This window comes from Allobosea massiliensis (genome assembly GCF_042655245.1).
GTDB lineage: Bacteria > Pseudomonadota > Alphaproteobacteria > Rhizobiales > Beijerinckiaceae > Allobosea > Allobosea massiliensis.
This window is the reverse complement of record NZ_JBHSLU010000127.1, coordinates 56,321-165,371: the sequence shown is the minus strand read 5'-3', so window position 1 is coordinate 165,371 and position 109,051 is coordinate 56,321. Positions and strand designations below refer to the sequence as shown.

Below are 109,051 nucleotides of genomic sequence, written 5' to 3'. Positions count from 1 at the left end.
GACACCATCGGCCGCATCATCGACCTCTTCCCGCCCACCGAGTGCGCCAACTACTTCAGCGCGGCAGGGTACGACGCAACCTGATGGGATTCCGCTCTAGCGGCTTCATTGTGACGAAAACGCGCAAAAGGGCGCGTCGACGCGCACGGAGCAGATGATGGTCTTCGATTTCCTGAGGTCTTCGGTGGCGGGCCTGTCACTCTCCCTCGCCGCCTTCGCTGGCGCTGCGCAGGCGGCGGACCTGCCGAGCAAGAAGCTCGCGCCCGTCGCGCCGATCCCGCCGAGCATCACCTGGATCGACGCCGCCGTCAGCGTGAAAGCAATGACGGATTACAACTTCCGCGGCATTTCGCAGACCGACCGCAAGCCCGCCATCCAGGGTGGCGTCGAGCTGCAGTTCTACAACAACCTGGTCTATGCTGGCGTCTATGCCTCGAATCTCGATTTGGTGACCCGTCCGGACGCCGAGATCGACTTCTACGCCGGCATCCGTCCGAAGTTCGGCGACCTGACCTTCGATATCGGCATCTGGCAGTATTACTATCCCGGTGAGAAGCAGTTCATCTTCCCCGCCGGCGTGTTCTGGACGCCGAAGAACACCGATTATACCGAGGTCTACGGCAAGGTCTCCTACACCTACAAGGACAGCCTGACCGTCGGCGCCAACGTCTTCTACGCCTGGGACTGGCTCGGCACCGGCGCCACCGGCACCTACGCCTCGATCACCGCGAAATACGCCCTGCCCTTCCTTGAGGGCCTCTCGGTCTCCGGCGAATTCGGCCATTACTGGCTCGGTCGCACCAACCAGGCGATCTGGTCAACGACACCGCCGACCAACCTGCCCGACTATCTCTACTGGAACGCGGGCGTCTCCTACACCTACAAGAACCTGACGGCCGACCTCCGCTACCACGACACCAACCTGTCGAAGCGCGAATGCTTCCTGAACACCTCCGACCCGCGCGGCATCATCAGCGGCTCGGCCAGCTCGAAATGGTGCGGCCCGGCCGTCGTCGGCACGCTCTCCTTCGACATCACGGCGAGCAGCCTCGGCATCTTCGCCCCGGCGAAGTAGCCCGCCTCACCTAGTCTCTTCGGATGGGCCGCTCGCGAGAGCGGCCCTTTTTCGTGCCCATCGCCCAAACTAGCGGGCCATCGAGGCCGCGATCCGGCGCATCATCTCGCCGACGGCATCGCATTCGGCGTCGCTGAGGACGGTCATCATCGCCTCGAGCCGCTCGACATGGATCGCCATGGCGCGCTCGGTCAGCGCCTGCCCGTCCGGCGTCAGCCAGAGCCGGCGCAGCCGACGGTCCGACTCGTCCGCTCGCCGCTCGATCAGCCCGCGCCGTTCCAGCTCCGGCAGGAGCATGCTCATCGCGCTGCGCCCGACCAGCAGCTTCTCCGCCAGCGCCTGCTGCGTCAGGCCCGGGACATGGGCGATGTTGGCCAGCACGTCGTAATGCGCGACCTGGATGCCGAGCGGCGCCAGCGCCTCGCCGAACACCTTCTTCCAGAGCTGGTGCACGCGCGCGACGGCCAGCCAGTTGCGGAAGCGCGGCAGATCCCAGGGCCGCACGGGAGCCACCGGCCCCGGCGCCGCAGCCTCTTGCTTTTTGTTCACCATTGAACATACTCGTTCAGCATTGAACAAATCGAGGTCAGCGTCATGTCGGACTTGCTCCTGCGTCTCATGCGACCTCTGGCCCGCATCAGTGAGTCCCTGGCGCCGGGCCCGACCGGGCGGGTTGCCTTCCGCCTCTTCTGCACGCCGCCTCGCCCCAAGCAGGGCCGCCATCGCGCGGCCGCGGTCAAGACCCCTGCGGCACGGCTCGACGGCGGAACCGTGTTTTCGGTGCCCTTCCCCTGCGGCTCGATCACCGCGCATCGGTTCGAGTCCGCCCCGCGGTCGGATGGCGATGCGGCTCCTTGCGTCCTTCTGCTCCATGGTTGGACCGGGCGGGCGACGGCGATGAGCGGCTTCGTGCAACCGCTGCTCGATGCGGGCTTCAGGGTCGTCGCCTTCGATCTGCCGGGCCATGGCGCCTCGACCGGCACGACGCTGGATCTGCCCACGGGCGTCGCGAGTCTGGCGGCGGTGGCGCGCGCCGTCGGCCCGGTCGAGGCGATCGTCGCCCATTCCTTCGGCGGCTCGATCGCGCTGGCGGCGCTCGCGGGAACGCTGCCGGCGCAGCCGCGCGTCACCGCCAAGCGGCTGGTGCTGATCGCGCCGCCCTCCTCCATGCAGGAGGTCGCGCGCTGGTTCGCCGATCGCATCGGGCTCGGCCCGCGTGGCCTGCGGGCGCTGGAGGCGCGGATCCATGCGGTCGCAGGCGTGCCGGTCACCGCCTTCGCCGGCGCCGCCCAGTTGCAGCGTTACGGCGGGCCGACGCTGCTGCTGCATTGCCGGGACGACCGCGAGGTCCCCCTCGCCCATGCCCAGGCGCTGGCGGATGCCGGCCCCTTCGTCCGGCTCGAGGCCCAGAGCGGTCTCGGACACCGGCGCATCCTGACGGCGCCGCGCATCGCGGCGCTGGTCGCGGAGTTCGTGGCAGGCCGTGCGGAACCTGCGCCGGCTCAGACCCAGCCCATCAATTCGCGGCGCACCACGGCCTCGATCGCGTCGACGCCTTCGGGCGAATCGTTCAGGCAGGGCAGGTAGGCGAATTGCTGCCCGCCATTGTGCAGGAAGATCTCGCGGTTCTCGACGTCGAGCTCCTCGAGCGTCTCCAGGCAATCCGCCGAGAAGCCCGGCGCCACGATCGCCATCGACTTCACGCCCGACGAGGCCAGGCTCTTCACCGTCTCGTCGGTATAGGGCTTCAGCCACTCGTCGGGCCCGAAGCGGGACTGGAAGGTCATGCGGAAGCGCTCGCGGCTGTAGCCGAGTTCCTCGCGCAGCAGCCGCCAGGTCTTGGCGCAGTGGCAGTGATAGGGGTCGCCCTTCAGCAGGTAGTCCTTCGGCATGCCGTGGAAGGAGCAGAGGATGACCTCGGGGTCGAAATCGAGCTTCGCCAGCGAGGCGCGCATCGAATCGGCCAAGGCTTTGATGTAGGCCGGGTCGTCATGATAGGGCGGCGCCACGCGCACCGCAGGCTGCCAGCGCATCGTCATCAGCGCGCGGAAGGCCTGGTCGCAGGCGGTCGCCGAGGTCGGCGCCGCATATTGCGGGTAGAGCGGCACCATCAGGATGCGGTCGCAGCCCTGCGCCAGCAGCGCCTCCAGCCGGCTCTTCACATCCGGCAGGCCGTAGCGCATCGCCCAGTCGAAGACGAGCCGCTCGCCATGCTCGGCCGTGAGCCGCGCCGCCAACTGCTCGGTCTGCGAGCGGGTGATCGTCTTCAGCGGCCCCTCGTCGCGCTCATTGTTCCAGACCGAGGCGTAATCCTTGCCCTTGCGGCTCGGCCGCGTCGTCAGGATCACGAGGTTGAGCAGCGGCCACCACAGCCAGCGCGAGGTCTCGATGACGCGCCGGTCCGAGAGGAATTCCTTGAGATAGGCCCGCATCGGCCAATAGGTCGTACCTTCGGGCGTGCCGAGATTCATCAGCAGCACCCCGATGCGCCCGGTGCGGACCGGCGGATGGTCGGGCGGGAGCATCACGGCCCTCATATCGGCGGCCGGCTTGGTCTGGACTGTCATGATGCGGATGTCCTTCAGGCACCGGCCAGGGACCGGAAACGCGGCTTGCGGCGAAGCCCCTGCCGCAGCCGTGATTTAGACGAGTTACCAGTTTCGTCCAGTGTCACGCAAAGGGGTGCGACATCGCATGACGCCACGGCGGAGGCGGCAGGGCCCGTGGTTCCGCTGGTCAGCATGGCGCAGGCTTTGCTACTCTGGAGCTGTTCTCAAGCAGAGGCTCCCTCGCATGACCAAGCTCACCCGCCGCAACGCGCTCGGCGTCCTTGCCGCACCGGCCGCGCTCGCCGCCACCGCCCCGGCCGCGATCGCCCAGACCCCGGCGCCGGCCTTCACCCTGTTGCTGGTCAACGACATCTACAAGATGAGCGACGACAAGGGTCGCGGCGGCTTCGCCCGGGCGGCGGGCATCGCCAGGGCCGAGCGCGCCAAGGGCGTGCCGGTGCTCTTCTGTCACGCCGGCGACTGCTACTCGCCCTCGCTGATGTCGGGCTTCGACCAGGGCGCCCACATCGTCGCGATGCAGAACAAGATGGGGCTCGACGTCTTCGTGCCGGGCAATCACGAATTCGACTTCGGCAAGGAGAACTATCTCAAGCTCACCGCCGCCCAGACCTATCCGACCTTCGCCGCAAATCTGCGCGACGCCGCCGGCCAGCCTCTGCCCGGCCACAAGGACTCGCAGATCTTCGAACTCGGCGGCTTCAAGGTCGGCGTCATCGGCACCACTTACGACCCCACGCCCCAGATCTCGAACACCGGCGACCTGAAGTTTTCCTCCACCATGGAGGCGCTCCGCCGCGAGGCGAAGGTGCTGAAGAGCCAGGGCGCCGACATCCTCGTCGCCGTCGTCCATGCCGATCGCGCCATGGACAACGAGATCGTGCGCTCGCGCGTCGTCGACATCCTGCTCACCGGCCACGACCACGATCTCGCCATCGCCTATGACGGCAAGGTCGTGATGGTGGAGTCCAACGAGGAGGGCAACTACGTCACAGCCATCGACATCGCCGTCAGCGTGCGCGGCGAAGGCGCGGCCCGCCAGGTCTCCTGGACGCCGACCTTCCGCGTCAACGATTCCCGCGCGGCCACGCCCGACCCCGAAGTCGCCGCGCTGGTGAAGGGCTACGAATCCGAGCTATCCAAAGAGCTCGACATCGACGTCGCCGTGCTCGCCGCCCCGCTCGATTCCCGCACCGGCGTCATCCGCACGCAAGAGGCGGCGATGGGCAACCTGATCGCCGACGCGATCCGCGCCGCCACCGGCGCCAAGCTCGCCATCACCAATGCCGGCGGCATCCGCGCCAACAAGCAGTACCCGGCCGGGCACAAGCTGACCCGCCGCGACGTGCTGAGCGAACTGCCCTTCGGCAACGCGACGGTGATGGTCGAGATCACCGGCAAGGACGTCAAGGACGCGCTCGAGAACGGCCTTCGCGACGCGCCGCAGGGGGCCGGCCGCTTCCCGGTCATCTCCGGCTTCAAATTCGAGGCCGACCTCAAGCAGCCGCAGGGCTCGCGCGTGCTCTCGATCACCGTCGATGGCCAGCCGATCGACCCGGCCGGCAAATACACCGTCGCCTCGAACAACTTCATGCTGGAGGGCGGCGACGGCTACACCGCGCTCGGGCGCGGCAGGACGCTGATCGGCCTCACCGACGGCAAGCTGATGGCCAATGAGGTCATGGTCTATCTGCGCAAGCTCGGGACGATCGATGCCAAGGTCGAGGGACGGGTCGTCTTGAAGTGAGCTGCCTTGCGGCGCTCGCCGCCTTCCGGTCGCAGACCGGAGCGGCGGGCTGGGGTGCGCTGCCGGTCTTCGCCCCTGGCGGAGCGGCGGAGCAGGCATGTGCTGCCGCCGATGCCGAGCGCGCGGCCGGCCATGTCGTGGCGCCGGCACCGGAGCGCGTCTTCGCGGCGCTGTCTCTGACGCCGCTGGAGAGCGTCCGCGTCGTCATCCTGGGCCAGGATCCCTATCCGACGCCGGGCCACGCCAATGGCCTCGCCTTCTCCTATGTCGGCCCGCCGCCGCTGCCGCGCTCGCTGGTCAACATCTTCCGCGAACGCCAGGCCGACCTCGGACTCCCGCCGGCGCTCGATGGCGACCTGACACCCTGGGCCCGCCAGGGCGTGTTGCTGCTGAACACGGCGCTCACCGTGCGCGAGGGCGCCTCGAAGGCGGGCTCCCATCTGCTGCTCGGCTGGGGCGCGGTAACCGACGCGATCATCGCCGCCGTCTCCGCCGCGCGGCCCTCCGTCGTCTTCATCCTCTGGGGCAAGCCGGCCCAGACCAAGCGCGCGCTCATCGACGAGGGCCGCCACCATGTCCTGGAAAGCCCGCACCCCTCTCCGCTCTCGGCCAGCCGCGGCTTCTTCGGCTCCCGGCCCTTCTCCCGCGCCAATGCCTGGCTGGAGCGTCAGGGCGAGACACCGATCCGCTGGTAGACGGTCCTTCCGACGGCGGAACAACCGCGCGATCGGCGACGTTGCACCCGGGACGGCAGGGGATGTCGCACCTTCGGGAGGACGTCATGCGTCTGGATATCAAGGAATATGTCGCGATCGGCCTGATCGCGGTGATGATGCTCTCGCCGCTCGCGGCGGCGATGTTCGCCGCCGACGAGCCGGAATTGCAGCACAAGGCCCGCACCGATCTGATCCAGCCGGACCCCACCAAGCCGCCGACAGGCGCGCCGCCGCCGCCCGCGCCCCAGCAGTGAGCGGAGCAGCCCGGCGTCAGCCGACGGGCCGCTCGTCCGCGATCACCTTGCCGTCATTCGGCAGCGAGCCCAGCGGCAGGATTTCGACGGCGCCCCTGAGCTTCGTCACCTGTTGCAGGGTCGATGACATGGCATCGATCAGGCCCGCCGGCTGGGCGTAGATCTCCGCCTTCAGCGTCATCGTGTCGGCCTCGTTCGCACGCCCGACGACGAGGCGCAGCTTGTGCACCTCGCTGTGCCGCCGCGCGATCTCGGCGATCTGCTCGGGGCGCACGAACATGCCCTTGATCTTGGCGGTCTGGTCGGCGCGACCCATCCAGCCCTTGATCCGGGCATTGGTCCGTCCGCAGGCGCTTGTTCCCGGCATGAGCGCCGTGAGGTCGCCGACCGCGAGGCGGATTTGCGGGTGATGCGGGTCGAGATTGGTGACGACGATCTCCCCAACCTCTCCTTCCGCCACAGGATTGCCCGTGCCCGGCCGGACGATCTCGACGATCAGGTTCTCGTTCAGCACCATCCCCTCGCGGGCCGACGTCTCATAGGCGATGATGCCGACATCCGCGGTCGCGTAGAGCTGGTAGGCGTCGATCCCGCGCTCGCGCACCCAGGCCTGCAGCGAGGGCGGGAAGGCCGCGCCCGACACGACCGCGCGCTTGATGCAGGAGATGTCGATGCCGCGGCTCTCGGCGGCCTCGACCAGGATCTTCAGAAAGTCGGGTGTGCCGGCGTAAGCCGTCGGCCGGTAGGCGGCGATCACCTCCATCTGCTGCTCGGTGTTGCCCGGTCCGGCCGGGATGACGGCGCAGCCCAGGGCGCGCGCGCCGGAATCCATGATGAAGCCGCCCGGCGTCAAATGATAGCCGAAGGTGTTGAGCACGATGTCGCCGGGCCGGAAGCCGGCGGCGAAGAGTCCGCGTGCCGCGCCCCATGGATCGATCCCCGCCCCCTCCGGCTCGAAGATCGGCCCGGGCGAGGTGAACAGCCGGCCGAAGCCGCCCGGCGCTGCCGGCACGAAGCCGCCGAAGGGCCAGGCCTCCTTCTGCAGCGCCGGCAACTCCGCCTTGCGCAGCACCGGCAGCGTCGAGAGCGCGTTCCGGTCCGTGATCGCGCCGGGGTCGATGGGGCCGAGATGCCGCGCATAGGCGGGCGCCTGCAGCGCCGCCGCCAGCACGGCGGGCAGCCGCGCGAACAGATCCGCCTCGCGGGCGTCGGGAGAGCGGGTTTCGAGAGCGTCGTGATGCTCGGTCATCGGCTTCGTCCTCGGGACATCTCGCAACCTTCATCCAGGGTCATCCCGGACAAGCCGCGCAGCGGCGCCGATCCAGGATGACGGCGCAAGTGCCATCCCGGTTCGGCAGGCCTCACGACAGCCACCGCTTGCGGCGCTTGTAGCTCTTCACCTCGCGGAAGGACTTCTTGTCGCCCTCGGAAACGCCGAGATAGAACTCCTTCACATCCTCGTTCTCGCGCAGCATTTTTGCCTCGCCGTCCATGACGATGCGACCCGTCTCCATGATGTAGCCATAGGTCGCATAGCGCAGGGCCATGTTGGTGTTCTGCTCGGCGACGAGGAAGGAGACGCCCTCCTCCGTGTTGAGGCGGCGCACGATCTCGAAGATCTCCTCGACGATCTGCGGCGCCAGCCCCATCGAGGGCTCGTCGAGCAGGATCATCTTGGGCTTCGACATCATCGCCCGGCCGACCGCGCACATCTGCTGCTCGCCGCCCGAGGTGTAGCCGGCCTGCGAATTGCGCCGCTGCTTCAGCCGGGGGAACAGCTCGTAGATCTTCTCGAGGTCGCGCTTGATTGCGGCGTTGCCGTCCCGGCGGGTGAAGGCGCCGGTCAGCAGGTTTTCCTCGATCGAGAGATGGCCGAAGCAGTGGCGCCCCTCCATCACCTGAATGCAGCCGCGCCGCACCAGCTCGTTCGGCGACATCCTGTCGACGCGCTCGCCCTCGAAGGTGATCGAGCCCTTGGTGACCTCGCCGCGCTCGGCCTTGAGCAGGTTCGAGATCGCCTTCAGCGTCGTCGTCTTGCCGGCGCCATTGGCGCCGAGGATCGCGACGATGCCCTGGCGCGGCACCTGCAGCGACACCCCCTTCAGCACGAGGATGACGTGGTCGTAGATGACCTCGATGTTGTTCAGCGACAGGATCGTGTCGGCTGCGGGGGCCGCGGCGGTCGGCTGGGCGAGGGTGGCGGTGGACATGTCGGTCTCCCGGCGGCGGCCAGAATGCTGGCCTGGACAAGCCCCGCCCCATCCCGGCCCGAAACCGGCATGACGGCGAGGAGGCGGCGGCCGGATCGCTCCGGCCGCCGCTTCAGCTCACGACGACTTCTCGCAGGACTCCGTCCGCTTCGGCCAGTTGCCGGCCTTTTCGGTGTAGTCCTTGGCCGCGGCCTCGATCAGCGGCCGGACCTCTTCCTTCATCGGCTCGAGCCAGTCGCCCTTCTTGGTCCATTTCGTGCCGTCCCACTCGGCCACATAGGCCTTGCTGTGGCCGGAATGGTCGGTGCAGGAGATCGTGGTCGGCGTGGCGAAGCCTTCCATGCCGATCTCCTTCAGACGCGCCTCGGTGATGTTCAGCGCTTCGAGGCCACGGCGCATGTCCTCGCCGTTGATGACCTTCTTGCCGGTGATGCGCTGCGCGTTGCGGATGCCCTCGACCAGCAGCATCGAGTTGTAGACGCCGCGGTTGTAGAGGTTCTCGCCGACCTTCTCCTTCGGCGCGAGGCTCTTGCCCTTGTCGACGACGTACTTCTGGATGTCCTGGATCACCGGAAAGTTGGTGCCGGCCGCATTCAGGTTGAGCGACTTGTAGCCCTTCGCCTCCGGCCCGCCGGCGCGCGCGTCGTCGTCACCGCCCGCCCACCAGACGCCGACCAGCTTGTTGATCGGGAAGTTGTTCTTGATCGCCTCCTTCACCGCGGTCGGGTTCATCGCGCCCCAGCCCTGGTTGTAGAGGTAGTCCGGCCGGTCACGCCGGATCGAGAGCCAGAGCGAGCCCTGGTTCTGCATGTCGGCGGCGGCGACCGGGTAGAGCTTGACCTCGAAGCCGTACTTCTTGGCGAGGTTCTCGAGCACCGGGATCGGCTCCTTGCCGAAGGGCGCGTCGAGATGGATCAGGCCGAGCTTCTTGCCCTTGAGCTTGTCCATGCCGCCGAGTTCGGCCGCCATATGCTTCACCATCAGCGAAGCACCGTCCCAATAGGTGAAGGGCGGGATGAAGACCCAGGGGAAAGAGTTGCCGTCGGCCGAGGCCGAGAGGCCATAGGCCATCGAGAGGATCGGGATCTTGTCGATATGGGCGCGCGGGATCGCCGCCAGTGTCGCGCCCGTCGACCAGGGCGAATAGACGACCGTGTTCTTCGCCTTCGCCTGCTCGTAGCACTCGATCGACTTCTTGGTGTCGTAGCCGGTCTCGCACTCCTCATAGACGATTCTGACGCCGTTCACGCCGCCGTCGCGCTCGTTGATCATCGTCATGTAGTCGCGCATGCCGTCGCCGATCGGGATGCCCGAGCCGGCGAAGGGCCCGGTGCGATAGGCGTTGTTGGAGACGTAGATCGTCTCCTGCGCGGCGGCAGGAGCCGCGAAGCCGGCGGCGGCCAGCAAGGCGCCGATCGCCGCGCCCTTCATCAGATGCTGTGTCTTCATCGGTCGTCCTCCGTTCGTTTCCCTCCGGCGGTGGCGTCGAGACCCCGCCGGTCGTCTTTGCGCCCGCATCCTTGAAGGCCGATGCGGGTCGTCGTCCGGTCCGATCCCTCAATAGGGGAACGGCCATGTCCGCAGTTTCTGCTTCCCGATCTGCCAGAGCCGCGCGAGCCCGTGCGGCTCGACGATCAGGAAGAGGATGATCAGCCCGCCGATCAGCATGAAGGTGACGTGCTCGGCGGTGGCGCCCGCCATGGGCACGCCCAACGCCGGCAGGCCGAACTTCATCGCCGTCGGCAGGATCGAGAGGAAGGCGGCGCCGAAGAAGGAGCCGATCAACGAGCCCAGCCCGCCGATGATGACCATGAACAGGATGTTGAAGGACAGGCGGATCGAGAACGCGTCCGCCGCTTCGCCGCCGCCATACCAGAGGAAGATCATCATCGCGCCGGCGACGCCGGCATAGAAGGACGAGACTGCGAAGGCGAGCAGTTTGGCGTTGAGCAGCTTGATGCCCATCAGCTCGGCCGCGATGTCCATGTCGCGCACCGCCATCCAGGAGCGGCCGATCCGGCCATGCACGAGATTGGAGGCGAACCAGGTCAGCACCACGACGAGGCCGAGGCAGACGAAATAGCGCGTCTCCGGCGCGGCCAGCGCGCCCGTGACCGGCACGCCGAAAACCAGGCGCTGCGGCACCTCGATCGCGCCCGAGGCGTTGTAGTTGTAGAGCCAGGGCACCCGCACGAAGGCCCATTGCAGGAAGAACTGCGCGGCAAGCGTCGCCACCGCGAGATAGAAGCCCTTGATCCGCAGCGAGGGCAGCCCGAACAGCACCCCGATCGCCGCCGAGAACAGGCCCGAGACCAGGATCAGGACGATGATGTTCACGTCCGGGAAATACGTCGTCAGCTTGTAGCAGGCATAGGCGCCCACACCCATGAAGGCGGCCGTGCCCAGCGAGATCAGCCCGGTATAGCCGGTGAGGATGTTCAGGCCGATCGCCGCCATTGAGAAGACGAGGAAGGGGATCATCACCGAGGTGATGAAGAAGTCGTCCCCGAAATAAGGGATCACGACGAAGGCGATGGCGAGAATGATCGCCAGGCCGATCCGGTCCTGCCGGATCGGGAACACGGCCATGTCGGCCTGGTAGGTGGATTTGAACTGGCCGGCCTCGCGGTAGAACATGTCCCGGCCCTCAAATCCGCTCGATGATCTTGTCGCCGAACAGGCCCTGCGGCCGGAACAGCAGGAAGCCCAGCGCGATGAAATAGGCGAGCCAGCTCTCGATGCCGCCGCCGATCAGCGGGCCCCAGTAGAACTCGCCCAGCTTCTCGCCGATGCCGATGATCAGCCCGCCGATGATCGCGCCGGGGATCGAGGTGAAGCCGCCGAGGATTAGCACCGGCAGCGCCTTCAGCGCCACGATCTCGAGCGCGAAGGACACGTCCGAGCGCGCGCCCCACATGATGCCGGTGATCAGCGCGACGATGCCGGCCGTGAACCAGACGATGACCCAGATCTGGTTCAGCGAGATGCCGACCGAGAGCGCCGCCTTGTGGCTGTCGGCGACCGCCCGCAGCGCCCGGCCGATGCGGGTGTACTGGAAGAACAGCGCCAGCACCGCGATCATGACAGAGGCGATGATCGCCGCCGCGATGTCGATCTTCTGCAGGGACACAAAGCCGCCGAGGATCTTCAGATCGACAGAGCCGCGCGGCAGGTAGAGCTGCTCGGTGATCATCTGCTTGGGATTGCCGCCGAAGACGGACTCACCCAGCCCGATCAGGAAATACGTGATCCCGAAGGTCGCCATGAACAGGATGATATCGGGCTGGTTCACCAGCGGCCGCAGCACCACGCGCTCGATCGCCACCGCCAGCACGAACATCACGCCCAGCGTCAGGATCACGGCCAGGAAGGCCGGCACGCCCATCTCGTAGAGCCCGACCAGCGTCAGCGCCGAGAACACCACCATGATGCCCTGGGCGAAGTTGAAGACGCCGGACGCCTTGAAGATCAGCACGAAGCCGAGCGCGATCAGCGCGTAGAGCACGCCGGAGACCAGCCCCTCCCAGACGGTCTGGACCAGCAGGTCGGGCGCCGAGACCATCTGCTGGAAGGGGTCGATGAAGATCTTGTAGAGCGTGCCCGAACCATCGAGGCGCGCACCCAGAATGGCGGCCGCGACGATCGCGGCCAGGATCAGGGCGGCCTTGACCCAGCCATTGGCGAGAAGGTTCGGCGCGGGCCGTGCGGCGACGTCGCTCATGAGTTCGACCCCTTGCCCCTTGGACCAACCGCGCCGTCATCCCGGACAAGCCACGAAGTGGCACCGATCCGGGATCCATTCCAGAGCCTCTCCGGAAGTGCTCCGGAATGGACCCCGGGTCTGCGCTTCGCTCCGCCCGGGATGACGGCGCGGGTGGACAGACGTGGCTGAGCGATACCCATCAATGCGCCACTCCCAGATAGGCATCGATCACCTTCTGGTCGGCCTTGACCTCGGCCGGCGTGCCGTCGGCGATCTTGCGGCCGTATTCGAGGACGACGACGCGGTCGGACAGGTCCATGACCACGCCCATATCGTGTTCGATCAGGGCGATCGTCGTGCCGAACTGCTGGTTCACGTCGAGGATGAAGCGGCACATATCCTCCTTCTCCTCGAGGTTCATGCCCGCCATCGGCTCGTCCAGCAGCAGCAGGTCGGGCTCCATCGCCAGCGCCCGGCCGAGCTCGACGCGCTTCTGCAGGCCGTAGGGCAACTTGCCGACCGGCAGCTTGCGGATGTGCTCGATCTGCAGGAAGTCGATGATGTCCTCGACGACCTTGCGATGCTCGATCTCCTCGCTCATCGCCGGCCCGTGCCGCAGCGCCTGCCAGAAGAAGCCGCGCTTCATCTTCAGCGTGCGCCCGGTCATGATGTTGTCGAGCGTCGACATGCCCTTGAACAGGGCGACGTTCTGGAAGGTGCGTGCGATGCCGGCCGCGGCCGCGCGATGCGGCCGCATCTTGTGGCGGCGCTCGCCCTTGAAGGTGATCTGCCCTTCCTGCGGCTGATAGAACCCGTTGATGCAGTTGAGCATCGAGGTCTTGCCGGCGCCGTTGGGGCCAATGATCGCGCGCACTTCGCCCTTGCGGATGTCGAAGGAGACATCCGTGATCGCCTTCACCCCGCCGAAGCGCAACGACACGTTCTCGACCGAGAGCAGCACCTCGCGCACGGGCGCACCCGTCATGGTCATCGGTTCCGCATTCATGCCGCGGCCCTCGCCGGTGCTGGCCGATCAGTGGCGGTCGAGGGATAGATCGTCGCGTCGCGCACCTTGACCCGGGCCGAGATCACGCCCTTGCGGCCATCCTCGAAGGTGACTTCGGTGGAGATGTCCGCCTCCTGCGAGCCGTCATAGAGCGCGTTGACGAGCGGTGCGTAGCGATCGGCGATGAAGCCGCGCCGGACCTTCTGCGTCCGCGTCAGCTCGCCATCGTCGGCGTCGAGCTCCTTGTGCAGGATCAGGAAGCGCTTGATCTGCGCGCCGCCCATCAGCGGCTCGGCCGCGAGCGAGCGGTTCACCTCGTCCACATGGCTCGCGATCATGTCATAGACCAGATCGTGCCCGGCGAGCTCCTGATAGGAGGCGTAGACGACGTTGTTGCGTTCGGCCCAGTTGCCCACCGCCGTGAGGTCGATGTTCACCGCCACGGTGGCGTAGTCGCGGTCCTGCCCGAAGGCGACCGCCTCCTTGATGTTGGGGAAGAACTTCAGCTTGTTCTCGATGTATTTCGGCGGGAACAGCTCGCCGGTCCGGAGCTTGCCGACATCCTTGGCCCGGTCGATGATCTTGAGATGGCCTTCCTCGTCGAAGAAGCCGGCATCGCCGGAGCGGACATAGCCGTCCGCCGTCATCGTCTCGGCGGTCTTCTCGGGGTCCTTGTAGTAGCCGCCGAAGATCGAGGGCGAGCGGTAGAGCACCTCGCCATTGTCGTCGATCCGGATCTCGACCAGCGGCGCCGGCCGCCCGACCGTGTCGGCGCGGATCTCGCCATTGGGCTGCATGGTGATGTAGACGCCGGCTTCCGTCTGTCCGTAGAGCTGCTTCAGGTTGACGCCGATCGAGCGGTAGAAGCGGAACAGCTCCGGGCCGATCGCCTCGCCGGCCGTGTAGCCGACCTTGATCCGCGTCAGGCCGAAACGGTTGCGCAGGGGGCCGTAGACCAGCACGTCGCCGAGCCCGTAGAGCAGCCGCGCGCCCAGCGGCACGCTCTCGCCGTTCAGGATCTTCTCGCCATGCTCCTTGGCCACGCCGAGGAAGTAGTGGAACATCTTCCGCTTCAGCGCGCCGGCATCCTCCATCCGCACCATGGTCAGGGTCAGCATCGTCTCGAAGACGCGCGGCGGCGCGAAGGCATAGGTGGTGCCGACCTCGCGGCGGTCTTCGATCACCGTCTCCGGCCCTTCCGGGCAGTTGACGCAGAAGCCGGCGACGATCGCCTGTGCATAGGAGAAAATGTGGTCGCCGACCCAGGCGATCGGCAGATAGGCGATGATCTCGTCGCTCTCGTTCAGCCCGTCGAACTGGCAGCCGATCTCGGCCGCCGCGATCACGTTGGTATGGCTGAGCATCACGCCCTTGGGGCGCCCGGTCGTGCCGGAGGTGTAGAGGATGATGCCGAGATCGGCGCCCGAGCCGGCCTGCATCTCGCGCTCGAGTGCCGGCGCCGCCTCTGCGCTGTTGGCGAGGTCCTTCAGCCCGCTGGCGATCACCTCGTCGATCGGATGCAGCGTGCTGTGGTCGTAGTCGCGCAAGCCACGCGGCTCGTCATAGAGCATATGCCTCAGGCTCGGCAGGCGCTCGGCGATGGAGAGGATCTTGTCGACCTGCTCCTGGTCCTGCACCACGGCGAACACCGCCTCGGCATGGTCCAGCACATAGGCCATCTCGTCGGCGACGCTGTCGGCGTAGACCGGCACCGGCACGGCGCCCAGCCATTGCGCCGCCGCCATCGCCCAATAGAGCCGCGGCCGATTGTAGCCGACGATCGCGACCTTCTCGCCGCGCTTCAGCCCGAGCGCCTGCAGGCCCCGCGCGAAGCCGCGGACCTGCTCGGTGACCTCGGCCCAGGTCCAGGATTGCCAGATGCCGAGGTCCTTGTGGCGGAACGCGACGCGCCCGCCCCGCTCGCGCGCATTGCGCAGCAGCAATTTCGGAAAGGTATCCGCCTGGCCGGCGCTCGCGCTTGCCATCGTCCGTCTCCACCCTGAGCAGGCCGGCGTACATTGCACCGGCCTTCGTTCGGGCCGCTTTCGGCCTCGTTGGATGCAAGCCTCGCAGCGGCGCATGCGCTTTGCAAGGGGAGGCTTGACAGACGGATCGCGTTTTGGTCGCTATTCTCTTGGGCGATTGTTTGCGCGAGTCGCATTCGACGGTCGAGCGTGCCGCCGATGGCCCCTAATGGGCGCCCTGATGCGCCACTTTCACTCCGGTTTCGACCCTCAAGAACGACAAAGCCGCGCCGGTGGGACCGGCGCGGACGCAATGACGGTATCGGTTCCCGCTCGGAGGCGGATCAGCGGATCGGCGGGGCGTATTGCAGGCCACCCTTGGTCCAGAGGTCGTTCTTGCCGCGGGCGATCTTCAGCACCGAGCCGGCACCGACATTGCGCTCGAACGCCTCGCCGTAATTCCCGACATGCCTGACGACCCGGTAGGCCCAGTCCGGCGTCAGGCCGATGGCCTCGCCGAACTTGCCCTCGACGCCGAGCAGGCGCCGGATCTCCGGATTGGTCGAGGACTTCTGCTGCTCGACATTGGCTTGGGTCACGCCGAGTTCCTCCGCGTTCAGCATGGCGAAATGCACCCATTTGACCAGGTTGAACCAGGGCATGTCGCTGCTGCGGACGACCGGGCCGAGCGGTTCTTTGGAGATGATCTCGGGCAGGACGACGGCCTCGTCGGGCTTCACCAGCTTCAGCCGCAGCGCATAGAGCGCCGAGGAATCGTCGGTCAGCGCATCACAGCGACCGGACTGGAAGGCCGTGATCGCCTCGTCGCCCTTGTCGAAGGTCACCGGCTCGTACTTGATCCCGTTCTTGCGGAAGTAATCGGCGACGTTGAGCTCCGTCGTCGTGCCCTGCTGCAGGCAGATCGAGGCGCCGTTGAGCTTGAGCGCGCTGTCGACGCCGAGCGTCTTCTTCACCAGGAAGGCCTGGCCGTCATAATAGTTCACGCCTGCGAAGCTCAAGCCGAGCGACGTGTCGCGCGCCATCGTCCAGGTGCTGGTGCGCGACAGAAGGTCGACCTCGCCGGACTGTAGCGCCGTGAAGCGGTCCTTCGACGAGAGCGGCGTGAACTTCACCTTCATGGGGTCGTCGAAGACGGCGGCGGCGATGCCGCGGCACAGGTCGACGTCGAGACCGGCCCACTGACCCTGCGCGTCCGGCAGACCGAAGCCAGCGAGGCCGGGGCTGACGCCGCAGATCAGATGGCCGCGATTCTTCACGGTCGTGAGCAGTGGGGTCTGGGCATTGGCGGCGGGCGCCAGGGCGGTGACCGCACAGGCGAGCAAGGCTGCGAGGGCGACTTTCATGGTGAGTCCTCTTCAGGGCAGTCGCTCTGCCCGGGCGGAAGATGACTCACCGCTCTCCCAACTTTGTGCCGTTGTCGGCGCGGATTCGGCAGCGCGCCGCCTGTTCCCGGGCCGCAGAACGACTTTGCTTTCAGGCAGGTTTCAGGCCGCTTACCCTTCGTAACGCGCCAGCCCCTCGACATCGCGGATGGTGATGCTGCCATGCCCGATCTCGAGCAGGCCGAGCGCGGCGAGGCGGGACAGACCCTGGTTGGCCACCTGTCGCGACATGCCGGCCAGCAGGCCGAGCTCCTCCTGGCTCACCTCGAGCGTGCGGTCCTCGTCGGGATAAAGCGTCGGGTTGAACAGCCACGCTAGGTTGCGCGCCAGCCGCCCGGTCGAATCGAGCGTCCGCTCCGTCTCCGCCAGCGCGATGAACTGGGCCAGGCGCTCGTTGAACTGGTGGACGAGGAAGCGGTTGAACGCGGCCGAATGCTCGAACAGCCAGAGGAAGGTCTGGCGCCGCATCAAGGCGAGCCTGGTCTCGCGCAGCGCCACCAGCTCGTAGCGCCGCAGCTCGCCCTTGATCACCGTGCCCTCGCCGAACCAGGCACCGGCCCGCATCCCGGCCAGGGTCGCGGCCTTCCCCGTCTTCGAGGTCGTCGACATCTTCACCAGCCCCTCGGCGACGCCGGTCCAGGCCTCCAGCCGGTCGCCGACATGGCAGATATGGGCGCCCTTGCCATAGCTGCGGAAGGAGATGCCGCGCCGTGCCTCCTCGAACTCCTCCTCGCGCAGATCGCGCGACCAGGCGGCGATGCGCTTCAGCTCGTCGGGCAGGATCACGGGGCCGGCTCTCCCTGGTGGCGGGCTGCGGTACTATGGGGCGGGCGAGCCGGTGAACTCAAGCGCCGCCCGCCCGCCTCAACAGGCGAACGCGCCGCGATTCGGCCGCCTTTCTGGGCGATCCGCTGCGAATGAGGCGGCTGGACGCTCCCGCCGGATTCACGCATCGTTAACCATGCTGCGCCAGCTTGCGCCCATTCCGAGGACATCGCCCGTGGCACGCCGACCCGCTTTCGCCGTCTTGCTCGCCATCGCCGCCTGGGCGGGCGCGGGCGCTCCGGCTTTGGCGCATCCGCATGTCTTCGTCACCGCCCGCGCCGAGATCCTCTACGCCCCCGACGGCGCGGTGCGCGCGCTCAAGCACATCTGGAGCTTCGACGAAGCGTATTCGGCCTATATCACGCAAGGCTTGGACAAGAACGGCGACGGCAAGCTGACGCCGGACGAACTCGCCGAACTCGCCAAGGTCAATGTCGAATCGCTGCCCGATGTCGGCTTCTTCACCACCGCCAAGGCCAATGGCAAGCCGCAGGAATTCGGAACGCCGACCGGCGCCGGTCTCGTCTTCGAGAACAAGATCCTGACGCTGACCTATACCCTGCCGCTGAAGACGCCGGCCCACGCCAACCGCTCCTTCGGCATCGAGATCGGTGACCCGACCTACTTCGTCGCCTTCGAGATCGTCGATGCGCCCGACGCCGTGATCACCCGCGACGCGCCGAAGGGCTGCATCGTGCGTGTCGCCCGCCCGCCCAAGCTCGATCCCGCGATCCAGCAGAAGCTGGCGCAGGAGGACATCACCGCCACACCCGACATGACCGGGCTTCAGGTCACGACCCGCGCCCTCGTCGCCTGCCCCTGACTGGCCGATGTCGCTCGACGCTCCGCGCCTTGCACTCATGCCCTGGCCCGCCCTGTCGCGGCGCCTCGTAACCATGGTGCTGGCGCTCGCGGTCGTCGCCGGAGGCCTCGCCCTGCTGGCCGCCCTGCTCGCGGCCTGGAGCCCCCCGCCGCCCCCGCCGCCGCGCAACCCCTTCGGCGTGCCCCTGCCACGCGAGGCCGCTCCCGCGACGACGGGGATCTTCGGCCTGATCCTGGCCTGGCAATCGGCCTTCTATCGCGAGCTGACGGCGGCGCTGAGCGCCGTGGCGAAGAGCCCCGCCGCCCTCTGGGGGCTGCTCGGCCTCGCCTTCGGCTACGGCGTCTTCCACGCCGCCGGCCCTGGCCACGGCAAGGCGGTCATTTCCGGCTATATCGTTGCCGACGACCGCAGCCTGCGGCGCGGTCTGGGGCTGAGCTTTTCCGCGGCGATTCTGCAGGCCCTGGTCGCGATTGCGCTGGTCGGCACCCTCACCATCGCTCTGCGGCAGACGGCGCAGACCATGGCCGTCGCGACCGACTGGGTGGAGCGCGCGAGCTACGCTCTCGTCGCCCTCGTCGGCACCTGGGTGCTCTGGCGCAAGGCGGGCGCGCTGCTGGCGCTCGGGCGCGGCGCACAGGCACATGATGCGGCCTGCGACCATGTCCACATGCCGACGCCGGACGAGATCGCCCGGCTGCGAAACTGGCGCGAGATGGCCGGCGTCGTGCTCGCGGCAGGGCTGCGCCCCTGCGCCGGGGCCCTCATCATCCTCGTCTTCGCCGCCTCGGCCGGGCTGTTCTGGGCCGGCATCGCCGCAACCTTCGCCATGGCACTCGGCACGGCCCTGACGACGGGTGCATTGGCCGCGCTCGCCGTCTTCTTCAAGTTCGCCGCGCTGAAATTCGCCGGCGGCGGGTCGTTGCGCGCTGCTCGGACCCTGGCGGTGCTGGAGTTGCTGGCCGCCGCCTTCGTCGCCGTCCTGGGGGCGGCGCTCTATCTCGGCCTGGCCGCGGGCGGCGCCGGCTGACGCGGCCCTCCGCGGGCGCGGCCCGCGCCCTGCGCCACCTGCACTTCACGCCCGGCGCCTTTGCCCTAGACTGCGCCTCGCCGGACCTCAGGCACGCCTTTTGCGTCGCGCGGTCCTCAACGAGAGGCCTGACCACTTGACCAATCCCTGCGACCTCAGCGCCGTCGAGGCGCGTGCCCTGATCGGCGCCAAGAAGCTCTCGGCGACCGAATTGCTCGAAAGCTGCATCGCCCGCATCGACGCCGTCGATCCCGCCGTCAACGCCATGGTCGCCCGCGACGATGAGCGCGCCCGCGCCGCGGCGAAATCCGCCGATGCCGCAACGATGCGCGGCGACGCCCTGCCCGCCCTCCACGGCCTTCCCCTCGGCGTGAAGGATCTCGAGAACGTCGCCGGCCTGCGCACCACCTATGGCAGCCAGCTCTATCGTGACCATGTTCCCGAGGAAGACCAGCTCATCGTCGCGAAGACCCGCGCGGCGGGCGCAATCGTGCTCGGCAAGACCAACACCCCGGAATGGGGCGCCGGCGCCAACACCCGCAACGCCGTCTACGGCGCCACCGGCAACCCCTTCGACCCGACGAAGTCCGCCGCCGGCTCCTCGGGCGGCTCGGGTGTCGCGCTCGCCACCGGCATGGTGCCGATCGCCACCGGTTCGGACACCGGCGGCTCGCTGCGCAACCCCGCCGCCTTCAACGGCATCGTCGGCTTCCGCCCGACGCCCGGGTTGGTGCCGAGCGAGAAGCGGCCGATCGGCTGGAATCCGCTGCCCGTGCTGGGGCCGATGGCGCGCACCGTTCCCGATCTCTGCCTGCTGCTCTCGACCATGGTCGGGGACGACGCCGCCGACCCGCTCGCCACCACCATTCACGGCCAGACGATCCGCCGGCCTGAGGATTTCGCCAGGCCCGCCATGATCGACCTCGCCTCGCTCAAGGTCGCGATCACGCCCGATTTCGGCTTCGCGCCGACCGAGAAGCACATCCGCAAGGTCTTCGCCGAGAAGGTTGGCGCCTTCTCCTCGCTCTTCGCCGCGACCGAGGAGGCGACGCCGGACTGTGCCGGCATGGACGAGACCTTCGAGGTGCTGCGCTCGCTCGCCTTCCTCGCCGGCATGTACGAAAAAGTCCGCGATACGCCCGAGATGGTCGGCCCCAATGTCCGCGTCAATGTCGAGGAAGGCCTGCGCTACGGCGCGCTCGACATCACCCGCGCGCTCAAGCAGCAGACCGCGATCTACCAGCGCTGGCAGGGCTTCTTCGAGGATTACGACGTCATCCTCTCGCCGGCTGTGACGCTGAGCCCGCGTCCCTGGGCGGAGCTCTACCCGGCCGAGATCGACGGCCAGCCGACCCGGACCTATTTCCACTGGCTGGCGCTGGCCTACGCCGTCACCACCGTCGGCCATCCGGCGATCTCGCTGCCGGTCGGGCTGGACGATGCGGGCATGCCCTTCGGGCTGCAGATCGTCGGTCCGCGTGGCGGCGACGCCAAGGTGCTGGCGGTGGCGGCCGCGCTCGAGGCGGCGCTCGCCGGCGACGCGCTGACGGCGCGCCCCGTGCCCGACATCGCGAAACTCACCGCCGCGCCGCGCATCGCCGACACGCCGGGCTTCCTCGGCTTCGACTGAGCCGTGGTCTTCATCTGAAAGGGCCTGCCCCGCTCAGGGGCAGGAACGTCCAAGACAGGCCTCGCCACGCCCGTGTCCGATGCCGCCACCGACCCATCGACCGAGGGGGATTTCCATGAAACGCCGCACATTTCTCAAGGGCGCCACCGCCCTGACGCTCGCCGGCCCCGCCGCTATCGGCCGCGCCGCGGCCCAGTCGGCCACCACGCTGAAATTCGTGCCCCAGGCCAATCTGACGGCGCTCGATCCGGTCTGGACGACGGCGACGGTGACCAGCAATCACGGCTACTATGTCTACGACACGCTCTACGGGCTCGATCTGGCCGGCAAGCCGCAGCCTCAGATGGTCGAGCGCCACGAGGTTGCGGCGGATGGCAAGAGCTGGCGTTTCACGCTGCGCGACGGGTTGTCCTTCCATGACGGCAGCCCGGTCAAGCCGGCGGATTGTCTCCAGAGCCTTAAGCGCTGGGTCCAGCGCGACCCCTACGGGCAGCTCTTGGCGAAGGTGATCGAGTCCTCGTCCGCGATCGACGACAAGACCTTCGAGATCAAGCTGACCCGCGCCTTCCCGATGATGCTGGACGTGCTCGCCAAGGCGGATTCTCCGCTCTTCGTCATGCCCGAGCGCCTGGCGACGACCGAGGCGACCAAGCAGATCACCGAGGTCATCGGCTCCGGCCCCTATCGCTTCCTGCCGGCTGAATATGTCTCGGGCAGCAAGGTCGCCTATGAGAAGTTCGAGGCCTACAAGCCGCGCGCCGAACCGCCCAGCCGCAATGCCGGCGGCAAGGTCGCCAATTTCAAGCGCATCGAATGGCAGATCCTGCCCGACCCGGCGACGGCGGCGAATGCCCTGATCAAGGGCGAGGTCGATTGGTGGGAGCGCCCGCTCAGCGATCTCCAGCCCATGCTGGCCCGCAGCGCCGACATCACCCGCGAGGTCACCGACGAGTCCGGCCGCGGCGCGATCATGCGGCTGAACCACCTGCAGCCGCCCTTCAACAATCCGAAGGTGCGTGCGGCCGTGCGCATGGCGGTGAACCAGGAAGACTATATGCGCGCCACCCAGGGCGACGACACCTCGATCTGGAAGACTTCGCGCAATCTCTGGTTCCGCGGCACGCCGTACTACGACGGCGAGCTGGAAGACCTGATGCCGCAAAGCGTCGAGAAGGCGAAGGCGGCGTTGAAGGAGTCCGGGTACAATGGCGAGAAGGTCGTCATCATCAGCCCGACCGACTTTCCCGATATCGGCCCGCTCGGCGACGTCACCTACGAGCTGCTCAAGAGCCTCGGCATGAATGTCGAGTTCGTCGCCAGCGACTGGGGGACGGTGATCCAGCGCCGCAACAGCCGCGAGCCGGTCGAGAAGGGTGGCTGGAGCATCTTCCACACCACCGGCTCGGCGATGGGCTGGAGCAATCCGGCCCTGTCCTATCTCGTCCGCGGCCAGGGCGCGAAGGGCTGGTTCGGCTGGTATGACAGCGCCAAGGCGGAGGCGCTGGCGGAAGAATGGCTCTACGCGCCCGACGAGGCAGGCCAGAAAAAGGCTGCCGCCGCGCTGGGCCGCCTCGCGCTTGAGGATACCGCCACGATCCCGCTCGGCGTCTTCATGATCCGCACCGCCTACCGCAAGAGCCTGACCGGCATGCAGAAGGGTTCGGCGCCGTATCCCTGGGGTCTGAAGCGGGTGTGACGGGCGCCTGCGTAAAGCGTCATTCCCGGGCTTGACCCGGGAATCTCATGACCAGATCGCGCTGGTTGACGAGATGGTCGGGTCAAGCCCGACCATGACGCCGTTCCAGGTCAGCCCTTCGCCGCGACCGCCGCCGACCAGGGCGAGATCACGTCGCTGATGCCCTGCGCGCCGTCCGCATCGACGCGGATGAGGTTGGGGCAGGCGAAGTTGATCGGCAGGACGCCGTGCTCGACCACGACCGTCGGGCCCGCCACCTCCAGCGCGGCGAGAACCTCCGCCGGCAGCCGCAGATCGGCGCTGGTCTGGTCGGGACCCGAGACGTCGATGCGCGGCCAGTGTGCGGCGTCCTCCAGCCCCATACCGAAATCCACCGTCCAGGCCAGCATCTGATAGACGCTGGCGAGAATCCGCCGCCCGCCCGAGGCGCCGCCGGCGAAGCGCGGGCCATCGCCCGATTTCGGCGTCACGATCACCGGGCACATGTTGCAGAGCGGCCGGGCGCCGGGCGCGATCGCATTGGCGCTGCCGGGGCGCGGATCGAACCACATCATGCCGTTGTTCATCAGCACGCCGGTATCGGGCAGCACGACGCGGCTGCCCATCGAGGAGAGCAGCGTCGTCGTCACCGTGACCAGCGTACCCTCGCCATCGACCACCGTGAGATGGGTCGTGCAGGTGTCGCCCGGCTCCGTCGCCGCCTTCGCCGCACCCAGCCCTTCGAGCCGGCTGGCATAGGCCTCGCGCATGACCCGCGACAGGCTGGCGAACCAGCCCGCGTCGGGCCCCCCGGGACCGGGCTGCGTCGCGTCCATGCCCTTAACCACCGCTTCCAGCGTCGGCGCGGCCGTCAGCCCGCCGGCGGTGTGGACGAGATGGGTACCGCGCCAGTCGATCGTCGGCGCGTCGCGCACGATCGCCTCGCAGCCGGCGAGATCCTGAGCATCGACGACCCCGCCCAGCGCCTTGATGTCGGCGACGAGCCGGCCGGCGATCTCGCCCGTGTAGAAATCATCCAGCCCCGCCGACGCCAGGCGCTCCAGCGTCGCGGCCAGTTGGCCGAGCGTGAAGAAGCCGGGCTTGCCCTGATAGGGCGGCACCGGCGGCAGGCCGTTCGGCAGATAGATCCGCGCGCTCTCCGCGTAGAGCCGCAGCACCGACGCCGAGGAGGCGACCTTGAGCGTCGTGTACCAGTCCTGCGCCAGCCCGCGCTTGGCCAGCGTGATCGCCGGCGCCAGCAGCTCGGCGACCGGCATCGCCGTGCCGAAGCTCTCCTTGAGCTTGGCGTAGCCGGCGACGGAGGACGGGATCACGAAGGAGAGCGGGCCATGGATGTTCACGTCGCCCACCACCTCGGGCCAGGTGAACAGGTCTTTCTTCATCGCCCCCGTCAGCGGATAGGCGGACGGATCGGCGCGGCGCGGCGCCACGGGGCCGAAATCGACGACCTTCGCCTTGGTCTCACCGGCCTGGAGCACGACCGCGAAGCCGATGCCGCCGAGCCCGCTGTTCCAGGGTTCGACCGCGGCGAGCGCGAAACAGGCCGCGACCGCCGCATCCGCCGCATTGCCGCCGGCCTCGAGGATCGCGGCGCCGGCCTCGGCCGCCTCGCGGTTCTGCGAGACGACGACGCCGTTGCGCCCGCTCGCCATCGGCTTGGCGAGCGTCCAGTTCTGCGTGCGGTAGGGCACCTCTGCGGCAACGGTCATCTGTGAATTCCCCTCGAAGGCCAAGCTGCGCCCGCCAATCCGGCCGGCGCGCGGCGGGAGCTTAGGCCAGAGGCGCTGGCGCCGCCCCGTGCGCCGATCGTGCGGGCGCCATGCCGGCAGGGCATGCCGGCGAGGCATGCCGGATAAAGCAGGTCAGGCCGCCTTGCCGTGGACGAGTTCGGCATAGCGCGCCGGATCGGTCGCGCCCTCGGTGTTGACGACGAAGACGCGCGAGGTCGCGTCGAGCCTTAGCTGCGCCCGCATCGCCGGATCGCCCGCCACGCGGATCAGCCCGGCGAGCCCCGCCCCACCGCTCTCCCCGGCCACGATGACCGGATCGCCGCCCACCGGCCGCGCCAGGCGGTTCATCACCGCCACCGCATCCTCGTCCTCGACGGTCATGAAGGCGTCCGCCACCCGCGACAGGATGCGCCAGGCGACGAGCGAGGGCTCGTAGCAGTCGAGCATCGCCATCACCGTCGGTTCGCCGACCTCCGCCTTCACTGGGCCACCCGCCTGCGCGCTCGCGAACATGCACGCCGCCCGCGCCGGATCGACCGCCACGAAGACCGGCCGCTTCTCGCCCAGCACCAGCGCGAAATGCGCCGCCACCGCCGCCGCGATTCCGCCCACGCCGACCTGCACGAAGACATGCGTCGGCGGCTCTTTCATCTGCCGCAGCGCCTCGGCGACGAGCGCCGTATAGCCCTGCATGACCAGCCCCGGGATCCGCTCATAGCCCGGCCAAGAGGTGTCGGAGACCACCGTCCAGCCCTTCTCGGCCGAGACGCGCGCGGCTTCCGCCACCGAATCATCATAGGTGCCCTCGGCCCGGATCATCGTCGCGCCGAAGCGGGCAATCGCCGCGATGCGCTCCTCGCTGACACCGGAATGGACGAAGATCGCCGCCCTCGCGCCGACGAGCTGGGCGCCCTGTGCGACCGAGCGGCCGTGATTGCCGTCGGTGGCGCAGGAGAAGGTCAGCGAGGCAGCGACCTCCTTCACCGCCGACGACTGCAGCTCGGCGATGTCGATGGGGCGGCCGAGCCGGCGCGCGGCCTCCTCCAGCACAAGCTTCACCACGACATAGGAACCGCCCAGCGCCTTGAAGCTGCCGAGCCCGAGCCGGTGCCCCTCGTCCTTGACCTGGATCGCGCCGACGCCGAGCTGCGCCGCCAGGCCGGGCAGGTCGTGTAGCGGCGTCACCGCGTAATTTTCCCGGAGGCGGATCTGGGCCTCGACCGCGGCTGCGCCGGCCGCGCCGAGGGTTTCCGCATCCTCCGGCAGGAGCGGCTGGCCATTATCGGGATGGGAGTTGAGCAGGAACATCGGGATCTCTGGGGCGGTGACGCAAGGCAGTGCGGCGCCATCCTGCATCCCCATGCCGGGCCGGTCCATTGGCGGATGCGCGGCCCTGCACTAGATTCGCCCGACATCACCAGACCAGGCGTCCCCATGACCATTCATCAGCGCGGCCTTCCCGTTTCGATCGATCCCGACAAGCTCGACCGGCTGGCCCAGGCCGCCGTGCGCGTCGGGCTCAATCTTCAGGAGGGCCAGGACCTGTTCCTGACCGCCCCGGTCGCGGCGCTGCCACTGGTGCGCAAGATCGCCGAGCATGCCTACAAGGCCGGCGCCGGGCTGGTGACGCCGATCCTCTCCGACGAGGAGGTGACGCTGGCACGCTACCGCCATGCCCATGATGCGAGCTTCGACCGCGCCGCCGGCTGGCTGCACGAGGGCGTCGCCAAGGCCTTCGCCAACAACACGGCGCGTCTCGCCATCGTCGGCGACGACCCAATGCTGCTCTCGGAGCAGGACCCGGCCAAGGTCTCGCGCGCCAGCAAGGCCAACTCGGTCGCCTATCAGCCGGCGCTGGAGAAGATCGCCGGCTTCGACATCAACTGGAACATCCTGGCCTATCCGACGGCCGCCTGGGCCCGGCGCGTCTTCCCCGGCGACGCCGAGGAGGTCGCCGTCGGCAAGCTCGCGGATGCGATCTTCGCCGCCTCGCGCGTCGAGAGCGGGGACCCCGTCGCCGCCTGGGCCGCGCATAACGCGACGCTGCGCAGCCGCACGCAATGGCTCAACGGCCAGCGCTTCCAGTCCCTGCATTTCACCGGGCCCGGCACCGATCTGACCGTCGGCCTCGCCGACGGGCACGAATGGCAGGGCGGCGCCTCGACCGCGAAGAACGGGGTGACCTGCAACCCCAACATCCCGACCGAGGAGGTCTTCACCACGCCGCATGCGCTGCGGGTGGAGGGCTATGTCTCCTCGACCAAGCCGCTCTCCTATCAGGGCTCGCTGATCGACGAGATTCAGGTGCGCTTCGAGGGCGGCCGCATCGTCGAGTCGAAGGCGAGCCGCGGTGCCGATGTGCTCGCCAAGGTGCTCGACACCGACGAAGGCGCGCGCCGGCTCGGCGAGGTGGCGCTGGTGCCGCATTCCTCGCCGATCTCGAAGAGCGGCATCCTGTTCCTGAACACGCTCTTCGACGAGAACGCCTCCTGCCACATCGCGCTCGGCCAGTGCTATTCGAAATGCTTCGTCGACGGCGGCAAGCTGACCCCCCAGCAGGTCGCGGCCCAGGGCGGCAACAAGAGCTTCATCCATATCGACTGGATGATCGGCTCGGACCGCGTCGACATCGACGGCGTCCACGCCGACGGCCGCCGCGTGCCGGTCTTCCGCAAGGGCGAATGGGCCTGAGGCGGATCGAGCGTCAGCCGATCCGCCGTTGCGGGTCGTTCTCGAGCCGGATCGGTGTGCCGTGCGGCGTCGCCTCCGCGGCCCGCACCCAGGAGGCGGCGAGCGCATCGACGCCGTCATGCGAGGCCAGCCCCTTCGCGATGAGAAGATGCTCCAGCGCATCGCACCAGCGCTCGTAATAGTCAGAGCCATCGCGGCACCCGCCTGCCGCGATCGCCTCGCGGATCTCGGCACCCAGCGCCTGCGCCCATTCCTCCGCCGTGAAGACGCCGCGCTCCTGCAGCTGCACGACGAGCGCGAAGACCATCGCCTGCCAGGGCTCGGCGAAGACCGGGCCACCGCCGTCGCGCGGGATCGGCGTGTCGCCGGCGAGCATCGCGAGGTCACGCGGGTTCAAGATAGCTCTCCCAGGCCTCGATTGAGACGGTCGATGTCGGATCGGCATCGGGGCCCCAGAGCTCCGGGCCGGTGAAAACGACGGTGTAGAGCCATTGCGCCGTCTCCGGCAGCCCCTGCGCGCCGGTGTCGGGAAAGACATGGCAGCCGGTGATCCGCTCGATCACGCCCCGCTTGCCGCGGGCATAGCGCGGCAGGCGGGTGTGGTGCTGCGGGTGCATCACCCGCGTCCGCACCGCATCGCCCACCGCGAAGCGGGCTGGTGCTTCCGCCTCGCGCTCATAGGGGAAGCCGCGGCGCAGCACGGCCGCGACCTCATCGCCCTTCAAGACGCGCTTGGGCGTCTTCGCCGGGGCGAGCGGCTGGCCCTGCTCCAGCTCCTCGGGCGTGACGAAGCCCTTTTCGACCAGGATCCTGTGCAGCCCGGCCAGCCAGATCTCGTAATAGGAGGAGGAGAGATATTGCGCCGGTGGCAGGCTCTCGCGCGCCGCCCGGATGCCGTCGATCGTCCAGCCGCCCATGGCGCCGGCCGCGACATTGATCGCGAGCACGCGCTTCTCCCACTCGGCGTGGAAGATCGGCTCGTTCGGCTCGGGCTGGACGGGGCCGAAGCCCATCTGCCCGCCGAGATCCTGAGCGCCGTTCATGACGCATCTCCCCTGTCGGCATCCTCCACGCGCGGCAGCCCGGTGCCGATCATCGAATCGCGGTTGACGATGGAGGCGAGCTTGTCCTCGGACCAGCCTTCCGTTCCGGCGGGGCGCATCGGGATGACGAGGAAGCGCGTCTCGGCGGTCGAATCCCAGACGCGGATGCGCTGGCCCTCCGGCAGGGTCAGGCCGAAATCGGCGAGCGTCCCGCGCGGATCGATCACCGCCTTGGCGCGATAGGGCGGGGATTTGTACCAGACCGGCGGCAGGCCGAGCAGCGGCCATGGATAGCAGGAGCACAGCGTACAGACGATCAGGTTGTGCTCTTCCGGCGTGTTGAAGCAGGCGACGGTGTGCTCGCCGCCGCGCCCGCCGAAGCCGAGTTCGGCGACGGCGGCCGTGCCATCCGCCTTCAGCCGCGCCGCGAAATCCGGATCGACCCAGGCGCGTGCGACGACGCGAGCACCGTTGCGCGGGCCGATCTTGGTCTCATAGGTGTCGATGATGGCGTCGAGCGCGGCCGGATCGACGTAGCCCTTGCCGACCATCAGCGATTCCAGCGCCTTCACCCGCGCCTCGATCGGCGTGAAGTGGTTGTCGTGATCGTGGTCGTGATGGTGGTGGCCGCTCATCGGCATCTCCCCTTCAGGCCAGCGCCGCGTTCACGCAATCCGCACCCGCGCCGCACGCTCGAAACGCGTCGCGAAGGCGATCAGCGACTTGTCGGAGCCCTTCGGCCCGAGCAGCGACAGGCCGAGCGGAGCGCCCTCGCGCCGCGCCACCGGCACGCTCACCTGCGGGAAGCCGGAGAGGCCGCCGAGGCAGAGCAGGCGCAGCGCCCGGTTGCGGAAATCGTCGAGCTGGTCTTCCGGCGCGCTGACCAGCGGGGCGATGTCCGGCACCGTCGGCAGGATCAGCACGCCGTCCTGGCCGAGCAGCTTGGACAGCCGGGTCCGGAAGGCCTTGCGCACGGCCTCGCCCTTGGCGTGGTCGGCATCGGAGATCGCCTTCGAGAAGGCGAAGCGCTCGGCGACGCCGGGCCCCAGCGGCATGGCGAGGCGCTCGATCAGCGCGCCGTCGGCGGCCCAGGCCTCGCGGCCCTGGAGCCAGCGGAAGGCCCAGTAGAGCGAATCGAGATCGCGCACCGCCTTCACCGTCTCGGGCTCGCCGAGCTGCGGGACGATGCGCTGGACGACGTTGCGCAGGATCGTCTCCGCCTCCGGCACCGCCTGGGCGAAGAGATCGTCGGCGAGCAGCAGGCGCGGGGTCAGCGGCAGAGAGACCTTGTCCACGCCGAGCAGCACCTCCCCGACGCGGGCGAAGACCTCGCCGTCGCGGGCGAACCAGCCGGCGGTGTCGAAGGAGTCCGCCAGCGGCCAGGTCCGCTTCAGGGAGATCCGGCCATGGCTCGGACGGATGCCGAACAGGCCGCAATAGCTCGCCGGCGCCCTCACCGAGCCGCCCGTGTCGGAGCCGAGCCCGATATCGGCGAGCCGCCCCGCGACCGCGGCCGCCGACCCCGAGGAGGAGCCGCCGGTGATGCGCTCCGGCGCCGCCGGGTTGATGGGGGAGCCGAAATGCGCGTTCTTGCCGTTGAGCGAGAAGGCGAGTTCGTCGGTATGGGTCTTGCCGACGAAGCGGGCGCCGGCCTCGAGCAGCGCCTTCACCACCGGCGCGGTCTTGGCCTTGATGCCGGACTGCGCCAGCACCAGCGGCGAGCCCGCACCGGTCGGGTAGCCCTTGACGTCGTAGAGGTCCTTCACCGCCAGCGTCAGGCCTGCGAGCGGCCCGGTCGGCGCGTGTTTCACGGGCGCCTGCGGATAGGGAACGAAGCAGCGGAACGGATCGTCGAAGAGCATCGTGGTCACCCCCTAGCAGCCCCTGGCATCGCCGTCGGAGCGGGGATCATGCGCCGCTTCGACATGGCCCTTCGGATGCTTCACCAGCATGCCCGCATGGCCGAACTGGTCGGAATAGGCTTCCGAATACTCCTCGACCGGATGGCCGGCGCCGGTCAGGCGGGCGAGCAGCATCGGGTCGAAACGGCTTTCGAGCTTGAGCGAGATCGAACCCGCGCCCCAGGTCCGGCCGAAGAGCCAGCGCGGCGCATCGACCGCCGCCGCTGCGCCAGCGCCGAAGCGGTAGCGCGTCAGGATCTGCGCCTGGAACTGCGGCTGGCCGTCCCCGCCCATCGAGCCGTAGGCATTGATCCGCCCGTCGTCGAAGCGGGCGAAGGCGGGGTTCAGCGTGTGGAACGGCTTGCGGCCCGGCTGCAGCGGGTTCACCGCCTTGGCGTCGAGCGAGAAGGAGACGCCGCGGTTCTGCCAGTTGATGCCGGTGCGGGGCAGGATGCAGCCCGAGCCGTACTCCCAGTAGATCGACTGGATGTAGGAGACGGCCAGCCCCGAGCCGTCGATCGCGCCCATCCAGACGGTGTCGCCATCGCCGGTTTTGAACGGCCAGGCCGCGGCACGGCGCTTGTCGATCGCCGCCGCCTCGCGGGCGAAGACCGCCTCGGTCAGCACATTCGCCGGATCGACCGTGGCGAAGGCGGGGTCGGTGACGATGCGGTCGCGGATGGCGAAGGCGCGCTTGGTCGCTTCGACCAGCCCGTGATGATAGTCGAAGCCGTCGGGCCGCGTGACGCCGAGCTGCTCGAAGATGCCGAGGATCAGGAGCGAGGCGACACCCTGCGTCGGCGGCGGGCAGTTGTAGACGGTCAGCCCCGGCAGCCGGACCGAGAGCGGCGCGACGAAGCGGGCCTTGTAGGCCTCCAGGTCGGCGCGGGTGACGGGGGCGCCGATGCGCTCGAGATCGCCGGCGATCTCACGGCCGACATCGCCGCGATAGAAATCCGAGAGCCCCGCCGAGGCGAGCTGGCGGAAGGTCTCGCCCAGCGCCTCGGGCTTGCGCCGCGCCCCGGCCTTGGGCTGCTCGCCACCCGGCCAGAAGAACTCGCTGAAGCCGATCGCCTCCTTCACGGCCTCGACCTGCTGCGGCCAGGTCCGCAGTTCGGAGGCAGAGATCTCGTAGCCTTCGCTGCAATGGCGGATCGCGTCCGCCAGCAGATCCTTCAGCGGCATCTTGCCGCCGAGGCTCTTCGACAGCGAGAGCGCCGCCTCCCAGCCGCCGATCGCGCCCGCGACCGTGACGGCGGAATCGGGCCCGCGCGGGGGAATGACGTCATGGCCCTTGTCGCGATAGCGCGCGATGGTGGCGAGCGCGCCGGCCGGGCCGCAGGCCTCGACCGCATGGACCTTGCCGCCCGGCTCATGGATCAGCCAGAAGCCGTCGCCGCCGATCGCGTTCATATGCGGGTAGACGACGGCAATCGTGGCGGCCATGGCGACCATCGCCTCGATGGCGTTGCCGCCCTCGGCGAGAATGGCGCGGCCGGCTTCGGAGGCGAGGTGATGGGGCGCGGCGGCGGCGGCCGAACCGAAGACAGGCGTATCGATCATCAGGGTCTTTTCAAGCTCGGCGGGACGGACCATCTCGGGCGGAGGGCGCGATTTTGTTGCATGCTGGAGCCGGCTTCGCTAGAGCTTGCGCCCGAAAACCGGCGCCTGCCCTGCGCCAGGACCGCTGATCGAGGACCGAACGACATGGCCGCAAGGCGCACCAACTGGCGCAACCTGATCATGGTGGTGTCGCTCGGCATCCTGATCGCGGTCGAGCTGTTCGGCGTGGCGCTCGCTTCGGGCTGGGCGCTGGCAGGCCTGTTCGAACTCGGTGCCATCGTCAGCTATGTGCTGATGGCGCTGTTCTCGCTGCTGGCCGGCTATGCCATGGTCAATCTGATGCGCCGCGTGCTGAAGATCGAGCGGCTGACCGAGGGCGGCTGAAGCCGCGTCAACCACAGGCGGTCAGCCTCACCGGGTCCGCCTCGGGCGGCACGAGTTCCGCCATCGCCCGGCAGCGTCCCGCGATGCAGACCTGCCAGTCCGCCGTCGCGCCGGATCGACGCATCACGACCTCCCGCTGTGGCGGCAGTTGCGGCGTCCAGCGCCAAAAGCCGTCGACCAGCCTCGCGTCCGGTGGCGCCTCCATCCCGGCGCCCGAGCCCTGGATCCGCGCCTCGACCAGCGTCACGCCGTCGGGACCGGCGCGCCAGACCTCCTCCCACAGCGTCTTCTGGACCGAATGCCGCCAGGACAGGGTGATCTCGCTCGTCCCGAGCGAGACCGCAACGGCTCCCGCCGCGAGGCAGAGGCTCATCGCGACGTCATCAGGCCGCGGCAGCGCGCTCGGCCGTCCGAGCGCGCCAGAGATGCACGCCGATCAGCAGGGCAGCGAGTCCGAAGCCGATCTCGTCGGTCACTGGCAGCGCCAGCACCAGCGCGGCGGCGGCGGCGGCGGCGAGAGCCCGCTCCCACAGCGCCATGTCGCGCTTCAGATAGCCGATCGTCGCCGCGCCCCACAGCGTGACGGCGAGCAAGGCCTTGCCGATGATGTAGGCGGCACCGAGCGCATAGGAAAAGCCGGTGACGCCCTGCACGGGCTGCAGCATCAGGGCCGGATCATAGACCGCCATGAAGGGGATGACGAAGCCCGCCATCGCGATCTTCACGGCCTGGAACGAGATCTTGAACCCCGATTCCTTGGCGATCGGCGCGGCCGCGAAGGCCGCGAGCGCCACCGGCGGCGTCAGATCCGCCATGATGCCGAAATAGAACACGAACATGTGGCTGACGATCAGCGGCACGCCGAGCTTCAGCAGGATCGGCGCGGCGATCGACGAGGTGATGATGTAGTTCGGGATCGTCGGGATGCCCATGCCGAGGATCAGGCTGACGACCATGGTCAGCACAAGCGCCAGGAACAGCGATTTCTCGCCGACCGCCACCACGGCATTGCCGAAGATCGTGCCGACGCCGGTCAGCGTCATCGTGCCGATCACCAGACCGACCACCGCGCAGGCGATGCCGACGGGGATGGCCTGGCGCGCGCCGTCGGCCAGCGCCTCGCGGCAGGCCGCGACCGTCTCCGCGCCGCCGCGGGTGGCGAGGCTGGCCAGGACGAGCAGCAGCACGACCCCGACCATCACCAGGATGCCGTACCAGAAGAAGAAGGCGCAGAGCAGCCCGAGGCCGACCCAAAACAGCACGCGCAGCGCGATCGAGCCGATCCCCAGCGCGAGCGAGCCGCCGAGGATCAGCACCACGGTCAGCGCGAGCCCGACCGAACCCGAGAAGAGCGGCGTGTAGCCGGAGAACAGCAGATAGACCAGCACCGCCAGCGGGGCGATCAGATACCATTTCGTCGCCAGCGCCTTGCCGGCACTGGGAAGCTCCTCCCGCGGCAGGCCGACGAGGCCGCGCTTGCCGGCCTCGAGATGCACGGCGAGGAAGGCGGCCGTATAGTAGAGGATCGCGGGCACGATCGCGGCCTGGACGATGTCGGCATAGGGCACATCGATGGTCTCGGCCATGATGAAGGCGACCGCCCCCATCACCGGCGGCATGATCTGGCCGCCCATCGAGGCTGTGGCCTCGACGCCGCCGGCGAAGGCAGGGCGGTAGCCGAAGCGCTTCATCAGCGGAATCGTGAACTGGCCCGTCGAGACGACATTGGCGACGCCGGAGCCCGAGATCGTGCCCATCAGGCCCGAGGAGAACACCGCGACCTTGGCCGGACCGCCGCGGGCGCTGCCGAACAGCCCCATGGCGATATCGGTGAAGAGCTGGATCATGCCTGCGCGTTCCAGGAAGGAGCCGAACAGGATGAACAGGAAGATGAAGGTGGCGGAGACACCCGTCGGCGTGGCGTAGATACCCTCCGTGCCGAAGGACATGTGCTCGATCACCTGCTCCAGCGAATAGCCGCGGTGGTTGAGCGGCGCGGGCAGCCATTGGCCGAACAGGCAATAGGCGAGGAAGAGGCCGGAGACGATCGGCAGGGCCGGTCCCATGAAGCGCCAGCAGATGACGAAGAGAACGGCGATGGCCGCGATGCCGACGACGAGATCGGCAGGCGTGACCTCACCCGCGCGCGCCACCAGCTCCTCGTAGAGCACCCAGTGATAGAGGCCGATGGCGAAGCCGATGCCGGCCAGCGCCCAGGCCGAGAGAACGGCAAGCCGGCCATGGCTCTTGTGCTGGGCGAGCAGGCCGCCCGCGACGAGGCAGAGAAAGCCGACATGCAGCGCCCGGAGGATCTGGTTCGGCAGCGAGCCGCCGAAGCGGGCCAGCAGCTCGACGACGACCAGCATCGGCAGGAAGGCCAGCAGCATGTCCAGCCAGGGCCGTGACCGGACGGCCTGGATCAGGATCGCGACCAGCCAGGCTGCCATGGTGAGGCGCAGCACATCGACCAGGCTCACCCCTGCGAGGCGATGATCGAGCGGGACGTTGAAGGCCGTGGCGATCTGGAACAGCGAGAAGGCGACGGCGATCCAGAACAGCAGGCGCCCCTGCCAGCCGGGGCCGAAGCCGGGCGGCAGACCATGTTCGGGATCGACCGGCACGGCCGGCGTCTGTGCATGGATGCCGCCGATATCCGGCACGGCCAGAGGCTGCGTCTCGTCTTTGCTCATCGTCGTCATCCGCTCAGAGAAAAGGCGGGGCCAGACATGCCGGCCCCGCCCATTATTCGACTGCAGGCGCGGCTCAGGAGCCGACCTTCAGGCCCTTTTCCTTGAAGTAGCGCGCCGCACCCGGATGCAGCGGGATCGGCATGCCCTCGAGCGCACCCTCGAGCTTGATCGAGCGCGCGGCGGCATGGGCGGCCCCGAGATCGCCAAGGTTCTCGTAGATCGCCTTGGTCATCTCGTAGACGGTCTCTTCCTTCATGCCCTCATGGGTCACGAGGTAGTTCATCACCGCCGCGGCGGGCACGGCGGCTGTCTGGCCGGTATAGGTGTTGGCCGGAATATTCGCCTTGACGAAAGGCGCACCGGCCTTGTCGACCACAGCGGCCGGAACCTCGACCACCGTGATTTCGACCGAGGTGGCGAGGTCGCGCAGCGAGGCGACACCGAGCCCGGCCGACTGCAGCGTGGCGTCGAGCTGGCGGTTCTTCATCAGCTCGACGGACTCGGCGAAGGGCAGATATTCGACCTTGGCGAGGTCCTTGTAGCTCATGCCGGCCGCGGCGAGGATCGCGCGGGCGTTGAGTTCGGTGCCGGATTTCGGCGCGCCGACCGAGAGGCGCTTGCCCTTCAGATCGGCGAGGGTCTTGATGCCACTGTCCTTGGAGGCGACGATCTGGACATAGTTCGGATAGATCGCGGTGACGCCGCGCAGCTTCTTGAGCGGGGACTTGAAGCCCGCCTCCTCGTCGCCCTTCCAGGCGGCGGCGAGCGAGTCGCCGAGCGTGAAGGCGATTTCGCCCTTTGCCTGTTGCAGCAGCTGCAGATTCTCGACCGAGGCCTTGGTGGCCTGAACGGTCGGGCGGACATTCTTGATCTTGTCGCCATAGATCTTCGAGAGCGCGACGCCGAGCGGGTAATAGACGCCCGAGGTGCCACCGGTCAGGACGTTGATAAAGTCCTGGGCGCGCGCACCGGCGGGCGCGAGCGCAATGAGGGCGGCGGTGGCAAGGCCAGCGAGTCGCCGGCGGGACATGATCCGTTGCATACTAACCTCCCGATCGATTGCCGGCCGGATGCCGGTCTCGTCCTCTTGTAGATCAGCCGCACGGCAAATTGAAAGGCGGGACGCTTTGCCCAACGGCTCTTTGCCGTCGATGGGCGATGTTTTCGCCATGATTGGCCGGCATTCGCAAAGGGCCACAGGCCGCGGTTGCCCTTGCGGCCGGGACCGGTTAGCCCCACCTGCATCCATCGTTCCTCCAGCCCTGCGAGCCCACCCGCCATGCCCGAGAGCGCCCGCCCGCCCCGCCCCGACCGCCGCATGCTGTTGGCCGGAGCCAGTGCGACCGCGGCACTCGCCGCGCTCGGCTTTGCGCCGGAAGCGTTGGCCCAGCAGGGGCTGCGGCTGGGCGAGGCGGAAAGCTTCGGCTTCGACGCGCTCAAACAGCGCGCCCGCGAGATGGCGGCGAAGCCTTATCAGGCGCCGCCGAGCCCGCGGCCCGACGTGCTGGAACGGATCGACTACGACGCCCATGGCAAGATCCGCTTCAAGCCGGAGATGGCCCTCTGGGCGAACGGTCCCTCCGCCTGGCCGGTGACCTTCTTCCATCTCGGCCGCTACTTCCAGAAGCCGGTCCGGATGCATGTCGTCGAGGGCGGCCGCGCCCGCGAGATCGTCTATGACGAGAGCTATTTCGAGATGCCGGCGGATTCGCCGGCGCGCGAACTGCCGCGCGGGGCGGGCTTTGCCGGCTTCCGCTTCCAGGAGAGCCGCACCGGTCATCCCGGCCGCAAGGGCGAGAAGCTGGAGTGGCAGAAGAACGACTGGGTCGCCTTTCTCGGCGCCTCCTATTTCCGCGCCATCGGCGAGCTCTACCAGTACGGCCTGTCGGCGCGGGGCCTCGCCATCGACCCCGCCGTGGCGGGCAAGGCCGAGGAATTCCCCGACTTCACCCATATCTGGCTTGAGACGCCGCAGCCTGGCGCCGAATTCGTCGTCGTCTATGCCCTGCTGTCCGGCCCCAGTGTGGCGGGCGCCTATCGCTTCCGGATGCATCGCGGCAAGGGCGTGACGATGGAGATCGAGAGCGAGATCCATCTGCGCAAGGATGTCGAGCGGCTCGGCATCGCGCCGCTGACCTCGATGTACTGGTACTCCGAGAAGGCCAAGACGACCGCCGTCGACTGGCGCCCGGAGGTCCATGATTCCGACGGCCTCGCGCTCTGGACCGGCGCAGGCGAGCGGGCGCTGCGCCCGCTGAACAACCCGCCGCGCACGATGGCCTCGTCCTTCATGGACGACAACCCGCGCGGCTTCGGGCTGGTGCAGCGCGACCGCGAGGTCGGGCATTATCTCGACGGCGTCTTCTACGAGCGCCGTCCGAGCCTCTGGGTCGAGACGCAAGGGAACTGGGGCAAGGGCGCGGTCCAGCTCATCGAGATCCCGACCGACGACGAGATCCACGACAACATCGTCGCCATGTGGGTGCCGGCCGGTCCCGCCAAGGCGGGCGCCACCTACGCGTTGCGCTACAAGCTGCACTGGCTCGCCGACGAACCCTTCCAGGGCGATCTCGGTCGCGTCGTCGCCACGCGGCTCGGCAATGGCGGCCAGCCCGGCACGACCCGCCCGAAGGGCGTGCGCAAGTTCATGGTCGAGTTCAAGGGGCCGGCGCTGGAGGCCATCCCCTTCGGCGTGAAGCCCGAGGTCGTGCTCTCGGCCTCGCGCGGCAGCTATTCCTACATCTTCGCCGAGGCCGTGCCCAATGATGTCCCCGGCCACTGGCGCGCCCAGTTCGACCTGACGGTCGAAGGCCAGGACCCGGTCGAAATGCGCTGCTTCCTGAAGGCCGGCGACAAGGTGCTCACCGAGACCTGGCTGTATCAGTATCTGCCGTTCTGAGGCGGCAGCCGCTGAGACCGCCTGCGATCGGCCGGGCCGACGACCAACCTTGCCTCTGCTGTGTTGTAACAGTATATCATCGCACATGGCTGACCGGCACGCCCATCCTGTTACCCACGCCGTCCCGCAGGCTCCGGGCTGGTCGCTGCTGCGACTCTCGGCGCTGGGGCGCATGGGTCTGGCGGCCGGCGTCGTCGCCCTATTGTGGATCGCGACCTTCGCGGTGATCGCGTGACGCGGGGAACCGCCGCCATGTCTGCCATCCGCCTGACCGATCTGACGCTGGGCTATGACCGGCATCCGGCCGTGCATCATCTCTCGGGCGAGATCGCCACGGGCAGCCTGACGGCCATCGTCGGCCCCAACGGTGCCGGCAAGTCGACCCTGCTCAAGGGCATTGCCGGGGCGTTATCTCCGCTGGGCGGCGACATCGCCCTGGCTCGCGGCCGGCGCCTGGCCTATCTGCCGCAGCAGGCGGAGCTCGACCGCTCCTTCCCGATCCATGTCTACGATCTCGTCGCGATGGGGCTGTGGAACCGGGCCGGCATCTTCGGACGCATCGGGGGCGGAGCCGCCGCCAAGATCGAGGCGGCGATCGCCGCCGTCGGGCTCGCCGGCTTCGAGCGCCGGCCGATCGGTGCGCTTTCCGGCGGCCAGATGCAGCGCGCCCTCTTCGCGCGGCTGCTGCTGCAGGACGCCGACATCATTCTGCTCGACGAGCCCTTCACCGCCATCGACGCCCGCACCACCGCCGATCTGCTGGCGCTGGTGCAGCGCTGGCATGGCGAAAGCCGGACCGTCGTCGCGGTCCTCCACGACATCGAGACGGTGCGCCGCGCCTTTCCGCAAACGCTGCTGCTGGCGCGGGAGAGCGTCGCCTGGGGCGCAACCGCCGAGGTTCTGACCGCCGCCAACCTGCTGAAGGCGCGCCGCATGGTCGAGGCCTTCGACAGCCACGCGGAACCGTGCGAGCGCGACGCGGCGTGAGCCCGGTTCACGTCCGTCACTTCTGAGAGATTCCCTGCCGGGTCATCCCGGGCGGCCGAAGGGAGACCCGGGATCCATTCCGGAACCTCTCCGGCATGCGCTCCGGAATGGGTCCCGGGTCTGCGCTTCGCTCCGCCCGGGACGACGGCGCGCTTGAACGGACCACAGGTTTGCATGCTCTACGACCTCTTCATCGGCCCCTTCGCCGAATTCGACTTCATGCGCCGGGCGCTGGTCGGCGTCGTCGCACTGTCGGTCTCGGGCGGTGCCATCGGGGTCTTCCTGATGCTGCGCCGGATGAGCCTGACCGGCGACGCCATGGCCCATGCCATCCTGCCCGGTGCCGCGATCGGCTATCTCGTCGCCGGCTTCTCGCTGCCGGCGATGACGCTGGGCGGGCTCGCGGCCGGCTTTGCGGTGGCGCTCGCGGCGGGAGCCGTAGCCCGCGTCACGGTGATCAAGGAGGACGCCTCGCTCGCCGCCTTCTACCTGATCTCGCTGGCGCTCGGCGTCACAATCGTCTCTCTGCGCGGCTCGGCGGTCGACCTCTTCCATGTCCTCTTCGGCAATGTGCTGGCGCTCGACGACGACGTGCTGATCCTGCTTTCGGGGGTGGCGACGGTCTCCCTGATGACTCTCGCGGCGCTCTATCGCCCGCTGGTGATGGAATGCGTCGATCCCGGCTTCCTGCGCTCGGTCAGCCGCTCCGGCGGCCTCGTCCATCTCACCTTCCTCGGCCTCGTCGTGCTCAATCTGGTGGCCGGCTTCCATGCGCTGGGCACATTGCTGGCGGTCGGGCTGATGATGCTGCCCGCGGCGGCCGCCCGGTTCTGGACCGCCGACATCACGCGGCTGATCCTGCTCGCCAGCGGCTTCGGCATGGTCGCGGGCTATGCCGGGCTGGTGCTGTCCTACTCGGCGGGCAGCAATCTGCCGGCAGGGCCGGCAATCATCCTCGCGGCGGGCGCGCTCTATCTCGGCTCGCTCCTGCTCGGCACGCAGGGCGGGCTCGCCCGTCGGCTCTTGCCGCGCCGGCACCTTCAGGCGTAGTGATGTTATAGTGTTGCATCATTCACTGGAGGCACTCATGCCGAACCGTCGCGCCCTGCTCGGCGCCTTCGCCGCCGGGCTCATCCTCGCCCAGGCGTCGCTGGCCGCCACCGCCCAGGAGAAGCTGCCCGTCGTCGCGAGCTTCTCGATCCTGGGCGACTTCGTGAAGGAGGTCGGCGGCGATCGCATCGCACTGACCACGCTCGTCGGCCCCAATGGCGACGCCCATGTCTATTCGCCGACGCCGGCCGATGCGAAGGCGATGGCCGGGGCCAAGCTCGTCGTCGTCAACGGGCTGAAATTCGAGGGCTGGATCACCCGGCTGATCAAGTCGTCCGGCACCAAGGCGACGATCGCGACCGCGACCACCGGCATCACGCCGCTGCAGAACGAAGCCGACGATCACGACCACGGCAAGAAGGACAAGCACGGCCACAACCATGCCGGCCAGGACGATCCGCACGCCTGGCAGAGCGTCGCCAACGCCAAGATCTACGTCGCCAACATCCGCGATGCCCTGGTGAAGGCCGATCCGGCCGGCCAGGCGAACTACGAGGCCAATGCGACGCGCTATCTCGCCCAGCTCGATGCGGTCGAGGCCGAGGTCAAGGCGGCGATCGCACGCATTCCGGCCGATCGCCGCAAGGCGATCACCTCGCACGACGCCTTCGGCTATTTCGTGAAGGCTTACGGCATCGAGTTCATCGCGCCGCAGGGCGTCTCGACCGAGGCCGAGGCCTCGGCCAAGGATGTCGGCCGCATCATCCGGCAGATCAAGGCGGAGAAGATCCCGGCCGTCTTCCTCGAAAACGTCACCAATCCACGCCTCGTCGAGCGGATCGCCAAGGAGAGCGGCGCCAGGGTCGGCGGCCAGATCTTCTCCGACGCGCTGTCGGATGCGGCCGGTCCGGCCGGGACTTACATCGCGATGATGAAACACAATATAAGCCAGATCGAAAAGGCGCTCGCCGCCGGCCCGGCCTGAGAGGCATCTGGACCCCGACCGCGACGTCATCCCGGACAAGCCGCGCAGCGGCGCCGAGCCGGGATCCATTCCTGACCCGTTCGGGAATGGATCCCGGCTCTCCGCTTCGCTTCGGCCGGGATGACCCGCGAGGATGTCGGATCCGACGGTGTCACTGGACCGCCTCGTTGAAGCAGGATCGACCATGTCCGAGAAAATTCCCGTCACGGTGCTCACCGGCTATCTGGGCGCCGGCAAGACCACGCTTCTGAACCGCATCCTCACCGAGGACCACGGCAAGAAATTCGCCGTCATCGTCAACGAGTTCGGCGAGGCCGGCATCGATGGCGACCTCGTCGTCGGCGCCGACGAGGAAGTCTTCGAGATGAACAACGGCTGCATCTGCTGCACCGTGCGCGGCGACCTGATCCGCATTCTCGACGGGCTGATGAAGCGCAAGGGCAAGTTCGACGCGATCATCGTCGAGACGACGGGCCTCGCCGATCCTGCCCCCGTCGCCCAGACCTTCTTCGTCGACCAGGATGTCGGCGACGCCACCAAGCTCGATGCGGTGATCACCGTGACCGACGCGAAATGGCTCAAGGAGCGGCTCAAGGACGCGCCGGAGGCCAAGAACCAGATCGCCTTCGCCGATGTGATCGTGCTCAACAAGACCGATCTCGTGACGCCCGAAGAGCTCGCCTCGGTCGAGGCCGCGATCCGCGCCATCAACCCCTATGCCAAGCTGCACAAGACCGAGCGCTGCGCGCTGCCGATCGACCAGCTGCTCGACCGCAACGCCTTCGATCTCGACCGCATCCTCGACATCGAGCCGGATTTCCTCGAATCCGGCCATCACCACCATCATTCGGACGAGGTCCGCTCGATGTCCTTCACGATCCCCGGCGATGTCGATCCCGAGAAGTTCATGCCCTGGATCAACGATGTCAGCCAGGCGCAGGGGCCCAATATCCTGCGCTCCAAGGGCATCCTCGCCTTCAAGGGCGAGCCGCGCCGCTTCGTCTTCCAGGGCGTGCACATGATCCTGGACGGCGATCTCCAGCGCGACTGGAAGGCCGGCGAAACGCGCGAAAGCCGTCTCGTCTTCATCGGCCGCGACCTGAACGAGAACGAGCTGCGCAAAGGCTTCGAGGCCTGCGCGGCGTGAGCCGTCCGCAGTCGGAGCGCTCTCCCGTCATTGCGAGGAGCGCAGCGACGAAGCAATCCAGAGCCGCGTGCGCTACGCCTCCTGGATTGCTTCGCTCCGCTCGCAATGACGGTTCAAGCCACGTCGAAAACGTTCTAAAGCCTCAGCCATGAACACGACCACCGCCCCCGTCTCGCTGCGCGAGCATGTCGTCCCCGTCGAGGCCGGAGCGCATGTCGTCGGCGCCCATTGGCTGGGATCGACGCTCGCCCTCGCCCTCGCCGATGGCCGCGTGCTGCGCTGGACGGACGGCGTGAGCGAAAATGTCGAGGCCCATGCCGGCGGCATCCTCTGCGCCTGTGGCGACGGCCAGCGGCTGATCACGGGCGGCGATGACGGACGGGTGGTCGCGCTGACGGCGGACGGAGGCCCTGCCGAGCTCGCCCGCGACGAGAAGCGGCGCTGGATCGATGCGGTGACGCTCTCACCCTCCGGCAGCCTCGCCTGGAATACCGGCCGCACTGTCCATGCCCGCGACGACAAGGGCCGCGTCACCTCGCTCGACCTGGCTTCGACCCCGCAGGGGCTGGTCTTCGCGCCCAAGGGCTATCGCCTCGCCATCGGCCAGATGAACGGCGTCTCGCTCTGGTATCCGGCGACGCAGACCAAGCCTGAGTTCCTCGACTGGAAGGGCTCGCATCTCGACGTCGTCTGGTCGCCGGACGGGCGCTTCGTCGTCTCCTCGATGCAGGAGAACGCGCTGCATGGCTGGCGCCTGGGCGAGAAGCCGAGCCATATGCGGATGACCGGCTATCCGGCCAAGCCGCGCTCGCTGTCCTGGTCGCATGACGGGCTCTGGCTGGCCTCGAGCGGAGCGGACGCCGCCATCGTCTGGCCCTTCCAGGGCGACGGCCCGCAGGGCAAGGCGCCGCGCGAATGCGGCGCCCGCCACGCCAAGGTCACCCGCGTCGCCTTCCACCCCAAGGCGCTGGTCCTCGCGGTCGGCTATGACGATGGCTGCATCCTGATGATCCGCCTGACCGACGCCTCGGAACTGCTGGTGCGCCCGGCCCTGCGCGGCAGCGGCATCACCGCCTTCGCCTGGGACAAGGGCGGCAAACGCCTCGCCTTCGGCACGGAAGACGGCGCGGCCGGCGTTCTGACCCTGCCCACGGCCTAGGCTGCGACGATGCGCTTCGGGCTCTTCGGCAAGGGTGGCCCCGACAAGAGCGAAGCGGCGGCACAGGCCAACCGCGTCAAGGCGCTGCTGCGGGAGATCGCGGACCTGCCGGAGGCTGCCGCGATCGCGGTCAACGAGATCCTCTGCGCCGACCCCGCCTGCCCCGGCACCGAGACGGTGATCCTGGTGATGAACCCGGGCGAGAAGACGAAAGCCTTCAAGCTGGCGATGGCGATGGCGGAGGTGACGCCCGAGGCGCTGCGGGAGGCGTTGTCGGGCGGCGCTTGATGCGTAAGCCCCCGCCTCCTGACACAAGGCTGGACGCCGCGCCCTAAACTCCGGCAGCCTTCTTCGCAGCCCCGGACCCCGCCTATGCCGCCCCGCCCGCCCAGGACGATCACCCTCTCGCGCGAAGAGGCGCGACGCCTCTGGCTGCGGGCGCAGCGGCTCGACAGCAGCCAGCCCTTCGGTGCGGGGGCGCAGGCCACGAAGGCGGCGGTCGAGCATCTGGGCTATGTCCAGATCGACACGATCAACGTCATCGAGCGCTGCCACCACCACATCCTGTTCAGCCGCATCCCCGCCTATGAGCGGGGGCATCTGGCGCAGGCCCAGTCGCTCGACAGAAGCGTCTTCGAATACTGGACCCACGCGCTCTCCTATGTGCCGGTGCGCGACATCCGCTTCTTTCTCGGGGCGATGAAGGCGCATCGCGCCGAGCCGCGGCGCTGGTCGGCCATCGGCGGGCGCGTCGAAGCGCGCCGGCTGCTCGCCCGCATCCGAAAGGACGGGCCGCTCACCATCCGCGACATCGACAACGATGTGCTGGTCGAGAAGGCGCATCTCTGGGCCAGCAAGAAGCCCTCCAAGGGGCTGTTGGAGCGCGCCTTCTACGATGGCGACCTGGTGATTTCGGCCCGCGCCGGCATGCTCAAGACCTATGAGCTAACAGACCGGCATTTTGGCTGGGACAGGCGCCCGACGCTGGCCTCGGAACGGCAGGTCACCGCCTACAGGCTCGACCGGGCGCTGCGCGCGCAAGGCGTCGTCAGCCTCGATTCGATCTGCCATCTCGATGCGCCCGCCAAGGCAGCGGTGGCGGAGCTGATCGAGGCCCGCGTGAAGCACCGCGAGCTGATGCCGGTCGAAATCGAAGACTCGACCGTGCCGCACTGGATGGCGCGCGAGGGGGAGGAACCGGCGGCGCCGCAGCCCGACCTCGTCCACATCCTCTCGCCCTTCGACCCGCTGATCATCCAGCGCAAACGGCTGAAGCTGTTCTTCGGCTATGCCCATGCTTTCGAGGCCTATCTGCCGAAGGAGAAGCGCGTCTTCGGCTATTTCGGCTTGCCCGTGCTGATCGGCGACAGGGTCGTGGCGGTGCTCGACCTCAAGACCGACCGCCAGGCGGGGCGGCTGCTGATCCAGCAATGGACCTGGCTGGAAGGGCAGGAAAGCCCTGAGCGCAAGGCGCTGATCGAGACCGAGCTGGACCGCTTCGAGCGGTTTCAGCTGGCGAGAGACGTGGCCGTCCCAGCGCCCGACGATGCCTGACCGTCATTGCGAGCGCAGCGAAGCAATACAGGGGCCGTCGAGCGAACCCGTCTGGATTGCTTCGCTGCGCTCGCAACGACGGAGAAGCCACCGTTCCGACACGCCCGCCGCAAATTCGTCCATTTCTGCAGCGCCTTTCGGCTGGCCGAACGGCAAGCAAGACGGAGCCGTCCGGTGTCCACGCATGATCTCGCGAAGGTGGCCGCCCTCACCCTGCCGGTGTGGTGAATGCGAGCGTTGGGCGCGCGCATCGGGACATACCGTCCCGCCTTGGCCGGCGCGACCCTGTTCCATCTCCTGCTCCTGGCGGCGCTCGGGTCGCTGTCGATCCGGCCGTTGCTCGAGGTGGCGCCTCAGGCCGAGACCCGCGTCGATGTCGAATTGCTGACGCCGAGCGAGTTTGCTGCGACGACGCGGCAAGGCCCCGCCGCGGCGCCGCGAAGCGGGCCGCCCTCCCAGCCTGAGGCCATCGAAGCGGCGCCACCCACCGAGCCGGGCGGCATGGTCAAGGCGAGCCGGATGATGGCGGCGGAGGCGCTCGCCCATCCCCTGAGCCGTCAGGCGCGGGAAACGCTGCCGCTTCTGGCGGCCGACGAGCGCGCCGAGCAGCTCTGCGGTCTGGAGGCGATGAGCCAGATCCATGCCTGGAAGAGCGATTTCGAGCCGGACCGGGTGACGGCCTATGCAAAGGGAGCGACGAAGCTGGTTGGCCGCGCCCTCATCGCCGATGGCGCGGCCTTCCGCAGCAAGCGCCGCTGGTACGATCTGAACTTCCGCTGCGAACTCAGCCCCGATCAGGCGGCGGTCGTCGCCTTCGCGTTTCGCGTCGGCGATCCCGTGCCCCGCAGCCAATGGGCGAAACTCGGCCTGCCTGAACGCTATTGAGGCCCGCTCACGCCCCCAGCAGATCGATCAGATGCGGGATCAGCGGCTCGTCGGCGGGCGGCATGGCCAGCTCCCGCAGCTTGGCCGGACGGACCCATTTCAGCGCCTGCGCCTCGCGCGAGGCGACCTGCCCCTCCCAGCGACGGCAGATATAGAGCGGCATCAGCAGGTGGAACTCGGGATAGGCGAAGCTGGCGAAGGTCAGCGGCGCCAGGCACTCCTCCTTGATCGTGATGCCGAGCTCCTCGGACAACTCGCGGATCAGAGCCGGCTCGGGCCGCTCGCCCGGCTCCAGCTTGCCGCCCGGAAACTCCCACATCCCGGCCAGCGCCTTGCCCTCGGGCCGCTGGGCCACCAGCACGCGGTTGTCGGAATCGATCAGGGCGCAGGCGACGACGAGGAGAAGCTTCACGGAGGGACTCAGTAGCCGGAGAGGATGAGGTGCAGGGGTTGCGTCTCCTTACCCGTCACGGTGACACTGTCATAGACCGAGCCGCCCTCGCGCGAGAGCGCATCCTCGTCGCCCCAGATCACCTGCGTCGTCACGAAATAGTCGCCCGGCGCGACCTTCTCGAAGACGAAGCGCCCGTTCGCCTCGGCCTTGGTGGTGCGGGTGTAGTCGCCATAGGCGGGGTCGGGGTTGTCGTCGCGGGGATAGTCGCGATGGGGCACGAATTTGCGCGTGCCGTAGAAATTGGCGAAGCGCTCGCGGGCATAGGCCGTGGCCGGGACGAGGCGGACCAGCTGCCCGGCCGCATTGACGACGACGCCGCTCGGCTTGGTGCGGAAGGCATGGCCGGTGATGACGGTCGTGCCGGTCTTCCTGATGAAGGCCGCCTCCTCGACGGAGAAGGCGACGGTCGCGGGCTTGCGCTCGACGCACCCCGACAACGCCAAGGCGAGAACGATCCCCAGCCCGATCCTCATGCCGCTCGCCCCCTCAGGCAGACTTGGCCGCACGCTGCGACGTCGTCACCAGGAAGACGCCGGCGAGGATGATGCAACCGCCGAGGATCTGCCGCAACTCCAGCGTTTCCCCGAGCACGACGATGCCGAGGATCGTCGCCACCGTCGGCACGAGATAGCCCGTCATCGCCGCCCGCGTCGGCCCGGCGGCGCGGATCAGCCGCATGAACACCGCCATCGGCACAGCCGTGGCGAGCAGGCCGAGCGCCAGCATGGCCGGGACATGATCGGCCATCGGGGCGAAGGTGGCAGGACCGGCGAAGACCAGCGTCAGCACGAGCGCGACGAGTCCGGAGACGACCTGCTGCCCGAGCGCCAGCCGCGCCGGATCGCCGGCCGAGGCGGGGATGGCGCGGGCATAGAGATTGCCGATGCTGTAGCCCAGCATGACGCCGACCATGGCGAGCACGCCGAGCGCCGTGCCGCCGCCCTCGATCAGGCGCGGGCCGATCAGCAGCGCGACCCCGGCCATGCCGAGCCCGATGCCGGCCAGCCGTCGCAGGCCCATCCGCTCCTCGGCGAAGAGGAAATGCGCGAAGATCGCCGTCACCAGCGGCCCGCCGGCCTGGATCATCGCGGCCGGGCCGCTGGCGAGTTGCACTAGCGCATAGGCGACGAGGACGTTCGGCACCCAGCCATTGGTCGTGCCGAGCACCAGCCAGTGCCGGATTTCGTCGCGCCGCGGGATCGGGCTCTGGCCGAGCCAGGCGACATAGGCGGCGAGCGCCGCCGCCCCGATCAGCCCGCGCCCCGCGGCGAGCGCGAGCGGCGAGATCGCGCCGCCCGTCAGCTTGATGAACAGGAAGCTCGAGCCCCAGAAGCAGGAGCAGACCAGCAGATGCCCGAGGACGAAGGCACGGCTGGGGCTGGGGCGGGCCTGCTCGATCATTCAGGACCGGTAGTCGCCGTTGATCTCGACATAGGCCTTGGTCAGGTCGCAGGTCCAGACCGTGGCCTTGCCGCGACCGAGGCCGAGATCGGCGGTAATGACGATGTGCTCGCCCTTCATATAGGCGGAGACGGCGGCCTCGTCATAGGACGGCGCGCGGGCCCCCTGCTGCGCGACCTTGATCTCGCCGAAGGAGATGTCGAGCCGGTCGCGGTCGGCCGGTTCGCCAGCCTTGCCGACGGCCATGACGACGCGGCCCCAATTGGCGTCCTCGCCAGCGATCGCGGTCTTGACCAGCGGCGAATTGGCGATCGAGAGCGCGACCCGCTTGGCCGAGCGCGAGGAGGCCGCGCCCGCGACGCGCACCTCGACGAATTTGCGCGCGCCCTCGCCGTCCTTGCAGACGAGATGGGCGAGTTCGAGCAGCAGCGAATTCAGCGCGCGCTTGAAGCCGGACAACCGGGCATCGCCGATCTCGGTGATCGCGGGAACGCCGCGCGCCGCCGCCTTGCCCGTGGCGAACAGCATCAGCGTGTCCGAGGTCGAGGTGTCGCTGTCGACGGTGACGGCGTTGAAGGAGCCCTTCACCCCCTTGGAGAGCAGCGCCTGCAGCACGGGCGCGGCGATCGGCGCATCCGTGAAGACGAAGGAGAGCATCGTCGCCATGTCGGGCGCGATCATGCCGGCGCCCTTGGCGATGCCGGCGAGAACGACCTCATGGCCGTCGATCTTCGCCTTGCGCGAGAGCGCCTTGGGGAAGGTGTCGGTCGTCATGATCGCCTTGGCCGCGTCGATCCAGGGGCCGTCCGCGACGCGCTTGGCGCAAGCTTCCAGCACGCCCTCGAACTTGCTGGCGTCGAGGGGCTCGCCGATCACGCCGGTCGAGGCGATGAAGACCTCTTGCGGCTTGCAGCCCGCGGCCTTGGCCGCGATCTTCGCCGTCAGCGCCACGGAATCGCGGCCTTTGAGGCCGGTAAAGGCGTTGGCATTGCCGGAGTTGACGACAATCGCCCGCGCCGAGCCCTGCTTCAGGTTCTCGCGGCACCAGTCGACCGGCGCGGAGGGGCATTTCGAGCGGGTGAAGACGCCGGCGACCTGCGTGCCCTCGTCGAGCAGGGCGAGCCAGACATCGGTGCGGCCCTTGTACTTGATGCCGGCTTCAGCGGTGGCGAAGCGCACGCCCGGGACCGGCGGAACCTTGGGCTGGCGCTTCGGCGCGAGCGGGGAAACGGGAACATCCTTGCCGGCCATGGTGGCGTCTCCTGTGCGGGAGGCCCGTGTGCCGCAGGGGCGCCGCGAAGGCAAGGTCGGCCCACAACCTGTTTCCTTGTCCATAGCGATATGCTATAGTTTCCGACATGCGGCGGATCGTCTACCAGACGAAGGCATTGAGGGCCTTGCGCGCCCTACCGATCGGGACGGCGGCGCGCATCCGAGGCAAGATCGAACAATATGCGGAGGCTCCCGCGAGTCTGGCTACGAATGTCCGAAAGCTTCAGGGGCGTGACGGCTATCGCCTGCGGATCGGCGATTATCGCGTCATCTTCGATGAGGACGGCGCCGTCCTCGACATCCTCGATATCGGCCATCGAAGCCGCATCTACGACTGAGGAGGACAGCATATGGATGAGGGATTCGAGGTCATCGTCCGACCCGGCGGAGAGCGGATGATCGTGGTTCCGGAAGCGACGTTCGAGCGGCTGCGCGACGCTGCCGAAATGGCCGAGGATGTGCTGGCCTATGACGAGGCCAAACGCCGTCTCGCCGCGGGCGAGGAGGAGTTCGTCCCCTCCGCCATGGTCGATCGCATTCTCGCGGGCGAGAACCTCGTGCGGGTCTGGCGAGAGCATCGCGGGCTGACCGTCAGCGCGCTGGCGGAGATGGCGGGCATCGCCCAGCCCTATCTCTCGCAGATCGAGACCGGGAAGCGCGAGGGCACGCTGCAGACGATGAAGAAGATCGCCGGGGCGCTGCGCGTGAAGCTCGACGATCTGGTCTGAGCGTGCCCCAGGCCATGAAAAAGGCCCGCGCGGCGGCGCGGGCCTGATTGGTCTCGATCAGAAGGCCGAAGCCGGCCTCAGGGCTTCTTCGGCTCGGCCGGCGTCGGGGTCGCGGGGGCGGCCGGCTGGTCGAGACGCTCGACCTTGGCCTTCTCGCGCAGCGCCAGGATGATGTCCTGCTGCGCCTTGCGCTCGAGATACTGGTCGATCTGCGGCTTCACCATCGCGAAATCGGGCAGCGGCTTGGTCCGCTTGTCCTCGAGCTTGATGACGTGCCAGCCGAACTGGCTCTTCACCGGCTCCGAGACCTGACCCTTGTTCAGCTTGAAGGCGGCCTCGGCGAATTCCGGCACCATCCGGTCCTTGGTGAACCAACCGAGGGAACCGCCCTCCTTGCCGGAGCCCGGATCCTTGGAGAGCTCGGCGGCGACCTTGGCGAAATCCTCGCCCTTCTTCAGCCGCTCGGCCACCGCCTTCGCCTGGGCCTCGTCCTCGACGAGGATATGGCGGGCATTGATCTCCTCTTCGGGAGCCATCGCCTTGGTGGTCTCGTCATAGAGCTTCTTGGCCGCCTCCGGCGTCGCGGCCTTCTTGCCCTCGGCGGTCAGGTACTGGTCGAGCAGCACCTTCTCGCGGAAATAGGCGAGGCGGGCGGCGAAATCCGGCCCTTCGGCCGTCTTGGCCGCGATCGCGGCGCGGGCGCCGAGCTTCAGATCGACGAGATAGTTGATGACCTCGTCGCGCTTGCGCTCCTCGGGGAGCTGCGCGAGGCGCTCGCCCAGATCCTCGGTGGCGAGTCCGATCTCGCGCTCGGTGATGGCGATACCGTCGACCTTGGCGACGACCTTGTCCGCCTGCGCGAAGACCGGCGTCGCGAGCAGCACGAGGCCGAGCGAAACCATGCCGAGACGAGACACCTTCATGGGAACTGCCTTCTTGCGGGGATGAGAGCGAACCTTGCGTTCGCCGGTGCACTGCCAGTTGAACGCGGCAAAGGCAAGGCACGAAAGGCGCCATCATCGTCGCTTCACGAAGCTTTGCTGCGGCACTCCCCCGGCTGCCGGAGCCTGGACTTGGAAGATCCCGCAGCCAACCCTACATCCGGGCGGTCCGCGCGGGTTCGTACCGCGCTGCGCGCCAACGGCGTGCGGCGCCGCAAGGCAATGCTGGACCCCGCCTTCGCGCGCGTCTAAACACGCCGTCGCATTGAGAATTCAGGTTCCGGCTGGACGCGGCGCAAGGCCGGCGCGGCGCCGGAGCCACACCACCGAAAGGCCGACCATGCTTGGCGCGCTCGCAAAGAAACTCTTCGGCTCGTCGAACGATCGGCGCGTCAAGGGCTACGGCTCCCGCGTGGCCGCGATCAACGCGCTGGAGAAGGAGGTCTCGGCGCTGAGCGACGAGGCGCTCCAGGCCCGGACCGCCGCCTTCCGCGAGCAGCTCGCCAAGGGCGCCAAGCTCGACGATCTGCTGGTTCCGGCCTTCGCGACCGTGCGCGAGGCGGCCAAACGCGTGCTCGGCCAGCGGCCCTACGACGTCCAGCTCATCGGCGGCATGGTGCTGCACGAGGGCGCCATCGCCGAGATGAAGACCGGCGAGGGCAAGACCTTGGTTGCCACCCTGCCGACCTATCTCAACGCGCTGGAAGGCAAGGGCGTCCACGTCGTCACCGTCAACGACTACCTGGCCCGCCGCGACGCGGAATGGATGGCGAAGCTCTACAACTTCCTCGGCCTCAGCGTCGGCATCATCGTCCACGGCATCGACGACGAGGAGCGCCAGCGCGCCTATGCCTGCGACATCACCTACGGCACCAACAACGAATTCGGCTTCGATTATCTCCGCGACAACATGAAGTATGACGTCGCGCAGATGAGCCAGCGCGGCCACCACTTCGCCATTGTCGACGAGGTCGACTCGATCCTGGTCGACGAGGCGCGCACGCCGCTGATCATCTCCGGCCCGCTCGACGACAAGTCGGACCTCTATGTCTCGATCGACAAGGTCCTGCCCGGTTTGGTGAAGGGCGATTACGAGGTCGACGAGAAGCAGCGCGCGGTCTCGCTGACGGAGGCCGGCAACGAGCATATCGAGGAGCTCCTGCGCGAGGCCGGGCTGCTCAAGGAGGGCGATCTCTACGACGCTCAGAACGTCACCCTCGTCCATCACGTCAACCAGGCGCTGCGCGCCCACACCCTGTTCACGCGCGACAAGGACTACATCGTCCGCGGCGACGAGGTTGTCATCATCGACGAGTTCACCGGCCGCATGATGCCGGGGCGGCGCTATTCGGAAGGCCTCCACCAGGCGCTCGAGGCCAAGGAGCGGGTCACCGTCCAGCCCGAGAACGCGACGCTGGCCTCGATCACCTTCCAGAACTATTTCCGGCTCTATTCCAAGCTCGCCGGCATGACCGGCACGGCCGCGACCGAGGCCGACGAGTTCTTCCAGATCTACAAGCTCGAGGTCGTCGAGATCCCGACCAACGTCCCGGTCGCGCGCAAGGACGAGGATGACGAGGTCTACCGCACCTTCGAGGAGAAGGTCCGCGGCGTGATCCGCGAGATCAAGGCGGCGCAGGAGGCCGGCCAGCCGCTGCTCGTCGGCACGACCTCGATCGAGCGCTCCGAGCTGATCGCCGAGATGCTGGAGAAGGACGGCTTCAAGCTGATCGATTTCACCGATCCCAAGGCGCTGGAGCCGATCTACGAGGCGGCCCGCCAGGGCAAGCCCTCGCGCGCCTTCGCCGTGCTGAACGCCCGCTTCCACGAGCAGGAGGCCTATATCGTCGCCCAGGCCGGCGTGCCGGGCGCCATCACCATCGCCACCAACATGGCCGGCCGCGGCACCGACATCCAGCTCGGCGGCAATGCCGAGATGCGGATCGCCCATGATCTCGCCGGCATGGAGGAAGGGCCCGAGCGCGAAGCGCAGGCCGCCCGCATCCGCGCCGAAGTGGCCGATTTCAAGCAGCGGGTCCTCAAGGCCGGCGGGCTCTACATCGTCGGCACCGAGCGGCATGAGAGCCGCCGCATCGACAACCAGCTGCGCGGCCGCGCCGGCCGCCAGGGCGACCCCGGCCGCTCCAAGTTCTTCCTGTCGCTGCAGGACGACCTGATGCGGATCTTCGGCTCGGACCGTATGGACGGCATGCTGACCAAGCTCGGCCTCAAGGAGGACGAGGCGATCGTCCATCCCTGGATCAACAAGGCGGTCGAGAAGGCGCAAGGAAAGGTCGAGGCGCGCAACTTCGACATCCGCAAGAACATCCTGAAATACGACGACGTCATGAACGACCAGCGCAAGGTCGTCTTCGAACAGCGCCGCGACTTCATGCGCCAGGCCAGCGTGCGCGAGACCATCGACGACATGCGCCAGGGCGTCGCCGACGATCTGGTGACGAGGCACATCCCCGAAGAGGCCTATCCCGAGCAGTGGGACACCGCCGCGCTCAAGGAGGGCGTGCTGCAGTTCCTCAATCTCGACCTGCCGATCGAGGAATGGGCCAAGGAGGAAGGCATCGCCGACGCCGAGCTGCGCGAGCGCATCCGCAAGATCGCCGACGAGGATTATGCCGCCCGCATTGCCCGCAACACCGACGAGGTCATGACCTATGTCGAGAAGCAGGTGCTGCTGCAGACGCTCGACACGCTCTGGCGCGAGCATCTGGTCACGCTCGACCATCTGCGCCAGGTCATCGGCTGGCGCGGCTATGCCCAGCGCGACCCGCTGAACGAGTACAAGCAGGAGGCCTTCGAGCTGTTCGACGGGCTGATCGGCCGCCTGCGCGAGCAGGTGACCGGCAATCTGATGCGCATCGAAGTCCGCTTCGAGCAGCCCGAGGACACCGCCCCGCCGGCGCAGGACACGCTGCCGCCGCCCTTCGGCGGCTACGGCCCGGGCGGGATGCAGTTCGCCGCGCTGGAGGCCGATACGGCCGTGCTCGAGCGCAACCCGGCCGACCCCGCGAGCTGGGGCAAGGTCGGCCGCAACGAGCCCTGCCCCTGCGGCTCGGGCAAGAAGTACAAGCACTGCCACGGGCAGTATATCTGAGGCGCCCGGTGCGCCTCTGCCGTCCTTTCCGGGGCGCGCTGCAGGCCCGAGCCAGCGTTTCGCTCAGCCCTCATCCTGAGGAGCGCTCGCAGAGCGCGTCTCGAAGGATGCTCCAGATCGTTCCGGAGCCTGCTGACGCATCCTTCGAGACGCCGCTGACGCGGCTCCTCAGGATAAGGGCCAAGGGCTTGAACGACCGTGCCCCGCCCTTCGTCGCATCCGCGCGGGCTGGACGGCGCCGCCCATCGCAGCGCACAATCGCGCGCAGCCAGCGAGCGAGCCCATGCCCGGATCGACCCAGAACCCCGTCCCGAAGACCAGCGCCGGGCGCTTCTTCGAGGATTTCCACCTCGGTGACGTGATCGTCCATGCGACGCCGCGCACGGTCACGGCCGGCGACGTCTCGCTCTACACCGCGCTCTACGGGCCGCGTTTCGCGGTGCAGTCCTCGAATGCCTTCGCCCAGGCGATCGGCTATCCCACGGCCCCGGTCGACGACCTCCTCGTTTTCCACATCGTCTTCGGCAAGACGGTTCCGGACGTCTCGGTGAATGCGGTCGCCAATCTCGGCTATGCCGACGGACGCTTCCTGAAGCCGGTCTTTCCGGGCGACACGCTCTCGACCACCTCGGAGGTGATCGGGCTGAAGCAGACCTCGGCCGGCGATGCCGGCATCGTCTATGTTCGCTCGATCGGCCGCAACCAGCATGGCGAGATCGTGCTGAGCTATGCGCGCTGGGTGCTGGTGCGCAAACGCACGCCCGGCACGCCGGCCCATGCCGAGCAGGTGCCGGAGCTACCCAAGGCGGTGCTGCCGGAGGAACTCGGCGAGGGCTGCCCGCCGCTCGATCTCTCGGCCTATGACGACGCGCTCGCCGGCAGCCGCTTCCGCTGGGGCGATTACGCGCCGGGCGAACGCATCGACCATGTCGACGGCATGACGGTGGAAGAAGCCGAGCACCAGATCGCGACCCGGCTCTACCAGAACACCGCCAAGGTCCATTTCGATGGCCACGGCGCCCGCTCCACCCGCTTCGGCAAGCGCCTGATCTATGGCGGCCATGTCATCAGCCTGGCCCGCGCGCTCTCCTTCAATGGGCTCGGCAACGCCTTCCACATCGCGGCGCTGAACGGCGGGCGCCATGTCGCGCCGCTCTTCGCCGGCGACACCGTCTTCGCCTGGAGCGAGGTGCTGGAAGTGGCTGAGCTGCCCGGCCGCGAGGATGTCGGCGCGCTGCGGCTGCGGCTGGTCGCGACCAAGAACCGCCCCTGCGCCGACCACCCGTTGAAGACGGGCGAGGGCTACGATCCCGACGTCATCCTCGATCTCGACTACTGGGCCCTGCTGCCGCGTTAGCGATTCTGTAACCGCTGACAGATTCTGTATTCTGTCACCACGCTGTCGTCATGCCGCATTGCAGCGGCGGAGTGGTTTCGATAGACAGCCAGACACTCTAGAATGATCCCAAATGGATAGGCCCGTCCCCGGGCGTTTCCCACGGAGAACGATCTTGGCCGAGATCAAACAGGCGGCGCGTCCGCTCTCGCCGCATCTGCAGATCTATCGCTGGTCCTGGACGATGGCGATGTCCATCGCCCATCGCGCCACCGGCGTCGCGCTCTATGCCGGCACGGTGCTCATCGCGGCCTGGCTCGTCGCCGCCGCCTCGGGCCCGGCCGCCTTCGACACCGCGCAGGCGATCGCGGGCTCCTGGTTCGGCCGCCTCGTCCTGTTCGGCTATTCCTTCGTGCTGCTGCACCACATGGCCGGCGGCGTGCGCCATTTCATCTGGGACATGGGCAAGGGCTACGACCCGCAGACCCGGATGAACCTGGCGAAATACAGCGTGGTCTTCTCGGGCGGGCTGACCCTGCTCGTCTGGATCGTCGCTTTGGCCGTGCGCTGAGGAGAGAGCCGATGCAGTCCCACTCCTCGCTCCGCACCCCGCTTTCGCGCGTCCGCGGCCTCGGCTCGGCCAAGTCCGGCACCGGCCATTTCTGGCTGCAGCGCATGACGGCGGTGTCGAACCTCGTCCTGACGCTGATCTTCCTCGGCATCGTGATTTCGCTCGCCGGCAAGCCCTATCCGGCGGCGCTCGCCATTCTGTCGCACCCGCTGGTGGCGATCCTGATGCTGCTTTTCGTCGTATCCGGTTGCGTGCACATGCGCATCGGCATGCAGGTCATCATCGAGGACTATGTCCATGGTGAGGGCGCCAAGATCGCGGCCGTAATGGCCAATACCTTCTTCGCGATCGCGATCGGCGCGGCTTGCGCCTATGCGGTGCTGAAGCTGTCCTTTGGAGGCTGATCCGATGGCGATCACCAAGTCCCGACAGGCCCCGGCCTATACCGGCCAGGCCTATCCGATCACCGACCACACCTTCGACGTTGTCGTGGTGGGCGCCGGCGGCGCCGGGCTGCGCGCCACCGTCGGCTGCTCGCAAGCCGGCCTGCGCACGGCCTGCATCTCCAAGGTGTTCCCGACCCGCTCGCACACCGTCGCGGCCCAGGGCGGCGTCGCCGCCTCGCTCGGCAATATGGGCAAGGACACCTGGCAGTGGCACATGTACGACACCGTCAAGGGGTCGGACTGGCTCGGCGACCAGGACGCGATCGAGTATCTCGTCCGCAACGCGCCGGCCGCCGTCTATGAGCTCGAGCATTGGGGCGTGCCCTTCTCGCGCACCGAGGACGGCAAGATCTACCAGCGCCCCTTCGGCGGCATGACCACCGAATTCGGCGAGGGTCCGCCGGCCCAGCGCACCTGCGCCGCCGCCGACCGCACCGGCCACGCCATGCTGCACACGCTCTATGGCCAGGCGCTGCGCTACAACACCGAGTTCTTCATCGAGTATTTCGCCATCGACCTCATCATGGATGAGGACGGGCATTGCCGCGGCGTGGTCGCGCTGAAGATGGACGACGGCACGATCCACCGCTTCCGCTCGCAGCAGACGATCCTGGCGACCGGCGGCTATGGCCGCGCCTATTTCTCCGCGACCTCGGCCCATACCTGCACCGGCGACGGCGGCGGCATGGTGCTGCGCGCCGGCCTGCCGCTGCAGGACATGGAGTTCGTGCAGTTCCACCCGACCGGCATCTACGGCGCCGGCTGCCTGATCACGGAGGGCGCCCGCGGCGAGGGCGGCTATCTCACCAATTCGGAAGGCGAGCGCTTCATGGAGCGCTATGCCCCCTCGGCTAAGGACCTCGCCTCGCGCGACGTCGTCTCCCGCTCGATGACGATGGAGATCCGCGGCGGCCGCGGCGTCGGCAAGAACAAGGACCACATCTACCTGCATCTCGACCATCTCGACCCGAAGATCCTGCACGAGCGCCTGCCCGGCATCTCCGAGAGCGCCAAGATCTTCGCCGGCGTCGACGTCACCCGCGAGCCGATCCCGGTGCTGCCGACGGTCCATTACAACATGGGCGGCATCCCGACGAACTTCCACGGCGAGGTGCTGACCAAGGTCGACGGCAATCCCGACACCGTGGTGCCCGGCCTGATGGCGATCGGCGAGGCGGCCTGCGTCTCGGTCCACGGCGCCAACCGCCTCGGCTCGAACTCGCTGATCGACCTCGTGGTGTTCGGCCGCGCCGCCGGCCTGCGCTGCGCCGACACGGTGACGGCGGGCGAGAAGCAGCCCGAACTGCCGAAGAACTCGGCCGATCTCGCGCTGTCGCGCCTCGACAAGTACCGCAACGCCGCAGGCGGCACGCCGACCGCCGACCTGCGCGGCCGGATGCAGCGCACGATGCAGGACAACTGCGCCGTCTACCGCACCGGCGAGACGCTGGAAGAGGGCCACAAGCTCATCCACGAGGTCTGGGCCGGCATCACCGACATCGGCACTAAGGACCGCTCGCTGATCTGGAACTCGGACCTGATCGAGACGCTGGAGTTCGACAACCTGATCACCCAGGCCGTCGTCACCATGGACTCGGCGCTGAACCGCCCCGAGAGCCGCGGCGCCCATGCCCGCGAGGACTATCCGAACCGCGACGACAAGGACTGGATGAAGCACACCCTGTCCTGGATCGACGACGAGAAGCGCACCGTCACGCTCGACGACCGCCCGGTCCACACCTACACGCTCTCGAACGACATCGAGTACATCAAGCCCAAGGCGCGGGTGTACTGAGGACGATTTGACAGATGGCCGAATTCAAACTCCCGCAGAACTCCCGCCTCGTCGAGGGTAAGACCTGGCCGAAGCCGGCCGGGGCCGCCAAGCTGACCGAGTTCAAGGTCTATCGCTGGAGCCCCGACGACACCGAGAATCCGCGCACCGACACCTATTTCGTCGACCGCGAGGATTGCGGGCCGATGGTTCTCGAGGCGCTGATCTGGATCAAGTCCAAGATCGACCCGACGCTGACCTTCCGCCGCTCCTGCCGCGAGGGCATCTGCGGCTCCTGCGCCATGAACATGGACGGCAAGAACGGGCTCGCCTGCACCACCGGCATCGACGAATGCGGCTCCAAGGGCCGTGTCGCGATCTACCCGCTGCCGCATATGCCGGTGATCAAGGACCTGGTGCCGGACCTGACCCAGTTCTATGCCCAGCACGCCTCGATCGAGCCCTGGCTGCAGACCACGACGCCGGCGCCCGAAAAAGAGTGGAAGCAGGGCCGCGAGGACCGCGAGAAGCTCGACGGCCTCTACGAGTGCATCCTCTGCGCCTGCTGCACGACGTCCTGCCCGAGCTACTGGTGGAACGGCGACCGCTACCTCGGCCCGGCAGCCCTGCTGCAGGCCTATCGCTGGCTGATCGACTCACGCGACGAGCAGACCGGCGAGCGCCTCGACAATCTCGAGGACCCCTTCCGGCTCTATCGCTGCCACACCATCATGAACTGCGCCAACGCCTGCCCGAAGGGTCTGAACCCGGCCAAGGCGATCGCGGAGGTCAAGAAGATGATGGTCGCGCGTCAGGTCTGAGCCGCCAAAAATCCGCGAGCGCGGCCGTCTGACGCGACGGACGTCGTCTCAATAAAAGGCACGCCCTTTCCGTCATGGTCGGGCTTGTCCCGACCATCCACGTCTTCGACAGTCGAGCCCTGTGAGAAAGACGTGGATGCTCGCCACAAGGGCGAGCATGACGGCGCGGCCCGACCTGTACACTCAGCCGATATACCGCCCCGGCGCGAACGGCGTCGGATCCACCGGCGGCGTCTCGCCGCAGACCAGCGCGGCGACGATCTCGCCGGTGATCGGCCCGGTCGAGAACCCCAGATGCTGGTTGCCGAAGGCGAGCCAGAGACCGGGATGGCGCGGCGCCTCGCCGATCATCGGCAGTGAATCCGGCAGGGTCGGCCGCGCGCCGCGCCAGGTGGTCGCGAAGCCGTCCTCCAGCGGAAACGCTTCCTGCGCGCTCACCGTGACCTGGTCGATCTGGCGGTGGTTATCGGGCGCATCGCGGCGGCTGAGATCGACGCCGCTGGTGACGCGATAGCCCTCCTCCATCGGCGCCATGAAATAGGCGGCGTCGACATCGTACACCGGCCGCGACAGCCGGGCTCCCGGCTCAGCCTTGAAATGCCGGTGATAGCCGCGCTCGACATCGAGCTTCGGGTCGATCCCGAGCGGCGCCAGCAGATCCATGCTCCAGGGCCCGAGCGCGACGACGGCGATGTCGGCCTCGAAGCCGCCCTGCGCCGTCGCCACCCGCCAGCCGGAAGCGCCGCGCTCCAGCCGCTGCGCGTCCGCCTTCTCGATGCGGCCGCTGCGCTGCCGGAAGAGCTCGGCATAGGCCTGCGTCACGGCGCCCGGCGAATCCACCGAGGCATTCTCCAGGCAGAGCAGCCCGGCATGGAAGATCGGCTTCAGCGCCGGTTCGACGCCCGAAATGCCCTGCCGGTCGAGCACCTGCGCGGCGATGCCATGGGCCTTCAGGAAGTCATGCTCGGCCTGCGCCGCCGCATGGCCGGCTTCCGTGCGCCAGAGCTTGAGCGTGCCGGTCTCGCGCAGGCGGTGCGACACCCCCGCCTCCGCCATCAGCGCGCGGTGCCGCTCCACCGTGCTGCCGGTGAGCGATTCCAGCGCGGCGATGCGGGCGGCCGCCTTCGAGGCCCGCGCCTCCCAGAGGAAGCGCAGCAGCCAGCCGGGGCGGGTGAGCGCGCGCGACCAGTCGAGGTTCAGCGCCGGATGGCGGTTGCCGAGATAGCTGGTGATCTTGCCGTAGAGGCCTGGATTGTTGAGCGGCACGATCGAGGAGCGCGCCAGCACGCCGGCATTGCCATAGGACGTCTCCTGGCCGGGCTCGCGCCGGTCGATCAGGGTGACCGCGAAGCCGCGCTTCTGGAGCGAGAGCGCGCAGGAGACGCCGACCATGCCGGCGCCGAGAACGAAGGCTGTACGGGTCACGCGGGGTCCGTTTCTGCGGCGAGCCAATGGTCGAGGAAGCCGTCGAGCCAGCGGCGGATCGCCGGATCGTGCTGATACCAGCCCTCGAGATGCAGATGGCGCAGCTGCGCGCCCGGCATCAGGGTCCGCTCATGCCCGCGCACCGACCAGCGGCACATCATCGCCGGCGTCACCTCGGGGTGAAACTGCACGCCATAGGCGCGTGGCCCCGAGCGGATCGCCTGGATCGGAAAATCCCCGCCTGTCGCGAGACACTCCGCACCGGGCGGGCAATCGAAGCCCTCGCGATGCCATTGATAGACGGTGGCGGGCCAGTCGAAGCCGGCCTCCACCGCATGCGCGCGGCCATGATCGGTGAGGTCGAGCCCGTAATAGCCGACTTCGGCCCGCCCCTCCGGATGAGTGTAGACCCGGCCACCCAGCGTCCGCGCCAGCATCTGCGCGCCCAGGCAGATCCCGAGATAGGGCGCCTCCTCCTTCAGGCAGATATTGATCCAGTCGATCTCGGCCTTGACGAAATCATCCGGGTCATTGGCTGACATCGGCCCGCCGAAGATCACGGCGCCGGCATGATCGCGCATCGTCTCCGGCAGCGGGTCGCCATAGCGCGGCTTGCGGATATCGAGCGCATGGCCGCGCGCCTGCAGCAGGCGGCCGACACGCCCGGGCGTCGAATGCTCTTGATGCAGGACGATCAGGACAGGCCTGGGAGCGGGTCTCGGAGGGCGTCGTCGCGGCACGGAGCGGCGGGGCGGTCGCGCGGTCGGGGCGTCAGCAGTCATCGCGGATTCGGCAGCGGCCATGGGCGGGAGAAAGCGGACAGGTCGGAGATGTCGGGCCGACGGAGACTGTGAGGGACCGACTTCCGGCGCAAGCAATTTGTGAGCCGGCGGCGGCATGGCCCGGCTGCCCCGGCCGCATGTCGCACCTGGCGTGACAGTGCCGTTCCCTTCCGATCCCGTCCAATCTTGACTCACGAAGCCGTGAATGGCATGAGAATGAACGTTCATTCTCATTTCCGGGATCGCCTGTGCCCCCCACTGTCAGTGCCCTGCCCGCCGAGCGCGCACCCAACGAGCGCCGGACCCGCATTCTCGATGCGGCGGAGAGCGTCTTCGCGCGCGCCGGTTTCCACGCCGCCACCATGCAGGATGTCGCGGCCGAGGCCGGCATGAGCCCGGGCAATCTCTACCGCTACTTCGCCTCCAAGGACGCCATCATTGCGGCCATGGCGGAGCGCGACCGCCAGCAGATCGCAGCCGATTTCGCCGCCCTCGACCCGGCGAAAGGCCCGCTGCTCGATCAGCTCGAGGCGCTCGGCCGCCGCCATCTCGTCGAGGAGCCGCGCGAGCGGGCCATCCTCTGCATCCAGATCTGGGCCGAGGCCGCGCGCAATCCCGAGATGGCCCGCATGTGCGCCGCCATCGACGGGACGGTGGTCGGCGGCCTGGCCGAAGCCATCGCCGGCGCCAAGGCCAACGGGGAACTGCCGGCCGATCTGGACGAGGCCCGCTTCCTGCAGGCCATCTTCATGATGGCGGACGGCTTCTTCTGCCGGCGCGCCACCGATCCCGGCTTCGATGCCGCCGGGGCGGCCGACACCTTGTTCGTCGCGATGCGCGGCCTCGCCCGCGTGCTGCTCCGTTCCGATGCGGGCGACGTATCATGAGCGCTGCCGCCTCCCATCGACCCACCGCCCCCGTTCAACAGGAACTCTCCCGCATGTCCGCCAGGCTCGCGCGCATCGCCGCCCTGTCGCTGCTGGTCGCCGGTCTCGCACCCGCCCAGGCCCAGACGCCGGCCCCCGCCGCAGCTCCGTCGGCCGGGCCTTCCGTCACCGTCACCAAGGCCGGTCTCTCCGAGATTGTGCAGAGCGTCGTCGTCTCAGGCTCGATGATCGCCCGCGACGAGGTGCTGGTGCAGCCGGAGGTCGACGGGCTCGCCATTGTCGCGCTGCTGGCCGAGGAGGGTGACCGAGTGTCCGCCGGCCAGGTGCTCGCCCGGCTCTCGCGCACCACGCTCGAGGTCCAGAAGACCCAGAACGACGCGCAAATCGCCCGCGCGGAGGCGGCGATTGCCCAGGCCAATGCCCAGATCGGCGAGGCGCAGGCCAATCTCGTCGCCGCCGAGAACAATTTCGAGCGGACCCAGACACTGCGCAGCAGCGGCAACGTCTCGAACGAGACCTTCGACCAGCGCGCCGCCGCGGCACGTGCCGCACGGGCCCGGGTCAACTCCGCCAATCAGGCGCTGGCCATCGCCACGGCCGATCTCGCCTTGGCGAAGGCGCAGGGCCGCGACATCGAGGTCAAGCTCGGCCGCACCGAGATCAAGGCGCCGCGGGGCGGCATCGTCAGCCGCCGCAACGCCAAGCTCGGCGGCACCGCCGCCATGGCGGCGTCGGAGCCGCTGTTCCGGATCATCGCCGACGGCGCGGTCGAACTGGAGGCCGAAGTCGCCGAGGTCGAGCTGCCGGGGTTGAAGGTCGGCCAGCCGGTGGCGGTGACCCCGGCCGGAGCGTCGCAGGCGCTCGCCGGCACCATCCGGCTGATCGCCCCCGAGGTCGACAAGGCCTCGCGGCTCGGCCGGGTCCGCGTCGAGCTCACCGGCAACCCGCCGGTCGCGATCGGCTCCTTCGCCCGCGGCGTCATCGAGACCGGGCGCAAGACTGCCGTCACACTGCCGCTCTCGGCGATCACCTATGCCCGCTCGGGCGCGACGGTGCAGAGCGTCACGGACGGCAAGGTCACGACCAAGCCGGTCAAGCTCGGGCTCATCGGCGGCGGGCGCGCCGAAATCGTCTCCGGCATCGCCGAGGGCGAGACGGTGGTGGCGCGCGCCGGCACCTTCGTGCGCGACGGCGACGTCATCACCCCCGTCCCGACGAATTGACGGGAGCACCCGGTGAACATCAACTTCTCCGCCTGGTCGATCCGCAAGCCGGTGCCCTCGATCCTGCTCTTCGTCGTGCTCTGCGTGCTCGGGCTGCTCTCCTTCTCGAAGCTGCCGGTCACGCGCTTTCCGAACATCGACGTGCCGCTGGTCTCGGTGACGGTGACCCAGTCCGGCGCCGCGCCCTCCGAGCTGGAGAGCCAGGTTTCCAAGCGCGTCGAGGACGCGGTGGCCAACATCACCGGCGTCAAGCACGTCATGTCGACGCTGACCGACGGCCAGTCCCAGACGGTGATCGAGTTCCGGCTGGAGGTGAACACCGACCGCGCCGTCAACGACGTCAAGGACGCCATCGCCAAGATCCGCGCCGACCTGCCGCGGACGATCGACGAGCCGATCATCCAGCGCATCGATGTCGAGGGGCAGTCGATCCTGAGCTATGGCGCCTTCTCGGCCGGGATGACGCTGGAACAGCTCTCCTGGCATGTCGATGACGTCGTCGCGCGCGAATTGCAGGGGCTGAAGGGCGTCGGCCGCGTCGACCGCTATGGCGGCGTCGACCGGGAAATCCGCATCTCGCTCGATCCCGACCGGCTGCTGGCGCTCGGCACCACGGCCGGCGAGGTCAACCGCCAGATTCGCGCGACCAATGTCGATCTCGCCGGCGGGCGCGGCGAGGTCGGCGGGCAGGAACAGGCGATCCGCACGCTCGCCGGCGCGCGCACCGTCGCCGAGCTGGCCGAGACCAAGATCACGCTCTCGGGCGGGCGCGAGGTACGCCTCAAGGAACTCGGCCGCGTCGAGGACAGCAATTCCGAGCCGCGCTCCTTCGGCCGGCTCGACAAGAGCCCGGTCGTCTCCTTCGCGGTCTTCCGCTCGAAGGGCTCCAGCGAGCTCTCGGTCAAGGAGGTCGTCGCCGCGCGCATCGCCGAACTGAACAAGCGCTATCCCGACATCACGCTGAAGCCGATCGACGACGCCGTCGCCTACACCTACGGCAACTACAAGGCGGCGATGATGACGCTGCTGGAAGGCGCGGCGCTCGCCGTGCTCGTCGTCTTCCTCTTCCTGAAGAACTGGCGCGCGACGCTGATCACCGCAATCGCGCTGCCGCTCTCGGCGATCCCGACCTTCTGGGCGATGGAGCTGATGGGCTTTTCGCTCAACCTCGTCAGCCTGCTCGGCATCACCCTCGTCACCGGCATCCTGGTCGACGACGCCATCGTCGAGATCGAGAACATCGTCCGGCACATGCGGATGGGGAAATCGCCCTATCGCGCCGCGATGGAGGCCGCCGACGAGATCGGCCTGGCCGTCATCGCGATCACGCTCACCATCGTCGCGATCTTTGCACCCGTCTCCTTCATGGGCGGCGTGGCGGGGCAGTATTTCCGCCAGTTCGGGCTCACGGTCGCGGTGGCGGTGCTGTTCTCGCTGCTGGTGGCGCGGCTGATCACGCCGATGATGGCGGCCTATCTGATGAAACCGGTCAAGCATGAGGACCCCAAGGACGGGGTCGTCATGCGCGGCTATGTCGGTCTGCTGAGGGCGACGACCGCCTCGCGCCGCATCCCGCTCGTGCCGCGCTTCGACGGGACGGGGCGCTGGCGCTCCATGCCCTTCAATATGTCCTATCTCACGCTGGTAGTGGGCTTCGCTTTCCTCTGGGGCTCGATCCACGCCACCGCGCTGCTGCCGACCGGCTTCATCCCGGACGAGGACACCTCGCGCGTCGTCGCCTCGGTGGAATTGCCGCCGGGCTCGACGCTGGAGGATACCCGCGTCACCACCGACCAGATCGTCGATGCGCTGCGCACCATTCCCGAGGTGACGCAGGTCTTCGTGCTCGGCGGTGCCTCGCCGACCGGCCAGCGCGAGGTGCGCCGTGCCGCCGTGACCATCAAGCTGAAGCCGAAATCCGAGCGCACGGCGCGCCAGAAAGACCTCAAGGTCGTCATCGCCGAAAAGCTCGCCAGCGTGCCGGATGTCCGTGCCTGGTATGTCAACGAGCGCGGCGAGCGCGAAATGGCCTTCTCGATCCTCTCCAAGGATGGGGCAGCCCTCGACGAGGCGGTGGCCCGCATCGAGAGCCGGATGCGCAAGATCGACGGCTATCTCAACGTCGCGACCTCGGGCTCGCTCTCGCGCCCGGAGCTGACGGTGCGGCCCAAGCTCGAAGCGGCCGCAAGCCTCGGCGTCACGCCCGAAGCGATCTCGGAGGCCGTGCGCGTCGCCACCATCGGCGATGTCGGCGCCAATCTCGCCAAGTTCAACGCCGGCGACCGGCTGGTGCCGATCCGCGTGCAACTGGACGAGGCCGCCCGCGCCGACATCCGCAACATCGCGGCGCTGCGCGTCACCAACACGAGCGGCGTCTCGGTGCCGCTGACCGCGGTCGCCGAGATCGGCTTCGGCGAGGGTCCGTCATCGATCGACCGCTATGACCGCGTCCGCCGCGCCGCCATCGGCGCCGATCTCAAGCGCGGCTTCGAACTGGGCACGGCGCAGGAGACCTTCCACCAGATCGTCAAGGAGGTCGGCCTGCCTGACGGCGTCTGGATCGCCGCGACCGGCGATGCCGAAATCCAGGGCGAGGTCGTCGCCGGCTTCATCCAGGCGATGACGACCGGGCTGATGCTGGTGCTGGCGGTGCTGATCCTGCTCTTCGGCTCGGTCTTCCAGCCGATCACGATCCTGCTCTCGCTGCCGCTCTCCTTCGGCGGCGTGGTCATCGCCCTGCTGGCGACCGCCAAGCCGGTCTCGATGCCGGTCTATATCGGCCTGCTCATGCTGATGGGCATCGTCACCAAGAACGCGATCATGCTGGTCGATTTCGCGGTGGAGGAGGAAGGCCGCGGCAAGGACCGCCGCACCGCCCTGCTCGAGGCCGGCCGCAAGCGCGCCCGCCCGATCGTGATGACGACGATCGCCATGGCCGCCGGCATGCTGCCCTCCGCCTATGGCGTCGGCGATGGCGGCGAGTTCCGCGCGCCGATGGCGATCGCGGTGATCGGCGGCTTGCTCGTCTCGACCGTCCTTTCCCTCGTCTTCGTGCCGTCCTTCTACGCGGTGATGGACGACCTCTCGAAGCTGACGGGCCGCATCTTCGGCCGCTTCTTCAGCAAGGCGGAGGATGAGAGCCTCTGGGAGGCGATTCCGGAGGAAGGCCACGCCCGACCCGAGGCCGCCGCCCAGATGAAGCTGCCGCTGCCGCCGCCCCGGCTGGCGGCGGAGTGATCAGACGATAAGGCCGGCTTCACAGGGGAAAGGCGTCTTCTCATAGATGGGCTCGAGTCTGTTGCGGGCGACAAACGCCTCTTCCCATTGATGGAGGAGGCCGGCGACGCCCGCCCGATCCCCGGCCGCCACCAGCGCGCCCAGCCGGCTGGCCCGCTCGAAACGGGGCTGCCAGGCATCCGTCATCGTCAGGTGCCAGTCCTTGATGGTCCCATAGATGGGGAGAACGTCTTCGAAGCGTCCCTGCGCAGCGAGGACCGCGATCCGACAGGGCTGATCGTGGTTGAGCCACCGCATGTACTCGAAGTCGTCGCCCTCGAGCTGCATCATGTCATCGATGTCGTGAACACCCCGCAGCATGGGCAGAATGCGGCGTTCGAGCGCATCGAACACCGTGTCGACGAACCCTTGCTGCGACCAGCGGTTCGGCTTGCCACGCTCCAGGAAGATCGGTTGCTGACCCAGCCCGCCCAGGCCTCCAACGGGATCGAAGGCAGGCCCGATATGCCAGCAGAAGCGCGGGTAGTCCGCATCCCAACTGCGGTCGATCGAAATCGATCGCGTGACATGCCGTTGCGGCTTCAGAATCACGAACCGATCCGCGAGGAAGAGGTCGTCCTGCCGTGCGAGCAGTTCAGACCATAGCGATTTGACCTGCTTCTTCGTTGTCATCGCCTCGGCCTGACGTCGATGAAACAGGGCGCGACGGGCATCACTCACTCCGATGTTCAACCGGAAATGGCGTCTTCTCGTGCAGAGCCTGCAGGCCATGTGTCGCGATGAAGTTGTCTTCCCAGTGATGCAGAAGCGCCGCGACGCCCGCCCGATCCCCCGCCTCGCAAAACGGCAAGAGTCCCTCCATCATGTCGCCATAGGTTTCCTCACCCCACCAGGGCAATTGCAGGGGGCCTTTCGCCCGCATTTCGGCTGAGGCCCTTGCAACGGCCGCGAAGTCGCCCAGGGCGGCCTGCAGGCACATCTGGTTGACCGGGAGTTCGAGACGCCATCGCCAGCGGGGCTCCATCGGATGGCTGAACGAGAGAAGGGCCTGAATTGTCCCGACCGAGCGCAGGATGGGCAGGATCTCTGTCTCGATGCTGTCGATGAAAGCAGCTTCGTGATGGGGATGGGACCAGTACATCGTCTTGATGTCCGGCGTGACGAAATTGGTTCCGGCGACACCATAGACTGATGCCTTGTGCCAGAACGTGAAGCCGACATCCCAGTGATACTCGGGATAATCCGAATAGGCCGTCCGCTGGACACGGAATCCACGGATCAGATGATGGATCGGCTTCAGAACCACGAGGGGCCCAAACTTCGCCTGGATCAGGGCGAGATCGGAATGCCGCTCGAGCAGAGGGCGGTAGAGGGACAGGATTTGCCGCTTCGTCGTCATCGTCTCGTCGGCCGCACCTGAATGACGATGGCTCTTGTCGACTGGCGGCGCCGCACATAGCCGGCGCCTCCCAATTCCAGAAATCGCTGCTGCGTCATCCCAGCCCGACCCGTCTTGAAGTCGTAGACGCACACAGTGCCATCCTCCCGATACTCGACCGCATCAATGCGTATGGTTCTGGGATATCCGTAACGCGGCGTCGTATCGCCGCTGGTTTCAGCGGCGATTTTGTAAGCGGACACTTCAGCACGCAAGTCCACGCGGCCCATCGCGTCGATCTGCTCTCTGAGACGCTGGTGAACATAGGTCCCGTAGACTGCAGCCGAAGGGGTAGTCTTTGACGGACCCCGCCCTTGCCACCACATCGTCGAGCCGCACCTGCAGGTCGGGCAGGCACTTGCAGGCGGCCTCAGCTTCTTCCTGGCTCACACGGCCGGCAAAACGTAGATCGAGCAGATTTGGCGAACTCGGGCGATACTCATTGGCCTCGAACGCCGTGACGGCCTGCTGGCCATCGCCGTTCTGGGACGACTGCCAGTTGAACAGGATCGCGCCGCCGATAATGAGCGCGGGAGCGACGGCAAGCGGCGCAAAAGCCGGCTGGATCGTGGCGTCCGGCTCCGGCCCGCCAGGAGTCCAGACCGTCCGGCCGACGATCTCGCCGTCGGGCCCTCCAATCCGCATCGTCTGGGTGCGCTCGATCGTCTCGAAGGTGACCTTGTCGCCCTCGGACGTCGTGACCGTGTGGCGCTCGTCGAAGCCAGCCTGGCGGGAGGCGGCATATTCGGAATGGATCGTGCTGCCGTCGCGGTTTACGATCGCTCGTTCCGCGACATCGCCCGCCTCGTCGCGACTTTCCTCGTAGAAGGCCCAGGTTTCCTCGCCGGTCTCGTCGACGACGAACCCGTCTCCGGGGCCGGCTTCCGCCAGCCCGCCCTCCGGGCCGAAGCCGGGCATGGGACTGTGGCTGCCACCGCCGCCGCCCGCGTCACTGGTCCACTGCCCGCCACCGCTGCTGCCGGCCGGGACGCGCGGCTGGGAGGGGTCGTATCTGCGACGCAGGAGATCGCGGCGCAGCAGCCGCGTTTCGTCCTGCAGGCGGATCAGGCTGCGGCGCAGGCGCGTGATCCCGGCCGCTTCAGCCGGCCGGAACGACGCGGATGGGTGGATCGACATGGCGACCTCCTCGGCGGAAACGCGCCATTGTCAACGGGTTCGGCGATGCGGGGATAAGCGGCCGCAGCAGGCGCCAGCGCCGCCGGCGCCCCAGCGCCCGCCCGCTCTAGATCGCCTTCTCGCTGCTCGGTGAAGACGTCGCCGGCGGCTGGTTGCGGCGGTTGAGCATCTCGCCGCGCGACTTGACGATCTGGGCGACGACGACGTCCTGCACGCTCTGGGTCGCGGCGCGACGCACCGCTTCGCGATCGACCGGGCGGGCGCCGTCATGCTCCTGGATCTCGATGATCGCCTGAGCGAGCGCGTCGACATCGGCCTTGCAGAAGATCATCGCCGCCTTGGCCACCACCTCCGCCTTCTCGTCGGTGGCGAGCATGGGGCCGCCCTCGCGGCCGATGCAGGCCAGCATGCGGGCGCGGATGAGATCCCGCGTCTTTTCCAGCACGACCCGCTTTTCGGCCCTGGCTTGCCGCTCCGCCTCGGTGGGCGCGGCGGGAGCGGAGGGTGTGGCAGGATTGACCGGCCCGCGCAGGCTCGCGCTCTGCTTGGCGCATTCGACCAGCGCCGGCAGCATCTCGCTGGTCGAGGTGAGGGCAAAGGTCAGGCGCTGGTCATTGGCGACCATTTCGAGAATGCGCCCCTGTCGGAAGGCGCCGATCAACTGCGACTCGGCGGGCATCGCAATCGCCAGCAAGGTCGGCGTCTTGGCTTCGGCGGTCACGTCGATCCGGGAGGTCCGGTCGAAGACGAGCTGCAGATTGAGCCGGCTGCCGGGCTTCAGCTTCCAGGCGGGGTGGGCGAACCCGATCAGCCACTTCAAGTCGGCGGTGATCGAGGTGAACATCCGCGTGCCGTTGCGATAGGGCGCGTTGACGGCGCAATGCGAAAAGGCGCCCGTCGCGTCGTTGGTATAGGCGCCACCCGTCCAGTTGCCGACGACGATCTTGCCAAAGGGCCCTGCCGCTTCCGCTGGCGGCGCCAGAACCAGAACCGCCGCCAAAACCAAGCCGCGCACCATGCGTCACCTCGCCATTCCCGGCGCTCAGGATGACGTCCGGCGCCCTGCGAGGCAATGCGGAAGACGGGCCGGGGTTCCGGGCTCCGACCTTTCGGCCCGGCCCGGATCGGTAGCCGGCCTGCCCCTTCGCTCAGCCCGCCTTGCGCTTGTTCTGGCGGTTCTCGATCAGATCGTCGACCACCGTCGGGTCGGCGAGCGTCGAGGTGTCGCCGAGCGCGCCGAACTCGTCCTCGGCGATCTTGCGCAGGATGCGGCGCATGATCTTGCCGGAGCGGGTCTTGGGCAGGCCGGGCGCGAACTGGATCAGGTCGGGCGAGGCGATCGGGCCGATCTCCTTGCGGACATAGGCGACGAGGTCCTTGCGCAGCGCCTCGCTCGGCTTCTCCCCGGCCATCAGCGTGACATAGGCGTAGATGCCCTGCCCCTTGATGTCGTGCGGATAGCCGACGACCGCGGCCTCCGACACCGACGGATGCGCGACCAGCGCGGATTCGACCTCGGCCGTGCCCATGCGGTGGCCCGACACGTTGATGACGTCGTCGACGCGGCCGGTGATCCAGTAATAGCCGTCGGCATCGCGCCGGCAGCCGTCGCCGGTGAAGTACTTGTTCGGATAGGTCGCGAAATAGGTTTCTTCGAAGCGCTTGTGGTCGCCATAGACCGTGCGCATCTGGCCCGGCCAGCTCTCGGCGATGACGAGATTGCCCTCGCAGGCGCCCTCCAGCACCTTGCCCTCGGCATCGACGATCTCCGGCTTCACGCCGAAGAAGGGGCGCGTCGCCGAGCCCGGCTTGAGCTTGGTCGCGCCCGGCAGCGGCGTGATCAGGATGCCGCCGGTCTCGGTCTGCCACCAAGTGTCGACGATCGGGCAGCGCCGGTCGCCGACGACGCGGTGATACCACTCCCAGGCTTCCGGATTGATCGGCTCGCCGACCGAGCCGAGCAGCCGCAGCGACTTGCGCTTGGTCTTCTTCACCGGCTCCTCGCCGGCGCCCATCAGCGAGCGGATCGCAGTCGGCGCGGTGTAGAAGGTGTTGACCTTGTGCTTGTCGATGACCTCCCAGAAGCGCGAGATCGTCGGATAGGTCGGGATGCCCTCGAACATCAGGGTCGTCGCGCCATTGGCGAGCGGCCCGTAGAGGATGTAGCTGTGGCCGGTCACCCAGCCGACATCGGCCGTGCACCAGTAGATGTCGCCGTCATGGTAGTCGAAGACGTACTGATGGGTGATCGAGGTGTAGACCAGATAGCCGGCGGTCGTGTGCAGCACGCCCTTGGGCTTGCCGGTCGAGCCCGAGGTGTAGAGCAGGAAGAGCGGGTCCTCCGCCTTCATCTCGGCCGGGGGACAGTGGCCCGAGGCCTTGGCGGCCTCCTCGTGATACCAGAGATCGCGGCCTTCCTGCATCGAGACCTGGCCGCCGGTGCGCTTCACCACCAGCACCGTGCCGATGCCGCCCTTCACCTTGTCGTTGGCGGCGTCGACATTCTTCTTCAGCGGCACGGAGCGGCCGCCGCGCAGCCCCTCATCGGCGGTGATGACGATCTTCGAATCCGAATCCTCGATGCGGCTGGCCAATGAATCCGGCGAGAAGCCGCCGAACACAACCGAATGGATCGCGCCGATGCGGGCGCAGGCCAGCATCGCGTAAGCCGCTTCCGGGATCATCGGCAGGTAGATGGTGACGCGGTCGCCCTTCTTGACGCCCTGCGCCTTCAACACGTTCGCGAACTTGCAGACCTCGGTGTAGAGCTGCCCGTAGGAGATCTTCTTGGACTCGGACGGGTCGTCCCCCTCCCAGATGATCGCGGTCTGCTTGGCGCGCGTCGCCAGGTGCCGGTCGATGCAATTATAGGCGACGTTGGTGGTGCCGTCCTCGTACCACTTGATCGAGACCTTGCCCGGCTTGTAGCTGGCGTTGCGCACCTTGCTGTAGGGCTTGAACCAGTCGATCCGCTTGCCCTGCTCGCCCCAGAAGGCGTCCGGGTCCTTGATCGAGGCGGCATAGAGCTTCTTGTACTTGGCGTCGCTCGCCCAGGCCTTCTTCGACCATGCGGCCGGCACGTCATAGATGATCTCGGTCATGGCAGGCGCCTCCCCAGACTTGGGCCTTGCGATCGACTTTGGCCTTGCGACGCTGCGGACGGTCGCGGCCGGGCCTCTTGTTCGCTGCCGGCATCATAGGGGTCCATGGCGCGCTGCAGCAAGCCGCGCGGCCTCGCACTTTCGGGGGAGAGCGACTTGTCCCCGCCCGATCGATTGCAACCTATGATTGCGTTTTGGTGAGAATGCGATAGCGTTCCGTCTGTTGGCTGGGGGGCGATCATGACGCGAAACATCTGCATCTTCTCGGATGGCACGGGGCAGCGCGGGGTTCGCGTCGATGACGGCGCGACCAACATCTTCAAGCTCTACGAATGGGCGCGGGATGTCCCGGATCAGGTCTGCTTTTACGATCCCGGAGTCGGCAGCGAGCCGGGCAAGGGGCTCGACTGGACGACATGGGCGCGCAACCTGGTCGATAAGAGCACGGGTCTCGGCATCACCCGCAACATCCACGACTGTTATGACTTCCTGGTCAGGAGCTGGCGCGAGGATTCCCGCGTCGCGGTGTTCGGCTTCAGCCGGGGCGCCTATACGGTGCGCAGCCTCGCCTCCGCGGTCATGCTCTGCGGCGTCCCCGACCGCCTGCAAGACGGGCTCGACATCACGGGCGACGAGCCCCCCGCGAAGGCGCTCCGAAGCAGGCTCCTCTCCGAGGCGATCGGCATCTATCAGAGCCATTACGGGCCGCGGGGCGCGGAAGAGCGCAAGGCCAAGGCGCGGCATTATCGCGAGCGCTACCGCTGCCACGATGCGCCCGTACATCTGGTGGCGGTGTTCGACACCGTTGCTGCGCTCGGGCTGCCGGGCATCGCCAATCTGGCCAACCCCCTGCGCCACCGTTTCCACGATGCCAAGCTGAGCGGACGTGTCCGTTTCGGCTTTCAGGCGCTCGCGATCGATGAAAACCGGAAGGTGTTCGCACCCGTGCCATGGGACGAAACCGAAAAGCACCCTGAGCAGACCATCGAGCAGGTCTGGTTCCCGGGTGTCCATTCCGACATCGGCGGCGGATACGAGAATCGCGCGCTGTCGGATTTCGCCTTGTCCTGGATGATGGAGAGATGCTCCGCGCCCGAGGTCGGCCTGCGTTTCGAGCCGGCATCCTATCGCTTCAAGGCCTCAGTCAATGGCGAGCACCATGACGAACGCACCGGCTGGGGCCGCTTCTGGACACCCGGCGACCGGAGCAACTTCATCCTCAAGCTCTCGGCCGACAGCGATCGTCTCTGTGACAGGATCGAGGACCGCTTTCAGGACCCGGCACTGTCTTACCGGCCGAAGCCGCTACAGGACCATCCCCGGACGCGCCACTACTATCCTTAGCCGGCGGCCCCCAAGGCGCGCGCCCGTTAGGGAGCGGCCGGCCTACAGCCCACCCATCTTGCAGACGATGTCCCACTCCGCGTCGGTGACCGGCTGGACCGAGAGGCGGAAGGATTTCACCAGCGACATATTCGCGAGCTTCGGCTCGGCCTTGACCTGGGCGAGGCTGACCGGCTTCGGCAGCGTCTTCACCGCTTTGAAATCGACCAGCACCCAAGGCTCGCCGGGGATCCAGATATAGGCTTCCTTGATGACCTCGACGATGCCGACGACCTCGAGCCCCTCGTTGGAATGATAGAAGAAGACCTGCTCGCCCAGCTTCATGCCCATCAGGTTCAGCTTGGCGGTGTGGTTCTTGACGCCGTCCCAATGGGTGCCGGCCGCGCCGGCCGCGACCTGCTGGTCCCAGGACCATTTCGAGGGTTCGGATTTGACGAGCCAATGGGCCATATCAGTGCTCGATCGGAGGGAGAGGGCAGATAGCGAGTGGCGAATGGCGAATGGAAAAGCAAGATGCGTTCTATCGCCACTCGCTACTCGCCGGTCGCCTCTTCCTGCGGCACCGGCGGCTTCGAGGCCTCCGGCCCCTGCACGTTCCAGAAGCGCACCATCTCGCGGGTCAGGGCGGCGTAGTCCTTGGGATCGAGCTCGACGCGGACCTCGGCCTCGCCGAAGGGCAGGATCAGCACGAAGCGATGCGTCCCCTCCGCGCGGCGGCGGCGATGCTGGATCACCGGCTGCGCGATGCGTCCGGCCAGCGGCACGGGCTCGCTCTCGGCCACGAGCTCCGAGCCGGTCGTCTTGCGCACCTCGGCGATGCCACGCGCCACCCGCTTCGTCAGATCCGACCAGTCGCCCGCCATTACATGGTCTCCCCTTCGCCTTCGGCCCGCAGCGGTCGGGCCAGCAGCCCGGTCACAGCCTCGCGCACGCCGATCCGGCCGTCGATGATGCCGGCGACCGCGTCGGCGATCGGCATGTCGACGCCGCCGGCCTGCGCCATCTGCGCCAGTATCTGGGCGGTGAAGGCGCCTTCCGCCAGAGCCCCGCCGGCGGCATCCGTCACGCTGCGGCCCTGGCCGAGGGCGAGTCCGAAGGCGAAGTTGCGCGATTGCGGCGAGGCGCAGCTCAGCACGACATCGCCGAGCCCCGACAGCCCCATCAGCGTCTCGCCTTGCGCGCCATGAGCCTGGCCGAAGCGGCGCAGTTCCGCGAAGCCGCGCGCGACCAGCGCAGCGCGCGCGCTCTCGCCATAGCCGAGGCCGATCGCGATGCCCGCCGCAATGGCGAGCACGTTCTTGGCGGCGCCGCCGATCTCGACGCCGCGGGGGTCGGCGCTGTGATAGATGCGGAAGGCCGGCGAACTCAGCGCCTCGGCGAGCGCCTGCGCCAGCGACGCGTCGGCCGCGGCCAGCGTCACCGCGGTCGGCAGGCCCTTGCCGATATCGGCCGCGAAGCTCGGGCCCGACAGGATGGCGGGCCGGGCGGCGGGGAGTTCCTGCGCGATGATCTGCGTGGTGAAGAGCCCGGTCCCGCGCTCGATGCCCTTGGCGGCGGAGATCACCGGGATGCTCGCCGGCAGCAGCGGCGCCAGCGCCCGGCAGACCGCCCGCAGGCTCTGCGTCGGCACGGTGATCAGGAGCGCATCGCAACCGGCGAGATCCGCCAGTTGCACGGTCCCCCGCACCGCATCCGGCAGCGTGATGCCGGGCAGCCGCGGCGCCTGACGGGTGCGGGCGATGGCGTCGACGGCCGCCGCTTCGCGGGCCCAGAGCAGGACGCGACGCCCCGCCCGGGCCGCGGCCAGGGCCAGCGCCGCGCCATAGGCGCCGGCACCGACGGTGCCGATCGTGTCGAAGGGGCCTTCGCCGCTCATCCGGCGGCGCCGGCGGGGGCCGTCTGGGCGCGGGGCTTCAATTCGTCGAGCGGCCAGCGCGGCCGGGCGAGCGCCCCCATGTCGTCGACGAGGCCGAGCCGCAGCCGCTCCAGCCCGGCCCAGGCGATCATCGCGCCATTGTCGCCGCACAGATGCAGCGGCGGGGCGACCATCGACAGGCCGGCCTCGGTGGCGAGCCGGGTCAGGCCGCGCCGGATCGGCTGATTGGCGGCGACGCCGCCCGCGACGACGAGCGCGCTCGGCGTGATTCCGGCCGCCGCGCAGCCGCGCAGGCCGGCCCGCGTCCGGTCGACCAGCACATCGACGATCGCGGCCTGGAAGGAGGCGCAGAGATCGGCGACGTCGCGGTCCGAGAGCGGCGCGATGCGCTCCGCCACCAGCCGCACCGCCGTCTTCAGCCCCGAGAGCGAGAAATCCGGGTTGGGCCTTCCCTGCATCGGCCGCGGGAAGTCGAAGCGCTCGGGATCGCCTTTGGCCGCCTCGCGCTCGACCGAGGGGCCACCCGGATAGGGCAGGCCGAGCATCTTGGCGATTTTGTCGAAGGCCTCGCCGACCGCGTCGTCGATGGTGCCGCCGAGCTTGAGGTAGTCGCCGACCCCACGCACGGCGAGCAGTTGCGTATGCCCGCCCGAGACGAGCAGCAGCAGATAGGGAAAGGCGAGATTGTCGGTCAGCCGCGCCGTCAGCGCATGGGCTTCCAGATGGTTGACGGCGATGAAGGGCTTGCCCGTGACGAGCGAAATCGCCTTGGCGGTCGTCAGGCCAACCATGACGCCACCGACGAGGCCGGGACCGGCGGCCGCCGCCACCGCGTCGATCTCGCCCGGCGCCAGCCCCGCGCTCTCATAGGCGCGGGCGACGATACGGTCGATCGCATCGACATGGGCGCGCGCCGCGATCTCGGGAACGACCCCGCCATAGGCGGCATGGGCTGCGATCTGGCTCAGCACCTCGTTGGAGAGAATCTTGATCTCGCCAGAGCGCTCCACCGACACGATGGCGGCCGCGGTCTCGTCACAAGTCGTCTCTATGCCCAGAACGCGCATGATCGGTCGATGAGGTCCCGGCAGGAGGATCAATCGGGGAGCGAAGGCGGGCGGAACCGCGCCGGTTTCCCCTCCTATAGTCCGCCGGCGCCGCGAAGGCCAAGGGGCGGGCAGGTTCAAGCTTCGGGAACCCGCAGCGCCTCCCGGCACTTGGATGAATGACGACTTGCGCGGGACGGGGCCGCGCGGAATGGATGAAGGCCGATGCCATCCGTGGGGACGCCCCGCGAGACGGCATCGTCGGGGGACGAGGGACATCGCATGCGCATTTTCGTGTTTCGCCCGCCGGCCGAGGCGGCGCGCACCGCCACAGCCCTGCGCGATCACCATCACGACCCCGTGCTCGCACCCCTCTTTACGGTGTCGCGAACGGCCGATCCGGCGCCGGAGGGCCCCTTCGACGCCCTTGTCCTGACCAGCGGCAATGCGGTGCCGGCGCTCGCCGAGCTGCCGGCGACGGCCCGCGATATGCCCACCTTCAGTGTCGGCGCCCGCACCGCCGGCAAGGTCCGCGAAGCCGGCCACGCGGATTCGCGCAGCGCCGACGGCAACCGCGACGATCTGATCCGGCTGATCGGGGAGACGTTGCCGGCGGGCGCGCTGCTGCTCCTGATCGTCGGCCGCGACCGGCATGACGATGTCGGCGACCGGCTGGCGCAGGCCGGCTTTGCGGTGGCGATCTGGACGGCCTATGCCGCAGAGGCCGTGACGGAGTTTCCGGCAGAGGCGCGCGATGCGCTGGCGCATGGCGCCGTCGAGGGCGCGCTGCATTATTCCGCCCGCGGCGTGCGCACCTGCCTTGATCTCGCCCGCGCGGCGAACGTGCTGGAGCCCCTCCTCGATCTCACCCATGTCACCCTCTCGGCCGATGTCGCAGCTCCGCTGATCGCTGCCGGCGCCAGCACGGTCCTCGTCGCAGAGCACCCGGAGGAGGCGGCGCTGCTGGCGGCGCTGGACCAAGTGTCCGCTCGCAATCGCGGCAGCGGGGGTGCTACACAGGGGCCGGTTGCGCCGTCGGGCGTCGAGACGGACAAGGACGAGATGAACGATTCCGACAGGCCGGCCGGTTCCGCTGGCGACGGCACGAAGAGCGACGGAAAGACTGCCAGGGCCAAGGGCAAGGGTGCCGCGCGCTCGGGCCGCATCCCACCGACGATCGAGGCGACCGCGACCGATCTGACGCCGCCCGGGCCGGCCGCCGAGGCGTCGCCCGTCAGCGCCGAAACGCCTGCCATCGAGCCCGCGCCCGAAACCGCTACCCCAGCGACGCCCGGCGCCGAGCCCCCGCCCGAAGCGGTTCTGCCGACCGAGGCCCTGCCCCGGGAGTTTCCCGAGCCCACCAACGCGCCACCGCCCCGTGACGAGCCGGCCGCCGCGGACGCACCGCCTGCTCCCCCTCCCACAGCCGCGCCCGCGTCTTCGCGATCGAGCCTGCCCGCGATGGCGCTGGCCGGCCTGGTCGGCGGCGCGGTCGGCGCCGGCATGGTCTTTTTCGCGCTGAACCGGCAGACGCCCGCGATCACGCCCGAGCAGGTCGCCCAGCTTCAGGGCCGCCTCGACCGTCTGCAGACCGCCACGACCGAGCTCGACCGCAAGGCGGCGGCCGCCGCCGACGCGGCTGCCAAGGCCGGCGCCGCGGCCCAGAGCGCGACCGCCCGTGCCAACGAAATCGCCGGATCGGCGGCGCCGGATGCGGCGGCCCTCTCCGAGCTTCAGGCCAGGGCCCAGCGGGCCGAGGCGACGGCGACGGCGGTCGGCCAGCAGCTCGAGCGCAACGCAGCCCGCATCGGCTCCGTCGAGGCACTGGCCAAGACGGCCGCCGCGCCGAGCCCGCAAGGCCTCGCCGCCGCGCGGATCGTCCTGGCCGAGCGGGTCCAGGCGGCACTGGCCTCGGGCCAGCCTTTCGCCGCCGATGTCGCGGCCCTCGCCAAGGGCGGCGGCTCGCCCGACCAGCTCGCGGCGCTGAATGCCGTCGCGACGACCGGCGCAGCGACGAAGGACGCGCTCCTGACGCAGCTGCGCGGCCACCGCGCGATGTTCATCCGTGAGCTGACGCCGGCCTCGGCCGGCTGGCAGGAACGGGCGCTCGCACTCGTCAGCCGCGTCATCAGCATCCGCCCCGTCGGGGACACCGGCGCCAATGATCCGGCGACGCTGCCGGCGCGGCTCGAGGCCGCCATTGCGCGCGGGGACATCGTTGCGGCCGCAGCCGCCTGGGAGCAGCTGCCCGAGCCGGCGCGCCGCGAGAGCGCCGCTTTCGGCGAAGCGCTGAGAAAGCGCGCCGCCGCGGATGCGGCGATCGCCAAAATCACGCAGGATGCGGTCGCCGCGCTCGGCACGGCCGGCTGACGGAGGATAGGGGTTCCATGGTTCGCGTACTCGTCTATCTCGCCGTCTTCGCCGCCCTCGCCGTCGGGGCCGTCTGGCTCGCCGACAGGCCGGGCGAGGTCTCGTTGGTCTGGCAGGGCTGGCGGGTCGACACGAGCGTCGCGCTGGCGGCGATCGCGGTCGTCGTGCTCTCTCTGCTGACGATGCTGGCCTTCGGCCTGCTCCGCTTCGTCTTCGGCCTGCCCGGCGCCTTCAGCTTCGCCTCCCGTGCACGGCGCAGGGCGCGTGGCTTCGAGGCGGTCTCGCGCGGCATGGTCGCCATTGGGGCGGGCGACCCCGTCGCCGCCGGCCGCCACGCCGTCGATGCCCGCCGCTATGCCGGCAACGAGCCGCTGACGCTGCTGCTCGAAGCCCAGGCCGCCCAGCTCTCGGGCGATCGCGGCCGGGCCGAAGCCGCCTTCAAGGCGATGCTCGACAAGCCGGAGACGCGGGTGCTCGGCCTGCGCGGGCTCTTCGTCGAGGCCAAGCGCCGCGGCGACATGGCCGCCGCCCGCGCCTTCGCCGACGACGCCGTGCGCCGCTCGCCTTCGCTGGCCTGGGCCAATGACGCGCTGCTCGATTTCCACACTCAGGCCGGCGACTGGCAGGCGGCGCGCACCGCCGTCGAGCGCCGCGCCGCCCTGCGCCTCGCCGACAAGGCCGACGCCAAGCGCCAGCGCGCCGTTCTGCTCGCCGCCGAGGCGCTGGAGGCCCGCGGCAGCGCGCCCGAAAAGGCGCTCGCCGCCGCCCTCGAAGCGGTCAAGCTCGCCCCGGGCCTGACGCCCGCTGCGGCCCTGGCCGGCCGGATGCTCGGCGAGCGGGGCGATGTCCGCAAGGCGGTGAAGCTGCTCGAGGCCGCCTGGAAGGAGGTCTCCCATCCCGACATCGCCGCCGCCTATCTCGATGTCCGCCCCGGCGACAGCGCGCAGGACCGGCTCGCCCGCGCCACCACCCTGGCGAAGCTGCGCCCGGCCGATCCCGAGGGCGTGCTGGCTCTGGCGGGTGCCGCCATCCATGCCCGCGATTTCGCCAAGGCCCGCAGCACGCTGAAGCCGCTGCTGGCGGGCGGCGCCTCGGTGCGGGCCTGCCTGCTGATGGCCGAGCTGGAGGAAGCCGAGCACGGCGCCGCCGGCCGCGTCCGCGAATGGCTGGCGCGGGCGACGCGCGCCCCGCGGGACGCCGCCTGGGTGGCGGACGGCCTGGTTTCCGACCAGTGGATGCCGGTCTCGCCGATTTCCGGCCGGCTCGACGCCTTTGTCTGGACGGTGCCGCCCGCGACGCTCTCCAGCCAGGGCACCGATCTCGACGATGTGCTCGCCGATCTCGACGACGACTCCCGCCCCCTGATCGAGGCGCGGGCCGAGACGGTAGAGCCCGCTCCCGCTGCGGTCGCGCCGCCGGCGGCGCCGGCTCCCGCCCCTGCGCCCGCCAAGGCCGACAGCCCCTCCGAGCCCGCTCCCAAGCCGGAATCCGTCCCGGCCATGGCGCCGGCCAGCGAGGCGAAACCGGCCATCGTCGGCGAGCCCAAGACCGAAGCGAAGGCGGACCCCACGACCGAAACGAAGCAAGAGACGAAGCCGGAGCCCGCCCTCGTGGCCGAACCGGTGATGGGAGTCGGCGAGGGCCGCCCCAAGCCGGTGATCTTCCCCGTCGCCCACGCGCCGGACGATCCGGGGCCGGAGGAGGTCCAGCCCGTCGAGGACAAGAAGGGCAAGTTCCGCTTGTTCGGCTGAGCCACCCACGCGAAAAGGCGTGCGGCTTGCGCCCGCCCGGCCTATAGCGTCGGTCATGACCCCAACAGAGACGACGGGCGCCGCCGCCGGCGCAGGGACCACCCTCCATGTCGGGCCCGAACAGGCCGGCGAACGCCTCGACAAGGCGCTGGCGCTTCTGGCCGGCGAGATTTCGCGGGCGCGGCTGCAGCAGGTCATCAAGGAGGGCGGTGTCGCGCTCAACGGCGTGATTGCGACTGACGGCAAGCGCAAGGTCGTCGAGGGCGACACGATCGCGCTCGTCATGCCCGCCGCCCGCCCGCCCGATCCGGTCGGCCAGGACATCCCGCTCGACATCATCTTCGAGGACGAGCATCTCGTCGTCATCGACAAGCCGGCCGGCCTCGTCGTTCATCCTGCCGGGGGCCATGAGGATGGCACGCTGGTCAATGCGCTGATCGCCCATTGCGGCGAGAGCCTTTCCGGCATCGGCGGCGTGCGCCGGCCCGGCATCGTCCACCGCCTCGACAAGGACACCAGCGGCCTTCTCGTCGTCGCCAAGAACGACCGCGCCCATCAGAAACTCGCCAAGCAGTTCGCCGATCACGGCCGTACTGGCCCGCTGCGGCGGGCCTATCTCGCCATCGTCTGGGGCGTGCCGCGGCGGCTGCACGGCACGGTCCAGACCCAGATCGAGCGCTCCAACAAGAACCGCGAGAAGATGATGGTCGTCGGCGAGGATCGCGGGCGCGAGGCGATCACGCACTACACCGTGATCGAGCGTTACCCGCCGCTGCTCAAGGCCGGCGAGGAGACGGAGGCGCTGGCCAGCTTGGTCGAGTGCCGGCTGGAGACGGGGCGCACCCATCAGATCCGCGTCCACATGGCCCATCTCGGCCATCCGCTGCTGGGGGACCAGCTCTACGGCTCCGGTTTCTCCACCAAGGCGGCCCGCCTGCCCGAACTGGCGCGGGACGCGCTGACCAGGCTCGGCCGCCAGGCGCTGCATGCGGCCGTGCTCGGTTTCGAGCACCCGGCCAGCGGAGAGGAACTGCTTTTCGAGTCCGAGCCGCCGCCCGAGTTTGCGCAATTGCAAGCAGCGCTCGCGGCTCTGTGAGCCAAACTGGCTTCCTTGCCTAGTTTCCGCCAAGCTGTCTTGGCATATACTGGCGATCGGATGCGGATGGCCAAGGGGGCGCCGCAGATGAACCGACCCGACCGAACCTGCGTATGGTTGAGACGTTGGGTCTGTTCACGACATCCGAACCTGCGCGAAGGTTGATCGCGCGGTGGGCCTGCCGCGAAGCGGGGGCCCGAGAAGGAGAACGCGCATGGCGAGTGCCTCGCTGCCCGTCCTGTCCGCCGAGGGCGGACTCTCACGCTATCTCGACGAAATCCGCAAATTCCCGATGCTGGAGCCGAACGAGGAGTTCATGCTCGCCAAACGCTGGCGCGAGCATGGCGACCGGGACGCGGCCCACAAGCTCGTCACCTCGCATCTGCGGCTCGTCGCCAAGATTGCCATGGGCTATCGCGGCTACGGCCTGCCGATCGGCGAAGTCGTGTCCGAAGGCAATGTCGGCCTGATGCAGGCCGTCAAGCGCTTCGAGCCCGACAAGGGCTTCCGCCTCGCCACCTATGCGATGTGGTGGATCAAGGCGTCGATTCAAGAGTACATCCTGCGCTCCTGGTCGCTCGTGAAGATGGGCACAACGGCCAACCAGAAGAAGCTGTTCTTCAACCTGCGCAAGGCCAAGAGCAAGATCTCGGCGCTGGGCGAGGGCGATCTGCGTCCCGAGCAGGTCAAGAGCATCGCCACCAAGCTCGGCGTCAACGAGCAGGACGTCATCGACATGAACCGCCGTCTCGGCGGCGACGCCTCGCTGAACACGCCGCTGCGCGAGGATGGCGAGGGCGAGTGGCAAGACTGGCTGGTCGACGACAGCGAGAGCCAGGAGCGTCGCCTCGCCGATTCGGAAGAGGCCGACAACCGCCACACGGCGCTGCGCGAGGCGCTCGAGGTGCTGAACCCGCGCGAACGGCGCATCTTCGAGGCCCGCCGCCTCGCCGACGACCCGATCACGCTGGAGCAGCTCTCGGAAGAGTTCGGCGTCTCGCGCGAACGCGTCCGCCAGATCGAGGTGCGCGCCTTCGAGAAGGTGCAGGACGCGGTCAAGAAGGCGCTGGTCCGGATCGAGGCCCCGCGCGCGGCCCTGCCGGCGGCCTGACGAGATCGTTCGTTGTTGGATTTTGAGGGGCGCGGTTTCCGCGCCCCTTTTTCGTGGCTGGCGCCTCAGTACAGCGCCGGCAGCGGCTGGACCGGCAGGCGGATCGGGCCGAGATAGACGCGGCCCTCGCGCAGCACGATCGGCGGCAGGGCGTTGAGGCCTGGCGCAGCCCCCGGCAGCTGCGCGCTGAGGCGCCCGCCGAGGAGGCCGCCGATGCCCGCCGCGAGCCCGCCGACGGGAATGCCGGCGATCTGGCGGATGCCCGCCAGCGAGGCCTGGATCTGCCCGGCCGGACGATGCGTCTGATCGATCAGGAACTGCGCCGTCGCCTCGATCCGGGCCGGTCCCTTGGCCGAAACCAGCTTCGTCACCTCGATCTGGCCGCCGGCCGTCCGCCAGGCTTCCAGCGCATCCGGGTTGAGGCCGATCCGGAACGCCTCCGACTGCGTCAGCGTCGCCTGGATGTCGACATCGCCGGCTTCCGTCGTGCCCAGCAGCGCATCCAGCGCGGGCAGCACCGAGCCCTTCGCCGCGATGGCGAGGTCGACGGCCTGATCCGTCGCCGGCCGCGAGGGATTGCGGCGCAGATGCGCCTCAACGCTCGCCGCCTTCCAGGTCTCGGGCGCGAGGCCTGGCGCGCTCAGCCTGGCGTCGGGCGCCGTCACGACGAGCGAGACCCGCTCGGGGCCTGCGGTGCCATGGCTCAGGCTGGCTTCGAGCCGCGTCCAGCCGAGATCGAGCTTGCGGCCCTCGGGAAGATTCGCCTGCAGCGGGCCGGTGATCTGCGCGATGACGAGATTGGGCGTGTAGATCTGACCGACCGCCACTGCCGGCCCGGTCTGGACCCTGACCGCCTCGCCCCAGCGCGCAGAAGCGAGCGCAAGCGTGCTGCAGCGCAGTTCGACGCGGAAGGGGAAGCCGGTGACGGACCGATCCGCGCAGCTCCAGCTGCGGCCGAGCCCTTCCTCGCGGGCGAGCGCGGCATCCACCGCCTCGATGACGCGCCCGCGCACCACGAACCAGAACGCCGTCCAGCCCAGCGCGACGAGAAGGAGCAGCACGAAGGGGGCGTAGAGCCAGGCCCTGCTGCTGCGACGGCGGCCGGAGAGGGAATCGGTCATGCGGGATCGGTCCATTGCGCGGATGCGGCGGGATTGTTAGCTCCGCCTGGAGGCGGAGACCAGCCGGCCCCTGCGGCCGGTGCCGCTTTCAAGCAGGGCCACACGGCCGAATTATGGGACGAGAGACGGTGGCGCGCGAAACGGACGGAAAGGGGCAGCCGCGCGGATTCGGCGAAAGCGACCTCTGGGTCTTCGGCTATGGCTCGCTGATCTGGCGGCCGGGCTTCGCCTTCGAGGAGAGCGTGCCGGCCCGGCTCCACGGCTATCACCGCTCGCTCTGCATCTTCTCGCATGTCCACCGCGGCACGCCGGAGCGGCCCGGGCTGGTGCTGGGGCTCGACCGCGGCGGCATCTGCCGGGGGCTCGCCTTTCGCGTCGCGGCCGATCGGGCGCAGGAGACGGTCGCCTATCTCCGTGCCCGCGAGCAGGCGACGGCGGTCTATGTCGAGCGGCTGATGCCCGTGCGGCTGCAGGATGGCCGCCATGTCACGGCGCTGGTTTATGTCGCCGACCGCAAGCACCTGCAATATGCCGGGCGCCTGCCGCGCGAGCAGCAGCTCGAACTCGTCCGGCACGGGCGCGGCAGTTCGGGCGAGAACCCGGACTATGTGCTCCTGACCGACGAGCATCTGCGCAAGATGGGCATCTGCGATCCCGTCCTCGCCGGGCTGGCCCAGGCGCTGGCGCCGGGCGCCGCGCCGCGACCGAAGCTATAACGCGCTCCGGCCTGCTCACCCGTCATTGCGAGCGCAGCGAAGCAATCCAGAAGATGCCTAGCGCCGAGGATCTGGATTGCTTCGCTACACTCGCAATGACGATGGGCCTGACCGGCCAGCCTGTTCGGCGCCTCAAACCTCCGGCATCAGGTCGAGCAGAGCCGCGCGGCGGCTGATGCCGTCCTCGGCGAGCAGATGGACATGGATTTCGGCCGCGCCGGCGACCGCGACCGAGCGCTGCCAGCGCCGCAGCGCCGCCTCGACGCCGAAGGGGCTGCTCTCGCGCGCGGCGAGGATGCGCCGGTCGGCGGAGACTGCCAGCAGCACCGCGTCGGTGAAGCCGAGCGCGTGATCGTCGCCGATGGCGAAGACGGAGGCGACATAGCGCCGGCCCGAGCGGCCGCGCCAGGCCGTGAAGCGGCGCTCGCCGAGAGCGGCCGCACTGCGCATCGGCATCTCGCAGGCGCGGCTGGCCGGTGCCTCCGCCGGGAGGTCGCGGGCGAAGAGGTCGCGTTGGGGCCGGTCGAAGACGGCGCGGCCGGGACGCGGAGCCGGCTGGCGATGGGCGAGAGCAGCCATGTCGTTCCTCCTTTGTTCCATGACAAGGTGAGAACGGAACGGGGACAAGTCAAGCGCTGGCTCGCGCGGGGATCAGCCCTGCTGCCGCAGCCTGTCAGCAGTGTTCGCCATCGGATCGAGCCCGCGGGCGGCGAGTTCGGCCCGACCGACAGCGAGAAGCCGGTCGCTGCTCGTTTCGATCCGCTCCTGCAGTTCGGCATGGAAGGCTGCCTTGTCGAGCCCCGACGCGATGGGCGGCAGGATCTCGAGGCGGATGGTGCCCGGCCGCCGCAGGAACTTCCGACGCGGCCAGTACAGCCCGGAATTGAGCCCGACGGGCACGCAGGGCAGCCCGAGTTCGCCGTAGATATGGGCGACACCGAACTTGTAGGCCGGCGGCGCACCGGGCGGCCGGCGGGTCCCCTCAGGGAAAATCAGGAGCTGTCGCCCCTTGTCGCGCAGCTCGGTCTTGGCGCGCCGCGTGACCTGGGCGAGCGCGCGGGCCTTTCCGCCTCGGTCGACCGGAATCATCCTGAGCTTCATCAGGCACCAGCCGAACAGGGGAATCCAGGTCAGCTCGCGCTTCAGGATGAAGACCGGGTCGCGGAAGATCGTGACGAGGACGAAGGTCTCCCAGAAGGACTGGTGCTTGGCGGCGACGATCATGCCGCCGGTCGCGGGAATGTTCTCCCGGCCGGTGACCTCGTAATCCGTGCCGGCCACGACCTTCATCAGCCACAGCGAACTGTGCGCCCAGGCGACGGCGATGGCGAGCAGCGCCCGCTTCGGCAACAGGAGCGACGGCAGCGCGATGAAGACCAGCCAGATCGACAGGTTCGCGTAGAACAGGACGTTGAAGAGGAGCGAGCGCAGGACGAGCATGGCGCGCAAAGACCCCGCCCCCCGGCGCACGTCAAGCGGGGCGACGCCGATCAGCCGTCGTGAGGCCCGCTTTTCACCTGGCTGCGGCGCTCGTGCTCGGGCCCCATCAGCTCGGCCGGCTTGGACGAGACCGGCTTGCGCCCGCCGATGATGACGGAGAGCCGCGAGGTCTCCGGATCGGTCTCCACCAGGCTGCGCAGCCGCGCCGCCAGATACTTCGCATATTCCGGCACCAGCACCCGCATCGCGCTCCAGCGGTGCCACCAGCCGCCGGTGTCGATCTGGTCGGTCACGACGGGATGGGGCACGAGGCGCACGCCCGGCATCGCATGGGCGAATTCCGCAATGGTGCGGGGCATGTGGTAGTTCGAGGTCACCACCAGAAGCGAGCGGAAGCCGTGATTGCGCACCCAGCGGCGGGCCTCGATCGCGTTGCCGATGGTGTTGCGGGCGCGGTAGTCGAGGTCGACGCAGCAGGCGAGCAGCTCGCGCGCCGAGGGATTCAGCTTGGCGAGTTCCTCGCGGCCGGTCTTCTCGTTGACGCCGCTGATCAGGAGCCGCGAGCCGCGCTCGGCCCCGAGCAGGCCGATGGCGTCGCCGACGCGCTGGGAACCGCCCGTGACCACCACGATCGCATCGGTGCGCGGCACCGCGGCCGGCTCGCGCGAGACGATGGCGGAGGCGAAGCGGACATAGCCCAGCAGCACCGCCGCCAGCACCGCAAGCGGCAGCGCCAGCGCGAGCAGAAGAGCCGCGCGCCTGAGACCCGCGCTCCTTCCGGCGCCAGCGGCCCCGAGGGGGCGCGCGAGAGGAGCCGATCTCTCCTGCCTCATGCCGATCATCGCCATCGCCCGACCACGCTATTTCGCCAATCGGGCATAAGCGCGGCAGGGCCCTCGGGGGCGCGGGGCGGCGGACGCATCATCACGCCGACCCCTGCGCGAGGGCGCGCAGATGGTGCCGCACGGTAACCCGCGAAACGAGGCCCGAGATCGCCGCAACGACGACAGCGACCAGCACCACCGCGACATAGCCGCCCCAACCGATCTCAAAGGCGCCGAACATCGCCCGCAGCTGCTCGGCCTCCGGCGCGCTGCTCCAGCGCGAGGCGAGGATGCCGAGCAGGGCGATGACGAGAATCGCCGCTCCGCCGCCGATCGCGCCCCCGCGCAGGCCGAGCCGCACGAAACGGCTCTGGAATTCGCGCGCGATGAAATCGTCGTCGGCGCCGACCAGATGCAGCACCTCGACGCTGTCGCGGCTGCCGGCCATCGCGCCGCGGGTCGCGAAGGCTACCGCCAGCGCCGCGGCCGCCATCACCAGCAGCACCACCGCCGCGCCCGAGAGGATGATCGTGCTTGCCATGGTCGAAAGCCGGCGCAGCCAGAGCCGGTGATCATCCAGGATCGCGGTCGGCACCTCGCGGCGCAGCGCCGTGCCGAAGGCGGCGAGATCCGAACCGGCACCCGGCCGTAGCTTCAGCACGATCAGCCGCGGCACCGGCAGTTCGACAAGGTCCAGCCCTGTGCCGAGCCAGGGCTCCAGCAGCTTGTCGGATTCGGCGCGCGGGATCGCCTGCACGGCGGCGACGCCCTCGACCTCGCGGGCCATGGCGACGGCCCGCGCGATGTCGGCCTCGATATCCCGGCGCGAATCGGGCCGGATCTGGATCGTCATCTCGTTCGAGACGGCACCGCGCCACTGCTCGGAGGCGCGTGCCGCGAGCACGGCGGCCCCCGCGCTCAGCGCTGCCAGGAAAGTCAGGATCGCGATCACCGCCATCAGCGCCCGGCCGGCGACCGTGTCGATCGGCACCAGCGGCTGGTCGCGCCGCAGATTGCTCGGCAGCGCCCGCTCCTCGCGCTCCACTTCGTGATGTCCGGCGTCAGGCATCGACGTGCAGATGTCCGTCGGCGAGCACGAGGCGCGGCGCGTCGTAGAGCTCCATCAGGCCGAGGTCATGGGTCGCGATCACCACCGCCGTGCCGAGCGACTGCAGCTCCATGAAGAGACGCAGCAGCCGCCGCCCGAGCGCCGGGTCGACATTGCCCGTCGGCTCGTCCGCCAGCACCAGTTCGGGCCGTCCGATCAGGGCGCGCGCGATCGCCGCACGCTGCTTCTCGCCGCCCGAGAGCACCGGCGGCACCGCATGCATCCGCTCGCCGAGCCCGACCCAGCGCAGCAGCTCGACGACCTCGGCACGGTAGCTCGCCTCCTCCTTGCCGAGCACGCGCAGCGGCAGCGCGACGTTCTCGTAGAGGGTGAGATGGTCGAGCAGCCGGAAATCCTGGAAGACGACGCCCATGCGGCGGCGGAAGGCCGTCAGCGTCGCGGCGTCGAGCCGGGACACGTCCTGCCCGAAGAGATGCACCAGGCCGCGCGTCGGCTGCAGCGCCATCAGCACGAGGCGCATCAGCGTCGTCTTGCCGGCCCCCGACGGGCCGGTCAGATACTGGAACGAACGCGGCTCGATGCTGAAGGTGATGTCCTTCAGCACCTCCGGGCCCATGCCGTATCGCAGGCCGACATTCTCGAACCGAACCAAATCCCTGCGTCCCCGGCGCCAGACGGCGAATCTTCGCGGCCGATCCTACACCCGTTGGCGGTGCGCGGAGAGCCGTCGCGACGGAGCATGGCGGCAAGTTCTTCACGCGACGTTAACCATCCCGCCCGCCAATGGGAGACGCGCCCCGAGGGCGGGCGCAGGCTCGAACCGCACGGGAACCGCCGGCCGCCGCCATGCTGATCGTCTGCCCCTCCTGCGCCAGCCGCTACGAACTCGACGGCGCCAAGCTCGGCCCCGACGGACGCAAGGTGCGCTGCGCCAGCTGCCAGACCCTGTGGCATGTCGATCCCGAGCCGGAACTGCCCGCGGTCCCGACGCCCGAGGAAACCCAGGCGCTGCTGAACGAGGAACTGGAGCAGGCCGCGGCGATCGAGGCCCAGGTTTCCGCTGTCGCCGCCGAGAACGAGCTCCCCGACAGCGGTGCCGAGGGCCAAACGGGCGAAGCTGCCCCGGCCGCCCCACGCGGCAAGCGCTCCGGCCGCCCCGCCCGCAAGGGCTCCAAGGCCAAGGCGAAACCCTCTCGCGCCGTCGTCGCCGCCGCCTCGCTCTCCCTGCTGGGCATCGCCGGGCTGGGCCTGCTCGTGGTCCAGCGCGACAGGGTGGCGCGGGCCGCCCCGCAGCTCGCCGACGTCTTCGAGACGCTCGGCCTCCCCGTCAATGTCCGCGGCCTCAAACTCGGGTCGGTCGAGAGCGGCCTAGTCGAGGATGCAGCCGGGCGCTTCCTCGTGGTCGAGGGCAACGTCACCAACATCGCCAAGAGCCAGACGCGCGTGCCACCGATCGAGGTCGCGGTTCAGGATGCCTCCGGGCAGACGCTCTACAGCTGGAAGACCGATCCGCCGCGGCCGGAGCTCGAGCCGGCGGAGCTGATGCGCTTCCGCGCCCGGCTGGCCGCGCCGCCGGCGACGGGCCAGACCGTGCTGGTGCGCTTCGCCGCCTCAGGGCCCGACAAGGCGGGGCAGCACTGACCCGGCGGATCGCTCCGGCGGCCATGCGGCCGCGCGCAGGCCTGTTCAGTTCCGATCAGGCGCTCTAAACCTCAAATCCAGACATCATCTGCAGGACGCGCCCGCGCGGCGCGGTCCGTGAAAGGACGACCCCATCATGTCGGAGCCACGGCGCATCCGGGTGCTGTACGACGAGGCGACGATCGCGCGCCGCAATGAGGAGATGGCAGCGGCGATCGCCGCGACCGCCCCGGCCGACCTGCTGGTGGTGGCGGTGCTCAAGGGCAGCTTCATGTTCGTCGCCGACCTGATCCGCGCGATGCATCGCGTCGGCATGTCGCCCCAGGTCGAGTTCGTGCATCTCTCGAGCTACCGCGCCGCCACCGTCTCCTCCGGCCAGGTCGAGATCCTGCGCGACGTCCAGAGCGATGTCCGCGGTCGCGAGGTGCTGCTGGTCGACGACATCCTGGAATCGGGCCGCACGCTGGCCTTCGCCAAGGACCTGCTGGCCGCGCGCGGCGCCGCGAAGGTGTCCTGCGCAGTCCTGTTGGAGAAGCCGGGCAAGCGCGCGGTCAACATCACGGCCGAGCATGTCGGCTTCGAATGCCCCGATTATTTCGTCGTCGGCTATGGCATGGATGTTGCCCATTCCTACCGGCAGCTGCCCTATGTCGGCGTCGTCGAAACCGCCGACCAGGCCGGCCTCCCGGGGATCTGAGCCATGTCGCGCATTCTGGTGGTCGATGACGAGGAGCCGCTGCGGACGCTGGTGGCGCGCGGCCTGGCCATGGACGGCCATTCCTGCCTGACGGCGGCCGACGGCGCCGAGGCGCTCGACACGCTGATCGCCGAGGGCGGCCATTTCGACTTGCTGCTGACCGATATCCGCATGCCGCTGATGGACGGGATCGCGCTGGCACTGGCCGCCAAGCAGGCCTTTCCGGACCTGCCGATCATGCTGATGACGGGCTATGCCGAGCAGCGCGAGCGCGCCCGCAGCCTCGACGCCATCGTCTCCGAGGTGATGACCAAGCCCTTCACCATCGCCGAACTGCGCAGCACGGTGCTGGACGTGATCGAGCGCTCGATCGGCTGAAGCCCGCTGTTAGCGGTTCAGCCACCAGATCGAGACGTTGAGCAGCGTCGCGAAGGAGACCCAGGCGACATAGGGCCATTGCAGATGGGCCGCGAGCCGGTCCAGCGGGGCGAAGAGCGCGATCATCCACAAGATCAGACCGAGGAAGGGCAGGATCACCAGGATGCCGCCGAGCGGGCTGTTGAGCCCGAAGAAGACGCAGGACCAGGCGAGGTTCAGCGCGAGCTGGAGATGGTAGACCGCGAGCGCCTTCGTCCGCCCGGGCGTCCCGGCCGGCAGCCGCAGGATGCGGAAGACGCCATAGGCCATCAGCGCGAACAGCGTCGTCCAGACCGGGCCGAACACCCAGTTGGGCGGGTTGAAGCGCGGCTTGGCGATCGTCGGGTACCAGGTCGTCACCTGCGGGATCGTCACGGCGTTGCCGAGCAGCGAGACGGCGACGACGGGCAGGATCGCGATCAGTACGACGATCCAGACCGGGCGCGGGCCGGACGCCGAGGATGATGGTGAAATGCTCATGATCGTGACATGGAGGCGTCCTGCGTTCCTGGCAAGGTCGCGGCACTTGCGCCGCGCCCCTCGCCTGCGCCAGATGCGTCTTTAGTCCCCCCTGGAACTTTCGCGGATCGTCATGCCGAAGCGCTCTTTCCACCCCCGCTCCCTCGCCGCGCAGGCCATGGGCAAGATCGACCCGCTGACCAAGGGCGTCGTGCCGCCAATCCATGTCTCGACGACCTATATCCGCGACGAGGACAACGGCTATTCCGGCGGCTTTGTCTATGGCCGGCCCGACAACGAGACCACGCGCGAAGCTGAAAGCGTGCTCGCCATGCTCGAGCAGGCCAAGGCCGGCGCGCTGCTCTTCGGCTCGGGCATGGCAGCGGCGACTGCCGTCTTCCAGGCGCTCTCGCCGGGCGACCATGTCGTCGCCTCCAAGGTGATGTACTGGGCGCTGCGCTCCTGGCTGCTGACGGAAGCGACCCGCTGGGGTCTCGTCATCGACTTCGTCGAGACCGACGACCTCGCCGCTCTGCAGGCCGCGGTGAAGCCCGGCAAGACCAAGCTGGTCTGGGCCGAGACGCCCTCGAACCCGCTCTGGACGATCACCGACATCGCCGCCGCCGCCGAGATCGCCCACAAGGCCGGCGCCAAGCTGGCCGTCGATTCGACCTGCGCCTCGCCGGTCCACACCCGCCCGCTTCAGCTCGGCGCCGACATCGTCATGCATGCCGCGACCAAAGTGCTGAACGGCCATTCCGACGTGGTCGCCGGCGCGCTCTGCGCCCGCGAGGACGACGAGTTCTGGAACCGCATCAAGACCGTGCGCAAGGGCCAGGGCGGCATCCTCGGGCCCTTCGAGGCCTATCTGCTGATGCGCGGCATGCGCACGCTCCATGTCCGGCAGGAGCGCCAGAGCGCCTCGGCGATGGCGCTGGCGCAGAAGCTCTCGGCCCATCCGCTGGTGGCGCGCGTGCTCTATCCCGGCCTGCCGCAGCATCCCGGCCACGACATCGCCGCGCGCCAGATGGAAGGCGGCTTCGGCTACATGCTCTCGGTCCAGGTGGTCGGCGGCGAGGCGGCGGCGGTGAAGGCGGCCGCGCATGTCGAACTCTACAAGCGCGCGACCTCGCTCGGCGGCGTCGAGAGCCTGATCGAGCATCGCGCCTCGATCGAAGGCGCCGGCTCCCCCTGCCCGCCGGATCTGCTGCGCCTTTCGACCGGCATCGAGGATCTCGAGGATCTCTATGCCGATCTCGACCAGGCGCTGAAGGCCGGGCACGCATAAAAACCGGGCCCGCACGTCATGGTCGGGCTTGACCCGACCATCGCGGAAACCAGAGACAGCTGGTTATGAGATTCTCGGGTCAAGCCCGAGAATGACGCAAATCTCAGACCCAGATCGTCTTCGCCAGCGCCAGTAACTGCCGGCGCTGCGCAAGCCCGTTGCGCCCGCCATTGACGAGCTTCGTCACCGCGACGACGTCATCGGCATCGGCGGCCGCGTTGCAGCCGCGGTCGCGCCAATAGGCGAAGGCGATCGCCAGCGAGACCGCTGGCTCCTTCGCCCGCTCCGGCGAGCCCTCGAGGTCGATACCGATCAGTGAGCCATAGCGGCGGTAATTGGCGCGGCCGGTGAGCTGGAAGAGGCCGCGACCATGATAGCGCGCGCCGTCGCCGGCCTGCGTGTTGCCGAGATCGCGGCGCCCGTCATAGCGGGCGAAATAGGCCGGTCCGCCATATTCCTCCAGCGTCCGGAAGCCGTCGCTCTCATGGGCGGCCTGGGCCAGGACATGGCAGAGCCGCAGCCGGGTGGTGATCCCGGCCGCCGCAGCCGAACGGTCGAACGAGGCAGCGAGCCCCGCGACGATCGCGGCGCGCCCCTGCGGCGCCAGCCGCAACAGGCGCTCCCGCGTGACCGACAGGGCCGCGGACGTCGGCGAAACGCCCGTATCCGCTCCGCTTCGCTGCATCGACATGGCCGCCCTCCCGAAAGGAAGCCATCATCGACCCGTCAGCAGCCGCGGGGATTGGCGGGACGACTTCTCCCCGCTCAGCTGTAGGAGCGCACCAGCCCGCCGATCAGCAGGTTCCACCCGTCGATCAGGACGAAGAAGATCACCTTGAAGGGCAGCGAGATCACCGTCGGCGGCAGCATCATCATGCCCATCGACATCACGATCGTCGCCACGATCATGTCGATCACCAGGAAGGGCAGCGCGATCAGGAAGCCGATCTCGAAGGCGCGCCGGAGTTCGGAGATCATGAAGGACGGGATCAGCACCCGCAGATCGACCGCCTGCGCCGGGTCCTGCGGCCGGATGCTCGCCGGGGCGAGATCGGCGAAGAGGCGCAAGTCCTGCGGCCGCGTCTGCGCCAGCATGAAGTCACGGAAGGGTGCGGTGATCTTCGCATAGGCCTCGCCCTCGCTGATCCGGTTCTCGACCAGCGGCAGCACGCCGTCCTGCCAGGCCTTGTCGAAGGTCGGCGCCATCACGAAGAAGGTCATGAACAGCGCCAGGCTGACCAGGATCAGATTGGCCGGCGTGCTCTGCAGGCCGAGCCCGGAGCGCAGGAAGGACAGCGCGATCACGAAGCGGCTGAAGCTCGTGACCATCATCAGGAGCCCCGGCGCGACCGACAGCACCGTCAGCATCGCCACGATCTGGACGATGCGGCCCGAGGCCGAGGCCCCGCCCTGCGGCAAAAGGCCGTCGAGCCCGAAGGACTGTGCCTGCGCGCCGGTGATGCCGGCCATCAGGATCAGACATGTCGCGAGAATCCGGGTCACTGCACCACCAGCGTTTCGATGACGATGTCGCGCACGACGCCCTTGGAACGGATCGCGACGCGCTCCGTCAGGTCCTCGCGCAGGTTGCGCAGGCCGGCCGCCCCTTCCATCTGCTGCGCGGTGACGCTGCGTAGGAAGCCGAGAATGTCCTCGGTGATGGCGCCGACCAGCGGGTCGGCACCGAGCGCGGCCTTCTGCTCGAGCAGGAGCGCCGCCTCGAGCCGCACCCAGGTGTTGGCCGGAGCCGCGAGATTGGTGACGATCGGCGGCAGCTTCTTCATCACCAGCGTGCCGGTCATCTGCGGGTTGACCGCGAGATCGGGCGTCGCCGCCTCCATCCGCTTCATCACCGTGCTCTCGACGGTGCCGACGACGCGGAAGCCCCAGAGCGTGCCGGCCGCCGCCGCCAACGCGGTCAGGATCATGACCGGCGCCGCCGCGAGCAGCGCCCGAGGCGCGACCCTCCGGCTCCCGCGCGGGCCGGCCAGCCTGGGCAGGGAGCGCGCCATCAGAAGGGGGTGACCTTGTCGACGAGCTGCTGGCCCCAGGCCGGCTGCTGCACCTCCATGCCGCGGCCGCGCCCGCCATAGGAGATCCTTGCCTCGGCGATCTTCTCGTAGGAGACGACGTTGTTGCCGGTGATGTCGCGCGGACGCACGATGCCGGTGACGTTGAGCACGCGCATGTCGTAGTTCACGCGCACCTCCTGCGAGCCGTTGATCACGAGATTGCCGTTGGGCAGGATCTCGGTGACCACGGCGGCGACCGACATCTCGACCTCTTCGGAGCGGTCGGTCAGGCCCCGGCCGCGCGAGGAGGTGTCGGAGCTGGCGTTCGCGCTCGCAGACGCATCGCCCGAGGCGCCGTTGAAGTTCGCGAGGAAGCCGAGGCCGTATTTGGCGGCGGAATTGCGCGAGCGGTCCGACTTGTTGTCGAGCTTGGCCTTGTCGTTGATCGAGATCTTCACCGTCACGACGTCGCCCGTCTTCATCGCGCGGGTGTCGCGGAAGAGATCCTCGCTCTGGCGGGTGTAGATCGAGTTGAAGGCGACATCGACGCCCCGGCCCGGCGGCGTGCCGAGCGGGATCGCGTCGCGCTGGACGGCGAGACCGCTGCCGACGCGCGACATTACGGGCTCGCGGTTGAGCTCGGCCATGTCGGTGCCGCAGCCGGCGAGGGTGACGGCGCATGCCGCGAGAATGAGGGCCTTCATCGGGTCTGGACTCCGGTTGGGGACGAGGTCGGGAGGGCCCGCCGGCCGCCCATCACCTCGGCGAGCTGGGCGGCGCGCGAGGCCTCCATCTCGTTGAGGACGGCGCTGGCGGCCCGGGCGGGCAATTTGCTGAGCACGGCAACCGCCACGCCCTGATCCATCGCCGAGAGCTGGAGCGCCGCGGCATCGGGGCGCATCCGCGCGAAGATGTCGGTCATGCGGGCCTCGGCCTGCTTGACCTCGGCGGCACGCTGGTCGGTGAGCAGCTGCAGCTCGGCCTTGCGCTCCTCGAGCTTCTTCAGGGTCTCGGCGAGCCTGGCCTCCAGGCTCTTGAGCTGGTTCGCCTGCCAGGCGAAGCGAGCCTCCGCGGCGGGATCGCGGATCGCGGCGCAGTAGCTCGCTGCATCCGAGGTCAGGGCGGCCGGGGCGGCCGCGGGCGGCGTCTGGGTCGGCGCCGCGACGGCGCCGGAACCGGGAGCCAGCAGCAGGACCGGCAGCAGGCATAGGAAAAGGAAAGGCTTCGACGGCATGGCGCCCCCTCGGCTCGATGGTCGATGATTGGGTTCTAGCGGGCGTCGCTTTCGCGGGGCTGGCGCGGCGGCGAGCCGGCGCCGCCCCGGCGCACTACTGCACGACGAGGTCGGCCTGGAGTGCACCCGCGGTCTTGATCGCCTGCAGGATCGCGATGATCCCCGCGGGTTTGAGCCCGATCTGGTTGAGGCCGCGCACCAACGTGTGCAGGTTGGCGCCGTTAATGATGGCGAGCCGGCCATTGCCCTGCTGCGCCTCGATCTGCGTGCGCGGCACCACCACCGTCTGGCCGTTGCTCAGCGGCTCCGGCTGCGAGACCATCGGCGTCTCGGTGACGCGCACCGTCAGATTGCCATGGGTGACGGCGACCGTGGAGATCTTGACGTCGCGGCCGATCACCACCGTGCCTGTGCGCTCGTCGACGACGACGCGGGCGGGTGAATCCGGCTCCAGCTCCAGCCTTTCGATTTCGGCGATGAAGCGCGCCGTCGACATGTTGGGCGGCCGCGTCAGGCTGATCGTGCGGTGGTCGAGCGCGAAGGCGACGGTCGACTTGTAGCGGTCGCGGGTGAAGGCGTTGATCGCGCCCGCGACGCGCTCGGCCGTGACGAAATCGGGATTGCGCAGTTCGAGCGACAGCACATGCAGCGTCGCGAGCTGGTCGGGGATCTGGCGCTCGACCAGCGCGCCGCCGGGAATGCGCGCGGCCGTGGTCACCCCTTGCGTCAGCCGCTCGGCCTCGCCCTGGGCGGAGAAGCCCGACACATTCAGGCGGCCCTGCGCCAGCGCGTAGGTCTGCCCGTCCGCCGCCAGGAGCGAGGTGACGACGAGCGTGCCGCCGAGCAGCGAGGTCGCGTCCCCCATCGAGGCGACGGAGACGTCGATCCGGCTGCCGCGGCCGGCGAAGGCCGGCAGGTCCGCCGTCACGATCACCGCCGCGACATTGCGCGTGCGCAGCGCCGAATTGCGGACGTTCACGCCGAGCCGGTCGAGCATGGATTGCAGGGCCTGGCCGGTGAAGGGCGAGTTGCGCACGCTGTCACCCGTGCCCTGCAGGCCGATGACGAGCCCGTAGCCGACGAGCTGGTTGTCGCGCACCCCCTGCAGCCCGGCGATGTCCTTGATCCGCACCGAAGCGCGGGCCGGCATCGCGCCGGTCAGCGCCAGGGCGAACGCGCAGAGGCCGACGATCAGTCGCGAGGCGAGCGTCATCATTCGCTCCCGACGCGGATCGTGCCGTCCGCCTGGACGACGCCGACCACGATCAGCCCGGTGTCGGGATTGCGCGCCTTGACCATCTCGTTGACCGAGGCCGAGGCCATCGGCTCGACGATGCCGGTGATGACGAGGTCGCTCTCGCGGAACACGACCTGGGTCGGCACCCCGCGGCGTACCACCTTGGGATCGTCGACCGCGTTGAGCGGGATCGGCTGGCCCGGCAGCAGCGTGCGCCGCACCACCTTGCCGACCAGAGCGAGCCGGTTGTCCACCGCCACCCGCCCGGCCACCCGGAAGGCGCGATCGACCAGATGCACATCGGCGATGACGTCGCCCGGATAGAGCGTGACCGCCGGGACCGGCAGCGTCACCGCCGCCGGGTTGGCCTGAACCGGGCCGGCCGGAAACAGGCCCAGAGCGGCGGCGAGCATGGTCGCGGCGAAACCCTTCCGGCGCAGCGTCGGGCGGACCATCACGCGCCTCACCGGATGCCGTTGGAGACGGTGCCGGCCATCTGGTCGGCGGCGGTGATGACCTTGGCGTTCATCTCATAGGCGCGCTGCGCCGAGATCAGCGCCGTGATCTCCTTCACGGGATCGACGTTCGACGCCTCGAGATAGCCCTGCCGCAGCTTGCCGAAGCCGATCGCCGTCGGGTTGCCGTCGGTCGGCTGCCCCGAGGCCACGGTCTCGCGGTAGAGGTTGCCGCCGAGCGGCTCGAGCCCGGCATCGTTGGCGAAATTCGCCAGGGTGATCTGGCCGAGCTGGCGCGGCTGCACCTCGCCCGGGATCTTGGCGAGCACGAGGCCGGATTCGTTGACCGTGACGTCGACCGCATCGGCCGGGACCCGGATCGCCGGATCGAGCAGATAGCCGTCGGCCGTGACGATGTCGCCATCGGCATTGGTGTTGAAGGTGCCGGCACGGGCATAGAGCGTCTCGCCCTCCGGCGCCGTGACCTTGAACCAGCCGCGCCCGTCGATGGCGAGGTCGAGCCGGTTGCCGGTCTGCGTCATCGCGCCCTGGATGTGCAGGTTGCGGATCGCCGCCGCGCGGACGCCGAGCCCGAGCGAGGCGCCCTCGGGGATCGAGCCGTCGCCGCCGCGATTGGGCACGCCGCGCGAGCGCTCGGTCTGGTAGAGCAGGTCGGTGAACTCCGGCCGCGCCCGCTTGAACGACGTGGTGTTGATGTTGGAGATGTTGTTGGCGATGACCTCGACATTGAGCTGCTGCGCGCTCATGCCGGTGGCCGCGATGGCGAGGACTTTCATCGGTTCGGTCCTCAGATCGCCATGTGCATGAATTCTTGGTAGGCGCCGACGACCTTGTCGCGCATCGCCATGGCGAGCTGCAGCGACTGCTCGGCCGACATCACCGCCTGGACGACGTCCTGAACGGCCGCCTTGCCCTGGATGCCGGCGACCGCCTGGGCCTCGCCCTCGGCGAGCTTGTCGACGAAGTTCTGCGCCACATTGGCGAAGACCGAGCCGAAATCGGCACCGGGCTGGGCGGCGCCCGCGGCAGGGGTCGCGCCCTGGCGCAGGCTGGCGCCGGCGAGGCCCGACAGACCCTGGGTGACCTGGCTCGCGACCGGCGCGAGAGCGGAAATCGCGTTGAGCATCAGCCGTTCCTCAAAAGATCGATGGTCATGGATTGCATCGAGCGCGCCTGCTTGATCATCTGCAGGTTGGCCTCGTAGGAGCGGTTCGCCTCGCGCATGTCGGCCATTTCGAGCAGCAGCGAGACGTTGGGCATCTTGACGTAGCCCTTCTCGTCGGCGGCCGGATGGCTCGGCTCGAACTCGACGCGGAAGGGCGCCTTGTCGACGCCGACGCCCTTGATCTTGACGAGCGAGACGCCCAGCGCCCGGTTCATCGCGCTCTCGAAGGTCACGGTCTTGCGGCGGTAGGGATCCGCGCCGCGGGTCGTGCCGGTGGCCTGGGCGTTGGCCAGGTTCTCCGAGACGACACGCACTCGCGTCGACTGGGCCTGGAGGCCGGCAACGGCGATCTTCATCGAAGCGTCGAGAGGGTCGATCATGGCTTTGTACTCACTCTGGACAGTATTCGAACGGCGAATGCTTGCGCGGGGCTGGTCAGCCCTTGATCGCGGTCATCATCATCCGGTGGAAGCTGCGCACGATGTTGGTCGTGAAGGCGTGGTTGCGGCTGATCTCGCCGGCCTTGAGCATTTCCTGCTCGAGGCTGACCGAATTGCCGGAATGCACGGTGGACCAGCTGTCGGATTTGCGCGGCCGGGCGGTCAGCGCCTCGGCCGGCGTCGAGGAGATATGGTTGGGCTCGGTCGCCGCCAGCGACAGCGTGGTCTTGCGCACCACCGCGTCGAAGGGCTCGACATCGCGCGCGGCGTAGCGCGGCGTGTTGGCATTCGCGATGTTCTGCGAGACGGCGTTCTGTCGAACGGCGAGCCAGCGCGACTGCTGGGCGGCGAGATCGAAGAGATGGATGGGCTCCACCGGAAGCCTCCCTTGTAGTGACCAGACGACACTAGGAGGATTGACTTGCGTGAAGCTGGCCTCGGCGAAGCCTGGAGACAAGAAAGGGAAACGAAGACTGTCCGAAAATTACGGCAAGACCGGCCCCGGCCCAGCGGCCGGGGCGCGCGTCAGGAGATCGTGTAGCCGAGATAGCGCTTCGACTCGATCGGGTCATAGCCGAGCCGCTCACGCAGTTTCTTGCGCAGCTTGCTGACATGGCTCTCGACCACGGCCTCGTCGACCTCCGCGTCGAACAGGCCATAGACCGCGTTGAAGACCTGGGTCTTGGTGACCCAGCGGCCGCGATTGCGCATCAGGAATTCAAGGATCCGCCGCTCGCGCCGCGGCAAGGCCATCGCCTCGCCGGCGACCTCGGGGTCGCTGCCGTCGAAATGGACCTTGATCTCGCCGATCGTGACCTCGTCGTCGCTCGCACGGCGCTTCTCGGCCCGGCGCTGCATCGCGTTCACCCGGGCAAGGATCTCGCGGACATGCACCGGCTTGCGGACCACGTCGTCGACGCCGGCGGCGAAGAGCTCGAGCGTCTTTTCGAGCGAGGAGGCCTCGTTCATCGCGATCACCGGCGCCTGCGAACGGCGGCGGATCATGGTCGGAAAGCTCGACCGCTCGGCACAGTCGCCGATCAGAAAAGCCTCGACGCTGCTCAGATGATCGGCCGAGGTATCCTCGACCCATTCCTGGAAGCGCGAGGGGGTGAAACCGATGGCCGGAACGCCCTCGCCCGTAAACAGAGACTGATATCCTTCGGTGACAAGAACCCGGTCATCGATGACGATATACATGGACACCCCCCAGCATCGGTATAACTCCCCCTCAAAAGAGCTGGAAGCAGCGTGACGCTAGGCATCGTCTTCATCATGGTCAACGAGAGAAACGAATAACAAGACTTGAGATGAAACACTGTGGAAACCTGAGTTAAAGACCGTTATACGGATTTATAAGAAAGCCTATACCTTTCATTAACCCTCGAAATTTAACCGCGACCGGGTTCGACTCCGCATCCAGCGGGGCCTCTGCTGCCCGGGCGACGAGTCGCGGAAACGGGCGCGTGGGAGCGCCTATAGTATAAGGAGTCGATTTTGACGTATTCGGCGGCTCTTTTCGATAAATTTGAATCAAAATACCCGACATAATCAGGCGAAAGCTTCGGGCAAGCAACTCCAGATCAGATGAAGCTCGACAGCTTCGCTTGGAGATCGGCAGATGAGCATTTTCGGGATCATGCGCACCGGCGTGTCCGGCATGGCCGCCCAGGGCAGCAAGCTCGGCGCCGTCAGCGACAACATCGCGAACGTCAATACCGTCGGCTACAAGCGCGCCTCGACCGAGTTTTCCTCGCTGATCTCCGAAGGGAACCACAGCGAGTACAATTCCGGCGGCGTCGAGACGACAACGCGCTACGCGATCTCCGACGAGGGCCTGATCATGGGCTCGACCTCGAAGACGGACCTCGCCATCCGCGGCAACGGCTTCTTCGTCGTCACCGACGCCGGCGGCACGCCCTACATGACCCGCGCCGGCGCCTTCGTGAAGAACGGGAGCCAGGAACTGGTCAATTCGGCCGGCTTCTACCTGATGGGCTACCCGATCCAGAACGGCGACCCGACCGTCGTCGCCAACAGCCTGGACGGGCTGGAGCGCATCAACCTCGCCAATGTCGCCTATGAGGCCAACCCCACCCAGAGCGGTACCCTGAAAGGCGTTCTGGACTCCAACGCCACGGTGATCGCGGCGGGCACCCTGCCCTCCGACAACGTCGCCGGCAGCACCTATTCGAGCAAGGCCTCGATCGTCTCCTACGACAATCTCGGCAACAAGAAGTTCCTCGACGTCTATATGGCGAAGACCGGCACGGCCCCCGACACCTGGCAGGCGGTCGTCTTCGACCAGGCGGGCGCCACCGCCGGCGGCTTCCCCTATGCGGGCGGCCCGCTCGCCAACGTCGCGCTCGCCTTCGGACCGACCGGCCAGCTCACCACCGCGCCGGCCAATTTCACCGTCGCCATCCCCGGCGGCGCCACCGCGACGATCGACTTCAGCCAGGTCTCGCAGGTCGCGACCGGCGAGACCGCGCTCGAACTCGCGGTCGATGGCAACGCGCCGAGCGCGGTCGAGAGCGTGGACATCGCCGAGGACGGCACCGTCTACGCCGTCTTCGAGAACGGCGCACGGCGCGCGACCTATCGCATCCCGCTCGCCACCGTGCCGAGCGTCGACCAGCTGACGCCGCAATCAGGCAATGTCTACTCCGTCAACAACATGTCGGGCGACGTCATCGTCGGCTTCCCCGAGAGCGGCAGCTTCGGCTCGATCCGCTCCGGGGCGCTCGAGCAGTCCAATGTCGACCTCGCCACCGAGCTGACGGCGATGATCGAGTCGCAGCGCAGCTACACGGCGAATTCCAAGGTCTTCCAGACCGGCTCGGAAATCCTCGACGTCCTCGTCAACCTGAAGCGCTGAGCCCAGCCGAAAGCGAGACGGGGACCCATCCATGAGCCTGTCATCCGCCCTGAACGTGGCGCAGTCCTCGCTGACCGCGACCTCGACCCAGACCTCCGTGCTCTCGCGCAACGTCGCCGGCGCCGACGACCCCAACTACAACCGCAAGGCCGGCACGCTGGTGACCACCTATGGCGGGGCGGTGAAGATCGCCTCGATCAGCCGGGCGATGGATTCGGTGCTGTTCGCGGCCAAGCTCGGCTCCACCGCGACCACCTCCGGACAGCAGGCGATCGTCGATGCGCTCGACCAGCTGGAAGCCACGGTCGACGATCCCGAACTCGACCAGTCGCTCGCGGCCAAGCTCGGCGCGCTGACCAACGCCCTCCAGCAATACGGCGTGACGCCGGACGATCCGCTGCTGGCGCAGAACGTGCTGACCAAGGCGACCGAGATGGTCCGCAGCCTCAACGCCGCGAGCGAGGCGGTGCGCACCGTCCGCCAGCAGGCCGATGCCGACATGGCGCTCGGCGTCGAGCGGGTGAACGGCCTGCTCAAGGAGTTCGAGGTCGCCAACCGCGCCATCGTCAAGGGCAGCCAGTCGGGCGCCGACATCACCGACCAGCTCGACACGCGCGACCGCATCCTCTCCCAGCTCTCGGAGGAGATGGGCATCAGCGTGGCGACGCGGCCCAACAACGACATGGTGATCTACACCGATGGCGGCGTGACGCTGTTCGAGACGGTGCCGCGCAGCGTCACGATGGCGCCGAGCTTCGCGCTCGGCGCCGGCACGGCGGGCAACGCGGTCTATGTCGACGGCGTGCCCGTCACCGGTCCCAACGCGATCATGCCGCTGAAATCCGGCCAGATCCACGGCTCGGCGATCGTCCGCGACGAGATCACCGTCACCTATCAGAGCCAGCTCGACGAGATCGCCCGCGGGCTGATCGAGGTCTTCGCCGAGAGCGACCAGACCGGCGTCGGCCCCGACCAGGCGGGCCTCTTCACCTATGGCCCGCCGCCCGGCCCGGCCGCCATTCCGGCGACCGCCGTGACGGTGGCGGGATTGGCCGGCACGATCCGCATCAACGCCAATGCCGACCCCTCCCAGGGCGGCGATCTCGACCGGCTGCGCGACGGCGGCATCTCCGACCCGCTCGACCCCAACTACAGTTACAATGCCAGCGGCGCCGCCGGCTTCCCCGACCGCATTCAGGGCCTGCTGACCGCGCTCGGCACCAGCCGCAATTTCGACCCCGCCACCGACGCCGACCCGACCGACACCCTCGTCGGCTTCGCCGGCTCGTCGGTCGGCTGGCTGGAGGCCAAGCGCCAGACCGCGACGCAGACGCTCGGCTACGAGACCGCGCTGCTCCAGCGCACGACGGCCGCGCTCTCCAACGTCACCGGCGTCGACATCAACGAGGAGATGACGCTGATGATGGAGCTGGAGCGCTCCTTCAACGCCTCGTCGACCCTGATCTCGACCATCGACCGGATGCTCGAGGCGCTGCTGCAGGCCGTGAGGTAACGACCATGAAGACGAGCTTCATCTCGAACTATTCGCTCTCCGGCACGCTGCGCAACGCGGTTGCGAAGGCCCGCGACAGCCTGGCCGACGCCACCACGGAATCGACCACGCTGCGCCATGCCGATATCGGCCTGACGCTCGGCGGCAGCACCGGCAAGACCGTCGGCCTGCGCGACCAGTACGACCGGCTGAACGGCATCGTCGACACCAACGGCCTCGTCGCCTCGCGTCTGGAGGTGACGCAGAAGGCGCTCGACGGCATGCGCGAGACCGCCGAGCAGTTCCTCGCCACGCTGATCAGCGTGCGCGACGGCGACAAGGGCGCCGAGGTCCTGAAGTCGGAAGCGAAGAACAATCTGCAGGCGCTGACGGCGTCGCTCAACGCCTCGTCCAGCGGCCAGTTCCTCTTCGCCGGCATCAATACGCAGCAGCGCCCGGTGACCGACTACTTCGCCACCCCGGTCTCGGGCAACAAGGCTGCGATCGACGCCGCCTTCGCCGGCTATTTCGGCTTCGCCCAGAATGCGCCCGCGGTCGCCAACATCACGCAGGCCGACATGACGACATTCCTGCAGACCGTGCTGCCGGCGGAGTTCGCCAACCCGGCCTGGGGCACGAACTGGTCCTCGGCGCTCGACCAGAACATGACCGGCCGGATCTCGCTGAGCGAAGTCGTTGAGGTCTCGACCAACGCCAACACGCAGACCATGCGCGACCTCGCCATGGCCTACACCATGGCCTACGACCTCGGCACCGAGACGCTCAACACCAACGCCTTCCGCGCCGTCGTCGACGCCAGCATCGAGAGCGTCAACAAGGCGATCCTCGGCCTCACCGCGACGCAGGCGCAGCTCGGCGCCATCGAGGAGCGGGTCAAGGTTTCGAGCGAGCGGCTCACGATCCAGCGCGACATCGTCGCCAAGCAGATCCAGGGCTTCGAGAACGTCGATCCCTACGAGGCCAATGTCCGCGTCACCGACCTGACGACGCAGCTCGACACCGCCTATGCGCTGACCGTCAGGATCCAGCAGCTCAACATCCTGAAATACATGAGCTGACCCCGCGCCCGGCCGCCGACATCGCCGCCGGGCGCCCCGCCATCCGCGCTCGCCTCCCGCTCCGGCTCCGCCGGCGCGACCGGGCGACTGCGCGCCCACGCCCTCCCGTCCACCGTCCGGAGATGCCCCATGTACCAGAGCTCCTATGCGGCCATGGCCGCGGATGACTACGCCCTCGCCCGCGCCCAGGAATGGCGGGCGCTCGACCACGCCGTGACCCTGCTCGAGGAAGCGCGACCCACCGGGGCGGCCTCGCCAGAGACGATCGAGGCGGTCGGCTTCCTGCGCCGGCTCTGGACCCTGCTGATCGAGGATCTCGGCAGCGCCGAGAACGGACTGCCGGAGAGCCTGCGCGCCTCGCTGATCTCGATCGGCCTCTTCGCCCTGCGCCAGGGCGAGGCGCTGCGGCTGGGACAGTCCGACGACTTCGAGTCGGTCATCGACGTCAACAAGATGATCCGCGACAGCCTCGCCTGAACCGGAGGATGGGCAAGCCGATGAACCTCTCTTTGCGCGCCAACGAGAAGATCTACATCAACGGGGCGATCCTGCGCTTCGACCGCAAGGTCAGTCTCGAGCTGATGAACGACGCGACCTTCCTGCTCGAAACCCATGTCATCCAGCCCGACGAGACGACGACGCCGCTGCGGCAGCTCTATTTCGTCGTCCAGACCATGCTGATCGACCCGAAGAACGCCGGCGCCGCCCGGCTGCTCTTCGACCGCATGCTGATGACCACCGCCTGCATCTTCGAGGATGCCGACGTGCTCCTCGGCCTCCAGGCGGTGGACCGGCTGATCGCGGAAGAGCGCCATTTCGAGGCGCTGAAGCAGCTGCGGGCCCTCTATCCGGCGGAAGCCGCGATCCTCGCAAGCTCCGGGCAGGCCAGGGAGCCTAGCCTGCCGGCGACAGTGAGAGCTGCGGCCGTCGCGCCGAGGCCGTGCGAGGCCGCGCTCGCCTGACGAAACCGGGTCCGCCGCCGCCGGCGGGCCACCACACCGGACCCGATGGAGCCGATCATGGACGTGAGCAGCATTCCGAGCACGACGACGAGCTCGAGCTCGAGTTCGACGTCGACGAGCACCAAGAACGCGATGGGCGACTACAACACCTTCCTGCAGCTCCTGATCGCGCAGGCCAAGAATCAGGATCCGACCAACCCGACCGATCCGGCGCAGTACGTCCAGCAGTTCGCGGCGCTCTCGCAGGTTGAGCAGTCGGTCACCGCCAACGCCAAGCTCGACCAGATCATCGCCGGCATCGCGGCGTTGAAGCCCGCCACCACAGAAGCCTGAGGCACGCCGCGTGAACGAGGCCGACGCCCTCGACATGATGCGCGACGCCGTCTGGGCGATCATCGTCGGGGCCGGCCCGGCGGTCGTCGCCGCGATGGCGATCGGCCTGATCATCGCGCTGATGCAGGCCCTGACGCAGGTGCAGGAGGCGACGCTGACCTTCGTGCCGAAGATCGTCGTCATCCTGATCGTGATGGCGACGACCGGGGCCTTCACCGGCGCGCACATCTTCGCCTTCACCGAGCGCGTCTACGGGCGCATCGAGCGCGGCTTCTGAGCGCGCGGCGCCGGGCGCGAATCTCCGACGACAGGACAGGGTGCCCAAATGGCCACGCCCCAGCTCATCACCGGCAAGGTCGCGCCCAAGGCGACGTCCGGCGAACCGCCGGCCAGCCGCCGCGACATCGGCTTCGCCGTCGGCATCGTCGCGATCCTCTCGATCCTGTTCCTGCCGATCCCGGCCTTCCTGATCGATCTCGGCCTGGCGCTCTCGATCGCCCTCTCGGTGCTGATCCTGATGGTGGCGCTCTGGATCAAGAAGCCGCTGGAGTTCTCCTCCTTCCCGACCATCCTGCTGGTCGCGACGATGCTGCGGCTCGCCCTCAACATCGCCACGACCCGCGTCATCCTCGCCCATGGCAACGAGGGCTCGCATGCGGCGGGCTACATCATCGACGGCTTCGCCCGCTTCGTCATCGGCGGCGATTTCGTCATCGGGCTGATCGTCTTCGTCATCCTCGTCACGGTGAACTTCATCGTGATCACCAAGGGCGCGACCCGCATCGCCGAGGTCGGCGCCCGCTTCACCCTCGACGCCATCCCCGGCAAGCAGATGGCGATCGACGCCGATCTCTCGGCGGGGCTGATCGACGCCCCCGAGGCGCAGCGCCGCCGCCACGAGCTGGAGGAGGAGAGCTCCTTCTTCGGCGCCATGGACGGCGCCTCGAAATTCGTCCGCGGTGACGCCATCGCCGGGCTGATCATCACCGCCGTCAACATCCTCGGTGGCATCATCATCGGCGTCACCCGCCACGGCATGTCGCTGTCCCAGTCGGCCGACGTCTTCGTCAAGCTCGCGGTCGGCGACGGTCTCGTCACCCAGATCCCGGCGCTGATCGTCTCGCTCGCCGCCGGCCTGCTCGTCTCGAAGGGCGGGACCCGCGGGACGGCCGAACAGGCGATCCTCGGCCAGCTCGGGCATTATCCCCGCGCCCTCTTCGTCGCCTCCTTCTTGATGGTGATCCTGGCGCTGGTTCCCGGCCTGCCGCTTTTGCCCTTCGCGCTGCTCGGCGGGGTGATGGCCTTCGTCGGCTACACCATCCCCAAGCGCAACGCCGAGCGTGCCGCGGCCGCCGAGGAAATCCGCGCCATGGAGGCCGAGGAGGCCGCGCGCGAGAGCCAGGACACGATCAAGGAATCGCTGCGCACCGCCGAGATCGAACTCAGCCTCGGCAAGCAGCTCGCCGCCGAGATGCTGACCTCGCACAGCGAGCTGGCGCATCGCGTCGGCAAGATGCGCAAGAAATTCGCGCAGCAATACGGCTTCGTCGTGCCCGAGATCAAACTCTCCGACAGCCTGACGCTGCCGCCGAAGCATTACGAGTTCCGCATCCACGGCACCGTCGCCGCCACGGGCGAGATGCGCCCCGGCAGCATGCTGGTCGTCGTCGGCGACGGCCGCCTGCCCGATCTGCCGGGCGAGGAGGTCCGCGAACCCGCCTTCGGCGTCAAGGCGATGTGGGTCTCGGAAAGCTATGCCAACGAGGTCCGGCGCGAGGGCATGCAGCCGGTCGACCGGCTCTCGGTGCTGCTCACCCATCTCAGCGAGACGATCCGCAAGAATCTCGGCCAGCTTCTGTCCTACAAGGACATGCGCGCGCTGCTCGACCGGCTGGGACCCGAATACAAGAAGCTGCTTGACGAGATCTGCCCGGCCCATATGTCGCTCTCGAGCCTGCAGGCGGTGCTGCGCCTGCTGCTGGCCGAGCGCGTCTCGATCCGCAACCTCCACCTCATCCTCGAGGTCGTCGCCGAGATCGCGCCCCATGTCCGCCGCGCCGAGCAGATCGCCGAGCATGTGCGCATGCGCATGGCCCAGCAGATCTGCGGCGACCTCACCCAGGGCGGCGTGCTCAACATGCTCAGGCTCGGCAACCGCTGGGACCTCGCCTTCCATGAGAGCCTGCGCCGCGACGCCAAGGGCGAGGTCGTGGAGTTCGACATCGATCCGCGCCTGATCGAGGAGTTCGCGGCCGAAGCGACGACGGCGATCCGCGCCCGCATGGACCAGGGCCAGAGCTTCGTGCTCGTCACCAGCCCGGATGCGCGCCCTTACGTCCGCATGATCGTCGAGCGCATCTTCCCGGCGCTGCCCGTCCTCTCCCATGTCGAGATCGCGCGCGGGCTGGAGGTCAACCTGCTGGGCACCATCTCGTGACGCCGTTCACGCCCGACACGGTGCTGCATGCCTTCCTGATCTTCTGCCGCATCGGCGCCTGCCTGATGCTGATGCCGGGCTTCTCCAGCCCCCGCGTGCCGGTCCGCTTCCGGCTGATGATCGCGGTCGGCGTCACGCTGGCGCTCGCGCCCTATGTGCTGCCGGCCTTCGCCCATCTCGTCTCGCCCGGCCCCGCGACGCTGCTGCGCGTCGTCCTCGCCGAGACGATGACCGGGGCGCTGATCGGGCTGATGGCGCGCTTCTTCTTCCTGGCGCTCCAGACCATCGCGACCGCGATGGCGACGACCGCCGGCCTCGGCCAGCTGCCCGGCCTGCCGGTCGACGAGGCCGAGGCCTCCGCCCCCTTCGTGACGCTGATCACCCTGACGGCGGCGACGCTGATGTTCGTCACCAACCAGCATGCCGAGGTCATCCGGGCGCTGGCGGGCTCCTACAGCCGCATCGCGCCGGGCACGCCGCTCGACGCCCAGGCCGGGCTGATCCAGATCGCCGACCGGGCTTCGGAGACCTTCTACCTCGCGCTGCGCGTCGGCAGCCCCTTCATCATCTATGCCGTGATCGTCAATCTCGCGATCGGCCTGATGAACAAGCTGACGCCGCAGATCCCGGTCTACTTCATCTCGCTGCCCTTCGTCATCGCCGGCGGGCTGTTCCTGCTCTACTTCTCCGGGCCGGAGGCGCTGAGCCTGTTCATCTCCGCCTTCTCCACCTGGCTGGCGCGGGGCTGAGCGGCCATGCAGGGCCAGCGTCTGAAGGCGATCGAGCGGATGCTGTCGATCCAGTCGCGCATCCGCAAGCTCGCGGAATGGCGCCAGAAGGCCATCGAGCTGCAGGCCGCCGCGGCGCGCGCCGAATCCCGCGCGCTGGTCGCAGCGCTCAACGGCGAGGGGCCGACCGCCGGGCTCTTCGCCGACATGACCGCCAGGCGTCTGCACCGGACCGAGGTCTCGGCCGCGCAGCTAGAGGCGGCGGCGATCGTCCAGGCGAGGCAGGTCCTCGCCGAGACGGGCCGCGAGAAGCGCACCGCCCGCCTCGCCGACCATCTCCGCAAGGTGAAGCTGCGGGCCGATCAGGACGGCGCGCTCGTTGAGATCATGGATGCGCGTGAAGGCCGGCGGGCAGCGACCTTCTGATACCGGTTCCGCCTCCGCCGCCCGCAAGCCTGAAACAAGCCTGATCCGCCATCATCGACACCAGATCGTTCAACGACCCTGGCAGGTGACAATGGCGATTACTCCTCCGTCGGACATCGTGCTCGACGTGGCCCGCGCCGCCGATCCGGCGCGCCTGCAGCTCGCCGTCGACCGGCTCCAGAAGCTCGGCAACGGCATCGCCGGCACGCAGTTCGCCGCCGCGGTGGACGAGGCGGCGCCGCCCGGGCTCGCCGGGGCGCGTGAGAAATTCGCCGCTCTTGCGCCGGCTAAATTAGAGAGCGCCGCGCCGGCCGTGCCCTCGAAGACCGCCAAGACGATGCAGCAGTTCGAGGCACAGGTGATCCAGACCTTCATCGAGCAGATGATGCCCGAGGCGACGGCGAACAACTTCGGCAGCGGCACCGCCGGCGGCGTCTGGCGCTCGATGCTCTCCGAGCAGATCGCCAACCAGATCGCCAAGGCGGG

At 68.5% G+C, this 109,051-nt stretch carries 110 protein-coding genes (1 of these 110 only partly in view); 53 read left to right on the top strand and 57 right to left on the bottom strand.

What is annotated here, in order from left to right; all coding sequences use genetic code 11:
• Nucleotides 1-157 precede the first annotated feature (157 nt).
• Nucleotides 158-1,075 (top strand): TorF family putative porin, encoded by a 918-nt coding sequence (locus tag ACFPN9_RS27635; protein ID WP_068072428.1) that lies wholly within the window; start codon nt 158-160, stop codon nt 1,073-1,075.
• A gap of 69 nt (nt 1,076-1,144) precedes the next feature.
• Here ACFPN9_RS27635 and ACFPN9_RS27630 read toward each other — a convergent pair whose 3' ends face one another.
• On the bottom strand, nt 1,145-1,627 hold the full coding sequence (locus ACFPN9_RS27630; protein WP_066723090.1) for a MarR family winged helix-turn-helix transcriptional regulator: 483 nt from the start codon (nt 1,625-1,627) through the stop codon (nt 1,145-1,147).
• Nucleotides 1,628-1,669: 42 nt separating this feature from the next.
• Between ACFPN9_RS27630 and ACFPN9_RS27625 the strand changes: the two genes are divergently transcribed.
• Nucleotides 1,670-2,662: an alpha/beta fold hydrolase gene (locus ACFPN9_RS27625; protein ID WP_066723092.1), complete on the top strand. Its 993-nt coding sequence runs from the start codon at nt 1,670-1,672 to the stop codon at nt 2,660-2,662.
• On the opposite strand, the gene hemH is transcribed toward ACFPN9_RS27625, so the two are convergent.
• Nucleotides 2,578-3,642, bottom strand: a complete 1,065-nt coding sequence (gene hemH / locus ACFPN9_RS27620; RefSeq protein WP_066723094.1) for a ferrochelatase — start codon at nt 3,640-3,642, stop codon at nt 2,578-2,580. The genes ACFPN9_RS27625 and hemH overlap by 85 nt on opposite strands.
• 226 nt (nt 3,643-3,868) lie before the next feature.
• Between hemH and ACFPN9_RS27615 the strand changes: the two genes are divergently transcribed.
• The 3 genes from ACFPN9_RS27615 to ACFPN9_RS27605 all read left to right on the top strand — a co-directional run bounded on the left by ACFPN9_RS27615 (nt 3,869) and on the right by ACFPN9_RS27605 (nt 6,359).
• Nucleotides 3,869-5,389 (top strand): bifunctional metallophosphatase/5'-nucleotidase, encoded by a 1,521-nt coding sequence (locus ACFPN9_RS27615; protein WP_066723096.1) that lies wholly within the window; start codon nt 3,869-3,871, stop codon nt 5,387-5,389.
• The gene (gene ung / locus ACFPN9_RS27610; protein WP_066723097.1) at nt 5,386-6,084 is read left to right on the top strand and encodes a uracil-DNA glycosylase; all 699 of its coding nucleotides are present in this window, start codon (nt 5,386-5,388) and stop codon (nt 6,082-6,084) included. The genes ACFPN9_RS27615 and ung overlap by 4 nt, the downstream gene beginning before the upstream one ends.
• Before the next feature lie 86 nt (nt 6,085-6,170).
• Nucleotides 6,171-6,359, top strand: a complete 189-nt coding sequence (locus ACFPN9_RS27605) for a hypothetical protein (RefSeq protein ID WP_066723101.1) — start codon at nt 6,171-6,173, stop codon at nt 6,357-6,359.
• Nucleotides 6,360-6,375: 16 nt separating this feature from the next.
• Here the strand turns inward: ACFPN9_RS27605 and ACFPN9_RS27600 are convergent, their stop codons facing one another.
• From ACFPN9_RS27600 to ACFPN9_RS27560, 9 genes are all read right to left on the bottom strand, one after another.
• Nucleotides 6,376-7,608: a phenylacetate--CoA ligase family protein gene (locus tag ACFPN9_RS27600; RefSeq protein ID WP_066723103.1), complete on the bottom strand. Its 1,233-nt coding sequence runs from the start codon at nt 7,606-7,608 to the stop codon at nt 6,376-6,378.
• A gap of 112 nt (nt 7,609-7,720) precedes the next feature.
• Entirely contained in the window at nt 7,721-8,569 is an 849-nt protein-coding gene (locus ACFPN9_RS27595) for an ABC transporter ATP-binding protein (RefSeq protein ID WP_066723105.1), read from the bottom strand.
• A gap of 117 nt (nt 8,570-8,686) precedes the next feature.
• Nucleotides 8,687-10,018: an ABC transporter substrate-binding protein gene (locus tag ACFPN9_RS27590; protein ID WP_066723111.1), complete on the bottom strand. Its 1,332-nt coding sequence runs from the start codon at nt 10,016-10,018 to the stop codon at nt 8,687-8,689.
• 108 nt (nt 10,019-10,126) lie between these two features.
• On the bottom strand, nt 10,127-11,206 hold the full coding sequence (locus ACFPN9_RS27585; RefSeq protein WP_066723115.1) for a branched-chain amino acid ABC transporter permease: 1,080 nt from the start codon (nt 11,204-11,206) through the stop codon (nt 10,127-10,129).
• Nucleotides 11,207-11,216: 10 nt separating this feature from the next.
• A complete protein-coding gene (locus ACFPN9_RS27580; RefSeq protein WP_066723177.1) occupies nt 11,217-12,131 on the bottom strand; it encodes a branched-chain amino acid ABC transporter permease in 915 nt (304 codons plus the stop codon).
• Between the two features lie 340 nt (nt 12,132-12,471).
• A complete protein-coding gene (locus ACFPN9_RS27575) occupies nt 12,472-13,257 on the bottom strand; it encodes an ABC transporter ATP-binding protein (RefSeq protein WP_245282499.1) in 786 nt (261 codons plus the stop codon).
• Between the two features lie 17 nt (nt 13,258-13,274).
• Nucleotides 13,275-15,263, bottom strand: a complete 1,989-nt coding sequence (locus ACFPN9_RS27570) for an AMP-dependent synthetase/ligase (RefSeq protein ID WP_066723117.1) — start codon at nt 15,261-15,263, stop codon at nt 13,275-13,277.
• 323 nt (nt 15,264-15,586) lie between these two features.
• Entirely contained in the window at nt 15,587-16,606 is a 1,020-nt protein-coding gene (locus ACFPN9_RS27565) for an amino acid ABC transporter substrate-binding protein (protein WP_377817935.1), read from the bottom strand.
• 150 nt (nt 16,607-16,756) lie between these two features.
• Entirely contained in the window at nt 16,757-17,431 is a 675-nt protein-coding gene (locus ACFPN9_RS27560) for a Crp/Fnr family transcriptional regulator (RefSeq protein ID WP_066723123.1), read from the bottom strand.
• A gap of 214 nt (nt 17,432-17,645) precedes the next feature.
• Between ACFPN9_RS27560 and ACFPN9_RS27555 the strand changes: the two genes are divergently transcribed.
• The 4 genes from ACFPN9_RS27555 to ACFPN9_RS27540 all read left to right on the top strand — a co-directional run bounded on the left by ACFPN9_RS27555 (nt 17,646) and on the right by ACFPN9_RS27540 (nt 22,646).
• The gene (locus tag ACFPN9_RS27555) at nt 17,646-18,293 is read left to right on the top strand and encodes a DUF1007 family protein (protein WP_067255024.1); all 648 of its coding nucleotides are present in this window, start codon (nt 17,646-17,648) and stop codon (nt 18,291-18,293) included.
• A gap of 7 nt (nt 18,294-18,300) precedes the next feature.
• Nucleotides 18,301-19,320 carry a nickel/cobalt transporter gene (locus tag ACFPN9_RS27550; protein WP_066723129.1) on the top strand — a complete coding sequence of 340 codons (1,020 nt, stop codon included), beginning with the start codon at nt 18,301-18,303 and terminating at the stop codon, nt 19,318-19,320.
• A 136-nt stretch (nt 19,321-19,456) separates the two neighbouring features.
• Nucleotides 19,457-20,950 (top strand): amidase, encoded by a 1,494-nt coding sequence (locus tag ACFPN9_RS27545; protein WP_066723147.1) that lies wholly within the window; start codon nt 19,457-19,459, stop codon nt 20,948-20,950.
• A gap of 115 nt (nt 20,951-21,065) precedes the next feature.
• On the top strand, nt 21,066-22,646 hold the full coding sequence (locus ACFPN9_RS27540) for an ABC transporter substrate-binding protein (protein ID WP_066723150.1): 1,581 nt from the start codon (nt 21,066-21,068) through the stop codon (nt 22,644-22,646).
• 110 nt (nt 22,647-22,756) lie between these two features.
• On the opposite strand, the gene ACFPN9_RS27535 is transcribed toward ACFPN9_RS27540, so the two are convergent.
• Nucleotides 22,757-24,355 carry a gamma-glutamyltransferase gene (locus ACFPN9_RS27535; RefSeq protein ID WP_377817934.1) on the bottom strand — a complete coding sequence of 533 codons (1,599 nt, stop codon included), beginning with the start codon at nt 24,353-24,355 and terminating at the stop codon, nt 22,757-22,759.
• 153 nt (nt 24,356-24,508) lie between these two features.
• Nucleotides 24,509-25,684 (bottom strand): diaminopropionate ammonia-lyase, encoded by a 1,176-nt coding sequence (locus tag ACFPN9_RS27530; RefSeq protein WP_066723183.1) that lies wholly within the window; start codon nt 25,682-25,684, stop codon nt 24,509-24,511.
• A gap of 126 nt (nt 25,685-25,810) precedes the next feature.
• Between ACFPN9_RS27530 and ACFPN9_RS27525 the strand changes: the two genes are divergently transcribed.
• On the top strand, nt 25,811-27,067 hold the full coding sequence (locus tag ACFPN9_RS27525) for an aminopeptidase (RefSeq protein ID WP_066723156.1): 1,257 nt from the start codon (nt 25,811-25,813) through the stop codon (nt 27,065-27,067).
• Nucleotides 27,068-27,080: 13 nt separating this feature from the next.
• Here the strand turns inward: ACFPN9_RS27525 and ACFPN9_RS27520 are convergent, their stop codons facing one another.
• From ACFPN9_RS27520 to ACFPN9_RS27500, 5 genes are read right to left on the bottom strand one after another with little or no spacing between them, the layout of a single operon-like run.
• Nucleotides 27,081-27,443 carry a nitrile hydratase accessory protein gene (locus ACFPN9_RS27520; RefSeq protein WP_066723186.1) on the bottom strand — a complete coding sequence of 121 codons (363 nt, stop codon included), beginning with the start codon at nt 27,441-27,443 and terminating at the stop codon, nt 27,081-27,083.
• Nucleotides 27,444-27,450: 7 nt separating this feature from the next.
• Entirely contained in the window at nt 27,451-28,110 is a 660-nt protein-coding gene (gene nthB / locus ACFPN9_RS27515; protein WP_066723159.1) for a nitrile hydratase subunit beta, read from the bottom strand.
• On the bottom strand, nt 28,107-28,745 hold the full coding sequence (gene nthA, locus ACFPN9_RS27510) for a nitrile hydratase subunit alpha (protein WP_066723189.1): 639 nt from the start codon (nt 28,743-28,745) through the stop codon (nt 28,107-28,109). Before nthA ends, nthB begins: the two co-directional genes overlap by 4 nt.
• A 30-nt stretch (nt 28,746-28,775) precedes the next feature.
• Nucleotides 28,776-29,972, bottom strand: a complete 1,197-nt coding sequence (locus tag ACFPN9_RS27505) for an amidase (RefSeq protein WP_066723165.1) — start codon at nt 29,970-29,972, stop codon at nt 28,776-28,778.
• A 12-nt stretch (nt 29,973-29,984) separates the two neighbouring features.
• Nucleotides 29,985-31,574, bottom strand: coding sequence for a gamma-glutamyltransferase family protein (locus ACFPN9_RS27500; protein WP_066723196.1), 1,590 nt, complete (start codon nt 31,572-31,574; stop codon nt 29,985-29,987).
• Between the two features lie 144 nt (nt 31,575-31,718).
• Between ACFPN9_RS27500 and ACFPN9_RS27495 the strand changes: the two genes are divergently transcribed.
• Nucleotides 31,719-31,958, top strand: a complete 240-nt coding sequence (locus tag ACFPN9_RS27495; RefSeq protein WP_066723169.1) for a hypothetical protein — start codon at nt 31,719-31,721, stop codon at nt 31,956-31,958.
• A 7-nt stretch (nt 31,959-31,965) separates the two neighbouring features.
• Here the strand turns inward: ACFPN9_RS27495 and ACFPN9_RS27490 are convergent, their stop codons facing one another.
• The 3 genes from ACFPN9_RS27490 to ACFPN9_RS27480 form a co-directional block, all read right to left on the bottom strand.
• Complete coding sequence (locus tag ACFPN9_RS27490; RefSeq protein WP_066723171.1) at nt 31,966-32,331, bottom strand: DUF1850 domain-containing protein; 366 nt, start codon at nt 32,329-32,331, stop codon at nt 31,966-31,968.
• A 10-nt stretch (nt 32,332-32,341) separates the two neighbouring features.
• Nucleotides 32,342-34,648, bottom strand: a complete 2,307-nt coding sequence (locus ACFPN9_RS27485; RefSeq protein WP_082733313.1) for a TRAP transporter permease — start codon at nt 34,646-34,648, stop codon at nt 32,342-32,344.
• Between the two features lie 73 nt (nt 34,649-34,721).
• Nucleotides 34,722-35,678 carry a TAXI family TRAP transporter solute-binding subunit gene (locus ACFPN9_RS27480; protein WP_082735340.1) on the bottom strand — a complete coding sequence of 319 codons (957 nt, stop codon included), beginning with the start codon at nt 35,676-35,678 and terminating at the stop codon, nt 34,722-34,724.
• A 249-nt stretch (nt 35,679-35,927) separates the two neighbouring features.
• Between ACFPN9_RS27480 and ACFPN9_RS27475 the strand changes: the two genes are divergently transcribed.
• The 10 genes from ACFPN9_RS27475 (at nt 35,928) to ACFPN9_RS27430 (ending at nt 45,314) form a co-directional block, all read left to right on the top strand.
• Nucleotides 35,928-37,547, top strand: coding sequence for an OpgD/OpgG family glucan biosynthesis protein (locus ACFPN9_RS27475; protein WP_068078287.1), 1,620 nt, complete (start codon nt 35,928-35,930; stop codon nt 37,545-37,547).
• Nucleotides 37,548-37,632: 85 nt separating this feature from the next.
• Nucleotides 37,633-37,782 carry a hypothetical protein gene (locus tag ACFPN9_RS27470; protein WP_156446624.1) on the top strand — a complete coding sequence of 50 codons (150 nt, stop codon included), beginning with the start codon at nt 37,633-37,635 and terminating at the stop codon, nt 37,780-37,782.
• A 17-nt stretch (nt 37,783-37,799) separates the two neighbouring features.
• Nucleotides 37,800-38,534 (top strand): zinc ABC transporter ATP-binding protein AztA, encoded by a 735-nt coding sequence (gene aztA, locus ACFPN9_RS27465; RefSeq protein ID WP_066723810.1) that lies wholly within the window; start codon nt 37,800-37,802, stop codon nt 38,532-38,534.
• 174 nt (nt 38,535-38,708) lie between these two features.
• Nucleotides 38,709-39,584: a metal ABC transporter permease gene (locus ACFPN9_RS27460; RefSeq protein WP_066723812.1), complete on the top strand. Its 876-nt coding sequence runs from the start codon at nt 38,709-38,711 to the stop codon at nt 39,582-39,584.
• Nucleotides 39,585-39,621: 37 nt separating this feature from the next.
• Nucleotides 39,622-40,569, top strand: a complete 948-nt coding sequence (locus tag ACFPN9_RS27455) for a metal ABC transporter substrate-binding protein (RefSeq protein WP_066723815.1) — start codon at nt 39,622-39,624, stop codon at nt 40,567-40,569.
• 184 nt (nt 40,570-40,753) lie between these two features.
• On the top strand, nt 40,754-41,716 hold the full coding sequence (locus tag ACFPN9_RS27450; protein WP_066723819.1) for a CobW family GTP-binding protein: 963 nt from the start codon (nt 40,754-40,756) through the stop codon (nt 41,714-41,716).
• Nucleotides 41,717-41,864: 148 nt separating this feature from the next.
• Nucleotides 41,865-42,875 carry a WD40 repeat domain-containing protein gene (locus tag ACFPN9_RS27445; RefSeq protein WP_066723822.1) on the top strand — a complete coding sequence of 337 codons (1,011 nt, stop codon included), beginning with the start codon at nt 41,865-41,867 and terminating at the stop codon, nt 42,873-42,875.
• Between the two features lie 9 nt (nt 42,876-42,884).
• Nucleotides 42,885-43,163: a hypothetical protein gene (locus ACFPN9_RS27440; protein WP_066723825.1), complete on the top strand. Its 279-nt coding sequence runs from the start codon at nt 42,885-42,887 to the stop codon at nt 43,161-43,163.
• An 84-nt stretch (nt 43,164-43,247) separates the two neighbouring features.
• On the top strand, nt 43,248-44,429 hold the full coding sequence (locus ACFPN9_RS27435; protein ID WP_377817933.1) for a winged helix-turn-helix domain-containing protein: 1,182 nt from the start codon (nt 43,248-43,250) through the stop codon (nt 44,427-44,429).
• A gap of 270 nt (nt 44,430-44,699) precedes the next feature.
• The gene (locus ACFPN9_RS27430) at nt 44,700-45,314 is read left to right on the top strand and encodes a DUF930 domain-containing protein (RefSeq protein ID WP_245282312.1); all 615 of its coding nucleotides are present in this window, start codon (nt 44,700-44,702) and stop codon (nt 45,312-45,314) included.
• A gap of 7 nt (nt 45,315-45,321) precedes the next feature.
• On the opposite strand, the gene mutT is transcribed toward ACFPN9_RS27430, so the two are convergent.
• Genes mutT through argJ form a run of 4 tightly spaced genes read right to left on the bottom strand, consistent with a single transcriptional unit; the run spans nt 45,322 to nt 48,420 of the window.
• Nucleotides 45,322-45,738, bottom strand: coding sequence for an 8-oxo-dGTP diphosphatase MutT (mutT, locus tag ACFPN9_RS27425; RefSeq protein ID WP_066723831.1), 417 nt, complete (start codon nt 45,736-45,738; stop codon nt 45,322-45,324).
• Entirely contained in the window at nt 45,735-46,241 is a 507-nt protein-coding gene (locus tag ACFPN9_RS27420) for a peptidase associated/transthyretin-like domain-containing protein (protein WP_066723834.1), read from the bottom strand. Before ACFPN9_RS27420 ends, mutT begins: the two co-directional genes overlap by 4 nt.
• Nucleotides 46,242-46,254: 13 nt before the next feature.
• The gene (locus tag ACFPN9_RS27415) at nt 46,255-47,169 is read right to left on the bottom strand and encodes a DMT family transporter (RefSeq protein WP_066723837.1); all 915 of its coding nucleotides are present in this window, start codon (nt 47,167-47,169) and stop codon (nt 46,255-46,257) included.
• A complete protein-coding gene (argJ, locus tag ACFPN9_RS27410) occupies nt 47,170-48,420 on the bottom strand; it encodes a bifunctional glutamate N-acetyltransferase/amino-acid acetyltransferase ArgJ (RefSeq protein WP_066723847.1) in 1,251 nt (416 codons plus the stop codon).
• Nucleotides 48,421-48,527: 107 nt separating this feature from the next.
• Between argJ and ACFPN9_RS27405 the strand changes: the two genes are divergently transcribed.
• Nucleotides 48,528-48,779 carry a type II toxin-antitoxin system RelE family toxin gene (locus ACFPN9_RS27405; protein ID WP_066723850.1) on the top strand — a complete coding sequence of 84 codons (252 nt, stop codon included), beginning with the start codon at nt 48,528-48,530 and terminating at the stop codon, nt 48,777-48,779.
• A 12-nt stretch (nt 48,780-48,791) separates the two neighbouring features.
• Entirely contained in the window at nt 48,792-49,169 is a 378-nt protein-coding gene (locus ACFPN9_RS27400; RefSeq protein ID WP_066723853.1) for a helix-turn-helix domain-containing protein, read from the top strand.
• Between the two features lie 77 nt (nt 49,170-49,246).
• On the opposite strand, the gene ACFPN9_RS27395 is transcribed toward ACFPN9_RS27400, so the two are convergent.
• Complete coding sequence (locus ACFPN9_RS27395; RefSeq protein ID WP_066723856.1) at nt 49,247-50,092, bottom strand: peptidylprolyl isomerase; 846 nt, start codon at nt 50,090-50,092, stop codon at nt 49,247-49,249.
• A gap of 358 nt (nt 50,093-50,450) precedes the next feature.
• Here ACFPN9_RS27395 and secA point away from each other — a divergent pair, with 358 nt between their 5' ends.
• The 6 genes from secA to ACFPN9_RS27365 all read left to right on the top strand — a co-directional run bounded on the left by secA (nt 50,451) and on the right by ACFPN9_RS27365 (nt 58,170).
• Nucleotides 50,451-53,222, top strand: a complete 2,772-nt coding sequence (gene secA, locus ACFPN9_RS27390; protein WP_066723858.1) for a preprotein translocase subunit SecA — start codon at nt 50,451-50,453, stop codon at nt 53,220-53,222.
• 283 nt (nt 53,223-53,505) lie between these two features.
• A complete protein-coding gene (locus tag ACFPN9_RS27385; protein WP_066723861.1) occupies nt 53,506-54,579 on the top strand; it encodes a MaoC family dehydratase in 1,074 nt (357 codons plus the stop codon).
• Nucleotides 54,580-54,733: 154 nt separating this feature from the next.
• Nucleotides 54,734-55,129, top strand: a complete 396-nt coding sequence (sdhC, locus tag ACFPN9_RS27380) for a succinate dehydrogenase, cytochrome b556 subunit (RefSeq protein WP_066723864.1) — start codon at nt 54,734-54,736, stop codon at nt 55,127-55,129.
• An 11-nt stretch (nt 55,130-55,140) separates the two neighbouring features.
• Nucleotides 55,141-55,533, top strand: a complete 393-nt coding sequence (sdhD, locus tag ACFPN9_RS27375; RefSeq protein ID WP_066723867.1) for a succinate dehydrogenase, hydrophobic membrane anchor protein — start codon at nt 55,141-55,143, stop codon at nt 55,531-55,533.
• A 4-nt stretch (nt 55,534-55,537) separates the two neighbouring features.
• A complete protein-coding gene (sdhA, locus tag ACFPN9_RS27370) occupies nt 55,538-57,370 on the top strand; it encodes a succinate dehydrogenase flavoprotein subunit (RefSeq protein WP_066723870.1) in 1,833 nt (610 codons plus the stop codon).
• Between the two features lie 14 nt (nt 57,371-57,384).
• Nucleotides 57,385-58,170: a succinate dehydrogenase iron-sulfur subunit gene (locus ACFPN9_RS27365; protein ID WP_377817932.1), complete on the top strand. Its 786-nt coding sequence runs from the start codon at nt 57,385-57,387 to the stop codon at nt 58,168-58,170.
• A 183-nt stretch (nt 58,171-58,353) separates the two neighbouring features.
• On the opposite strand, the gene ACFPN9_RS27360 is transcribed toward ACFPN9_RS27365, so the two are convergent.
• Together ACFPN9_RS27360 and ACFPN9_RS27355 are read right to left on the bottom strand one after the other, a co-directional pair.
• Nucleotides 58,354-59,595 carry an NAD(P)/FAD-dependent oxidoreductase gene (locus ACFPN9_RS27360; protein WP_245282311.1) on the bottom strand — a complete coding sequence of 414 codons (1,242 nt, stop codon included), beginning with the start codon at nt 59,593-59,595 and terminating at the stop codon, nt 58,354-58,356.
• Entirely contained in the window at nt 59,592-60,377 is a 786-nt protein-coding gene (locus ACFPN9_RS27355) for a glutamine amidotransferase (protein ID WP_066724106.1), read from the bottom strand. Before ACFPN9_RS27355 ends, ACFPN9_RS27360 begins: the two co-directional genes overlap by 4 nt.
• Nucleotides 60,378-60,625: 248 nt before the next feature.
• Between ACFPN9_RS27355 and ACFPN9_RS27350 the strand changes: the two genes are divergently transcribed.
• Genes ACFPN9_RS27350 through ACFPN9_RS27340 form a run of 3 tightly spaced genes read left to right on the top strand, consistent with a single transcriptional unit; the run spans nt 60,626 to nt 65,724 of the window.
• Nucleotides 60,626-61,264: a TetR/AcrR family transcriptional regulator gene (locus tag ACFPN9_RS27350; RefSeq protein ID WP_066723876.1), complete on the top strand. Its 639-nt coding sequence runs from the start codon at nt 60,626-60,628 to the stop codon at nt 61,262-61,264.
• A gap of 53 nt (nt 61,265-61,317) precedes the next feature.
• Nucleotides 61,318-62,487, top strand: coding sequence for an efflux RND transporter periplasmic adaptor subunit (locus ACFPN9_RS27345; RefSeq protein WP_066723878.1), 1,170 nt, complete (start codon nt 61,318-61,320; stop codon nt 62,485-62,487).
• Nucleotides 62,488-62,499: 12 nt separating this feature from the next.
• Complete coding sequence (locus tag ACFPN9_RS27340; RefSeq protein ID WP_066723880.1) at nt 62,500-65,724, top strand: efflux RND transporter permease subunit; 3,225 nt, start codon at nt 62,500-62,502, stop codon at nt 65,722-65,724.
• Here ACFPN9_RS27340 and ACFPN9_RS27335 read toward each other — a convergent pair whose 3' ends face one another.
• From ACFPN9_RS27335 to acs, 6 genes are all read right to left on the bottom strand, one after another.
• Nucleotides 65,725-66,444, bottom strand: a complete 720-nt coding sequence (locus ACFPN9_RS27335; RefSeq protein WP_156450156.1) for a hypothetical protein — start codon at nt 66,442-66,444, stop codon at nt 65,725-65,727.
• Nucleotides 66,437-67,123, bottom strand: a complete 687-nt coding sequence (locus ACFPN9_RS27330; protein ID WP_066723891.1) for a hypothetical protein — start codon at nt 67,121-67,123, stop codon at nt 66,437-66,439. The genes ACFPN9_RS27335 and ACFPN9_RS27330 overlap by 8 nt, the downstream gene beginning before the upstream one ends.
• The gene (locus tag ACFPN9_RS27325) at nt 67,120-67,392 is read right to left on the bottom strand and encodes a hypothetical protein (RefSeq protein WP_156446626.1); all 273 of its coding nucleotides are present in this window, start codon (nt 67,390-67,392) and stop codon (nt 67,120-67,122) included. The genes ACFPN9_RS27330 and ACFPN9_RS27325 overlap by 4 nt, the downstream gene beginning before the upstream one ends.
• Nucleotides 67,367-68,299 carry a hypothetical protein gene (locus ACFPN9_RS27320; protein ID WP_066723894.1) on the bottom strand — a complete coding sequence of 311 codons (933 nt, stop codon included), beginning with the start codon at nt 68,297-68,299 and terminating at the stop codon, nt 67,367-67,369. Before ACFPN9_RS27320 ends, ACFPN9_RS27325 begins: the two co-directional genes overlap by 26 nt.
• 106 nt (nt 68,300-68,405) lie before the next feature.
• Nucleotides 68,406-69,317, bottom strand: coding sequence for a hypothetical protein (locus tag ACFPN9_RS27315; protein ID WP_066723897.1), 912 nt, complete (start codon nt 69,315-69,317; stop codon nt 68,406-68,408).
• Nucleotides 69,318-69,447: 130 nt separating this feature from the next.
• A complete protein-coding gene (gene acs, locus ACFPN9_RS27310) occupies nt 69,448-71,400 on the bottom strand; it encodes an acetate--CoA ligase (protein WP_066723900.1) in 1,953 nt (650 codons plus the stop codon).
• A gap of 240 nt (nt 71,401-71,640) precedes the next feature.
• On the opposite strand from acs, the gene ACFPN9_RS27305 reads away from it, so the two are divergent.
• On the top strand, nt 71,641-72,744 hold the full coding sequence (locus ACFPN9_RS27305) for a DUF2235 domain-containing protein (RefSeq protein ID WP_066723902.1): 1,104 nt from the start codon (nt 71,641-71,643) through the stop codon (nt 72,742-72,744).
• 42 nt (nt 72,745-72,786) lie between these two features.
• Here ACFPN9_RS27305 and ACFPN9_RS27300 read toward each other — a convergent pair whose 3' ends face one another.
• The 4 genes from ACFPN9_RS27300 to tsaD all read right to left on the bottom strand — a co-directional run bounded on the left by ACFPN9_RS27300 (nt 72,787) and on the right by tsaD (nt 75,687).
• Entirely contained in the window at nt 72,787-73,194 is a 408-nt protein-coding gene (locus tag ACFPN9_RS27300; RefSeq protein WP_066723905.1) for an EVE domain-containing protein, read from the bottom strand.
• Between the two features lie 83 nt (nt 73,195-73,277).
• Nucleotides 73,278-73,607, bottom strand: a complete 330-nt coding sequence (locus ACFPN9_RS27295; protein WP_066723908.1) for a hypothetical protein — start codon at nt 73,605-73,607, stop codon at nt 73,278-73,280.
• A complete protein-coding gene (locus tag ACFPN9_RS27290) occupies nt 73,607-74,620 on the bottom strand; it encodes an NAD(P)H-dependent glycerol-3-phosphate dehydrogenase (RefSeq protein WP_066723911.1) in 1,014 nt (337 codons plus the stop codon). The genes ACFPN9_RS27295 and ACFPN9_RS27290 overlap by 1 nt, the downstream gene beginning before the upstream one ends.
• Nucleotides 74,617-75,687, bottom strand: a complete 1,071-nt coding sequence (tsaD, locus tag ACFPN9_RS27285) for a tRNA (adenosine(37)-N6)-threonylcarbamoyltransferase complex transferase subunit TsaD (RefSeq protein ID WP_066723915.1) — start codon at nt 75,685-75,687, stop codon at nt 74,617-74,619. The genes ACFPN9_RS27290 and tsaD overlap by 4 nt, the downstream gene beginning before the upstream one ends.
• Nucleotides 75,688-75,948: 261 nt before the next feature.
• Between tsaD and ACFPN9_RS27280 the strand changes: the two genes are divergently transcribed.
• From ACFPN9_RS27280 to rpoH, 4 genes are all read left to right on the top strand, one after another.
• Nucleotides 75,949-78,036: a uroporphyrinogen-III synthase gene (locus ACFPN9_RS27280; RefSeq protein WP_066723918.1), complete on the top strand. Its 2,088-nt coding sequence runs from the start codon at nt 75,949-75,951 to the stop codon at nt 78,034-78,036.
• A 17-nt stretch (nt 78,037-78,053) separates the two neighbouring features.
• The gene (locus ACFPN9_RS27275) at nt 78,054-79,787 is read left to right on the top strand and encodes a heme biosynthesis protein HemY (protein WP_066723920.1); all 1,734 of its coding nucleotides are present in this window, start codon (nt 78,054-78,056) and stop codon (nt 79,785-79,787) included.
• Nucleotides 79,788-79,842: 55 nt separating this feature from the next.
• Entirely contained in the window at nt 79,843-80,883 is a 1,041-nt protein-coding gene (locus ACFPN9_RS27270; protein ID WP_066723923.1) for an RluA family pseudouridine synthase, read from the top strand.
• 214 nt (nt 80,884-81,097) lie between these two features.
• Nucleotides 81,098-81,994 carry an RNA polymerase sigma factor RpoH gene (gene rpoH, locus ACFPN9_RS27265; RefSeq protein WP_066723926.1) on the top strand — a complete coding sequence of 299 codons (897 nt, stop codon included), beginning with the start codon at nt 81,098-81,100 and terminating at the stop codon, nt 81,992-81,994.
• A gap of 65 nt (nt 81,995-82,059) precedes the next feature.
• Here rpoH and ACFPN9_RS27260 read toward each other — a convergent pair whose 3' ends face one another.
• On the bottom strand, nt 82,060-83,115 hold the full coding sequence (locus tag ACFPN9_RS27260) for a DUF2125 domain-containing protein (protein ID WP_066723929.1): 1,056 nt from the start codon (nt 83,113-83,115) through the stop codon (nt 82,060-82,062).
• 128 nt (nt 83,116-83,243) lie between these two features.
• Between ACFPN9_RS27260 and ACFPN9_RS27255 the strand changes: the two genes are divergently transcribed.
• Nucleotides 83,244-83,831 carry a gamma-glutamylcyclotransferase gene (locus ACFPN9_RS27255; RefSeq protein ID WP_245282310.1) on the top strand — a complete coding sequence of 196 codons (588 nt, stop codon included), beginning with the start codon at nt 83,244-83,246 and terminating at the stop codon, nt 83,829-83,831.
• Between the two features lie 132 nt (nt 83,832-83,963).
• Here ACFPN9_RS27255 and ACFPN9_RS27250 read toward each other — a convergent pair whose 3' ends face one another.
• The 5 genes from ACFPN9_RS27250 to ftsE form a co-directional block, all read right to left on the bottom strand.
• Nucleotides 83,964-84,410, bottom strand: coding sequence for a hypothetical protein (locus ACFPN9_RS27250; protein WP_066723934.1), 447 nt, complete (start codon nt 84,408-84,410; stop codon nt 83,964-83,966).
• 72 nt (nt 84,411-84,482) lie between these two features.
• Complete coding sequence (locus tag ACFPN9_RS27245; protein ID WP_066723937.1) at nt 84,483-85,271, bottom strand: lysophospholipid acyltransferase family protein; 789 nt, start codon at nt 85,269-85,271, stop codon at nt 84,483-84,485.
• 50 nt (nt 85,272-85,321) lie between these two features.
• Nucleotides 85,322-86,104, bottom strand: a complete 783-nt coding sequence (locus tag ACFPN9_RS27240; protein WP_082733086.1) for a YdcF family protein — start codon at nt 86,102-86,104, stop codon at nt 85,322-85,324.
• Nucleotides 86,105-86,195: 91 nt separating this feature from the next.
• Nucleotides 86,196-87,164: a cell division protein FtsX gene (locus ACFPN9_RS27235; protein ID WP_066723941.1), complete on the bottom strand. Its 969-nt coding sequence runs from the start codon at nt 87,162-87,164 to the stop codon at nt 86,196-86,198.
• The gene (ftsE, locus tag ACFPN9_RS27230) at nt 87,157-87,816 is read right to left on the bottom strand and encodes a cell division ATP-binding protein FtsE (RefSeq protein WP_066723944.1); all 660 of its coding nucleotides are present in this window, start codon (nt 87,814-87,816) and stop codon (nt 87,157-87,159) included. The genes ACFPN9_RS27235 and ftsE overlap by 8 nt, the downstream gene beginning before the upstream one ends.
• Before the next feature lie 194 nt (nt 87,817-88,010).
• Here ftsE and ACFPN9_RS27225 point away from each other — a divergent pair, with 194 nt between their 5' ends.
• The 3 genes from ACFPN9_RS27225 to ACFPN9_RS27215 all read left to right on the top strand — a co-directional run bounded on the left by ACFPN9_RS27225 (nt 88,011) and on the right by ACFPN9_RS27215 (nt 89,880).
• Complete coding sequence (locus ACFPN9_RS27225) at nt 88,011-88,805, top strand: DUF3426 domain-containing protein (RefSeq protein WP_066723947.1); 795 nt, start codon at nt 88,011-88,013, stop codon at nt 88,803-88,805.
• A gap of 136 nt (nt 88,806-88,941) precedes the next feature.
• Nucleotides 88,942-89,502, top strand: a complete 561-nt coding sequence (hpt, locus tag ACFPN9_RS27220) for a hypoxanthine phosphoribosyltransferase (protein ID WP_066723950.1) — start codon at nt 88,942-88,944, stop codon at nt 89,500-89,502.
• 3 nt (nt 89,503-89,505) lie between these two features.
• Nucleotides 89,506-89,880: a response regulator gene (locus ACFPN9_RS27215; RefSeq protein WP_066723953.1), complete on the top strand. Its 375-nt coding sequence runs from the start codon at nt 89,506-89,508 to the stop codon at nt 89,878-89,880.
• Nucleotides 89,881-89,889: 9 nt separating this feature from the next.
• Here the strand turns inward: ACFPN9_RS27215 and ACFPN9_RS27210 are convergent, their stop codons facing one another.
• Nucleotides 89,890-90,399 carry a TspO/MBR family protein gene (locus tag ACFPN9_RS27210; RefSeq protein WP_066723956.1) on the bottom strand — a complete coding sequence of 170 codons (510 nt, stop codon included), beginning with the start codon at nt 90,397-90,399 and terminating at the stop codon, nt 89,890-89,892.
• 112 nt (nt 90,400-90,511) lie between these two features.
• Here ACFPN9_RS27210 and ACFPN9_RS27205 point away from each other — a divergent pair, with 112 nt between their 5' ends.
• Entirely contained in the window at nt 90,512-91,666 is a 1,155-nt protein-coding gene (locus ACFPN9_RS27205) for a trans-sulfuration enzyme family protein (RefSeq protein ID WP_066723958.1), read from the top strand.
• 103 nt (nt 91,667-91,769) lie between these two features.
• On the opposite strand, the gene ACFPN9_RS27200 is transcribed toward ACFPN9_RS27205, so the two are convergent.
• The 12 genes from ACFPN9_RS27200 to ACFPN9_RS27145 form a co-directional block, all read right to left on the bottom strand.
• Nucleotides 91,770-92,357, bottom strand: coding sequence for a glycoside hydrolase family 19 protein (locus ACFPN9_RS27200; protein ID WP_066723961.1), 588 nt, complete (start codon nt 92,355-92,357; stop codon nt 91,770-91,772).
• Between the two features lie 74 nt (nt 92,358-92,431).
• Nucleotides 92,432-93,136 carry a flagellar type III secretion system pore protein FliP gene (gene fliP / locus ACFPN9_RS27195; protein ID WP_066724110.1) on the bottom strand — a complete coding sequence of 235 codons (705 nt, stop codon included), beginning with the start codon at nt 93,134-93,136 and terminating at the stop codon, nt 92,432-92,434.
• Between the two features lie 29 nt (nt 93,137-93,165).
• On the bottom strand, nt 93,166-93,678 hold the full coding sequence (locus ACFPN9_RS27190; RefSeq protein WP_066723964.1) for a flagellar basal body-associated FliL family protein: 513 nt from the start codon (nt 93,676-93,678) through the stop codon (nt 93,166-93,168).
• Nucleotides 93,678-94,382 (bottom strand): flagellar basal body L-ring protein FlgH, encoded by a 705-nt coding sequence (flgH, locus tag ACFPN9_RS27185; protein WP_066723967.1) that lies wholly within the window; start codon nt 94,380-94,382, stop codon nt 93,678-93,680. Before flgH ends, ACFPN9_RS27190 begins: the two co-directional genes overlap by 1 nt.
• Nucleotides 94,379-94,912, bottom strand: a complete 534-nt coding sequence (locus ACFPN9_RS27180) for a MotE family protein (RefSeq protein WP_066723970.1) — start codon at nt 94,910-94,912, stop codon at nt 94,379-94,381. The genes flgH and ACFPN9_RS27180 overlap by 4 nt, the downstream gene beginning before the upstream one ends.
• A 94-nt stretch (nt 94,913-95,006) precedes the next feature.
• Nucleotides 95,007-96,125: a flagellar basal body P-ring protein FlgI gene (flgI, locus tag ACFPN9_RS27175; protein WP_066724112.1), complete on the bottom strand. Its 1,119-nt coding sequence runs from the start codon at nt 96,123-96,125 to the stop codon at nt 95,007-95,009.
• On the bottom strand, nt 96,125-96,604 hold the full coding sequence (gene flgA / locus ACFPN9_RS27170; protein ID WP_066723973.1) for a flagellar basal body P-ring formation chaperone FlgA: 480 nt from the start codon (nt 96,602-96,604) through the stop codon (nt 96,125-96,127). The genes flgI and flgA overlap by 1 nt, the downstream gene beginning before the upstream one ends.
• Nucleotides 96,605-96,612: 8 nt before the next feature.
• A complete protein-coding gene (gene flgG, locus ACFPN9_RS27165) occupies nt 96,613-97,401 on the bottom strand; it encodes a flagellar basal-body rod protein FlgG (protein ID WP_066723975.1) in 789 nt (262 codons plus the stop codon).
• Nucleotides 97,402-97,412: 11 nt separating this feature from the next.
• On the bottom strand, nt 97,413-97,751 hold the full coding sequence (gene fliE, locus ACFPN9_RS27160) for a flagellar hook-basal body complex protein FliE (RefSeq protein WP_066723978.1): 339 nt from the start codon (nt 97,749-97,751) through the stop codon (nt 97,413-97,415).
• The gene (gene flgC, locus ACFPN9_RS27155) at nt 97,751-98,170 is read right to left on the bottom strand and encodes a flagellar basal body rod protein FlgC (protein WP_066723981.1); all 420 of its coding nucleotides are present in this window, start codon (nt 98,168-98,170) and stop codon (nt 97,751-97,753) included. Before flgC ends, fliE begins: the two co-directional genes overlap by 1 nt.
• 55 nt (nt 98,171-98,225) lie before the next feature.
• Nucleotides 98,226-98,606, bottom strand: a complete 381-nt coding sequence (gene flgB / locus ACFPN9_RS27150) for a flagellar basal body rod protein FlgB (RefSeq protein ID WP_066723983.1) — start codon at nt 98,604-98,606, stop codon at nt 98,226-98,228.
• Nucleotides 98,607-98,755: 149 nt separating this feature from the next.
• Complete coding sequence (locus tag ACFPN9_RS27145; protein ID WP_066723985.1) at nt 98,756-99,430, bottom strand: response regulator transcription factor; 675 nt, start codon at nt 99,428-99,430, stop codon at nt 98,756-98,758.
• Nucleotides 99,431-99,851: 421 nt separating this feature from the next.
• On the opposite strand from ACFPN9_RS27145, the gene ACFPN9_RS27140 reads away from it, so the two are divergent.
• The 11 genes from ACFPN9_RS27140 to ACFPN9_RS27090 all read left to right on the top strand — a co-directional run.
• Nucleotides 99,852-101,108 carry a flagellar hook protein FlgE gene (locus ACFPN9_RS27140; RefSeq protein WP_066723987.1) on the top strand — a complete coding sequence of 419 codons (1,257 nt, stop codon included), beginning with the start codon at nt 99,852-99,854 and terminating at the stop codon, nt 101,106-101,108.
• A 31-nt stretch (nt 101,109-101,139) separates the two neighbouring features.
• Nucleotides 101,140-102,621, top strand: a complete 1,482-nt coding sequence (flgK, locus tag ACFPN9_RS27135; RefSeq protein WP_066723990.1) for a flagellar hook-associated protein FlgK — start codon at nt 101,140-101,142, stop codon at nt 102,619-102,621.
• A 5-nt stretch (nt 102,622-102,626) separates the two neighbouring features.
• Nucleotides 102,627-103,679: a flagellar hook-associated family protein gene (locus tag ACFPN9_RS27130; protein WP_066723992.1), complete on the top strand. Its 1,053-nt coding sequence runs from the start codon at nt 102,627-102,629 to the stop codon at nt 103,677-103,679.
• Between the two features lie 129 nt (nt 103,680-103,808).
• Nucleotides 103,809-104,156, top strand: a complete 348-nt coding sequence (gene flaF / locus ACFPN9_RS27125; RefSeq protein WP_066723994.1) for a flagellar biosynthesis regulator FlaF — start codon at nt 103,809-103,811, stop codon at nt 104,154-104,156.
• Nucleotides 104,157-104,176: 20 nt separating this feature from the next.
• Nucleotides 104,177-104,641 (top strand): flagellar biosynthesis repressor FlbT, encoded by a 465-nt coding sequence (gene flbT / locus ACFPN9_RS27120; RefSeq protein ID WP_245282309.1) that lies wholly within the window; start codon nt 104,177-104,179, stop codon nt 104,639-104,641.
• A 57-nt stretch (nt 104,642-104,698) separates the two neighbouring features.
• Nucleotides 104,699-104,974: a flagellar hook capping FlgD N-terminal domain-containing protein gene (locus ACFPN9_RS27115; RefSeq protein WP_082735399.1), complete on the top strand. Its 276-nt coding sequence runs from the start codon at nt 104,699-104,701 to the stop codon at nt 104,972-104,974.
• Between the two features lie 10 nt (nt 104,975-104,984).
• Nucleotides 104,985-105,251 carry a flagellar biosynthesis protein FliQ gene (gene fliQ / locus ACFPN9_RS27110; protein ID WP_066724003.1) on the top strand — a complete coding sequence of 89 codons (267 nt, stop codon included), beginning with the start codon at nt 104,985-104,987 and terminating at the stop codon, nt 105,249-105,251.
• A gap of 48 nt (nt 105,252-105,299) precedes the next feature.
• Nucleotides 105,300-107,411 (top strand): flagellar biosynthesis protein FlhA, encoded by a 2,112-nt coding sequence (gene flhA / locus ACFPN9_RS27105; protein WP_066724006.1) that lies wholly within the window; start codon nt 105,300-105,302, stop codon nt 107,409-107,411.
• Nucleotides 107,408-108,160, top strand: coding sequence for a flagellar biosynthesis protein FliR (fliR, locus tag ACFPN9_RS27100; protein ID WP_066724013.1), 753 nt, complete (start codon nt 107,408-107,410; stop codon nt 108,158-108,160). The genes flhA and fliR overlap by 4 nt, the downstream gene beginning before the upstream one ends.
• A gap of 6 nt (nt 108,161-108,166) precedes the next feature.
• The gene (locus tag ACFPN9_RS27095) at nt 108,167-108,565 is read left to right on the top strand and encodes a hypothetical protein (RefSeq protein WP_066724015.1); all 399 of its coding nucleotides are present in this window, start codon (nt 108,167-108,169) and stop codon (nt 108,563-108,565) included.
• Nucleotides 108,566-108,656: 91 nt separating this feature from the next.
• On the top strand, nt 108,657-109,051 hold the 5' portion of the coding sequence (locus ACFPN9_RS27090) for a rod-binding protein (RefSeq protein ID WP_066724017.1). The gene runs 226 nt beyond the window's last position; only the first 395 of its 621 coding nucleotides appear in the window; the start codon lies at nt 108,657-108,659; its stop codon lies beyond the right edge, outside the window.

Excerpts from the sequence above, each read along its gene's own strand:
- ACFPN9_RS27635 (WP_068072428.1), top strand. The coding sequence starts at position 158 with ATGGTCTTCGATTTCCTGAGGTCTTCGGTGGCGGGCCTGTCACTCTCC.
- ACFPN9_RS27630 (WP_066723090.1), bottom strand. The coding sequence starts at position 1,627 with ATGGTGAACAAAAAGCAAGAGGCTGCGGCGCCGGGGCCGGTGGCTCCC.
- ACFPN9_RS27625 (WP_066723092.1), top strand. The coding sequence starts at position 1,670 with ATGTCGGACTTGCTCCTGCGTCTCATGCGACCTCTGGCCCGCATCAGT.
- hemH (WP_066723094.1), bottom strand. The coding sequence starts at position 3,642 with ATGACAGTCCAGACCAAGCCGGCCGCCGATATGAGGGCCGTGATGCTC.
- ACFPN9_RS27615 (WP_066723096.1), top strand. The coding sequence starts at position 3,869 with ATGACCAAGCTCACCCGCCGCAACGCGCTCGGCGTCCTTGCCGCACCG.
- ACFPN9_RS27605 (WP_066723101.1), top strand. The coding sequence starts at position 6,171 with ATGCGTCTGGATATCAAGGAATATGTCGCGATCGGCCTGATCGCGGTG.
- ACFPN9_RS27600 (WP_066723103.1), bottom strand. The coding sequence starts at position 7,608 with ATGACCGAGCATCACGACGCTCTCGAAACCCGCTCTCCCGACGCCCGC.
- ACFPN9_RS27595 (WP_066723105.1), bottom strand. The coding sequence starts at position 8,569 with ATGTCCACCGCCACCCTCGCCCAGCCGACCGCCGCGGCCCCCGCAGCC.
- ACFPN9_RS27590 (WP_066723111.1), bottom strand. The coding sequence starts at position 10,018 with ATGAAGACACAGCATCTGATGAAGGGCGCGGCGATCGGCGCCTTGCTG.
- ACFPN9_RS27585 (WP_066723115.1), bottom strand. The coding sequence starts at position 11,206 with ATGTTCTACCGCGAGGCCGGCCAGTTCAAATCCACCTACCAGGCCGAC.
- ACFPN9_RS27580 (WP_066723177.1), bottom strand. The coding sequence starts at position 12,131 with ATGGTCTCGGCGCCCGACCTGCTGGTCCAGACCGTCTGGGAGGGGCTG.
- ACFPN9_RS27575 (WP_245282499.1), bottom strand. The coding sequence starts at position 13,257 with ATGACGGGTGCGCCCGTGCGCGAGGTGCTGCTCTCGGTCGAGAACGTG.
- ACFPN9_RS27570 (WP_066723117.1), bottom strand. The coding sequence starts at position 15,263 with ATGGCAAGCGCGAGCGCCGGCCAGGCGGATACCTTTCCGAAATTGCTG.
- ACFPN9_RS27565 (WP_377817935.1), bottom strand. The coding sequence starts at position 16,606 with ATGAAAGTCGCCCTCGCAGCCTTGCTCGCCTGTGCGGTCACCGCCCTG.
- ACFPN9_RS27550 (WP_066723129.1), top strand. The coding sequence starts at position 18,301 with ATGTCGCTCGACGCTCCGCGCCTTGCACTCATGCCCTGGCCCGCCCTG.
- ACFPN9_RS27540 (WP_066723150.1), top strand. The coding sequence starts at position 21,066 with ATGAAACGCCGCACATTTCTCAAGGGCGCCACCGCCCTGACGCTCGCC.
- ACFPN9_RS27535 (WP_377817934.1), bottom strand. The coding sequence starts at position 24,355 with ATGACCGTTGCCGCAGAGGTGCCCTACCGCACGCAGAACTGGACGCTC.
- ACFPN9_RS27530 (WP_066723183.1), bottom strand. The coding sequence starts at position 25,684 with ATGTTCCTGCTCAACTCCCATCCCGATAATGGCCAGCCGCTCCTGCCG.
- ACFPN9_RS27525 (WP_066723156.1), top strand. The coding sequence starts at position 25,811 with ATGACCATTCATCAGCGCGGCCTTCCCGTTTCGATCGATCCCGACAAG.
- ACFPN9_RS27520 (WP_066723186.1), bottom strand. The coding sequence starts at position 27,443 with ATGCTCGCCGGCGACACGCCGATCCCGCGCGACGGCGGTGGCCCGGTC.
- nthB (WP_066723159.1), bottom strand. The coding sequence starts at position 28,110 with ATGAACGGCGCTCAGGATCTCGGCGGGCAGATGGGCTTCGGCCCCGTC.
- nthA (WP_066723189.1), bottom strand. The coding sequence starts at position 28,745 with ATGAGCGGCCACCACCATCACGACCACGATCACGACAACCACTTCACG.
- ACFPN9_RS27505 (WP_066723165.1), bottom strand. The coding sequence starts at position 29,972 with ATGCTCTTCGACGATCCGTTCCGCTGCTTCGTTCCCTATCCGCAGGCG.
- ACFPN9_RS27500 (WP_066723196.1), bottom strand. The coding sequence starts at position 31,574 with ATGATCGATACGCCTGTCTTCGGTTCGGCCGCCGCCGCCGCGCCCCAT.
- ACFPN9_RS27495 (WP_066723169.1), top strand. The coding sequence starts at position 31,719 with ATGGCCGCAAGGCGCACCAACTGGCGCAACCTGATCATGGTGGTGTCG.
- ACFPN9_RS27490 (WP_066723171.1), bottom strand. The coding sequence starts at position 32,331 with ATGAGCCTCTGCCTCGCGGCGGGAGCCGTTGCGGTCTCGCTCGGGACG.
- ACFPN9_RS27485 (WP_082733313.1), bottom strand. The coding sequence starts at position 34,648 with ATGAGCAAAGACGAGACGCAGCCTCTGGCCGTGCCGGATATCGGCGGC.
- ACFPN9_RS27480 (WP_082735340.1), bottom strand. The coding sequence starts at position 35,678 with ATGTCCCGCCGGCGACTCGCTGGCCTTGCCACCGCCGCCCTCATTGCG.
- ACFPN9_RS27475 (WP_068078287.1), top strand. The coding sequence starts at position 35,928 with ATGCCCGAGAGCGCCCGCCCGCCCCGCCCCGACCGCCGCATGCTGTTG.
- ACFPN9_RS27470 (WP_156446624.1), top strand. The coding sequence starts at position 37,633 with ATGGCTGACCGGCACGCCCATCCTGTTACCCACGCCGTCCCGCAGGCT.
- aztA (WP_066723810.1), top strand. The coding sequence starts at position 37,800 with ATGTCTGCCATCCGCCTGACCGATCTGACGCTGGGCTATGACCGGCAT.
- ACFPN9_RS27460 (WP_066723812.1), top strand. The coding sequence starts at position 38,709 with ATGCTCTACGACCTCTTCATCGGCCCCTTCGCCGAATTCGACTTCATG.
- ACFPN9_RS27455 (WP_066723815.1), top strand. The coding sequence starts at position 39,622 with ATGCCGAACCGTCGCGCCCTGCTCGGCGCCTTCGCCGCCGGGCTCATC.
- ACFPN9_RS27450 (WP_066723819.1), top strand. The coding sequence starts at position 40,754 with ATGTCCGAGAAAATTCCCGTCACGGTGCTCACCGGCTATCTGGGCGCC.
- ACFPN9_RS27445 (WP_066723822.1), top strand. The coding sequence starts at position 41,865 with ATGAACACGACCACCGCCCCCGTCTCGCTGCGCGAGCATGTCGTCCCC.
- ACFPN9_RS27440 (WP_066723825.1), top strand. The coding sequence starts at position 42,885 with ATGCGCTTCGGGCTCTTCGGCAAGGGTGGCCCCGACAAGAGCGAAGCG.
- ACFPN9_RS27435 (WP_377817933.1), top strand. The coding sequence starts at position 43,248 with ATGCCGCCCCGCCCGCCCAGGACGATCACCCTCTCGCGCGAAGAGGCG.
- ACFPN9_RS27420 (WP_066723834.1), bottom strand. The coding sequence starts at position 46,241 with ATGAGGATCGGGCTGGGGATCGTTCTCGCCTTGGCGTTGTCGGGGTGC.
- ACFPN9_RS27415 (WP_066723837.1), bottom strand. The coding sequence starts at position 47,169 with ATGATCGAGCAGGCCCGCCCCAGCCCCAGCCGTGCCTTCGTCCTCGGG.
- argJ (WP_066723847.1), bottom strand. The coding sequence starts at position 48,420 with ATGGCCGGCAAGGATGTTCCCGTTTCCCCGCTCGCGCCGAAGCGCCAG.
- ACFPN9_RS27405 (WP_066723850.1), top strand. The coding sequence starts at position 48,528 with ATGCGGCGGATCGTCTACCAGACGAAGGCATTGAGGGCCTTGCGCGCC.
- ACFPN9_RS27400 (WP_066723853.1), top strand. The coding sequence starts at position 48,792 with ATGGATGAGGGATTCGAGGTCATCGTCCGACCCGGCGGAGAGCGGATG.
- ACFPN9_RS27395 (WP_066723856.1), bottom strand. The coding sequence starts at position 50,092 with ATGAAGGTGTCTCGTCTCGGCATGGTTTCGCTCGGCCTCGTGCTGCTC.
- secA (WP_066723858.1), top strand. The coding sequence starts at position 50,451 with ATGCTTGGCGCGCTCGCAAAGAAACTCTTCGGCTCGTCGAACGATCGG.
- ACFPN9_RS27385 (WP_066723861.1), top strand. The coding sequence starts at position 53,506 with ATGCCCGGATCGACCCAGAACCCCGTCCCGAAGACCAGCGCCGGGCGC.
- sdhD (WP_066723867.1), top strand. The coding sequence starts at position 55,141 with ATGCAGTCCCACTCCTCGCTCCGCACCCCGCTTTCGCGCGTCCGCGGC.
- sdhA (WP_066723870.1), top strand. The coding sequence starts at position 55,538 with ATGGCGATCACCAAGTCCCGACAGGCCCCGGCCTATACCGGCCAGGCC.
- ACFPN9_RS27365 (WP_377817932.1), top strand. The coding sequence starts at position 57,385 with ATGGCCGAATTCAAACTCCCGCAGAACTCCCGCCTCGTCGAGGGTAAG.
- ACFPN9_RS27355 (WP_066724106.1), bottom strand. The coding sequence starts at position 60,377 with ATGACTGCTGACGCCCCGACCGCGCGACCGCCCCGCCGCTCCGTGCCG.
- ACFPN9_RS27345 (WP_066723878.1), top strand. The coding sequence starts at position 61,318 with ATGTCCGCCAGGCTCGCGCGCATCGCCGCCCTGTCGCTGCTGGTCGCC.
- ACFPN9_RS27330 (WP_066723891.1), bottom strand. The coding sequence starts at position 67,123 with ATGACGACGAAGCGGCAAATCCTGTCCCTCTACCGCCCTCTGCTCGAG.
- ACFPN9_RS27325 (WP_156446626.1), bottom strand. The coding sequence starts at position 67,392 with ATGGGCCGCGTGGACTTGCGTGCTGAAGTGTCCGCTTACAAAATCGCC.
- ACFPN9_RS27320 (WP_066723894.1), bottom strand. The coding sequence starts at position 68,299 with ATGTCGATCCACCCATCCGCGTCGTTCCGGCCGGCTGAAGCGGCCGGG.
- ACFPN9_RS27315 (WP_066723897.1), bottom strand. The coding sequence starts at position 69,317 with ATGGTGCGCGGCTTGGTTTTGGCGGCGGTTCTGGTTCTGGCGCCGCCA.
- acs (WP_066723900.1), bottom strand. The coding sequence starts at position 71,400 with ATGACCGAGATCATCTATGACGTGCCGGCCGCATGGTCGAAGAAGGCC.
- ACFPN9_RS27305 (WP_066723902.1), top strand. The coding sequence starts at position 71,641 with ATGACGCGAAACATCTGCATCTTCTCGGATGGCACGGGGCAGCGCGGG.
- ACFPN9_RS27300 (WP_066723905.1), bottom strand. The coding sequence starts at position 73,194 with ATGGCCCATTGGCTCGTCAAATCCGAACCCTCGAAATGGTCCTGGGAC.
- ACFPN9_RS27295 (WP_066723908.1), bottom strand. The coding sequence starts at position 73,607 with ATGGCGGGCGACTGGTCGGATCTGACGAAGCGGGTGGCGCGTGGCATC.
- ACFPN9_RS27290 (WP_066723911.1), bottom strand. The coding sequence starts at position 74,620 with ATGAGCGGCGAAGGCCCCTTCGACACGATCGGCACCGTCGGTGCCGGC.
- tsaD (WP_066723915.1), bottom strand. The coding sequence starts at position 75,687 with ATGCGCGTTCTGGGCATAGAGACGACTTGTGACGAGACCGCGGCCGCC.
- ACFPN9_RS27280 (WP_066723918.1), top strand. The coding sequence starts at position 75,949 with ATGCGCATTTTCGTGTTTCGCCCGCCGGCCGAGGCGGCGCGCACCGCC.
- ACFPN9_RS27275 (WP_066723920.1), top strand. The coding sequence starts at position 78,054 with ATGGTTCGCGTACTCGTCTATCTCGCCGTCTTCGCCGCCCTCGCCGTC.
- ACFPN9_RS27270 (WP_066723923.1), top strand. The coding sequence starts at position 79,843 with ATGACCCCAACAGAGACGACGGGCGCCGCCGCCGGCGCAGGGACCACC.
- rpoH (WP_066723926.1), top strand. The coding sequence starts at position 81,098 with ATGGCGAGTGCCTCGCTGCCCGTCCTGTCCGCCGAGGGCGGACTCTCA.
- ACFPN9_RS27260 (WP_066723929.1), bottom strand. The coding sequence starts at position 83,115 with ATGACCGATTCCCTCTCCGGCCGCCGTCGCAGCAGCAGGGCCTGGCTC.
- ACFPN9_RS27250 (WP_066723934.1), bottom strand. The coding sequence starts at position 84,410 with ATGGCTGCTCTCGCCCATCGCCAGCCGGCTCCGCGTCCCGGCCGCGCC.
- ACFPN9_RS27245 (WP_066723937.1), bottom strand. The coding sequence starts at position 85,271 with ATGCTCGTCCTGCGCTCGCTCCTCTTCAACGTCCTGTTCTACGCGAAC.
- ACFPN9_RS27240 (WP_082733086.1), bottom strand. The coding sequence starts at position 86,104 with ATGAGGCAGGAGAGATCGGCTCCTCTCGCGCGCCCCCTCGGGGCCGCT.
- ACFPN9_RS27235 (WP_066723941.1), bottom strand. The coding sequence starts at position 87,164 with ATGCCTGACGCCGGACATCACGAAGTGGAGCGCGAGGAGCGGGCGCTG.
- ACFPN9_RS27225 (WP_066723947.1), top strand. The coding sequence starts at position 88,011 with ATGCTGATCGTCTGCCCCTCCTGCGCCAGCCGCTACGAACTCGACGGC.
- hpt (WP_066723950.1), top strand. The coding sequence starts at position 88,942 with ATGTCGGAGCCACGGCGCATCCGGGTGCTGTACGACGAGGCGACGATC.
- ACFPN9_RS27215 (WP_066723953.1), top strand. The coding sequence starts at position 89,506 with ATGTCGCGCATTCTGGTGGTCGATGACGAGGAGCCGCTGCGGACGCTG.
- ACFPN9_RS27210 (WP_066723956.1), bottom strand. The coding sequence starts at position 90,399 with ATGAGCATTTCACCATCATCCTCGGCGTCCGGCCCGCGCCCGGTCTGG.
- ACFPN9_RS27205 (WP_066723958.1), top strand. The coding sequence starts at position 90,512 with ATGCCGAAGCGCTCTTTCCACCCCCGCTCCCTCGCCGCGCAGGCCATG.
- ACFPN9_RS27200 (WP_066723961.1), bottom strand. The coding sequence starts at position 92,357 with ATGTCGATGCAGCGAAGCGGAGCGGATACGGGCGTTTCGCCGACGTCC.
- fliP (WP_066724110.1), bottom strand. The coding sequence starts at position 93,136 with ATGGCCGGCATCACCGGCGCGCAGGCACAGTCCTTCGGGCTCGACGGC.
- ACFPN9_RS27190 (WP_066723964.1), bottom strand. The coding sequence starts at position 93,678 with ATGGCGCGCTCCCTGCCCAGGCTGGCCGGCCCGCGCGGGAGCCGGAGG.
- flgH (WP_066723967.1), bottom strand. The coding sequence starts at position 94,382 with ATGAAGGCCCTCATTCTCGCGGCATGCGCCGTCACCCTCGCCGGCTGC.
- ACFPN9_RS27180 (WP_066723970.1), bottom strand. The coding sequence starts at position 94,912 with ATGCCGTCGAAGCCTTTCCTTTTCCTATGCCTGCTGCCGGTCCTGCTG.
- flgI (WP_066724112.1), bottom strand. The coding sequence starts at position 96,125 with ATGACGCTCGCCTCGCGACTGATCGTCGGCCTCTGCGCGTTCGCCCTG.
- flgA (WP_066723973.1), bottom strand. The coding sequence starts at position 96,604 with ATGGTCCGCCCGACGCTGCGCCGGAAGGGTTTCGCCGCGACCATGCTC.
- flgG (WP_066723975.1), bottom strand. The coding sequence starts at position 97,401 with ATGAAAGTCCTCGCCATCGCGGCCACCGGCATGAGCGCGCAGCAGCTC.
- fliE (WP_066723978.1), bottom strand. The coding sequence starts at position 97,751 with ATGCTCAACGCGATTTCCGCTCTCGCGCCGGTCGCGAGCCAGGTCACC.
- flgC (WP_066723981.1), bottom strand. The coding sequence starts at position 98,170 with ATGATCGACCCTCTCGACGCTTCGATGAAGATCGCCGTTGCCGGCCTC.
- ACFPN9_RS27145 (WP_066723985.1), bottom strand. The coding sequence starts at position 99,430 with ATGTATATCGTCATCGATGACCGGGTTCTTGTCACCGAAGGATATCAG.
- ACFPN9_RS27140 (WP_066723987.1), top strand. The coding sequence starts at position 99,852 with ATGAGCATTTTCGGGATCATGCGCACCGGCGTGTCCGGCATGGCCGCC.
- flgK (WP_066723990.1), top strand. The coding sequence starts at position 101,140 with ATGAGCCTGTCATCCGCCCTGAACGTGGCGCAGTCCTCGCTGACCGCG.
- ACFPN9_RS27130 (WP_066723992.1), top strand. The coding sequence starts at position 102,627 with ATGAAGACGAGCTTCATCTCGAACTATTCGCTCTCCGGCACGCTGCGC.
- flaF (WP_066723994.1), top strand. The coding sequence starts at position 103,809 with ATGTACCAGAGCTCCTATGCGGCCATGGCCGCGGATGACTACGCCCTC.
- flbT (WP_245282309.1), top strand. The coding sequence starts at position 104,177 with ATGAACCTCTCTTTGCGCGCCAACGAGAAGATCTACATCAACGGGGCG.
- ACFPN9_RS27115 (WP_082735399.1), top strand. The coding sequence starts at position 104,699 with ATGGACGTGAGCAGCATTCCGAGCACGACGACGAGCTCGAGCTCGAGT.
- flhA (WP_066724006.1), top strand. The coding sequence starts at position 105,300 with ATGGCCACGCCCCAGCTCATCACCGGCAAGGTCGCGCCCAAGGCGACG.
- ACFPN9_RS27095 (WP_066724015.1), top strand. The coding sequence starts at position 108,167 with ATGCAGGGCCAGCGTCTGAAGGCGATCGAGCGGATGCTGTCGATCCAG.